The organism is Fulverythrobacter fulvus, assembly GCF_037154085.1.
Lineage (GTDB): Bacteria > Pseudomonadota > Alphaproteobacteria > Sphingomonadales > Sphingomonadaceae > Andeanibacterium > Andeanibacterium fulvum.
Genome location: NZ_JBANRM010000002.1, coordinates 561,903 through 671,858, shown reverse-complemented (window position 1 = coordinate 671,858; position 109,956 = coordinate 561,903). Strand labels below are relative to the sequence as shown.

Below are 109,956 nucleotides of genomic sequence, written 5' to 3'. Positions count from 1 at the left end.
TCGACACCTTCCTGGGCGAGACCTTCACCGACGAGGCCATTGCGAGCGAGCTGGCCGATCCGGGCAGGCTCTATCGCCTTGCCGTGGACGATGCGGGCGAGCTTGCCGGCTATTGCAAGATCGCCTTCAAATCCGGCTTCCCCGAACATGCGCGAGGGCAGCGGGCAATGGAGCTGAAGCAGCTCTACACCGCCGCCGACCGCGTCGGGCAAGGCATCGGCGCATTGCTGATGGACTGGGCGATGGAGGAATTCCGCAAGCGCGGCGCGGATGAGGTGCATTTGTCGGTGTTCTCCGACAATCCCGGCGCCCATAAATTCTATCGCCGCTATGGCTTCGACAAGCTGGCGGATATCTACTTCTGGGTCGGCGACCACCGCGACGACGAGTTCCTGTTCGCGCGGATGGTGTGAGGGGTTTCTCTCCTCAACTCGTCATTGCGAGGAGCGGAGCGACGAAGCAATCCAGGGCGGAACGCGATTGACGCTGGATTGCGTCGCTTCGCTCGCAATGACGAAAGACTAAGGCTCCCCCACCCGCCTCGGCTCTGTAAGGATCTTGTCGCGCGAACTGCGCACATCGCCTGAGGCGAACTGGTCGTGCAGGCGTTCGCGGTCATTGGCGCGGAAGACGTCCTCCGCCCGCTCGATCTCGTCCTGGCCCAGCCCGAGGTTTTCCAGCGCCATGCGGCCCATCGCCACCGCCGATTCCAGCACTTCGCGCATGACATAGTTCACCGGGCTGCCATGCAGCGCGATCACGCTGCGCCGGTCATACCCGCGCACATAAATCGCCGCTTGCGGGAAGGCCTCGTGCACTGCCTCCACCAGGCCCGGATCGGCCTGATCGCGGTCGATGCAGAAGGCGATCAGCTGGGCCTCGCCAGCCCCCGCCTGCCGCAGCAGATCGAGCCTTGTGCCGTCCCCGAAATAGACCTTGGCACCGAACTGGCCGGCCACGTCGATCATGTCCACATCGCGGTCGATCAGCGTCACGGGAACGCCGCCCGCCATCAGCATCTGCGCCATGGTCTGGCCGAAGCGGCCATAGCCCACGACCAGCGCCTGCGCGCCATCCGCCTTGGGCCCGTCCCGCGTGGCGAGCTTGGCATCCGGCACCTGCCGCACGCGCTTGGTGGCGAGCATCAGGAAAGGCGTGGTCGCCATGGACAGAGTGATGATGGCACCGAACAGGCTGGCCGCTTCCGGTTCGATCAGCAGCGCTTCCTGCGCCTGCGCGAACAGGACAAAGCCGAATTCGCCGCCCTGGCTGAGCAGCAGGCCCAGCGCGAGCGCGCCGCGCCACGGCATGCGGAATATCCGCGCGATGCCGAAGATCACCGCGACCTTGGTGGCGATCAGCGCCGCGGCCATTGCTGCCACGAAAAAGGGATGATCGGCAATCGCCCGCAGATCGAGCAGCATGCCCACCGAGAGGAAGAACATGCCCAGCAGGATCGAGCGGAAGGGCTCCACATCCGCCTCCAGCTCATGCCGATAGGGGGAATCGGCCAGCATCACGCCCGCGATGAAGGCGCCCAGCGCAGTGGAAAGCCCCAGCATCTCCATCAGCGCGGCAGAGGCAATCACCGTGAACAGGGCAGTGACGACGAACATCTCGCGCTCGCCCAGATTGCCGATCAGGCGGAAGAGCGGGCGGATCAGGAACCGCCCCGCCGCGATCAGCCCGACGATGGCCGCCACGGTATAGAGCACCAGCAGCCAGCCCGGAGGGCCGCCCGCATCCAGCGGGTTGCGGCTCATGGCGGCGATCACGGTGATGAGCGGGATGATCGACAGGTCCTGGAACAGCAGGATGGCGAAGGCCCGCTCGCCGAAAGGTGTACGCAGGCGCCCGGCCGATTGCAGCATGGGCAGCACCTGCGCGGTGGAGGACAGCGCCAGCGGCAGGCCCAGCGCCAGCGCCGCTTCGGGCGTGAAACTGGTGAACAGGAAGATGATCGCGCTCACGGCCAGCCCGCACAGCACCACCTGCAGCAGGCCGAGGCCGAAAATCTCCCGCTTCATCCGCCACAGGCGCTGCGGCGAAAGCTCCAGCCCGACGATGAACAGCAGCAGGGTGATGCCCAGTTCGGCAATGCCGATCTTCTGTTCCGCGTCGCCCACAAGGCCCAGCACCTGCGGCCCCACCACCGCGCCCGCGACGAGATAGCCCAGCGTGGCGCCCAGCCCCAACCGCCGGAAAACCAGCACGAAGAACAACGCGAAGCCCAGCATCAGGAACCCGTCATGCAGCAAGGATACCTGGCCGGCTTCTTCCATCTTCCCGTCTTTCCGATCAGCCCGTTGGGCCCGCTTCTTGGGCCGATTCCCGCAGGGGCGCAACCCGCGCATCCGCCCTGTAACAATGGACGCAGGGCGGCAAGAAGTTGGGCGCCCCGCTCCATTGCCCCTGCCCGGCCGCGCGTCCATTCCCGCCCCATGCAGACCTTCCAACCCATCGTGGCGCTCGATGCGCGGGCCGAACTTGGCGAAAGCCCCATCTGGCATGCGGGGGAGAAGCGGCTCTATTGGGTCGATATCTTCCGCAGCGAATTGCACCGCTTCGATCCCGCCACGGGCACGGATGAAAGCCGCCGCTTCGATCAGACGCTGGGCTGCTTCGCCTTCCGCGCCAGGGGCGGCTTCCTGCTGGCGATGAAGGACGGTCTGGCCACGCTCGACAGCTGGGACGCGCAGCCCGTCCCCTATGGCGAGCAGATGCTGGCCGGCAAGGCGGACCTGAGGCTCAACGATGGCTGCACCGATCCCGCCGGGCGCTTCTGGGTCGGCTCGGTGAACGAGGCGAAGAGCGCTGCTGACGCCGCGCTCTATCGCGCCGACGCCGATGGCGCGGTGACCTTCCTCGAAGGCGGGATGACCACCTGCAATTCGGCCGGCTTTTCCGCCGACGGCACGATGTTCTGCCACGCCGACAGCCCCAGCCACATGCTGCGTGCCTATGATGCCGATCCAGCGAGCGGCGCATTGTCCAACCGCCGCATCCTCCACCACTTCCCCGAAGGGCAAGGCACGCCCGATGGCGGCTGGTTCGACATGGAAGGCTGTTTCTGGGTCGCGCTGTTCGGCCTGTCAGACGGGGGCGGCAAGGTGGTGCGCCTTTCGCCCCAGGGCGAGATTCTCGCCACGGTGGAGATTCCCACGCACCGCACCACCATGATCGGCTTCGGCGGGAAGGACATGCGCACTGCCTATGTCACCAGCGCCCGCGCGCTGATGAGCGATGCGGAACTGGAACGCCACCCCCATGCGGGGGCGATATTCTCCTTCCGGGTGGAAGTGCCCGGCGTGCCCGCCACGCCCTTTGCCGGGTGAGCCCTTGGGATAGTCGCCATTTGCAGGCCGGCATGGGCTGAATGGCGGCTGCCCCAAAGCGTCATTGTCCGGCAACGCGCTTCGCCCTATATCGCGGGCCATGTCTTCCATCCGTCCCTGGCGCGACATCATGCGCCGCAAGAGCCGCCAGATCATGGTCGGCAATGTCCCCGTTGGCGGCGATGCACCGATCACGGTGCAGACCATGACCAACACGCTCACTTCCGATCCGGTGGCGACGATCGACCAGATCCGCCGCTGCGAGGAAGCGGGGGCGGACATCATCCGCGTTTCCTGTCCGGATGTGGAAAGCACCGCGGCCTTCAAGCAGATCGCCAAGGCCGCCCGCGTGCCGCTCGTTGCGGACATCCACTTCCACTACAAGCGCGCGCTGGAAGCCGCCGATGCTGGCGCGGCCTGCCTGCGGATCAATCCCGGCAATATCGGCAGCAGCGAACGCGTGGCCGAAGTGGTGCGCGCGGCCAAGGCCAATGGCTGTTCCATCCGCATCGGCGTGAACGCGGGCAGCCTTGAGAAAGACCTGCTCGAAAAATACGGCGAACCCTGCCCCGAGGCGCTCGTCGAAAGCGCGCTCGATCATATCAAGCTGCTGCAGGATCACGATTTCCACGAATACAAGGTGGCCGTGAAGGCCAGCGACGTATTCCTGGCCGTGGCCGCCTATATGGGCCTGGCCGAAGCAGTGGACTGCCCGCTGCATCTGGGCATTACCGAGGCGGGCGGGCTGATCGGCGGCACGGTGAAAAGCTCCATCGGCATCGGCAATCTGCTGTGGGCCGGCATTGGCGACACGATCCGCGTCTCCCTCTCGGCCGAGCCGGAGGAGGAAGTGCGCGTCGGCTATGAAATCCTCAAGAGCCTCGGCCTGCGCACGCGCGGGGTGCGCGTCGTCTCCTGCCCCAGTTGCGCGCGGCAGGGCTTCGACGTGATCCGCACCGTGGCCGCGCTGGAAGACCGGCTGAGCCACATCAAGACGCCGATGAGCGTTTCGGTGCTCGGCTGCGTGGTCAACGGGCCGGGCGAAGCGCGCGAAACCGATATCGGCATTACCGGCGGCGGCGCGGGCAAGCACATGGTCTATCTTTCGGGCGTGACCGACCACCATGTGAACGATGCCGACATGCTCGATCACATCGTGAAGCTGGTGGAAGCCAAGGCGGCCGAGATCGACGCGGGCACTTCCGTCAGCATGGATACGATCCACGGGAAGGCCGCATGATGCGCAAGCCCGCCCCGGCGGCTCTGCCGGTCGAGGCGGACAGCGCCCTGCCCGCCGCGCACAAGCCCTCGCTCTCGCGCGGCGCGGTCGCCACCGGGGCCAGCGCCACGGGAGCATCGGCCACCGGCGCGGCCGCGCTGGGCAGCGGCGCCATCGGGGCGATTGCCATCGGGGCCTTCGCGCTGGGTGCTTTCGCCGTGGGCGCGCTCGCCATCGGACGGCTCGGTGTAGGCAGCTTGGGTATCGGCAAGGCCCGCATCCGCAAATTGAGGATCGACGAGCTGGAAGTCGGCCGCATCATCCAGACTGGCACTGACGAAAAATGAATCTTTCCATCCGGGCGGCCTCCCCCGCCGACATGCCCCTGATCGCCTCGCTGATCCGGGCGCTGGCCGAGTACGAAAAGCTCGCCCACGAAGTCCGCTTCGACGAGGCCGTGCTGGCCCAGAAGCTTTTCGGCCCCCGACCTTACGCGGAAGTGCTGATCGGCGAAGTGGATGGCGAGGCGCGCGGCTTTGCGCTGTTCTTCCATAATTTCTCCACTTTCGAAGGGCGCCCGGGGATTTACCTCGAAGATCTGTTCGTCATGCCCGAAGCGCGCGGTGCCGGCCTCGGCAAGGCCCTGCTGACCGAACTCGCCCGGCTGGCGGTGGAGCGCGATTGCGCCCGGCTGGAATGGTGGGTGCTGGACTGGAACGAGCCTTCCATCGGCTTCTACAAATCGCTCGGCGCGAAGATGATGGACGAATGGACCGTGATGCGCGTGGACGGCGATGCGCTGACCGCGCTGGCGGGGCAGGGGCGGTAGGCGAAGACCAACTCGTCATCCCGGCGAAAGCCGGGATCGCTGGCAGTAAAGCGCATGATCGCGGATTTGGCCTTTCGAGCGGATGATCTGGGCGAAAGCGATCCCAGCTTTCGCCGGGATGACGAGGGTGAGAGGCCGCCAATGGCTCACCATTCATTTTCCTCTCAGAAATTTTGTGCCATAAAAGAGCGATGAGCACGGCATTCGACAGACGCAATCTGCTGAAGGTCGCAGGCGCCGCCGTGGCAGCGGCTGCCCTGCCCACGCGCGCCTTCGCCCAGGCTTCCCCGCTTTCGGAGCGGGATCGCAAGCTGCTGGAAATCGCGAAGCGCGAGGTCGAGCGGGCGGGCAATGTGCTGTGGCGCAGGGACATTGCCGGGATCGCCGATTACGGCGTCCATTCCGCCATTCCGCGCTTCCATTTCGCCAATCTGGAAGCGGGCACGGTGCGCAGCTTCCTCGTGGCGCACGGGACGGGCTCGGACCCCGATCATTCGGGCTTCCTGCAGCAATTTTCCAATGTGGAAGGCTCCAACGCCACCAGCCGCGGCGCCTATGTCACCTGGGAATGGTACAAGGGCAAATACGGCACTTCCATCCGCCTGGGCGGGCTGGATCAGGATAATTCCAACGCCCTGCCCCGCGCAATCGTGATGCATTCGGCCGATTACGCCACCCCGGCCCATATCGAGAAATGGGGCCGCCTCGGCCGCTCCAACGGCTGCTTCGCCATGAGCCCCGAGGATTTCCGCGAAGCCCTGTGGAACCTCTCCGGCGGCCGTCTGCTCTACGCGGACCGGCTGGGGCTGGTCTGACGGACTGGGGTTCGCGCAAAGGGCGCTGAGGGCGCACCCAATCCTATTTCGTCATTCCCGCGCAGGCTGGGATGACGAAGATTGGGCTCGCCCCCTTTGTCATCCCGGACTTGTTCCGGGATCCCGCTTTCTACGCGGAAGGAGCTGGACCCCGGAACCCCCGCTTACGCGGGGGCAGGCAAGTCCGGGGTGACAAGTGATGGAATGCAGGCGCATTTGGCGTTTTCCCTTGACTTCGCGAACCGTTTCGGTTATATGCCCCGCACCTTGCAGCAATAGCAAGTCGCAAGGTTCAATCCGGAGGGCGGCATGTCGACTGCCTTTCCTCCCTTGTTCGCTTCGAACAACGCGGCCGGTGCGGGTGCGTGTCTTTGGGGGCGTTACCCCACGGCAAAGCCTCTTGCGCCAGATGCGGTTACCGGATGCGCGGCTTCACCGGCTCCCTCACGATCCCGGCCCTACGTGGGCAGGCTTTCCCGGGATGTTCGCGATGAACCACGAATGGCGCGGGATTATCACCCGCAAGGAAAGGATGCCCGGCTGCGAGCCCGCGGGCGCCTTTCCCGGCCGGTTTCCGATTGGGCAGAGCCAGGCACTTGGTGGAGGTGCCCGGCCTTTCGCTATTCTCCCCCCGCCTCCTGCACGCGCCAATCCTGACGCCGTGCCGGCCGCGCGATTGGTTTGATGCTCCAACACTGGCGTAAAGGTCCGGGTCGCCGCCGGATGGGGTTTTGTGCCTGCCCTCCAACTCCAACCTTCGTCATTCCCGCGAAGGCGGGAACCCAGTTCGACGGTTGCTGCTGGGTTCCCGCCTTCGCGGGAATGACGAATTAGGGGAGGACGAGTGCACTCTTACCACACCCGCTCATCCTGAGCTTGTCGAAGGACACGCGGAACATTGACCCAACTATTGGTTTAGAGGCGCCCAGCCCAACACTCAGCGCGTGTCCTTCGACAAGCTCAGGATGGGCGGAGGTTGGAGGGCTGGGCGGGTGGCAAAAGTGGTGAGGTCTCGCCCAGACGCGCGTACCCCGACCAGCGGTCCCGGATCAAATCCGGGACGTCGTTATGCGTCGGTCTTCGAAACCCTCAGATCTGCAGATCGTCCACAATCTCGACCACTTCCTCATCCGTCTTGCGGGCGCGGTTGGCTACGCGGGGCTGTTCGAAGCTGGACAGCACCGGTGCGTCGCGGCCGTAAATGTCGTTGAAGGTGGTCAGCTGGCCGTCGATGTCGCGGCCCATGGTGAAATAGGTGATGTAGACCGGGAAGGTCTTCTGCAGCGGCACCTTGGTATATTTGCCCGAGGCGGAGATCGCCACTGCATCGTCCTTGGCCGCGCCCTTGCCCAGGATCGCCATGGTGATGGCCAGTTCCTGCGCGCGTTCGGTGCGGATGCAGCCATGGCTGAGCGCGCGGTTATCCGTGTCGAACAGATGGCGCGAGGGCGTATCGTGCAGGAAAATCGCATGCTCGTTCGGCATGTCGAGCTTCATCAGGCCCAGCGAATTGCCGGGGCCGGGCTGCTGCACCACGTTGATGTAGCCATTGGCCGCCCGCGTGGCGGTATAGCCATGGCTCTTCGCCCAGCCGGGATTGCCCATCACCCTGGCGCCCAGCCCCTCGCCCTTCACGATGCTCTGCGGCACGGTCCAGGTGGGATTGAAGATCACGCCTTCCACGATTTCGGCCAGCTGCGGCGTGGCCGTCTTGCCCGGCTTGCCGACGATGGTCTTGTAGCTGCGGATGATCTTGTTGTTCACCGTCAGCCGCAATTGATATTCGGGCACGTTAGTAAGCAGATATTGCGAGCCCAGATCCTTCGCCAGCCAGCGCCAGCGGTCCATATTGGCGCGGATCAGGGCAATACGGGCCTTGTTCGCCTTGGGCGTGGCGGCCAGCGCCTGCTTCAGTTCGGCATAATCGGGCACAGTGGGGGCCAGCTTGTCGACCACGCCGGCGATATCGCCGCTGGTCAACGCCTCGGCCATCACGCGGCGGGTCGGCATCCGGTCAGGATCGGGATCGACCACGAACCACTGCTTGCGCGCTTCCATCGGCGTGCGCCCGTCGCGCAGATCCTCGATCAGCCAGGAGAAGCTGCGAGTGGCCTGCTCGTCCAGCGCATCGCCTTCGCCCGCGGCAATCGCGGCGGCGAGGGCCTGCATCTGGTAATCGGCCGGGAGGAGCCCTTCGGAACCGATCCCCTCGATCAGCGAGAGCAGCGCATCGGCATCGGCCTTGCTCCACTTCATCGGCACGTCTTCTGCCGCAGTGGGAGCCGGAGCCACCGGAACCGCGGTCGGCAAGGCAGCCGGAGCGGGCTGCGCAGGCGCATCCGTACCCGGCTGGGCGGATACTGCGGCCGGAACCGCCAGAACCGCAACACCCAGAAGAACACGCATGCGCATCGTAACCGTCATCGAAAACTAGCCCTGTCTGTCGTCCGAACCGGGTTCGGACATGTTTCATAATATTTCACTCACGCTTCCAACAAAAGCGCTGTCTGCAATCTGAACCGCAATTCGGCGTGACGGGTGGCCGTGGCCCGCCTATGCCGCCCTGCCATGAGCCCGACCGATCCCCACCGGCATTCGCTGGCGCCCTTCGTGGCGATCGCCGTTTCCATTGCCTTCTATTCGGTGATGGACGGGGCGATGAAGTTCGCCTCGCTGGAGCTAGGGGCCTATAGCGCCACTTTCTGGCGCAATGCGCTGGGCGCCGCGATCGTCCTGCCGATGTGGCTGCGCGAAGGCGCTCGCCGGCCGAACTGGCCGCAGATGAAGCTCCACCTGATGCGCGGCACGGTTTCCGCGGGCGTGGCGACGACCTTCTTCTATGGCCTGATCCGCCTGCCGCTGGCCGAAGCCATCGCCATTTCCTTCATTGCCCCGCTGATCGCCCTGTTCCTGGCCGCGCTGGTGCTGAAGGAGAAGGTCGGCAGGCAGGCCATCGGCGCCTCCGCGCTGGGGCTGGTGGGCGTGCTGGTGATCGCGCTGGGCCGCACGGGCGAGGCCAATGCCCACCCCGAGGCCTCGCTGGGCGTGGCCGCCGTGCTGGTTTCGGCCTGCCTCTATGCCTGGAACCTCGTGCTGCAACGCCAGCAGGCGCTGCTTTCCAAGCCAGCCGAAGTCGCCCTGTTCCAGAGCCTTGTCGCCGCCTTCGTCCTGTCCTTCGCCGCGCCGTGGCTGTTGGTGATGCCCGATGCGGAAAGCTGGATCAGCCTGGGCGTCAGCGCGCTGTTCGCGGTGGTGGCACTGATGCTGGGCAGTTGGGCCTATGCCCGTGCGGAAACGCAGGCGCTGGTGCCGTTCGAATATACCGCCTTCCTGTGGGCCGCCCTGTTCGGCTGGATCGCCTTTGCCGAAGCAGTCACTCTGCCCACGGTGCTGGGCGCCGTCCTGATCGTGGCCGGGTGCTGGATCGCCGCGCCGCGCAAGCGGACCGAGCAGACGGCGCTTTAACAGGCGCTAGGCCGCCTCTGCCGCCTGGCTGGCCTGCGCGGCCGATGCGTCGCCGCCTGCAAGATCGAGCAGGAAACCGAGCCCCGCCCCGGCCATGGCAGCCATAACCAGCGCAAGTGCCATTGCCAGCACGCGCAGCGGCTCCGCGCCGCGATTGGAGTTGCCCGATCCGTTCATGGCCCGCCCGATAGCGTGCCTGTTGCACGGCGCCAACGATTCGCCACAGGGCATGAAAAAGCGTCCTTACGGAAAGCTAATTGGGGGGCCGAACCCTTGACGTTCCGGGGCAAAACGCGCAGGTGCCGGGCGACTCCCCCGCCCTTCGCAAGTGCAGCGCCGGGCGGGCTCCGCAATTCGGAAACAAGAGGACGGCGCAACAGATGACCCAGGTCGGCAAGAACTCGCTCGGCACCCGCAGCACCCTCAAGGTGGGAGGCAAGGACTATGCCTATTACTCCCTCAAGAAGGCCGCGGAGAAGATCGGCGATGTCAGCCGCCTGCCCTTCTCGATGAAGGTGCTGCTGGAAAACCTGCTGCGCTTCGAGGATGGCGGCTTCACTGTCTCCACCGGCGACATCCAGGCGATTGCCGACTGGCAGAAGAACCCCGTGACCGGCGCGGAAATCCAGTATCGCCCGGCCCGCGTGCTGCTGCAGGATTTCACCGGCGTGCCCTGCGTGGTCGATCTTGCCGCCATGCGCGATGCCATTGCCAAGCTGGGCGGCGACACCAGCAAGATCAATCCGCTGGTCCCCGTGAACCTCGTCATCGACCACTCGGTGATGGTGGACGAATTCGGCCACCCCAAGGCGTTCGAAGAGAACGTGGAGATCGAATATCAGCGCAACATGGAACGCTATGACTTCCTCAAGTGGGGTTCCAAGTCGCTCAACAATTTCTACGCCGTGCCCCCGGGCACCGGTATCTGCCATCAGGTGAACCTGGAAAACATCGCCAAGTCGGTGTGGACCAGCGTGGACCAGAATGGCGAGACGGTCGCTTATTTCGATACCTGCGTCGGCACTGACAGCCACACCACCATGGTCAACGGTCTGGGCGTGCTGGGCTGGGGCGTGGGCGGCATCGAAGCGGAAGCCGCGATGCTGGGCCAGCCCGTTTCCATGCTGATCCCCGAAGTGGTGGGCTTCAAGTTCACTGGCGAGCTGAAGGAAGGCGTGACCGCGACCGACCTCGTGCTGACCTGCACCTCCATGCTGCGCAAGCATGGCGTGGTGGGCCGCTTCGTCGAATATTACGGCCCCGGCCTTGCCTCGCTGACGCTGGCCGACCGTGCGACCCTGGCCAACATGGCGCCCGAATATGGCGCGACCTGCGGCTTCTTCGGCATTGACGACAAGACGCTGGACTATCTGCGCCTGACCGGCCGCGAGGAAGAGCAGATCGCGCTGGTGGAAGCCTATGCCAAGGAACAGGGCTTCTGGATGGAACCGGGCGCTGCCGATCCGGTGTTCACTTCCACGCTGGAACTCGACCTGTCGACCGTCGTGCCCTCGCTCGCCGGTCCGAAGCGCCCGCAGGACTGGGTCGCGCTTCCCGAAGTGGACGACGTGTTCAACAAGGACATGGCCGAAACCTACAAGAAGGCCGCCACCCGCGTTCCGGTGCAGGGCAAGGATTTCGACGTGGGCGATGGCGACGTGATGATCGCCGCGATCACCAGCTGCACCAACACCTCGAACCCGGGCGTACTGGTCGCCGCCGGCCTCGTCGCCAAGAAGGCCGACGAACTCGGCCTCAAGCCCAAGCCCTGGGTCAAGACCTCGCTGGCCCCCGGCTCGCAGGTCGTGACGGACTATCTCAACAAGGCCGGCCTGCAGCCGCATCTCGACAATATCGGCTTCAACCTGGTCGGCTATGGCTGCACCACCTGCATCGGCAACTCGGGCCCGCTGGCCGAACCGATCAGCAAGGCGATCAACGAAAACGGCCTCGTCGCCGCCGCCGTGATTTCGGGCAACCGCAACTTCGAAGGCCGCGTCAGCCCCGACGTGCGCGCCAACTTCCTCGCTTCGCCGCCGCTGGTGGTGGCCTATGCGCTGAAGGGCACTGTGGTGGAGGACTTCGTCACCACCCCGATCGGCACCAGCAAGGACGGCAAGGACGTGTTCCTCAAGGACATCTGGCCGACCAATAACGAAGTGTACGACACGATGGCCAGTTGCATGGATCGCGCCATGTTCCAGGCCCGCTATGCCGACGTCTACAAGGGCGACAAGCACTGGCAGGCAATCGATGTCGCCGGTTCGGAAACCTATTCGTGGCGTGCAGGCTCCACCTACATCGCCAACCCGCCTTACTTCGAAGGCATGACCATGACCCCGGCCCCGGTTTCCGACATCGTCGAAGCCAAGCCGCTGCTGATTCTGGGCGATTCGATCACGACCGACCACATCAGCCCCGCCGGCTCGATCAAGGCCGACAGCCCGGCCGGCGCATGGTTGATGGAACACCAGGTCGCCAAGGCAGACTTCAACTCCTACGGCGCGCGGCGCGGCCATCATGAAGTGATGATGCGCGGCACCTTCGCCAATATCCGCATCAAGAACGAGATGGTGCCCGGCATCGAAGGCGGCATGAGCCGCTATGGTGAGGAAGTGCTGCCGGTCTATGACGTGGCGATGAAGCACAAGGCCGCTGGCACCCCGATGGTGGTGGTCGCCGGCAAGGAATACGGCACCGGCTCCAGCCGCGACTGGGCCGCCAAGGGCACCAACCTGCTGGGCGTGCGCGTAGTGATCGTGGAGAGCTTCGAGCGTATCCACCGCTCCAACCTCGTCGGCATGGGCGTGCTGCCGCTGCAGTTCAAGGACGGCGATACCCGCACCTCGCTGGGCCTCGACGGCGATTGCAGCTTCACCATCCGCGGCGTGGCCGATCTCAAGCCGCAGCAGAACGTCGAAGTGGAAGTGACCAAGGCCGATGGTTCGACCTTCACTTTCACTGCCCTGTGCCGCATCGATACCGCCAATGAAGTGGAATACTTCATGAATGGCGGCATCCTCCAATACGTGCTGCGCAAGCTGGCCGCCTGATCCGCGCCAGTCCGGCACCACCGAAATCGAAAAGGCCCCGCAGCGATGCGGGGCCTTTTTCGTTGGAGCGTGACCGCCCCGGTCCCTCGCAATGACGAGGCAATCAACGCCAGCCCGACCTCAACGGCGGTTTGTTCCCGCCCCGGTTCCCCCTGTCCCTTTCAGGTTCACGTCAGCCCAGTTGATCCAGGTCAATGGCGGACGAAGTCAACTAAGCCATCAGGCAGTCTTGGATGGGACGGGTTCCGCAAAGCCCAACAGGAGTCGCGGAGCCTGAGTGACAGGAACAACCGGACAGGGTCGCGCCGCCATGCGCCTGCCGGATACAGGGGAGGTTGTAACCCATGTCGATTGGCGAATTTCTATTCCAGATGACGGAGGCGATCAGACAGACGCCGATCGTCGAATTCTCGCTCTGGGTCTCCGACTGGCCCTTCGCCCTCTGGCTGCAAAGCCACTTCCTGGCGATTCCCGGTTTCCAGACCCTTCACATCCTCGCCATCGCGGTGCTGTTCGGCTCTACCCTGATGCTCAACCTCAAGGTGCTGGGCGTAAGCGGCAAGGACCAGACCCTGCCGCAGATTTTCAATCGCTATCAGCCCTGGATCAAGGGCGGCGCGCTGGTTCTGATCACCACGGGGATCATCCTGCTGATCAGCGAACCGGTCCGCAACATGGTCAACCCGATCTTCTGGATCAAGATGGTGGCCCTCGCCGTCACGATCGTCGTCAGCCTGTGGTTTCAGGCGGCCGTGCGTGGCCGGATGAATCAGTGGGACGTCTCGCCCGACGGCCAGGGCTCGATCAAGGCCGGTGCGGTCGCGCTGATCGTGCTGTGGATGGTCGTCATGGTTGGCGGCCGCTGGATCGCCTACGCGCCGGTTTGAGGGGGAGAAACTACAATGGCAAATTCCATCTGGGCCAGCCTCGAACAATCGGGCCTCGGCACTACCATCGCCAGCAATGAATGGATGTTCCCGACTATCGAGACCATTCACGTCTTCGCGCTGGTCACCGTCATCGGCGCCATCGCCATCATGGACCTTCGCCTGCTCGGCATCACGTCGAAGAATCGCAGCGTGAAGGCCGTGGAGAACGACACGATCCCGGTCACCTGGATCGGCTTCGCAGTGGCGGTCGTCACCGGCGTGCTGCTCTTCGTCAGCAAGGCCACCACTTACATGGCCAACCCCTATTTCCTCTGGAAGATGGGCCTGATGGCCGTGGCCGGCGTCAACATGGCGATCTTCCACCGCATCATTTCCAAGGGCGTGGAAGAATGGGGCCAGCCCGGCGGGACCATTCCCGGCGCGGCCAAGCTTTCCGGCGCGCTTTCGCTCGGAATCTGGTTGATCATCCCCTTCTGCGGGCGTGTGATCGGCTTCACTCTGGGCGTCTATTACTAAGCGCCCAGAGGACCTCATGAGGTCACCCGGCGAGCGCCCAACTCGCCGAAAGGGCTGGCCCGGTGCAGTAGGCCGCACCGGGCCGGCTTTTTTTGTTCAGCGCCGATTTAGCGCGACGCTGGCAGCCTCTGTCCGATCCGATGCCAATCGGATGAATGGAGAGTGCCGATGTCCAGCCGCCTGCGCCTGTTGCCTGCCCTGCTAGCCCCGGTGCTGTTCGGCGCCGCTCTTTCCGCACCGGCAGGCGCCAGCGAGCCGGCCAATCCCCAAGTCGATTATGAGGGCTTTGCCCGGCTGACCGGCGAGTTGTCCGGCATCCGCCAGGATCACCTGCTGCCATGGGAAGAATTTTCCCGCCGCATGCGCGAGGAAGGGGCTCTGCTGCTCGATGCGCGTTCAGCGGCGGCCTTTGCAGGCGGGCATATTGCCGGAGCGGTAAACCTGCCCTTGCCCGACTTCACCGACGAAGCCCTGCTGGCCGCGATCGGGCCGGATCGGAACCGCCCGATCTACATCTATTGCAACAACAATTTCACCGATGACCGCGCACCGGTGCCGACCAAGCGGGCGCCGATGGCGCTCAACATCCCCACCTTCATCAACCTGCACGGCTATGGCTACACCAATGTGTGGGAACTGGCCGACCTGCTGGAAACGGCGGACGTGCCGTGGGTCTCGTCGCCCGCCGCTGCACGCGAATAGACGAGAGGCATAAACAGGTAGGGGCGGCCCCTGCGGACCGCCCCTGCATCCCCCCGGATGTTTTCCCTGCCTCCGAAGAGGGCGACCCGAGGACCGGGCTCGAAAGCGTTACCTTCAGGCGGTGCGCTTTTCTTCTTTCCTGTCCTTGGCGAAACGACGGCGGCCGAACACGGCCACGGCGCCGGCACCGAAGAGCAGCAGCATCGGCGGAGCGGGCACCTGCGTGCCGCTGGTCGTGCTGGTGCTGCTGGACCCGCTGGTCGAGCCCGAAGTGCTGGTGCTCGAAGAGGTCGAGGAACTGGTGGAGCTGCTGGTCGAGGACGAGGTCGAGCTCGACGAGGTGCTGCTGCTGATATTGCCCGAGCTGGTGCTGGTCGAGCTGCTGCCCGAGGACGAACCCGAGGAACTCGACGAACCGGAGCTGGAGCCGCTCGAACCGCCGCAATGCTTGTGGCAGGGCTGACCCGAGCTGGAACCAGAAGAACTCGATGAGCTGGAAGAACTCGAAGAGGACGAGGACGACGAACTGGACGAGCTTGAGGAGGAGGACCCGCCCGAGCTGGTCGTGGTCGTGCTGGTGATGCCGCCGGAACTGCTGGTGGTGGTGCTGCTGATCCCGCCGGTAGACGTCGAGGTCGAGCCGCCGCTGGTGCTGGTGGAACCGCCGCTGGTCGAGGTCGAGCTGCCGCCCGTGGAGGTGGAGCTGCCCCCGCTCGACGTGCTGGTCGAGCCGCCACTGGTGGTGGTGGACGTCACGACCACGCTGCCCCCCGACGATCCGCCGCCGAAGAACCCGCCGAAGAAGCCACCGCCGAAACCGCCAAAGCCGCCCGAGCCGCCGATCACGGTCACACCGCCACCGCTCGACCCGCTGACCGGCGGAAGCGCCGGGAGGGGCTGCGGCAGCGGAACCGGCATCATGGCGATCTGCGGGGTGCAGTCGGGGCCGCCCTGGCTGCAATCGTCCTCGATCACGCGGCGGATGCGCTTCACCACGCGCGGCTTTTCCGCAACGCGCTTGGCGGGCTTCGCCTTCACATATTTCGGAGCCGGCTTGGCCGCCTTCACCGACTTGTAAGTGGTGACATTCGCGGACTGAGGCTCGGCGACATGCACCGCACCGCCGCCAAGCAGCGCGCCACCGGCAGCTGCGGCAGACAATTTCGCGAGGGCCATTCTTACCGACATGGTCTCAAATCCTGTTCGCTTCAGGGAAGGCTTGAGCCGCGGGTACGACTCCCCCTTTAACCTCCCTGATCTGTGCAACAGGGCAGACCACCCTTATACGGGCAATCGCGTTAACTGCGTTTTACCGCCTGAAAGGCGATTATTTTGGGACACACAGCGGTCACAGCTGCAAGATGTCCCACAATGGGACCGAAAGAGGTTCTACCCTTGCGAAAAAGGTTAACGCTTTCGGCAATATAGCTGCCGCACGGGTTTACTTCCCGGCGCCGAACAGCCCCCCTTGCACCCCGCCCGCCGGAGGGGTGATTCCCAGATGCGCCCAGCCCCGATCGTTGAGCACACGCCCGCGTGCCGTACGGGCAAGCAGGCCCAGCTGGATGAGGTAAGGCTCGACCACTTCCTCCACCGTATCGCGCGGTTCGGCGAGGCCTGCGGCCAGCGTTTCGACGCCCACCGGGCCACCCTTGTAGATATCCGCGATCATGGTGAGATAGCGCCGGTCCATCGCATCCAGCCCCAGCGCGTCCACTTCCAGCCGGGTCAGCGCCTCGTCCGCGACCTTGGCGGTCACCACGGGCGAGCCGAGCACATGGGCGAAATCGCGCACCCGCCGCAGCAGACGCCCCGCCACGCGCGGCGTGCCCCGAGCGCGCCGGGCAATCTCGCGTGCGCCTTCGCTGTCCATTTCCACCGAAAGCAGCTTCGCACCCCGGCGCACCACCAGTTCCAGCTCGGCCTCGGTATAGAATTGCAGCCGCACCGGGATGCCGAACCTGTCCCGCAGGGGAGTGGTCAGCAAGCCCTGCCGCGTCGTCGCGCCGATCAGAGTGAAAGGCGCAAGGTCGATCCGCACGGAACGCGCCGACGGCCCCTCCCCGATGATCAAATCCAGCGCGCGGTCCTCCATCGCGGGATAGAGCACTTCCTCCACCACCGGATTGAGACGATGGATTTCGTCGATGAACAGCACGTCGCCGGGTTCGAGATTGGTCAGCAGCGCCGCCAGATCGCCGGACTTGGCGATGACCGGGCCGCTGGTGGCGCGGAAGCCCACGCCCAGTTCCTTGGCCACGATCTGCGCCAGCGTGGTCTTGCCCAGCCCCGGAGGGCCATGGAACAGCACATGGTCCATCGCCTCCCGGCGCGACTTCGCGCTTTCGATGAACACCCGCAGATTATCCCGCGCCGCTTCCTGCCCGATGAATTCGGCAAGCGACTTGGGCCGCAGCGCCGCGTCCTGATCCTCCGGCTGGCGCTGGGGGGAGAGGGTTGGATTAGTGGTCATTCATAGCCCTCAACGCCTGCGCAATAGGCTGTGCGGCTGAAGCCACCAATCCATACTTGGCCAGCGGAATAGCAGTTCCACATATTTGTTCCATATACCCAGACGCCGACGAGCAGGATCGTCAACAAAGCTGCGAATGGAAGCCATACCTTCACTATGGTTTTCATGGCTTCTCCCAATCACTCAGCCAACGGCTCAAACGCAATGGATGCTGAAACGAGTTCAGCATGACGGGTGGGCTGGGTTGGAACCGAAACGGCCCCATCTTCGTCACCCTGAACTTGTTTCAGGGTCCATCGTGCCGCAGGTTCAGGCGCATGAGAGAGGAACGGAACCCGTGCGTCTATATCCTTGCGAGCGGCCATTACGGGACGCTCTATGTCGGCGTGACGTCCGATCTCGTTGCCCGCCTGTGGCAACATCGGGAGGGCACCTTGCCCGGTTTCACTCGGGAACACGCCGCCCATCGGCTGGTCTATTTCGAGCTTCATGGAACGATGGACGAAGCCGTCGCGCGCGAAAAACAGCTCAAGAACTGGCACCGGCAGTGGAAGATCAACCAGATCAATGCCGAGAATCCGGGCTGGGTCGACCTTGCGGTGAGCCTTGGGCTTCCCCCGCTGGCGCTGCATGGAAGGCTGGATGGATCCTGAAACGAGTTCAGGATGACGGATGAGGATGGCCTCCATCACCCCGCCGCCCTCTTCAACGCGACCCGCACCAGATCGTTCAGCCCCGCATCCTCGCCCAACTCGCCTTGCGCATGGGCAACCGCGCTGGCCGCCACGGCAGGCTTGAAACCGAGGTTCTGCAGGGCCGAAACCGCGTCCGCGCTCACCGAGCCTGCCGGAGCCGCAACCACACCCAGCGTGACGCCGCCCGAGCCGCCGGGCATCCCGCCCGCCTTGTCTTTCAATTCGTTGACGATGCGGCCTGCCAGCTTCGGCCCGACGCCATTGGCCCGTGCGACCTGGGCGGCGTCGCCATTGGCGCAGGCGTTGCGCAGTTCATCGATCGAGAGCGCAGACAGGATCGCCAGTGCCACCTTGCTGCCCACGCCCTGCACCAGGGTCAGCAGCCGGAACCAGTCCCGCTCCGCACTGGTGGCGAAGCCGAGCAGGCGCATGTCATTCTCGCTCACCTGCAGATCGGTGAAGACCGTGACACCCTCGCCCTTCTCCCCCAAGGCGCTCAGCGTCTTGGCCGAGCAATGGACGAGATAGCCCACGCCCTGAACGTCGATTATCGCCCAGTCGGTTCCGGTTTCGTCCAGTAGGCCGCGTAGCTTCGCAATCATGTTTTGTTCCTGCCTGAAACCAAGGCACATGGCTAGTGCCGGTGCCGGCTTATCGTCCTCGCATTTGCGGGGTGTGGACATGTTGGAAATTTCCGACAATAGCCCCATGCCATGAGCTTCAACACTTTCGGCCGCGTATTCCGCTTCACCACCTGGGGGGAAAGCCATGGCCCCGCTCTGGGCGCCGTGGTTGACGGCTGCCCTCCGGGGCTGGCGCTGGACGAAGCGTGGATTCAGCCCTTCCTCGATGCGCGCAAGCCGGGCACGTCCAAGTTCACCACCCAGCGGCGCGAGGCCGACGAGGTCAAGATCCTGTCCGGCGTGTTCGAGGGCAAGACCACCGGCACGCCCATTTCGCTGATGATCGAGAATACCGATCAGCGATCCAAGGACTATTCGGAAGTCGCCAAGGCATACCGCCCGGGACACGCCGATTATGCCTATGACGCGAAATACGGCTTCCGCGACTATCGCGGCGGCGGCCGTTCCAGCGCGCGCGAAACCGCCGCGCGGGTGGCCGCTGGCGCCGTGGCGCGGCTGGCGATCCCGGAAGTGACGATCCTGGCCTATGTCAGCGAAATCGGCGGGGACCGGATCGAGAGCTTCGATGCGGGCGAAATCCGCAACAACCCCTTCTTCTGCCCCGATCCCGCCGCCGCCGCGCGCTGGGAAAAGCTGGTGGACGATGCGCGGCTTGCCGGATCGTCGCTCGGCGCGGTGGTGGAATGCGTGGCCACGGGCGTTCCCGCAGGCTGGGGCGCGCCGCTCTATGGCAAGCTGGATGCAGACCTTGCCGCTGCGATGATGGGCATCAATGCGGTGAAGGGCGTTGAAATCGGCGAAGGCTTCAACGCGGCGCGCCTGCGCGGCGAGGAAAATGCCGATCCCATGCGCCCCGGTGCCCAAGGCTCCCCGGAATTCGACGCAAACCATGCAGGCGGCATCGCAGGCGGCATTTCAACCGGCCAGCCGGTGGTGGTACGCGTGGCCTTCAAGCCCACCAGCTCGATCCTGATCCCCCAGCCGACAATCACGCGCGATGGGGAAGCAACGCAGTTGGCCACCAAGGGCCGCCACGATCCTTGTGTAGGCATTCGCGGCGTGCCGGTGGTGGAAGCGATGATGGCGCTGGTTCTGGCGGACCACAAGCTGCTGCACCGCGCGCAGGTGGGGTGATCCGGAGGGCAGGCACAGCCTCGCCCTCTTATCAATGATTCCGATCAATCTTTTGTGATTGATTTATTCTATCAAACCAATCGGACTCTTTTGTTTGGCAGATGAGGTGCGCGCCCCTATCTCGGCGTCACTGAGTTTCATCCTGACAAACGGAGCACATCGATGGGTATTATCGGCAGCGAAATCAAGCCGTTCAACGCCACTGCCTTCCAGGCCGGCAAGGACTTTTTCCAGGTCACCGACGCCGACGTGAAGGGCAAGTGGTCGGTGTTCTTCTTCTACCCGGCGGACTTCACCTTCGTGTGCCCGACCGAGCTGGAAGACATGGCCGACCAGTATGACGAGCTCTCCAAGCTCGGCGTCGAAGTCTATGCCGTCTCCACCGACACGCATTTCAGCCACAAGGCCTGGCATGACAGCTCGCCGGCCATCAGCAAGATCAAGTTCCCGATGCTGGGCGACCAGCTGCACACGATCTCGAAGAACTTCGGCGTTCTTCGCGAAGAACAGGGCCTTGCCGATCGCGGCACCTTCGTGGTCGATCCCGATGGCGTGATCCAGGTGATGGAAGTGACCTGCGAAGGCGTGGGCCGCAACGCTGTCGAACTCGTTCGCAAGATCAAGGCCGCGCAGTATGTCCGCTCGCACCCCGGCCAGGTCTGCCCGGCTAAGTGGGAAGAAGGCAGCGAGACGCTGGCTCCCTCGCTCGACCTCGTCGGCAAGATCTAACACCCTCGAGCCCGTGTAAACGGGGCGCATGAGCGGCTCGGGGCGTTCCCTCCGCCCCGGGCCGCTTTTGTTTTCAAGAGACCCGAATTCCCAAAGGAACCCAACTCATGCTCGACGCCAATCTGACGCAGCAGCTCAAGACCTACCTTGCGAATCTGCGCGAGCCGATCGAGCTCGTCGCCTCGCTTGGCGACGATGCGAAATCGGCCCAGACCCGCGAATTGCTGAACGAGATCGCCGCCCTGTCCGACAAGGTGAGCGCCAGCTTCGACGGCAGCGATGCCCGCAAGCCCAGCTTCGCCATCGTCCGCGCTTCCGATCCCAGCCGCCAGGTGCGCTTTGCCGGCCTGCCCATGGGCCACGAATTCACCTCGCTGGTGCTGGCCCTGCTGTGGGCCGGCGGCCACCCGCCCAAGGTGGAGCAGGACGTGCTCGACCAGATCGCGGCGCTGGACGGCGATTATGATTTCGAGATGTATTTCTCGCTTTCCTGCCACAATTGCCCCGACGTGGTGCAGGCGCTGACGCTGATGGCGCTGACCAATCCGCGCGTGAAGGCGACGCTGATCGAAGGCGGCACCTTCCAGGCCGAAGTGGACGCGCGCAACGTGCTGGCCGTGCCCGCGACCTTCCTGAATGGCGAGATGTTCGCCAGCGGCAAGATGGGCGTGGAGGAAATCATCGCCAAGCTCGACAGCAATGCCGATGCGAAGGCTGCGGCCAAGATTGCCGACAAGAAGCCGTTCGAAGTGCTGGTGGTGGGCGGCGGCCCGGCCGGTGCCTCGGCAGCGATCTACACCGCGCGCAAGGGTTTCAGCACCGGCATCGCGGCGGAACGCTTCGGCGGGCAGGTGCTCGACACGATGGGGATCGAGAACTTCATTTCCGTGCCCTACACCGAAGGGCCGAAGCTGGGCGCCGCGCTGGAGGCTCACGTCAAGGAATACGATATCGACGTTATGAACCTGCAGCTGGCCGAAAAGCTGATCCCGGCCAAGGTGCCCGGTGGCTATCACGAAGTAATGCTGAAGAACGGCGCTTCGCTCAAGGCCCGTGCGGTGGTGCTCACCACCGGGGCGCGGTGGCGCAATCTGGGCGTTCCGGGCGAGTTCGAATATCGCAACCGGGGCGTGGCCTATTGCCCGCATTGCGACGGCCCGCTGTTCAAGGGCAAGCGCGTGGCAGTGATCGGCGGCGGCAATTCCGGCGTCGAGGCGGCGATCGACCTGGCCAATATCGTGGGCCATGTCACGCTGATCGAATTCGACAGCCAGCTGCGTGCCGACCAGGTGCTGCAGGACAAGCTGCGTTCGATGCCCAACGTCACCATCCACACGTCGGCCCAGACCACCGAAGTGACGGGCGATGGCGAACGAGTGAACGGGCTTGTCTACAAGGACCGCGAGAGCGGCGAGGAAAAGAAGGTCGAGCTGGAAGGCGTGTTCGTCCAGATCGGGCTGGTGCCCAACAGCGAATGGCTGAAGGATTCGGGCGTCGAGCTTTCCCCGCGCGGTGAAATCGTGATCGACGACAAGGCGGCCACCAACCTGCCCGGCATCTTCGCCGCAGGCGATGTGACCACCGTGCCGTACAAGCAGATCATCATCTCGATGGGCGAAGGCGCCAAGGCGGCACTCAGCGCCTTCGACTACATCATCCGCAATGCTCCGGCGGAAGAGGTGGCCGAAGCGGCCTGAACCCTCGAGCGATGATACGCAAGGCGGGCGGGAATCGAAAGATTCCCGCCCGTTTCCTTTCAAGCATTGGCGCTATCAAAAACAATTGAAGCCAAACGCGGTGCAAGTCTGTATGGGGCCCGCGAAGCTGCCGACATTGAGGGCTGGCTGGGCGGACTTTGTCCATGGGGGCCCGGGCCGGCGTATGGCCGCCACCAAATCTTTAGAAACGCCCAGCATCGTGCCAATGCGCGATGCCAATCATTGTGAGTTCCATGAGTTTTTCCAATCTCCCGCCGATCCTTGGCGAAGCCCTTGCCGAACGCGGCTATGCCCAGCCCACGCCCGTCCAGGCTGCTGTTCTTGAACCAGAGGCGCTGGGCCGCGATCTGGTGGTTTCCGCCCAGACCGGCTCGGGCAAGACTGTCGCCTTCGGCCTCGCCATGGCGGGCGAGCTGCTGAACGAGAGCGGCACTGCCGCCGGCTTCGGCCTGCCCAAGGCGCTGGTGATCGCCCCCACGCGCGAACTGGCCCTGCAGGTCAGCCGCGAGCTGGCATGGCTCTATGGCAAGGCCGGCGCACGCATCGCCACCTGCGTTGGCGGCATGAACCCCTCGCAGGAACGCCGCGCCCTGCAGGCTGGCGCCACTATCGTCGTCGGCACGCCGGGCCGCCTGCGCGATCATCTGGAACGCGGGGCGCTCGACCTGTCGGAACTGGCCGCCATCGTGCTCGACGAGGCGGACGAGATGCTCGACATGGGCTTCCGCGAGGATCTGGAAGAGATTCTCGACGCCACGCCTGAAACGCGCCGCACGCTCCTCTTCTCCGCGACCATGCCGCGCCCGATCGAGGCCATGGCCCGCCGTTACCAGCGCGACGCGCTGCGCATCTCCACGGTCGGCAATGAGCGCGGCCATGGCGATATCGCCTATCAGGCCGTCACCGTTTCCCCGTCCGAGATCGAGAACGCGGTGGTCAACCTGCTGCGCTTCCACGAAGCGGAGACGGCGATCCTGTTCTGCGCCACGCGCGACAATGTGCGCCACTTGCACGCCACCCTGCAGGAACGCGGCTTTGCCGTGGTCGCCCTATCGGGCGAGCATTCGCAGTCCGAGCGCAACCAAGCGCTGCAGGCCCTGCGTGACCGGCGCGCGCGCGTCTGCGTGGCGACCGACGTGGCCGCGCGCGGGATCGACCTCCCCTCGCTCAGCCTCGTGGTCCATGTCGAGATTCCGCGCGATGCGGAAACCCTTCAGCACCGTTCCGGCCGCACGGGCCGGGCGGGCAAGAAGGGCACGGCCGTGCTCATCGTGCCCTTCCCGCGCCGCCGCCGGGTGGAATCCATGCTCCACCATGCGCGCATCAATGCCGAGTGGATCGACGCGCCCAGCCCGGATGACATCCGCGCGCAGGACCGTACCCGCCTGCTCGCCGCCCTGCTCGCCCCGGTCGAACTGGACGAGACCGACCGCGAACTGGCCGAAGCCCTGCTGGCCGAGCGCAGCGCGGCGGATATCGCCGCCATGCTGGTGCGCGCCCATCGCGCCGCCTTGCCTGAGCCGGAAGAGCTGATCGAGAACACGCCCGAGGCTCGCCGCGCCGCCCAGAAGGAAAAGCACCGCCCCGGCTTCGACGATGCGGTATGGTTCCGCATGAATATCGGCCGCCGCCACAACGCCGATCCCCGTTGGATTCTGCCCCTGCTTTGCCGCCGCGGGCACATCACCCGCAACGAGATCGGCGCGATCCGCATTGCCCCGAACGAGACCCATTTCCAGGTCCCCCGCGCCGTGGCCGCGAAGTTCAGTTCCGCGCTGCAACGCACCGCTGGCAGCGAGGCCGACGAGGAAGGCGTGCTGATCGAACAGTCGAACGAGGCACCGCGCGACGCCGCCCGCCGCAACCGGGACCATGGTCGCGATCAGGGCCGCGACAACGCCGCCGGCGCGCATGTCCGCCCCCGGCACCCGCACAAGGGCCACGCCCCCCGGCAGGACCGAGAAGGCGGCGGCAAGTCCGCTCCGTGGAAAGGCAAGAAAAAGCCCTTCAACGCGCATCGCAAGGACAAGTAAGCCAAGACGCTAACGATAGGACGGGCGGGAAGCGATCTTCCCGCCCGTTTTGTTTGGGCATGTCGGGATTGAGCCCGCATGCAGCTTTGCGGCCTGCCACACAGAATTCATGCTGCAGCGGCAACGGCTTTACAGTTTGCCAACCCATGACAGATAACACGGCCCTGCCTCCCACAGCGTCGCGCAATCTTTCGGGAGGCTTGATGCAAAACAATGCATTCCGTGTTGCCCACGCCCAGAATTCGCCGCGAATGAAAGGCCCGCAATGAATTCGACCGAACAACCCCAGCGGTTCTCGCCCGTTTCGATCGCCCTCCATTGGATCATGGTGGTGCTGATCGCAGTAGTCTATGCCTGCATCTTGCTCCGGGAAAACTACCCGAGGGGGAGCGACCTGCGCGAAGGCCTGAAAGAATGGCACTTCATGCTGGGCCTGTGCGTCCTTATTCTGGTGATCGTGCGCATGGTGGTGACCCGGATGGGCCAGAAGCCGGCGATCACGCCCGAACCGCCCGCCTGGCAGGTGCTGCTGGCCAAGGTCACTCATTTCGCGCTCTATGTGTTCATGCTCGCGATGCCTGTTCTGGGCTGGCTGGCCCTGAGCGCTTCGGGCAAGGCAGTCCCCTTCTTCGGGCTGGAATTTCCCGCCCTCGTCGGACCGAGCGAGAGCCTGGCCGAGCAGGTGGAGGAAATACACGAGACCATCGGCACGGTCGGATATTTCCTGATCGGCCTGCATGCCGTGGCCGCGCTGTTCCATCACTATGTCGTCAGGGACGATACGTTGAAGAGAATGTTGCCGGGTCGGCACTGATGCCCTCGGGCAGATATCAAAGCCTGATGGGCCGCGATGTCCTGCCATTCTATGCGGCCCTGCTCGCCCTGGCAGGCGCGGCCCTGCTGCTCGATGCCTTGCTTCACTTGGCCGATGCCGTGTGGATCGGGCGCTATCTGGGCATCCCGGGAACGATCCTGATCCTGCTTTCGGGCAGATATTCCCTGCGCAAGCACAAGATCATATCCTGGGGAAAGCCGCCCAAGCTGCTGAAGGAGCATCAGGTGCTGGCATGGCTGGGATCGCTGCTGGTGCTCGTCCATGCCGGCATTCATTTCAATGCCTGGCTCGGCTGGCTGGCCGTAGCGGCGATGGTCATCAACGTGGCCAGTGGGCTCACCGGCAGATATCTGCTTGGCCGCGCGCAGAAGCGCCTCGCCAACCGGCGACGGGCGCTGACCGATGCAGGCCTGTCTGCTGACGAGATCGCCGAGCGCATCCATTTCGACAGCAGGACAATGGATCTCATCAAGCAGTGGCGAGTGATCCATGTTCCGATCACTCTGGCCTTTGCCGGGCTGGCACTGGCGCACATCATCGCCATCTTTCTGTTCTGGAACTGGAGATGACAAATCCCGGCCGCCCTGCAGGACGCATCCTGCTTGCGGGAATAGCCGCCGCACTTGCGGTGCTGCTCGTTCTGCTGTTCGTCTATCCCCACCAGATGATCGCGCCCGGCCCGCTCATGCCGGCCCATGCGGAGTTGGAGCAGAATTGCTTTGCCTGCCATGCGCCCCTGCGCGGCGCTTCGGCGGACCGGTGCGTCACCTGCCACGTCCCTGCCGAGATCGGCGTCAGGACGACCAAGGGCCAACCGATTCGCCACGAGACCCCGAAGGTCGCGTTCCATGCGCAATTGCAGGATGCCAATTGCATGGCATGTCACACGGATCATGCGGCTGCGCTGCTGACGCAAAGCAAACCCCAGGCCTTCGCGCATGACCTACTCAAACCCGCCGTTGCGGAACAATGCGCGTCATGTCACGCAAAGCCGACGGACGGCCTGCACCAGAGCTTCACCAGCGGGTGCGCGCAATGCCACACGACAAAGGGCTGGGCCCCGGCCAGCTTCGCCCATGATCGCTATTTCAAACTGGATGCCCATCACAACGTCGCCTGCACGACCTGCCACATCGGCAACCAGTTCAATCGCTACACCTGCTACGGCTGTCACGAACACCAACCGGAGCGGATGATTGCCGAACATGCCGAAGAAGGCATCCGCAACATCGAGAATTGCGCGCGCTGCCATCGCAGTGCCCAAGGCAAACCGGAAGGTGAGAGAGAGGGCGAACGAGAGGGCGGAGATCGCGAGGATTAGCCAAGGCGGATATCCCGCAATGCGCTTCAGACGGATACCTTCAGCGCCCGCGCCTGAGCACGATATAGACCGCCCCGTCCCCGCCATGGCGCCTGTGTGCGGCGCGCACGGCCGCGATGTCCGCGCCATGCGGCCCGGCGGCGAGCCAGTCGAGGATCTTGGCACGGATGGCCCCGCGCCGCTCGCCCCGGTCGGCATGTTCCACCGGACGGTGCTTGCCGGTAACGACCAGTACCAGCCGTGCGCCCATGGCCTTTGCCTGCGAGAGGCCCCGGTCGAGGCGGACATGCGCCTCGTCCAGCGTGTGGCCGTGCAGGTCGAGCGTGAAATCGGGATCGATCCGCGCGCCCTTCAGCTTGCGCTCCCAGCTTGAATCGAGGCCGTGACGATCGTGCAGCGTCTGGCGCGGCGCCGGAGCAGCCTTGGGCGGCAATGGCGGGGGAACGCGGCCCTTGATCGCCTTGGGCTGCGGTCTGGGAGGCTGCCGAACGACTGCCGATAGTGCCGCTTCGCCAGTCTGCGACTGGTCCCCCTGCCCAGTGCGGAGCGGTTTGGGGTGAAGCGGCTTAACGGTGCTGGCCACACGCTGCCACAGGGTCTTTTCCTCGGGCGAAAGCCCGCGCGGCGTGCGCATGGCCGCCTGCCTATTCCGCGCCCAGGCGGCGCAAGGTGCCCTTGGGCAACAACAGCACGGCCTGCCCGCGAGTGGACATGCCGCCCGCCACCTGCCGCGCTTCCTCGCCCGCACCCCAGAAAGTATCGAAGCGATTGGCGCCCTTGATCGCGCCGCCGGTATCCTGTGCGATCCACAGCCCGCTGGCGAGCGGGTTGTCGACATCGAGGAACACAGGCGCGCCCAGCGGCACGAATTTGGGATCGGCCGCAACGGAGCTTTGCGGGCGCACCGGCACGCTCAAAGCGCCGATGGGGCCATCTCCGGTCAGTTCGCGGAAGAACACCCAGCTCTTGTTCTCGCGCATCAGGGCGCGGCCATCTTCAGGATGTTCACGCAAATATTGCATGATACCCTGCATAGATCCGGAATATTGTCCCGGCCCGCTGCCGATCAGCCCGCGTTCGCGCATCAGCGAGCCTATGCCCGCATATTCGCGCCCGTTCTGCCCGGCATAGCCGATCCGCGTCACCGTGCCGTCAGGCCCGCGCAAGCGGCCGGAGCCCTGGATCTGCAGGAAGAAGAATTCCACCGGATCGGCTGCCCAGGCGATTTCCAGCCCCTTGCCCGCCAGAGCGCCCTGTTCGATCTCCGCCCGTTCGTAATAGGGGACGAAGCGGCCCTGTTCGTCGAAACGGCCGAGCGGCGGCTGGCCGGTGCGTTCGGCCGCAGGCAGGTCGTCATACCAGCCGCGCGTCAGGTCTGGCGGCAGGGCATAGACGGGCACGTCATAGCCGGACTGGCGCGTGCGCACCCCGGCGATTTCCGGCTCGTAATAGCCGGTGGCGAAGGCCTTCCCATCGCCCACCACGGCGGTTTCGAAATAGGTGGCGAAGAAACGGGCCGCATCGTTGCGGTCCCACCCGGTCGCGGCCTGGCAGGCGGGGCGCCAGTCATCCTTGCGGGTCAGCCCGCTGGCATCCTCGCGCGCGGTCAGGCGCGGGCAGCTTTCCACGAAAGAGGCCAGCGCATCGCCCGCATCGTAGCGCGCAAGGTTGAGCGCGCCCACGCCCTTGCCCGGTGCGAGCCCCGCGACGAGCGCGGTGGCAGGGGTGGGCGTTGGCACGGGAATCGGCCGGGGCGCAGGCGTTGTGCCCGGCCCTGCCACTTGTGGGATGATTTGCCCGCAGGCCGAGAGCAAGGCCAGCGCGGCGAGCGATCCGAGCCCGCGCATGCTTACGGCCATGGGAACCCTCAGCCTTCGTCGGTTTCGTCGAGCAGCCAGTCCGGCGCAGGGGAAGTCACGTCACGCATGAAGGTCCACACGTCGCGGCTTTCCACCGCATCGTGCAGCGAACCGGCGACGACGTTACCGTCCTTGTCGCGCGTAACCGCGGCGATATCGGCCGCAAAGCCCACCACTATGCGAGCCATGCGCCCGTCGAGCGACGCAGAGCGGATTTCCACTTCCTCGATCCGGACCAGCCGGTTGTCGAGCGTTTCGCCCGCAGCTTCGCGCGCATCGATGGCGGCGCCGAACTGCTCATACACGTCGGAATCGCACAGGCTGCGCAGGGTTTCCCTGTCACCGCGCCAGAAGGCTTCGAGGATCATGCCATAGGCCATCTTCGCCCCTTCGAGGAACGAAGGCAGGTCGAACTGGCGATCCGCCGCCACGATAGCGCGCAGGCCCTGATCGAGCGCGGGCGGATAAAGGCCGAATTCGCGCTGGCGCACGGGCTGCTGGGCAGGCTGGGCGGCCGGCGGCGAACGGCGCGGCAGGCCCTTCTGCCCTTCCGGCTGGTCGAACCGCGTGGGCACGGGTTCTTCCTCATGCTCCGCCCGGCGGCCGAGCACGGAATAGAGCCTCAGGCCCAGAAAGGCGGCGATCGCGGCCAGAATGACAATTTCGTAAATCATGAATCTCGGGCTCGAAACCGGTGTAACAAGGGCGGCACGCTTACGCAGCACCGCAATTCTGCAATCCTGCCTGAAATAGGTACATATTACAAATGAACAACAGGTGGACCGAAATTGCCGTCTCCCGCCTGTGGCAGCAATGAGACTCCGCCCATTCCGCCACGCAGCCACCGCGCGGGCGTTGCGAGGCGGCATTCCAGGTGCTAACCGCGCGGCCGGGCACCGCCATCGCGCGGTGGAACTGAGCGGATTCCTTAAAGAAAGCGAAGATCATGGCCGATGAAGGCGACGTGCTGACCAACCTCGACTCCAATGCCGGTGCCAATGGCGCGGACACTCAGCCCGTGGCCGGGCTGCTGTCGCAATATGTGAAGGACCTCTCGGTCGAAAATCCGCGCGCGCCGGATAGCTTCCAGTGGACCGAACAGCCCGAGCTGGACGTGCAGTTCAACATCGGCACCCGCCAGGTGAATCCCGAAGTGCACGAGATCGAACTGAAGATCGGCGCCACGGCCAAGACCTCGCAGGGCGTCAGCTATGTGGTGGAACTGGCCTATTGCGGCCTGATCGGCCTGCGCAACATGCCGGAAGACCAGGCGCACGCCTTCCTCTATGCCGAAGGCCCGCGCATCCTGTTCCCCTTCGCGCGCCGCGTGCTGGCCGATGCCACCCGCGATGCGGGCTTTGCCCCGCTGCTGCTCGATCCGATCGACTTCCACGGCCTCTACGCGCAGCAGCTGCAGCAGCGGCTCGACCAGGGCCAGGATGCGGCCACCGGCAACGCCTGACGGCAGGCGGGCAGCTTAGGCAGGCAGGGCGCAGGCGATGAGCCTCGTTCGCAATGTCGGCACGATCGGCGGACTGACCGCCGTCAGCCGCATATTCGGCTTCATGCGCGACATGCTGCTGGCCCGCGTCCTTGGCGCAGGGCTGGCAGCGGACGCGTTCCAGCTGGCCTTCACCCTGCCCAACACCTTCCGGCGGCTGTTTGCCGAAGGCGCCTTCTCGGTCGCCTTCGTGCCGCTCTATTCGCGCGCGCTGCACGGCGCGGGCGGCGTTCCGGGGAGCGAGGAAGCGGCGGAAAAATTCGCCGACGACGTGCTCTCCGTCTTCGTCTGGGTACTGGTCGCGTTCAGCGCGCTGGCCATGGTCGCCATGCCGGGCATCGTGTGGCTTCTCGCCAGCGAGTTCCAGAGCGTGCCGGGCAAATATGAGCTGGCCGTCACGCTCAGCCGGATCACCTTCCCCTATCTGGGCCTCATCAGCCTGGTCGCCATGCTGTCGGGCCTGCTCAATGCACGCGCGAAATTCGCGCCGGGCGCGGCGGCGCCGGTGCTGCTGAACATCGCCCTGATCTCCTCGCTGGGTGTCGGCTGGTATCTGCGCGAACGGGGCGGAACGGACATCACCGTGGCCACCGCGCTGGCTGTCGGCGTTTCCGTCGCGGGCCTGCTGCAACTGCTCTATCTCGCCTGGGAAACACGCCGGGCGGGCGTGCGGCTGAAAGTCACCTTTCCGAAGATCACGCCCGAAGTGAAACGGCTGGGCGCGCTGATCCTGCCTGCCACATTCGGCGCGGGCATCTACCAGATCAGCCAGTTCGTCGACACATTCTTCGCCACCAGCCTGCAACAGGGATCGCTGACCCTGCTCAAGCTGGCGGACCGGCTGAACCAGATGCCGCTGGGGATCGTGGGCATTGCGCTGGGCACGGCGATCCTGCCCATGCTCTCGCGCCATATCCACGAAGACAATGCGAGCGAGGCGCAGCGCCTGCAGGCCAATGCCTTCGAGATGGGCACTCTCCTCACCCTGCCCGCCGCCGCCGCACTGGCAGTATGCGCCCCGGCCTTCGTCACGGCCTTCTTCGTGGGCGGCAAGTTCACCCCGGCGGACGGGGCGATCATGGCGAATATCGTGGTGGCGCTGGTGGCGGGCCTGCCCGCCTATGTGGTGGTGAAAATTCTCAATCCCGGCTTCTTCGCGCGCGAGGATACACGCACACCGGTGCTCTCCGCGCTGGTCTCGCTGATGTTCAACATCGCAGTGAACCTCTACGTGGTGCAGCGCTTCGGCATTGTCGGGCTGGCGGCTGCCACGGCGGCTTCGGCCACGCTCAACTGCGTGATCCTCTACACCATCCTCCACCGTCGCGGCTGGTTCCACTTCACCGGCAGGCTGGCCGGGCGGATCGCACGCCAGATCGCCGCGACAGGCGCAATGGCGGCCGCGCTCTATACGGTCATGCCGCTGATGACGGAGCGTTATGCGGGCAATGCGTTCGAACGCGCATGGTCGCTTGCCGCGCTGGTGGGCCTCGGCATGGCGGTGTTCTTCACCGTGGCTTACGTTGTCGGCGCACTCGACAAGGACCTCCTGCGGCAGTTGCGCCGCCGCCGTCCGGGCAAGAGCGCGCTCGATACGGACTGACAGATCCGCGAAGATCGCGGGCTTTCCCAATGCGCAAAGTGTGATATGCGCCCGCCCCATGGAACGAATCCCATCCTGCTCTTGCATCATGGCCCGTATCGGCCGGGGGGCACCAGAGGAGTCCGGGCGATGGCGTGAGGCAGCATCGCGCGCCGCGCACTGATTTCTCATGCCTGTCGTCCGCATTCTGCAGACGGCATCACCGAAGTTCGTTTTTCGAAAGTTCCAAAGCAATGCGTATCGTATCCGGCATCCAGCCCACCGGGCAGCTTCACCTCGGCAATTATCTGGGCGCCATCCGCAACTGGGTGCGCATGCAGGACGAGATGGAGGAAGGCAGCGAATGCCTGTTCTTCCTGGCCGACCTGCACGCCATTTCCATGCCGCACAGCCCGAAAGAGCTGCATTCCGCCACGCTGGAAATGGTCGCCGCGCTGACCGCCTGCGGGATCGATCCCGATCGTTCCGTCCTGTTCAATCAGGCCCAGGTGCCCGCCCATTCCGAGCTGCAATGGCTGCTGAACGGTACCGCCCGCATGGGCTGGTTGAACCGCATGACGCAGTTCAAGGACAAGTCCGGCAAGAACCGCGAAGGCGCCAGCATCGCCCTGTTCACCTATCCGGTGCTGCAGGCGGCCGACGTGCTGCTCTATCAGGCGACTCACGTGCCCGTGGGCGAAGACCAGAAGCAGCATCTGGAACTGGCGCGCGACATCGCCCAGAAGTTCAACAACGACTTCGCAAGTGAGGACAAGCCCGTCTTCACCCTGCCCGATCCGATCATCCCGCCCGACGCGGCCCGGATCATGAGCCTGCGCGACGGCACGTCGAAGATGAGCAAGTCCGACCCGTCGGACATGAGCCGCATCAACCTGACCGACGATGCCGACACGATCATGCAGAAGGTGAAGAAGGCCAAGACCGATCCCGAACCGCTGCCTTCCGAGGTTGCAGGGCTGGAAGGCCGCCCCGAAGCCGCCAATCTGGTGGGTATCTATGCCACCATGGCGAATACTTCTCCCGAAGCGGTGCTGGCCGATTTCGCGGGCAAGGGCTTCGGCGCCTTCAAGCCTGCACTGGGCGATCTGCTGGTGGAGACACTGGGACAGATCACCAGCCGTTTCGTGGAACTGAAGCAGGATCGCGAGGCGCTGGACGCAATCCTGGCCAAGGGCGCGCTCAAGGCGCGCGACATTGCCGGGCCGACTCTGGATGCCGCCTATGACGCGCTGGGGCTGGTGCGCAGCCACCACTGATCCCGCCACGCGGCCAAGGCCATAAACGCAGGCCCGCCTCTCCCGATGGAGCGGCGGGCCTGTTTGCATTCAACCGCTATTAAGCCGCTCAAAGGCAAGGTAGTGTCAGCAAAGCAGTCTATCTGCCCGGCAAGGAAAGGGCGCCCTCCAATTGCCGGTCACGCCTTGAGAGACCTGACATGACTATGCAGAACAATTCGATCGGTCGCGCGATCAAGCTGCTTGTGGTTCCTATGTTGCTGGCGGCGCTTGCTGCCTGCTCTTCGGGCTTCAAGGCCGATGTTTCGCGCTTCCAGAGCCAGCTGCCCGCGCCGCAGGGCCAGACCTTCGCCGTGGTGGCGGAAGATCCCAAGCTCGCCGGCGGGCTGGAGTTCTCGCAATATGCCCATCTGGTGGAAGGCCAGATGCAGAAGCTGGGTTACGAACTGGCCTCGCCCAACAACGCCTCGCTGCTCGTGCGCTTCGACTATGGCGTCGACACGGGGCGGGAAAAGGTGACCGGCAGCAGCTTCAGCCGCGATCCGTTCTGGAGCCCCTGGTACGGCTATCGCGGCTATTACGGCCGTTCCGCCTATTACCGCAGCCGCATGTGGGGCTTCGGCTGGTACGATCCCTTCTTCGACGATCGCTCGGTGGACAGCTACACCGTCTATACCAGCGGTATCGAACTCAAGATCGATCGCGCAGCCGATGGCCAGCGCCTGTTCGAAGGCAAGGCACAGGCCGTCTCGGCCTCCAACCGCCTGCAATATCTGGTGCCCAATCTGGTGGAAGCCATGTTCACGGACTTCCCCGGCAATTCGGGCGAGACAGTGCGGATCACCATCGCACCCGAAAAGAAGAAGTAAGTCCCCGGCCCTCTTCCCGAGGCTGACGGACAGAAGAAAGGCGGGCCCCGCGGGGTCCGCCTTTTTTGTGCCGCGCCTTTTTCGTGCCCGAGCGGGAAACGCGCCTCAGCCGTTCCGGCGCGGGAGGAGCGACTGGCGCAGCCGCGCCAGGATCGGTTCGTACAGCAGCTGCTCGAACATCAGCCCGGCGCGATCGTCTTCCACCCACACCACGGTGGCAGGCTGGTAGCTGAGCCCTTCGAGCTTGATGAGCACCCGGTCATCCGTGCGGATCGACCATGCGCGACGGTCGATCATGCAACCGATGGGGGAGATGTCGAGCACAGGTAATTCCAGCACCCCGCCACCGCGAGTGCGGCATTGGGCGATAAGCTGCCTTGCCTCGTTCGGAGCGTCGATGGACACGCTGGCCATATGGTTTTTCCCTGCAGCGCTGAGGGAAAGCGGCTCGAATCCGCGCCCTTGCAGCGCCAAGGATTAATGATGAATATTGATCAGCAAACGGCTTAGAGGTCTGGTCAATTTGGGGTGAATGTGCAGTTTACCCGGCAGTAACCAAAACTCTGCACCGCGTTCACCCGCACATTCAGGCCTTGAGCGAGACGACCCCGCCGGTCGATCCGAAGCCGCCCGCGCCGCGTTCCGTATCGTCCAGCTCGGCCACTTCGGCCCAGCTGGCCCGCGTCACCGGCGCCAGAACCAGCTGCGCGATCCGGTCGCCACGGTGGATCGCAAAAGGCTCGCTGCCGAAATTGATCATGATGACCTTCAACTCGCCGCGATAATCGGAATCGATCGTGCCCGGCGTATTGGGCACGCTGACCCCATGCTTGAGCGCAAGGCCCGAGCGGGGGCGCACCTGGATCTCGTAGCCATCTGGAATCGCCACGGCGAGGCCAGTGGCGACGGGATGGCGCATGCCCGGTTCCAGCACCACATCCTCGGCCGAGAGAACGTCCATCCCGGCAGCACCGGGAGTGGCATATTTCGGAAGCTCCAGACCCTCGCCATGCGGCAGGCGCTTGACCTGAACCGCAACGTCATTCGAGGGCATCGGCAATCCTTTCCATCAACTTCAGGGCAACGTCTTCCTTTGGCATTGCCGGCCAGTCCTCGACAGACTTGGCCGTGACGATATGCACAGTGTTCTGTTCGCCGCCCATCGCATCGCCGGTCACGTCGTTGGCCACGATCCAGTCCGCCCCCTTGGACTTGCGCTTCTTCTTGGCATTCTCGATCAGATTGTCGGTTTCCGCCGCGAAGCCCACCAGCAGCTTGGGCCGCTTGGTTCCCGCCGCCACGGTGGCGAGAATGTCGGGATTTTCGGTCAGCAACAGGGCCGGCGGCGCATTGGCGCGCTTCTTGATCTTGGCGTCGGCAAATTCCTTGGTCCGCCAGTCGGCCACGGCAGCGACCATCACCGCCACATCGGCAGGCAGGGCGCGCTTCACCGCATCGGCCATTTCCAGCGCGGATTCCACGTCGATCCGCTCGACGCCCGGAGGAGTCTTGAGGTGGACCGGGCCTGTCACCAGCGTCACTCGCGCACCAAGGGCGGCGGCGGCACCGGCGATGGCGAAGCCCTGCTTACCGGACGAGCGATTGGCGATGTAGCGCACCGGATCGATCGGCTCATGCGTGGGCCCGGCCGTCACCAGCACATGCTTGCCGTAAAGCGGGCGATGTTCGGGCGCGATCTCGAAGCCGGGCTGGCCTTCCAGCGGATCTTCCAGCACCGCGCCCATATGCGGCATGGCATGTTCGGGCACGACCGGTTCGGGCGCCGCCGCACCGGAGCCGGTGTGAACGAGATGATTGATCGCCTCGACATCGGTCGGCGGGGCGGAGCGGGCCGCGCCCTTCTTGGCGAAGAGCGGGCTCGTCAGGTCCGGCACCGCATCGATCGGCTCTTCTTCCGCAACCGGCTCGGGCTCCATCCCGGGTACGGGATAGGCCTTGGACAAGGCATCCTCGAACGGGGCCTGCGTCGGCACGAAATCGGGCGGAAGAGCAGGAAGGTCGCCATATTCGACCTCTTCCTCGCGAATGCGGCGCGGCGTGGTGCGATGGATGAGCGAGGCGAACAATCCGCTGAGGCCGCCCTTGCCAGAGGAGGCTTCCTCCTCTTCGGGTTCCCAGCTCTCCTCCGGCTCGTCCTCGGGCTCCAGCGCCTCGAGATAATCCGCGATCTCGCGATGCCCTGCCCCGCCAGCACCGAGCATGCCCGGATCGACGCCCAGCATCTCGGCGATTTCCAGCCAGACCATTTCCGGTTCGGGCAAACGGCCAGGGCCGAATTCGCCGCAGGCCATCGGGCCTTCATCGGGCTGCATCACCCGCACGCCTGCTTGCCGCAGCCAGGCGACATTGCGCTGGGTCGCCTCATGCTCCCACATCCGCACATTCATCGCAGGAACCGCCAGAACCGGCTTGTCAGTGGCGAGAATCAGCGTGGTACCCAGATCGTCGGCAATGCCCGCGGCCATCTTGGCCAGCAGGTCTGCCGTGGCCGGGCAAACCACCACCAGATCGGCCGCGCGGCTGAGCTGGATATGGCCCATCTCCGCCTCGTCCGTCAGGTCCCACAGCGAAGTATGAACCTTGTTCTCGCTCAGCGCCGCGAGCGACATGGGCGTGACGAATTGCGAGCCGCCTTCGGTCAGCACGCAGGTGACATCGCCGCCACCCTTGCGGATCAGGCGGACAAGTTCGCACGACTTGTAGGCAGCGATACCGCCACCTACGACCAGCAGGATGCGTGGTCCCGTCATATGTGCAGCCTGCACCTCCCCGGCCATGAGATTCATCGCGATAACCTAGCGCCGCCGTTAACCTAACGCCAGCCATGCGCCCCTTGTGGTTAAGTTTTGCCTAGCGCCACCGATCCGGGCATATCCGGATGCAGAGACGGAGGAGAAACATAAATGCGCCTGATCCTCACTGCCCTGCTGTTCGTCGGCGGGCTGTTTTTCATCATCAACGGCCTGAGCTTCCTGGCCATGCCGCAATCCTCGGTCGGAAGCTTCGGACTGGACGCCGCCGGCACGGCTGGCTGGTCCACCGTCCGCGCGGACATGACCGCCTTCTTCGTGGTCGGCGGCGTCTGCATGGTGTGGGGCGCATGGAAGCGCGCGGGCGACATGCTGCTGGTGCCCGCGGCACTGTTCGGGATCGCCTTTATCGGGCGGCTGGTGAGCCTGTTCGCGGACGGCAGCTATGAAGGTGCGGCCATGCCGATGGCCATCGAGGCGGCCGTGGTGCTGGTTTCCATCCTGGGCAACCGCATGCTGCCGCATCACAAGGTCGAAGAACTGACCAGCTGAGGCCGTCACCTCACAAGGGGCTTGTTCCGCGCAGCCTGCCTTGCGCGCTGTGCCAGAGCGTGCGCAGCGCCATGGGCACGAAGGCCAGGCCCATGAAATAGGCGGGCGTGATCATCAGCGCCCAGTAAAAATTGTTGTCGCGTCCGGCGACCATGAACAGCAGGGCGTATCCGGCAAAGAGCAGCGTGCCGAAGGCCCCCGCCTGCGATTTCCACCCCGCCCAGCCGAGCAGCGGCAACACCGCAAGCGGCCCGGCAAGGACATGGGGCAGGAAATGCAGGCTGGAAGAGTGAATGACATTGGAGGTGAAGCCCGTCAGCCCGCGCATGACCAGCCATGCAGGCGACGGCCGGTCCTCGGGCCTCACTAGATCGCCCACCACGCCCAGATGGCCCCACATCGCAACAAGGAAGGCCCCGCACAGCAACGCCCAGCACGCGAGTTCAACCCAGCGGCGCCTCCACAGGGCAAATGCCCCCATCAGCAAGACGAAGGGCAAGGCGTGCTCGCGAATTGCCAGTGCCAGCGCCGCCGCGGCAAATGAGCCGATCCAGCGCTCACCGCGATGAAGCGCGAAGGAGAGCGCCAGCAACGTGCCCGCCCAGACTTCGTGCAAGGCAAGATATTGCGGCTTCAGCCCCATCGCCATTCCGACGACCAGCAGCATCATGGCAATCGGGCGGTGCGGCAATCCGCCGGGCTCCACTCCTAACCTGCGCCACCATGCCAGCAATGTCGCGCCTCCCAGCAGTGCCGCCGTGCCATATGTGCCAACAGGGCCCAGCCACGCGCTCAGGGTCGCAAGGGTGGGGAGGCGCACCGCCGCGCCAGGCGTGATCGGGAAGTTGCGCGCACGCTGCTCTTCCACTGCCACTTTGTGATAGGGTTCTCCCGCCGCCACACGCTCCACGATCCTTTCATAGAGCGCGATATCCGCGTCCTTTTGGGCCGCGTTTCCTTCCGAAAGAATAGTCTGCACGTCGGAGCCGGTGGCCATGGGCGATCCGCCCGGCAGCGGCAGGGCCGCCAGCAACAGCAGGGCCAGCACCACCGCCAATGTCAGCCGCGCGGGCAGTTGCGGCCAATTGGCAAAGCGTTTCCAGTTGGAGCCGACGCTCATGCCCGCCCCTCTACGCGCGCTGCGGCGAGCAAGGCGGCAATGGCGCGCGGCACGAAGGCCAGGCCCGCGCCATAGGCGGGCAGGACCATTGCCCCCCAATAGAAGTTCTCCGGCCGGGAGAACACGGCCATAGCCACGGCGAACCCCGCGAACCACAGCGCGGCGAACCAGCCCAGCCTTCCGCCAAGGCCGATCCAGCCGATAAGCGGAAGCAAGGCCAAAGGCGCTGCAAGCCACAAGGGAAGGGAAGATAGCGGTGTCAGCCGCACCACCGCCGCAAGGAATGCCTGGGGTCCCAGCAGGCCGGACCAGCCCTGCGACGCCGGAGCAAGGGGCGGGCGCAATGCGCTTACCGCTTCCGCATGGAATGCCATGCCGATTGCGAAGGCTGCGATCACGCCAAGCACGGCCAGCGCTTCGCCCTTGCGGCGCTCGATCGGGGCGAAGACCAGCCACAGCAGCAGAAAGGGCAAAGCCAGTTCCCGTACCGCCAGTGCAACGGCCGCGAGCACAAGGCTGGGCCACCAGCGGCCCGGCCGATAGAGCAGCAACGCGGCAGAGAGAAACAGCCCGGCAACAAGTTCGTGCACCAGACCGGCAATGTCCAGAAACGCCCCGAAACCGCACAGGACCAGCACGAGCGCCGCACCTGTCCGTTCCAGCGGACGTAAGGCACCCTGCCGCAGCCCCATCAGGCCGATCAGCGAAAGCCCCAGGGCAAGGGTAGCCGCGATCCGCCAGAACGCGCCCCCAAACAGCACAGTGCCTTCGGCAAGCACGGGCGAACGGACAGTGAAGAAGGGCCGCGTGGGATAACCATCCGCCAGATGCTGCGAAATGGCGGCCTGATAGTAACCCTCGCCCTGCGCCATGCGGGCATTGATCGCGCGATAGAGATCAAGGTCGCCCGTTCCGCCCCCCGGCTCGGCAGAGTGCTGTGCTGTAATGCGGGCATCGCCCGCGCGCATCAGTGTGCCGGTTCCGGGAATGCTCCACAGGCAGGCTGCGACCAGCGCCACGAGCAGCAGGATCGCGGCCGGGCGCGGAAGACTGGCCAGCGGCCTGTCGATCCATACCCCGTGCCGGGCAGGCGACAGGCGTGCCGCTTCGATCAGGAAAGCCATCCGGCGAGACTGGCCGCCCAGATTGCCACCCCACCTGCGATTGCAGCGACCAGATAGCCCGGCCAGCGCCGTTCGCTACGCCGTTCCCAGATGAGCGGCACCGGCTCGAGCGGGGGCGCTTCGGGCGCGCCGCCCTTGGCGGGGAAGCGTTCCTCCAGCCGTCGCAGCAGATCGGGCAGGCGCAGCAGGGTCTTGAAATCCTCGCGCAGCCGGTCGGCCAGCATTGCCTCGGGGCCAAGCTCGTCGCGAATCCAGCTGCGCACGAAAGGCGCGGCGACATCCCACATGTTGATCGCGGGATTGAGCTGAGTGGCCACGCCTTCCACCATCACCATGGTCTTTTGCAGCAGCAGCAGATGCGGCTGGGTCTGCATGTCGAAATCGCGCGTGATGGCGAACAGCCCGTCGAGCATCTGGCCCACGGACAACTCGCTCACCGGCTTGCCGCGCATCGGCTCGCCCACAGCGCGCAGCGCGGTCGCGAATTCGTCTACCGAGTGATAGCTGGGCACATATTGCGCCTCGAAATGGATCTCGGCCACGCGGCGGTAATCGCCCGTGGTGAGGCCATAGAGAATCTCGGCCAGCCATTGCCGGGCACGCCGGTCGATCCGGCCCATGATGCCGAAATCGATGGCCACGATGGTGCCGTCGGCCGTCACGAACAGGTTCCCCTGATGCATGTCGGCATGGAAGAAACCGGCGCTGATCGCCTGGGTAAGGAAAGCCAGGACCAGCCTGCTCGACAGCTTGGGCAGATCGTGCCCGGCCGCCTTCAGGGCCTCGATATCGCTGATCTTGACCCCGTCGATCCACTCGACGGTCATCACCCGGCCATTGGTGCGATCCCAGTCGATCTCGGGCACGCGATAACCTTCGAAGCCCTTCATCGCAGCGGCCAGTTCGCTGGCGGAGGCTGCCTCGCGCCGCAAATCCAGTTCGCGCGCGGTCCAGCGGCGGAAATTCTCGATGGTCAGGCGCGGGCGCAGGCGCGCCGCCTCGCCGCCCAAGGCCTCCAGATGGGCCGCCGCCCATTCATAGGTCTCGATATCGCGCTCGAACCGGCGGCGAATGCCGGGGCGCAGCACCTTGATCGCCACGGTGCGCCCATCGATCGTCACGCCCTTGTGGACCTGTGCGATGGACGCGGCGCCCACCGGATCGGGATCGACACTGGCGAACAGGGCTTCGAGCGGCTGACCGAAACTGCCCTCGATCGCGCGCCGTATCGCCTCGAAAGGCACCGGCGGCAGGCTGTCCTGCAGGCTGAGCAGATTGTTCGCCGCATCCTCGCCCACCAGGTCGGGCCGGGTGGCGAGCGACTGGCCCAGCTTGATTGCCGCCGGGCCGATGGCCTTGAAGGCGCTGGAATAGTCAGGCTCGCGCGGCTGGAACGTGCCGAAACGGGCGACCTTGGCCAGCCGCCGTACCGGGGCGGGCGTGTTGGGATCGCGCTCGATCCCGCGCAGGGCCCCGTGCCGCGCCAGCGTGCGGCCCCAGGAGAGGAGCCGGACAATATGGGTAGCGGGGCTGGTCACCCTATACCTTCCACCCCGAATGGATCGCCACCAGCCCGCCGAGGATCGGTTCCACCCGGGTCTGGGTGAAACCGGCATCGCGGATCATCTGTTCGAATTCGGGCATGGGCGGGAAGCGGCGGATCGATTCGATGAGGTAGCGATAGCTTCCCTCGTCATGGGCGATCGCCTTGCCGATCTGCGGGACGAGCTTGTGCGAATAGAGGTCATACACCTCCTTGAAGCCCGGCCATTCGGTCGTCGAGAATTCAAGGCAGTAGAACCGCCCGCCGAATTTCAGCACGCGATAGGCCTCGGCCAGCGCCTTATCGATCCGGGTGACGTTCCGGATGCCGAAAGCGATGGTGTAGGCATCGAAGAAACGGCTGGGGAAGCTCAGTTCCTCGGCATTCTGGCGCGACCAGACGAGTTCATCGAGGCCCCGTTTCATCGCTCGCTCGATGCCGACATCCAGCATGTCCTGATTGATGTCGGACACGGTCACGATTGCCCCGCGCTCGGCCATGCGGAAGGCGATGTCGCCCGTACCGCCCGCCATGTCGAGGATCTGCTCGCCCGGCTGCGGCTTCACCCGGCGCACGAAACGATCCTTCCACAAACGATGCATGCCGCCCGACATGGCATCGTTCATGATGTCGTATTTCGCCGCCACATTGGAGAACACCGCGCCTACACGCCGGGTCTTCTCTTCCGGGCTCACCTCTTCGTAGCCGAAGGATACCTGTTCGCTCATGCAAAGCCCTCTAGCGGTCAGTCCCGCGTGGCGCCAGCCGAACCTTTGTGCCGCAGGGCCAGTGCCGAAACAACGATCCCGGCCAGGATCAGGGCCATGCCTGCCCAGTGATAGGAATAGAGCTTCTCGCCCAGGATCAGCGCGGAAAGAAGCGCGCCGAACAGCGGCATCAGCGTGATTGCCTGCCCCGCGCGGGCCGGGCCGACCTTCCCGGTCGCCCAATTATAGATGAAGTAGGAAACCAGCGACGGCAGGATCGAGACATAGGCAAAGGCGCCCACCGTGCCCCAGCTCCAGTTCACATGCTTGCCGTCAATCCATTCCATGGCGGCCAGCGGCGCCATCGCCACCACGCCGACCCAGAACGTGACCGCCACGAAGCTCTCCGGCGCCGTTACAGGGCGCAGGCGCAGCAGCACGGTGTAAAGCGCCCAGGCCACCACCGCCATCATCACCAGCGCGTCGCCCAGCCCGAAATGCAGGCGCATCGCGGCATGGGGATCGCCCTCGAACACGATCGCGACCACGCCAAGGATGGAAAGCGCCACCCCGGCGGCCTGGCGCGGATCGGGGCGAGTGCGGAACAGCAGCAGGTCGAACACAACCACCAGCGCCGGGATCGCCGCCTGCAGCAGCAGCGCGTTGCTGGCGGTGGTGTAGCCGAGCCCGACATAGAGCAAGCCGTTGAATGTGGCGATGCCGATCACGCCCAGCAGCAGCACCATCTTCCAGCCGCTCAGCAGCGCGGCCCGGTCTTTCCACACCGATCCGGCCGCGAAAGGCAGCAACAGCAAGGAAGCGCAGGTCCAGCGCACGAAGGCCAGAGTGAAGGGCGGGATGTCTTCATGGACCGCGCGGCCGATGATCGAATTGCCGGCCCAGAAGAACATCACCAGCCCCAGCATGGCAAAGGCGCGCAGATGGGACGACGAAGCTTGGTCGGCAGAGGACATGGCAGTGCCATAAGCAGCGAAACCCTGCTTGGCGAGGGTCCCATGCGCACGAAAAGCTGACTGTGATGACAAGCCGGGCACATGGACCTAGATGCAGGCCATGCCGGAACTGCCCGAAGTCGAAACCACCGTGCGCGGCCTTGCCCGCTTCCTCGAAGGGGAGCGGATCGAGTGCGTGGCCGTCAACCGGCCCGATCTGCGGCGCCCCTTCCCGCCCGCCCTGGTCCAGACGCTGACGGGCGCGAGGGTGACGGAACTCGGCAGGCGGGCCAAATATGGCCTGATCCACACCGACCGCGACCAGACGATGGTGTTCCATCTGGGCATGAGCGGGCGCTGGCGGATCGATCCTGCCGAACTGGGCAAGCACGACCATCTGGTGATCGAGACTGCGGGCCATCTCTTCGCGCTCAACGATGCGCGGCGCTTCGGCTCGGTGGACCTTGTCGACACGGCAAAACTGGAAGCCTGGCCGCAATTCGCCGCCATGGGTCCGGAACCGCTGGGCGAGGAATTGACCCCGGCACATCTGCGGGCAGCGCTGGCGGGGCGCAAGCAGGCCATCAAGCTCCTGCTGCTCGACCAGCGGATCGTTGCCGGGCTGGGCAATATCTACGTGTGCGAGGCGCTCTACCGTTCGGGGATCAGCCCGGTGCGAGCGGGCGGCACGATCTCTGCCGCAGCCCTCGAACGGCTGGTGCCCGCGATCAAAACGGTGCTCACCGAATCGATTGCCGATGGTGGGTCCACCCTGCGCGATTATGCCCGGCCCGATGGCGAGCTGGGCTATTTCGCCACCCGCTTCGACGTCTATGGGCGAGAGGCCGAAGAATGCCGCCGCTGTGGCGGAACAGTGAAGCGTATCGTACAGGGCGGGCGCAGCAGCTGGTATTGTCCTTCCTGCCAGAAGTGAACCGATGCAAGGCACCGCCGGCACCTGAGGCGAGTATAGGTTGACGATTCGGGCCTGCGCAGTTAAGGGCGCCGCTTTCCGGCGGGCAACTGCCGTTTTCGCAAGTTTTTCGATTTAGGATTCCGGCCGCGAGCTGAGCGGCCCGACAGAGGACGAAGATGGCCAATACGCCGCAAGCACGCAAGCGCATCCGTCGCAACGCCAACCGCGCCGAAATCAACGGCGCGCGCATGAGCCGCATCCGCACCTTCGTGAAGAAGGTGGAAGCCGCCATCGCGGGTGGCGACAAGACCGCCGCCGCCGATGCGCTGAAGAGCGCTCAGCCGGAACTGGCTCGCGGTGTCGCTCGCGGCGTGCTGCACAAGAATACTGCGGCTCGGAAGATGTCGCGCCTGACCAAGCGAATCGCTTCTCTCTGATTCGCCTCCCCGCCGGAAGGCGGTTGGCAGGAACACAAAATGAACAAGGCCGGTGCGTTTCGCGCCGGCCTTTTTCGCACCTGCGAGGGGCGAATATTACATTTTGGCGTAAGTACCGGTATTCCCACGATTCGCATCTTCAGACTATCTTCTGAGGGCTCGAAAATGGCGGAAATCAGCCACTTACACGCAAGTCCGCGCCCCTTCGCGAGTCAAGACTCATTATTTCACTTTTTTTACGGGGGCACCCCTTGCCCATTTCGGCGCTGGGTTCATAAATCGGCCCAGGCCCACGGCGAGTCCGTTGGGGGCATCAACAAGTCGCGATGATAGCAATCGGGCTCTGGTCTTGGGGGGATCGGGGCTTGGCGGAGCTTTACGCTCCGAAGTGCGGGCAAACGTGTTCGCGCGAAAGCTATCTGTTTGGGAATCAATCACCGGATACTGAGGGATGGGGCGGTAGATGATTCGGATGGGACCACATGCAGACCGAACGGCTGCGTCAGCTAGGAAGCGCAAGGGCGACGATGATATGACCGAAGACCAGGAGGCGCTGGACCTCGCGGCCGACTGGGCAGACATCAGCCAGGGCCTTCGAAAAGACCTTGGACATCAGCTCCATAGCCAATGGATCAAGCCGATCCAGCTGGGCAGCTTCTGCAAGGATACCGGCACGCTCAACCTCTTCCTGCCGACCGAGTTCTCCGCGAACTGGGTGGCCGACCGCTTTGCGGACCGGCTTTCGCTCGCGTGGAAGATCGCGCGCAGCGAAGTGCGCCAGGTACGCATCGGCGTGCACCCCGGCCGCCGCCAGCTGCCGGAAGTGACGCTGGGCGGGCAGGACAGCTTCGGCCGCGCCGCCAATGATGCGGCAATGGACAGCTTTGCCGCGCTGGGCGCGGGCACGATCGGCGATTCCGGTTTCACGGCCTCGGTCGGCCTCGACCCCAGCCTGACCTTCGGCGCCTTCGTGACGGGCACCACCAATGTGCTGGCCTTCAATGCGGCCGAGCGCATGGCGAAGGTGGAACAGCCGCAGTTCAGCCCGCTCTACCTCAAAGCCGCTACCGGCCAGGGCAAGACTCACCTGCTGCACGCCATCGGCCACGCCTATCTGGCAGCCCACCCGCGTGCGCGAATCTTCTACTGCTCGGCAGAGCGGTTCATGGTCGAATTCGTCTCGGCCCTGCGCCAGAACGAGATGATCGAGTTCAAGGCGCGCCTGCGCGGCTTCGACCTGCTGCTGGTGGACGATATCCAGTTCATCATCGGCAAGGCCTCCGCCCAGGAAGAACTGCTCTATACGATCGACGCGCTGCTGGCCGAGGGCAAGCGACTGGTCTTCGCCGCCGACCGCGCCCCGCAGGCGCTGGACGGCGTGGAACAGCGCCTCCTCTCGCGCCTGTCCATGGGCCTCGTCGCCGACATCCAGCCCGCGGACATCGAACTGCGCCGCTCGATCCTCGATTCGAAGCTGACGAAGTTCGCTCCGCTGGAAGTTCCGGCAGACGTGATCGAATTCCTCGCCCGTACCATCAATCGTAACGTGCGCGAGCTGGTGGGCGGCCTCAACAAGCTGATCGCCTATGCGCAGCTTACCGGGCAGGAGGTTTCCCTCCAGCTGGCCGAGGAACAGCTGACCGATATCCTTTCGGCCAACCGCAAGCGCATCACGATCGACGAGATCCAGCGCACGGTCTGCCAGTTCTACCGGGTCGACCGGGCGGAAATGTCCTCCAAGCGCCGCGCGCGCGCAGTGGTTCGCCCCCGTCAGGTGGCGATGTATCTCGCCAAGGTGCTGACGCCCCGCTCCTATCCGGAGATCGGGCGCAAGTTCGGCGGCCGCGATCACTCGACCGTGATCCATGCGGTCCGCCTGATCGAGGACCTGCGCAAGCGCGATGCCGACATGGACGGCGATGTGCGCAGCCTGTTGAGGCAGCTGGAAAGCTGATCGCTTTTCCCGGCGGTGTGCACAGACTGTGCGCCGCCGGTTCCACCGCAAACGCAGCTCTTTTCGACAGGCTTGTCGACAGGAGGGGTATTGGGCGCATAAAGCCGCCCCATGACCGAAATCGCCGAGTCTCCGCTGCCCCGCACGCTTCCCTCCACTTATCTGGAGGCGGCGATCCGGGGCGGGCTGCGCTGTACCTGCCCGCGTTGCGGACAGGCGCCCCTGTTCCGCAAATGGCTGAAGCCTGTGGATTTCTGCTATGCCTGCGGGCAGGACTGGACGCTGCAGCGCGCCGACGATTTCCCGCCCTATATCTCGATCCTCGTCACCGGGCACCTCATGGCGCCCGTGCTGATCCTGCTGGTGCTGGACTTTCAGCTTTCCATGCTGGCGGTCGGCGCCATCGCGCTGCCGCTCGCCGCCGCAATCATGCTGGCGATCCTCCAGCCGGCCAAGGGCGCGATCATCGCCGCGCAATGGTGGCTGGGCCTGGTGGGCTTCCGCAAGGAACGCCTGCCCAAGGCGCCGGGCGCGTAAGAGACGCGCGATGAGCCTTGCCCCGGATCGCCTCGAACGCTTCGCCCGCCATATCGTGCTGCCCGAGATCGGCGGCCCGGGGCAGATGAAGCTCGCCGCTTCGCATGTCGTGCTGGTGGGTCTGGGCGGGATCGGTTCGCCCGCGCTGCAATATCTCGCCGCTGCCGGGATCGGCCGGCTCACCCTGATCGACGACGACCGGGTCGATGCCAGCAATCTCCAGCGCCAGACGATCTATGCCGAGGCGGATGTCGGCCAGTTGAAGGTCGAGCGGGCCGAGGAATGGCTCGCTCGTTTCGATCCCGCCGTGGCCTGCCAGGCCGCTGCCATTCGCGTGACGCCGGAAACCGCCCCCGCCCTGATCCAGGGGGCCGACCTCGTGCTCGACGGCTGCGACAATTTCGCCACCCGCCTTGCCGTGTCCGATGCCTGCGTGGCCGCCGCCGTCCCGCTGCTCAGCGCCGCCGTCGGCCGCTTCCAGGGGCAGGTCGCGGCCTTTGCCGGGCATATCGAGGGGCACAGCTGCTATCGCTGTTATGTGGGCGATGCCTTCGATGCCGACGATTGCGACACTTGCGCCGAAGACGGGATGCTGGGTGCCATGGCGGGCTGGGCCGCCACTTTCGCCACCATGCAGGCCGTGCGCGTGCTGCTGGACGGCGTCAGTCCGCTGGGCGACCCGCAATGGGGCAAGCTGCATCTGCTCGACGGGCTGACGCCGTCCCTGCGGACGCTGAACATCGCCAAGGACCCGGGCTGCCGGGCTTGCGGCACCTAAAATCCTCCCCCGCCGGGGGAGGGGGACCGTCCGAAGGACGGTGGTTGGGGGTGTGCCATTAGGCACCCCCTCCGTCATCGCTGCGCGATGCCACCTCCCCCGATGGGGAGGATCAATCGGCTAGAACCTCGCTCACCCATTCGGGCACCAGCACACTGGCCGCACCGAGCCGGGTTTCATCGAACCAACGTGAGCCCTGGCTCGGTTCGAGATTGAGTTCCAGCGTCCGTGCCCGGTGGCTCGATGCCTGCTGGACGAAGCCCGCCGCAGGATAGACCGCGCCTGACGTGCCGATGGAAACGAACAAATCCGCGCGGGAGATCGCCGCGAAAATCTCGTCCATCCGGTAAGGCATCTCGCCGAACCACACGATGTCCGGCCGCATCGCGACCTGCCCGCAGGAGGGGCAAGGCGGCGCATCGAGCAAAGTGCCTTCCCAATGGTGGCGCACATCGCAGGCCTGGCACCAGACCGACAGTGCCTCGCCATGCATGTGCAGCACTCGGTCGGCCCCGGCCCGTTCGTGCAGATCGTCAATATTCTGGGTGACGATCAGCAGATCGCCGCCCCACTCGCGGTCCAGCCGCGCCAGTGCCTCATGCGCCGGATTGGGCAAGGCAGCGAGCACGCCTGCCCGCCGCTCGTCATAGAATCGCTGGACGAGGCCCGGATCGCGGCGGAACGCCTCTGGCGTCGCCACGTCCTCGACCCTGTGATCCTCCCACAACCCGTCTTCCGCGCGGAAGGTGCGCAGGCCGCTTTCGGCGGAAATGCCGGCCCCGGTGAGGATCACGATATTGCGGATGTCGCTCATGTCGACCATGAAGCACGCGGTAACAGGGAGTGGCAATGACCAGTATCGGAATCATCGGCAGCGAAGGGCGCATGGGCAAGGCACTGGCCGTGGCAGTCGAAGCGGCGGGCCACACGCTGGCGGGCGGCATCGGGCGCGGCGGCAATCCGGCGGATCTCGCTGCCCGCAGTGACGTGCTGATCGACTTTTCCGCTCCGGCCGCTCTGGGGGCGAGCCTCGATGCCGCGGTCAACGCAGGCATCCCCGTCCTGATCGGCACGACCGGCCTTTCGGATGCCGACCACGCCGCAATCGATACGGCCGCGCGCTCGATCCCTGTCTTGCAGACGGGCAATACCTCGCTCGGCGTCACGCTGCTGGCCCATCTGGTGCGCGAAGCGGCATCGAAGCTGGGGATCGAGTGGGACATCGAAATCGTGGAGATGCACCACCGCATGAAGGTGGATGCTCCCTCCGGCACGGCCCTGCTGCTGGGCGAAGCCGCTGCCGCAGGGCGCGGGATCGACCTTGCGCCCAATTCGGAACGCGGGCGCGACGGGCACACTGGTGCACGCCGCCCAGGCGCCATTGGCTTCGCCGCCTTGCGTGGCGGCACAGTGGCGGGCGAGCATTCCGTCATTCTTGCAGGCGAGGAAGAGCGTATCACTCTGTCTCACCTCGCCGAAAACCGGATGATCTTTGCCCATGGCGCCGTGAAGGCGGCAGGATGGCTGATCGGCAAGGCGCCGGGCCGCTATTCCATGCCGCAAGTGTTGGGAATCTGACATGCGCCACCTGCGCCACACGGTTTACAGGAAGCTGTTCGTGGGCGCAGGCACCAGCGACAAGCTGTCGCTGGTCAACCTGCTGCTGGTCATCCTGATCCTGGCAGCGGTCACGGTTTCCGTGATCGGCACTGAGCCCACGATCACCGGCAAGCATCATGACCTGATCATCGGCATAGAGATGGGCTTCGGCGTCATCTTCCTGGTCGAATATCTCGCCCGCCTGTGGAGCGCAGCCGACGCGCCCGGTCCCGGCTCGGCCACTGCCAAGCGCCTGCGCTTCGTCTTCTCGCCCCTGGCGATCATCGACCTGATCGTCGTGATGACTTCACTGGCGCCCTTCTTCATCGCCGATTCGGCCGCACTGCGGCTGGTGCGACTGGTCCGCATCCTGGCGCTGACCAAATTCACTCGCTTCTCCCACGCGATCGAGGAAATCTCGGCTGCCGTATGGGGCCGGCGTTACGAGTTGATCGTCACGATCTCGCTTGCCTGGGCACTGCTGCTGATCGGGGCAGTGGCGATGTACTGGGCGGAAGGGACCGTGCAGCCGGAACAGTTCGGCAGCATCCCGCGCTCGCTCTGGTGGGCTATCGTCACCTTGACGACCGTGGGCTATGGCGATGCGATCCCGATCACGCCGCTGGGCAAGTTCACGGCCGCTATCGTCGCCTTGGGCGGGGTGGCGCTGGTTGCGATGCCCGCCGGTATCATGGCGGCCGCCTTCAGCGACGCGATGCAGAAGAAGCGCGAACTCGAACTGGCCCGCCGGATCGAGCAGGAAGTGGAAAACAAGGTGGAAGAGGAAATCGAGCGCCTGATGGATGTGGAAGAGAGCCGGCGTGACACGTGACCAGATTTTCGCGTTCTTCTCAGCCCTCGCGGAACTGAACCCTGCCCCTCAGACGGAACTCGAATTCGGCAACACCTATCAGCTGCTGGTGGCCGTGGTCCTGTCCGCACAGGCGACCGATGCCGGGGTGAACAAGGCAACGCGCGCGCTGTTCGAGAAAGTGAAGACCCCCGCCCAGATGGTAACACTGGGGGAGGACGGGCTGAAAGAGCACATCAAGACGATCGGTCTGTTCAATTCCAAGGCCAAGAACGTCATCGCCCTGTCGGAGATATTGGTGCGCGATTTCGGCGGCGAAGTTCCGCAGGATCGCGACACGCTCGTCACTCTGCCCGGCGTCGGCCGCAAGACGGCCAACGTGGTGATGAACTGCGCCTTCGGAGCGGAAACCTTCGCGGTGGACACTCATGTGTTCCGCGTTTCCAACCGCACCGGCCTCGCCAAGGGCAAGACGGTGGAGAAGGTGGAGACGCTGCTGGAAAAGCGCGTGCCGCAGCCCTTCCGCCGCGACGCGCATCACTGGCTGATCCTGCTGGGCCGCTACACCTGCAAGGCGCGGCTGCCCGAATGCTGGCGCTGCCCGGTGGTGGAGCAATGCGGGTTCAAGCCGAAGGTGCTGGAGGTTCCGAAAGGGCGGAAGGGGTAAGGGGCCTAACGCGCCCTTTCTCCAAACTCCGTTCGTCCTGAGCCTGTCGAAGGACACGCACCGCCCTTTGCCCCAAGCTCGTCGGGCCTTCGCTGAACTCAGATAAAGCAGGAACCCTCTCCCGCGTCCTTCGACAGGCTCAGGACGAGCGGAGAGGGCTCACGCTTCCGCGTGCTCATCCCCCTCGCTCAGCGAAGAAATCACCTGCGCGCAGACCAGATCGCCCACCACGTTGAGCGTCGTGCGGCACATGTCGAGGAAGCGGTCGACGCCAAGGATCAGGCCGATCCCTTCTGGCGGCACGCCAACGCCGCCCAAGATCAGCGCAATCACCGGCAGCGATCCGCCCGGCACCCCTGCCGTACCGATGCCCGCCAAGATACACACCAGCATCACGAAGAGCTGATCAGACAGAGACAGGTCCACGCCGAAGAACTGGGCAAGGAACAGCACCGTCACCCCTTCGAACATCGCCGTGCCGTTCTGGTTGGCGGTGGCGCCGATAGTCAGCACGAAGCGTGCAATACGCGGCGGCAGCTTCAACCCGCCTTCCGCCACCCGCAGCGAGGTGGGCAGGGTCGCGTTGGAGCTGGCGGTGGAGAAGGCCATCACGCTCGCCTCCCGCGTCTGGCGGAAGAAGGCGACCGGGCTCTTGCCCGCAACGAATTTCAGCAGCGCCGGGAACACGCCGAACATCTGCAGGCCCAGCGCCAGCACGACCACGCCCACATAAGCCGCCAGTTTCACCAGCAGGTCCCAGCCGAACTGGGCGGAGAGGTTGAACATGAAGCAGAAGATCGCCAACGGCGCGAGCTGGATGACGATGCCGATCAGGCGCATGGCCACTTCGAACACGCCTTCCACCGCGTCCTTCAGCACCGCCGTGCGCGGCGTGTTCACCAGCAGCAGCCCGATGCCGAAGAACAGGGCGAAGAACATCACCGCAAGGATATCGTTATTGCTCATCGCGCCGACGATATTGTTGGGCACGATGGCGACGATCTGGCTCACCCCCATCTCGCTTTCGGCGGAGGCGGCGACGATGCCCGCGGCATTTTCCCTGCCCTGCTCCAGCAATTCCTGCGCAGCGGCGGGATTGACGCCCTGGCCGGGCTTCAAAATGTTCACCAGCGCCAGCGAGAGCGCCACGGCAATGCCCGAGACAATCACCGTATAGACCAGCGTCCTGATCCCAATCGCCCGCAGCGAACGAATCTCGCCCATCTCGGAAATGCCGACCACCAGCGCCGAAAACAGCAGCGGGATCACCAGCATGAACAGCAGGCGCAGGAAAATTTGGCCAATGGGTCCTGTGACATAGGTCACGACCGTATCGACCCAGGCGGCATCGGCGGCGAAGCTGTGCACTGCCAGTCCGCCGACCAACCCCAGCAGGAAGCCGAACAGAATCCGCATCTGCAGCTTGCCATGGCCGAGCGGCGCGGCTTCCTTTGCCATTTCGGCAGCGTCGGTCATGCGTGATTCCCCCGGGGCATGTCAGTCAAATTGGTCATCGCGAGGACCCAAGGCCCTTAGCGATCCAGAACGCGGCGCACCGTCCCCTGGATTGCTTCGCTACGCTCGCAATGACGGAGACTTTTAGCAAGCCCCCAGAGCGGCCAGCACAACTCTGCGATAGATCCGCACCAGCGTTTCCAGATCGTCAACCGCCACGGCTTCGTCGCGCTTGTGCATCGTGGCGTTGAGCAGGCCGAATTCGATCACCGGGCACAGGTCTTTCAGGAACCGCGCATCCGACGTGCCGCCGCTGGTGGAAGGTTCGGGCGTAAGGCCGGTTTCCGCCTGCACCGCATCGGCAATGATCTGCGAAAAGGCGCCCGGCGGGGTCAGGAAAGGCTCGCCATAAATGATCGGGCGCGCGCTGGCACCGTGGCGGTGAGCGATCTCGCTGACCCGGCGCGACAGGTCCGCACCCGTATGCGTATCGTTGAAACGGATCGAAATACGGGCGCTGGCGCGGGGCGGGATCACATTGGTAGCCGGATTGCCCACAGTGATCTCGGTGATTTCGAGATTGGAGGGCTGGAACCAGTCATTGCCATTATCCAGTTCCATCGCATCCAGATCGGCCATCAGGGCGACAAGGCGCGGGATCGGATTATCGGCCAGATGGGGATAGGCGACATGGCCTTCACGCCCTTCCACCTCGAACCAGGCGTTGATCGACCCGCGGCGGCCGATCTTCATCATGTCGCCCAGCCGGTTCACCGAAGTCGGTTCGCCCACCAGGCAGAGGTCGGGAATTTCACTAACTACACGCATGTGATCGATCAGGGCGCGCGTGCCGTGCATCGCCTCGCCCTCCTCGTCGCCGGTGATGATGAGGCTGACCGTCCCGGCATCGGCCGGAATATCGTGCAGCGCCGCGATCATCGCAGCGACCGCGCCCTTCATGTCCACTGCCCCGCGCCCGTAGAGCAGGTCCCCGCCCGGCATGGCGCGAACTTCCGGCGTGAAGGGATCGCCCGTCCAGCCCTCGCCCGCGGGCACCACGTCGACATGGCCGGCGAAGGCGAAGTGCTTCGATCCTTCCGGCCCCTTGCGGATGGCGAAGAGGTTCTCCACCGGCCCGGCAGGCGGCTCCCCCGCGATGAAGCGATGGACCGCGAAACCCAACGGTTCGAGCATTGCCTCAAGGCAATCGAACACCGCGCCCGTAGCCGGGGTGACGGAGGGGCAGGCGATCAGCGCGGCGGCAAGATCGACGACGTTCGCGGATGGTTCTGTCATGGCTGGACAAGCGCATATGGGCTATGCGCGGGCGATACAAGGAGGAGCGCCCCGCCATGCCCAAGCTCGACGTCGAAGCCATCCCCCAATCCAACGCCACCGGCTATCCCGCGCCCTTCGACCGGGAAGTGGAGGGCCGCTGGTGGCGGCGCCTGGCGCCGGCGGGCGGGCTGACTGCCTTCGGGGCGAGCCATGTGGTGCTGAAGCCCGGTGCCTGGTCTTCCCAGCGCCACTGGCACGAGGGCGAGGACGAGTTGCTGGTGATGCTGAGCGGCGAGGCCGTGCTGGTGGAGGACGATGCCCGCATTGTGCTGCGCGCCGGGGATGTCGCCGCCTGGGCAATGGGCCGGACCAATGGCCACCATCTGCGCAACGAGAGCGAGGCCGATTGCAGCTTCGTGGTGGTCAGCGCCGGTGACCGGAGCACGGGCGGCGCCTATTCCGATATCGACATGGTGTTCACCGAAGGCGGTTATCTCCACCGAGACGGCACGCCCTATCCCACTGACCGGATCAAATGATCCTCAGGCGCTGACCGGCGGCGCGTCCCACTGGGCGATCACCCATTGCTCGTCCTCGGCCGCGTTGACCCAGGCCTGCATCCATTCATGCTCCCACAGGGCCTGCATATAGGCCTCGGCAAAGCCGGGCACCCCGATGCCATAGGTCAGGAAACGGCTGACGATGGGGGCATAGAAGATATCGGCCGCGCAGAAGGTGCCGAACAGGAACGGCCCGCCCTTGCCGAACCGCGCCCGCGCCTCTGCCCACAGTGTGAGGATGCGCACGATGTTGCCCTTTACCTCGTCCGTCAGCTGCACACCTTCGAAGCGGCGGCGGACATTCATCGGCATGGCGCGGCGCAGCGGCAGGTAGGAGGAATGCATTTCCGCCACCATCGAACGGGCCATGCCGCGCGCGGCATCGTCCTTGGGCCAGAAGCGATCCCGGCCAACGCGGTCGGCCAGATATTCGAGGATCGCCAGACTGTCCCAGATCACCACATCGCCGTCCCACAGGATCGGCACCTTGCCGCCGGAGGGTGCGAAATCGCCTTGTTCGCGCTTGGCCTCTTCCCAGTCCTCGCCATTGATGTTGACGGTCAGCTCCTCGAAATGGAGCCCGGACTGCTTGACTGCCAGCCAGCCGCGCAGCGACCAGCTCGAATAATTCTTGTTGCCGATGATCAGCTTCACTGCACGGGCCCCTTTCGCGTGGCCACGCCTAGTCATTCAGGCTTCATGTGTCGAGTGTGAACGGCGAACCTGCCCATCGCGCATGCCCGTCCATCGCCCATGCCTGTCCATCGCCCACGATTGACAATTCACTCCCCTGCCGCAGGATGCTTCCGATCAGGGAGGGGCACCCATGAGACTGAAGGCCTTATTCGCAATTCTGCTGGCCGTTGCCATGCCGGCGGCCGCCGCCGCGCAGGAGGCCGAGCATCCTGCCGTGACCAAGGGCCGCGAAGCCTTCAACGCAGGCGATCCTGCGGGCGCGCGGGCGGCCTTTGGCGAGGCATGCGATGCCGGATCGGTCGATGGCTGTTATCGCGTGGCAGTGTTCATGAGTGAAGGCGCAGGCGGGCCGGTGGATCAGGTGCAGGCCCGCGCCAAGCTGCGGCGGGCCTGCACGGAACTGCCCCAGTTCCTTCCCGCAGCCTGCGAGATGCTGGGCCAGTATCTCGACAAGGGCAGAGGCGGCCCGGCCGATCCGGTCGGCGCAAGGGCGGCCTTCGGCGAGGCATGCGGATCGTCCCACGCGCTGGGCTGCTTCAACTACGGCGCACTGCAATTCAACGGCGTGGGCGGGCCGAAAGACAAAGCCGGGGCGTTCCTGGCCTTCACTCTTGCCTGCGATCTCGAATATTTCGACGCCTGCGTTATCGGCGGTCAGATGCTGGAGAACGGCGATCTCGGCAAACCGGATTATGGCACCGCCGAACTGATGTATCGCCGGGGCTGCGACAAGCAGCACCAACCATCGTGCCACCGCGTGGGCGAACTTTACGCCAACGGTCTGGCGGAAGTGGACTGACCTTAGCGGTGTGGACAAATTCGGACGTGAATGAGCGTCTGATATCCGGGAGTATGGCCTGCGGCCTAAATGAGAGGAACGGGGTGGGAAGCAGGCATTGCCCAATGCGCAGGTGAGCTTATCGAAGTTGGAATCATTCCTTGGTCTTGCGAAACAGGCGCTTCAAAAGAGACTTTCGGGGAGGTTGAGCGGACTCTTCGACAGCAGTAGCTAGCACCATGGTTTCCCACCCGTCGTATTCGACGCCAGCTGCCTGCGAAGCTTCCAGGATAGTTGGTGTTAAATCCTGGAAATGTTCAAATGTTGCCTGCGCATTCTCGGACAAGACTAGCCCTGTGCGATCCCCATCGAGCCAGTGGTCAATCACCATTCCTTCACCGGCAAGTCTTCTCGCCAGATTCTCCAACGACGAATGATCGCCGTAGAACCAGAAATCGATTTTTCTCGGCTCAGACCCGTTATCGCCGTGCTTCTGCAACGAGGATATCACGCCCTGATCACCGTCAATTTGAATGTCGAGGGGCGTGGGAATGACATATTCTTCGTAACTATCGAATGCAAAATCGTCAGTTGTCCAGATTGTCGTTCCTTCGGCCTGTATCAAATCTACTACGCTCTCGATCTTCGTATCCGCAGAATGAGCGATGTAGATTGTGCGCCTAGCATCCCCCGTGGCACTTGCGGTGTGATAAGCTTTACCAAGGCTATCAGCTAAAGCGACAATCCTGTCTTCAAGATCATACAGCACATCCAAACAGAGCGGCATACCGTGCTCGCTCACCAGTGGCGGATCGACGTCACAAATGACTGCAGATATTCGATTCGAGCGCGCGAACTCGTGAATCTCAGGATTGATACGGGTGCGAACAACAATTGGCTGACCACCATCAGATAGACGCTGAAGAAGCATCCAGCGATCCTCGTCGCCTGCCGCAAACATATCCATTGCACCGTACTCCCCCTGCCCTCAGTTCTTCGCGGAGCCAATAACTCCGCCCAAGAACGTCCGGTATGTTGTCGTGTCCGGTAAGGCGGCTTTCGGCAGCATTGTTGTAGAAAGCGGACCTTAATCCTTAGTCTGGCGATCGTCTGTGGGTGGTGACTTCTTACCGGTTGTATCAAAGCGTGCTTCGCCAATTTCATTCCAGTTGTTTTTCACAAATCGGGAAATGAAAAAGGCTCCAACTACCAATCCGATTAGAATTACGCCCATCAATATTTTTATACCAAACGGACCTTCTCTACCAAATTCATGAAAGAGAAGAACCGTGAGAAGAATTGCCATGGCTGTTATGACGTATGGAGAACCTTTCCATTTGTCTTCGCTCATTGGTATATTCCCGTTGCTCTGCGCAGGGGCTGAGAATGCCAGCTGGGGGCTATGTCCGCAATGTTGTCGTTTCCGGAACGACAACATTGGCAGGTTTGGGGCGAGGAGTGGGCGAAATTCTTATCCCCTCGCCACACCCGCTCATCCTGAGCTTGTCGAAGGACACGCACTGGCGCTTGCCCAACAAAGGGATATGGGGCTGACGGTTTCCCGTGTCCTTCGACAAGCTCAGGACGAACGGAGGTTGGGGATGACCGCAATGTTGTCGTGCCTGGAACGACAAATATTGGCGAGTTGGGGTGGGAAGCAGCCCAAAGCCCTCTCCCGCTGGGGAGAGGGATACGCAGGCTTGGCCGGAACCGGCCTAGCCGGAGTTGGGTGAGGGTTTCGAGTCTAACAGACTCGCGGGCACCCTCATCCAAGCTGCACCAGCGGGAGAAGGATTGATCTCCGCCACGTCGCCGTATCCGGAATGGCCCCGACGCTTCGCCGCTGGCCATGCACGACTCCCGCGCTCTGCCCGGCCAGCCCGTCACCCCGGCGCAAGCGGCGGAACATCGGGGCCGCTGCATCCATTCTTCCTTCATGCCCGATCAAGGGCGTGAAGAGAGGAGTCTCCCCATGGAAAATCGTCCGAACCAGAATCAGAACCAGGATCAGGACCGCAACCGTCAGGCTGAACAGCAGGGCGGCGGTCAGCGCGATGGGGCCAATCGCCAGCAGGGCGAGCAGGACGCAAACCGCTCGCGCCAGCAGCAGCAGGACGAAGAGCGCAATCGCCGCCAGCAGGGTGAAGAAGGCGAACGGCGCGAGCAGCGCTAGTTCACCGGTTCACCTGACCGCAGCATGATCGCCGGCCGCTCCCCCAATCGGGGGCGGCCGGCTTTCTTCATGGATCAGAAGCGGGTGCTGAGCCCCACATTGATCGAGCGGCCACGGCCCGGCACGGGGCCCAGATCGCCGGTCACCCCGTAATCGCCCAGCGACATGCCGCCGAGCGGCAGGGCATAGGCCTTGTCGAACAGGTTCTGCGCCTCAAGGCTCACGCGCACCCCGCCAATCGTATAGGCCGCGCTGAGGTTGACCAGCGCATAGGCACCGGTTTCCACCTCGTTGCGAGTGGCATCGACGCGGGTCTTTTCCGCGACCCATTCCAGCTCAGCGCCCAGTTCCAGCGCGCCCTGCCGGTGATCGAGCGAGAGGCGGGCATTGAAGGGCATCTGGCGATAGAGCGGGCCGCCGTCGGTGAGATTATCCCCCTGGAGCCAGGATGCGGTGGCATTCAGGCGCGTGCCGTCCTGCCCCTCGCCGCGCCACAGATCTACGCCGCCCGACACGTCGACGCCGTAGAATTCCGCTTCCTGATTGGCGAATTGCAGCTGCACGAAGGGCGAAGGCATGTTCATCATGTCCTTCAGCACCTGCACGAACTCGGCATCGATATAATCGCTGACATGAGTGTAATAGGGCGCCACGCGCAGCGACCAGCCCTGCGATCCGCCACCCAGCGCCAGTGCCGCGCTGACCGTGTCGGCCCGTTCCGGCTTCAGGTCCGGATTGCCGACATAGCCGTTCCCGTCGCCATACCAGCCGATCATCCGGCTCGCCATCGAGCCACGGCCCCAGCTGTAACGCTCATAGATATTAGGCGAGCGCGTCTTGTGGGCATAGCCCAGTTCCAGCGCGGCCATATCCGAAGCCTGCCAGGTAAGCAGGAAGGAGCCGGACCAATTATTGTCGACCCGCTTGCGGTCTGATGCGTTGAACGCATTGGCGGCCATCACATCCGCCATCTGCATCATGCCGGTGCCATAGGGCTGAACATCGCCCGTATCCATTTCCACCCGGTCATACCGGATACCGGCCGTGGTGCGGACGGAATCGCTCCAGTGGCGTTCCCATTCGGCATAGGTGCCGATCCGGTCGCGCGTGGCGGCATTGATGTTCACATATTCATTCGGGCCCATCATCATGCTGCCCGCGACCGGCGGCCAGTAATCGTCGAGCCACTGGTGGTGATATTCGCCGCCCAGCCGCAGGGTATCGTGCATGGAGAGCGGCAGTTCGACCCTGGCCGAGGCATCGAAGCTGTGCACTTCGGTGTTCATCGGCATGGAACCGGGCAGCTTGTCTTCCAGGAAGTTCATCACATGGTCGGTGTCGCGGTACGCGGCGGCAAGGTCCAGCTTGCCCCAGTCGAACACGCCGCGATAGCTGCCGTTGAGGAACCAGCTCTTGTTCGAGGTCATGTCCATATACTGGTTCACGAAGCCTTCGTAGGGCGAGAAGTGATAGCCGCCCTTCAGCTGGAACAGGCTGGTGCCGCTCTGCACCGCCAGGGCCAGCGCATGGTCGGTCTTGGCATATTCGCTGGAGCGGACGATCCCGGTGTCCCCGCCGCCCTCATACTGCTCCGACTGAGTGTAGGAGCCGGTATAGGTGGCGCTGACATGGCGGCTGGCCGCCGTCAGCCTGACTGCACCGCCGAAGCCGTCGCCATTCGAGCGGTAGAAGGCCGAAGCCTCGCCGGTCAGCAGCATGGAATCGCTGATCGAGAATTGCGGCGGGGCGGAATCCACTGCGATCACGCCGCCGATATTGTCGCCGCCCTTGCTGACCGGAGCCACGCCGGTGAGCACGCGGATCGAGGCCACATTCTGCGGATCGGTGTAGGACAGGGGCGAGTTCATATCGTTGGGGCAGGACATGTCGATTGCCTGCCCGTCCACCAGCACCGTCAGGCGCTGTTCGGACAGGCCCCGGATCGCGGGCATGGAGGAAAAGCCGCCGCCGGTCGCCACGCTGACGCCGGGAATGCGGGTCAGCACGGCGGCCGTGTCGCTGGTGGAAGCCTGACGGCGCGCGATAGTGCTGCGGCCCATTTCGCCGCCGGTGATCGGCCCGGTAATGGTGACAGTGCCCTCGCCGCCAGCCTCGAGCGGGCCGGCTTCGAGAGTTGCGGTATCGTCCTCCTCGCCTGCGGCCTCCTGCGCGAAGGCGGGGGCGGCGAGGGAAAGGGTGGCAAGGCAGCAGCCGGCAACAAGCGCGGCGCGATAGGTGGAAATGCGAAGAGTCATGAAAATTACGTCCCGTTTGTCCCCCTCATGGGGATCGGCCTGACGGATTGGCCCGCGCCGCTTCCTGAGCAGCCGGGCAGTGTCGTACGAACAGGGGCCGAAAATCCGGCCCGCAGGTCAGGCGTAGGCGGGCGGGCCGCGCAGGGGCGGCGTAGCGAAGGGAACCGGGCGCAGCACGGGCGGCGCGATCGGCGCGAAGCCCAGCAGCAGGATGAACACCAGCGCCGCCGCCAGCAGCATGTCGGCCCCCGCCAGTCCGCCCATGGCAAGGGCGGTATAGGGGCAATGGCTGGCTTCCTGCGCGCGGGTTGTGTCGGGATCGGCCTTCTTGCCGGGGATCGCGACTTCGATGGTCTTCACCGTCTGCCCATCGCAGATGCGCATGGTGAAGGTCGCGCCGCTGGCATCCACCATATAGCCCATCGGCACCACGGCCTTGAGGCAAAGCGCCAGGGCCAGCAGCAGCGCTGCCAGCGCGCGATGGCGCAGGAGGAGATGCCGGAACCCGGTCATGCCCGCCCCTCTAGCCCCATTCCCCGCGAATGGAATTGATTTTCTTCAAGCGCCCGTGCGCACGCGCTGCACTACGTCGAGCAGGCCGGTGATATTGATCGCGCCCGGCACGATATAGCTGCCCACGACCATGCCCGGCGTGCCTTCCAGCCCGATCTGGGCGGCCTGGCTGCGCGACTGGCGCATCAGCGCGTCGATCTTGGCGCCATTGGCCGCCAAATCGGCCTCAAGCCTTGCCCAGTCGACCTTGGCAGTGCGAGCGGCGGCCTTCAGCGCGGTTTCGTCCAGCTTGCCCTTGGTGCGCATCAGCGCGTCGTGGAAGGCGGCATGGCGGCCCTGGAACTGCGAGGCGATGGCAAGGCGCGCGGCGCGCTGCGACACCGCGCCGAATACCGGCCAGTCGCGATAGACAACCCGCACTCGCTTGTCCCGCTGCAGCAGGTCCATCAGCGAGAGGTGCTGTTTCTTGCAATAGGCGCACTGGTAATCGAAATAGAGGACGATAGTGACGTCATAGGCCTTGGGCTTCACGCCCGGCGCCAGTGGCGCTTCAGCCAGCGCGGCGCGGAAGGCCGCGCCCTGATCGGCGGCGGGGGAAGCGCCTGCCAGCAGCAGACCGGCAGAGAGCGCGAACAGGGGCGTCAGGACGGAACCGAAGCGCTTCATTCCTGCCTTATCCTCTTTCCCGCCTTATGCCTGCCCACGGCGAACAGGGCGGGCGAACCAGATCACATGCTTGGCACCCTTGCCGTTGCTGCGTGCCCGCACCGCCACTTCCTCGACATCGAAGCCCGCCTTGCGCAGCCGCCCGGCAAAGGCCGGGTCCGGCCCGGCGGACCAGATCGCCAGCACGCCACCGGGACGCAGTGCCTCGCGCGCGGCCAGCAGGCCCTGACGCGAATAGATCCGGTCATTCTCCTGCCGCACCAGCCCGTCCGGCCCGTTGTCCACGTCGAGCAGGATCGCGTCATAGGTGTTGCGGGCATTGGCGATCACCAGCCCGACATCTTCCTCGATCAGCCGCACGCGCGGATCGTCAAGGCAGCCGGCGGCCAGTTCCGCCATCGGCCCGCGCGCCCATTCGATGATCTGCGGCACCAGTTCGGCCACGGTCAGCTTCGCATCGGCCCCCAGTACCGCCAAAGCGGCGCGCAGAGTGAAGCCCATGCCATAGCCGCCGATCAGCAGATGCGGCGCGCGCTGCCCGGCAATCCGCTCGCAGCTCATGGTGGCGAGCGCCTGTTCCGAGCCGCTCATCCGCGTGCTCATCAGTTCGTTGCGGTCCAGCACGATCATGAAATCGCGGCCATGGCGGAACAGGCGCAATTCCTCGCCGCCCGGCACCTGCGCCGTATCGATCAGCTCACGCGCGATCATGGCTGGCGATTACAGCTCGACATCGGACAGCACGGCGGCCCGCAATTCGTCGATGCCCATCTTCTTTTCGGCCGAGGTGACATGCACCACCGGGAAAGCGGCGGGATGCTTGCGCGCTTCGGCCTGCGTGGCGGCAAGGGCCGCGGCCAGCTCGCTCGCCTTGATCTTGTCGGCCTTAGTCAGCACCACACGGTAACTGGCGGCGGATTCGTCGAGCATATTCATCATCTCGACATCCACCGGCTTGGGGCCGTGGCGGGCATCGATCAGCACCAGCGTGCGCTTGAGCACCTGCCGCCCGCGCAGATAATCGCGCACCAGCATCTTCCACTTCGCCACCACCTTGGGCGGCGCCTTGGCGAAACCATAGCCGGGCATGTCGACCAGCCGGAACTGGGTGGGATCGCCCACTTCGAAGAAGTTCAGCTCCTGCGTGCGGCCCGGCGTCACCGAAGCTCGCGCGATCGAGCGGCGTCCGGTGAGCGCATTGAGCAGCGAGCTCTTGCCGACATTGGAACGTCCGCAAAAGGCGATTTCAGGCACTTGCGGATCGGGCAGGAACTTCAGTTCCGGGGCGGATTTGAGGAATTCCACCCGCCCCGAGAACAGCTTGCCCGCACGTTCGGCCAGATCGTCGATATCGTCACTCATGCCGGGCAGGTGCTCCTCAGCCCTTCTTGTCGCGCGCCTTGGCACGCTCCTGATCGACCTTGTCCTTGTCGGCCTGCGCCTTCAGCTGCGGATGGCGGCTGTAGAGATAGGCCTGCTGGGCAATGGTCAGCAGGTTGGAGGTGCACCAGTAAAGCAGCAGACCGGCCGCGAAGGGCGCCATCACGAACATCAGCACCCAAGGCATGATCATGAACATCTGCTGCTGCACCGGGTCCATCTGGGCCGGGTTCAGCTTGAACTGCAGGAACATGGTGATGCCCAGCAGCACCGCCAGCGGCCCGATCGCCAGCATGGAGGGTACATCGTAAGGCAGCATGCCGAACAGGTTCAGGATATGCAGCGGATCGGGCGCGGAAAGGTCCTTGATCCACAGCGCGAAGGGCTGGTGGCGCATGTCGAGCGACAGGATCAGCACCTTGTAGAGCGCGAAGAAGATCGGAATCTGCAGCAGCAGCGGCAAACAGCCAGCGAGCGGATTGACGCCTTCCGACTTGTAGAGCGCCATGATCTCCTGCTGCTGCTTCTGCTTGTCGTCCTTGTAGCGTTCCTGCAGCGCCTTCATCTTGGGCTGGATGGCACGCATCGCCGCCATGGAGGCGAATTGCTTCTGCGCAATGGGGAACATCAACCCGCGGATCACCACAGTCAGCAGCATGATCGCGACGCCGAAATTGCCGACCAGCGCGAAGAGATGCTTCAGCAGCCAGAGAATCGGCTTTTCGAGGATTTCGAACCAGCCCCAGTCGATCGCGCGGCTGAAATTGGGAATGCCGGCATCCTGATAGGCGCCCAGCAGGTCGCTTTCCTTGGCCCCGGCGAAAAGACGGGTTGTGCGGGTCGTCGCCTTGCCGGCAGGCACGGTGACGGGCTGATAGTTGAGATCGGCCTGGAACAGTTCCCCGCCCAGCGAGCGGAACTGGGCCTGCGCGTCCTGCCCATCCTGCGCGACCAGCGCGGCGAGCCAGTAAATGTCGGTAAAGCCCATCCAGTCGGGCCGGCCAGTGGGCTTCTCGCTGCCGCTTTCGGCCAGATCGTCGTAATCCGGGCCATAGGTCACGGCTTCGTCGAAGGCACCGATGGGGCCGGAATGGACGTTCCACGAATCGCCGCTGGCCGTCTTGCTGGTGCGCTTGATCAGGGCATAGGGCTGCACCACTACCGGCGCCGCACCCGTGTTGGCCACGGTCTGCTCGGCAGTGATCATGTAATGCTCGTCCACCGTGAACTTGATGGAGAAGAGCTGGCCCTTGCCATTGTCCCAGTTGAGCGTGACCGGCTTGCCCGGTGCCAGCGGACCGCCGGAGACCTGCCATGGCGTATCGCCCGAACTGGCAAGCTGGCCGTCCAGCATGAAGCCGAACTGGCTGAAATATTCCGCCGGAGTGCCTGCGGGCGAGAACAGGCGTACGGGATCGCTGCCCTTTTCGATGCCCTGCAAATGCTTGGTCAGCGTCAGGTCGTCGATCCGCGCGCCGACGGGGTTGATCGAGCCGGCAATCTCGGGCGCGGCGATCTTCACGCGGACAGGCGCGGCCAGATCGGTGGCCAGATCCTTGCGTTCCTGCGCGATGTCGGCCGCATTGTGCAGCCCGCCTTCGCGGTTGGTGCGCGAATGGCGCAGCTTCTCGTCCTCGGCGGAGGACGAACCGGCCGTCTGTTCCACTGCGGGCTTCTGGACCGGCTGGGGGAAATACCAGCGCGAGAACGCGTCCCAGCCGAACAGCATCACGGCGCTGAGCACCACGAACAGGATGATGTTGCGCTTATTGTCCACTGGCGATCCTAGTTCCCGTCAATTCATCGGCTGACCGCGCCGCACAGATGCGACACGGGTATTTCACGGCACGGGGTCGTACCCGTGCCCTCCCCAAGGGTGGCAGCGCAATAGACGCTTGAGCGCAAGCCATCCACCCTTCATCGCACCATATTTCTCCAGCGCCTCGATCGCATATTGCGAGCAGGACGGCGCATAGCGGCAGGATGGCGGCAGGATGCGCGAAGGGCCCAACTGCCAGAAGCGCGCCACCAGGATGAAAATCCGCTTCATCGCCGTTTCCCGCGCGGACGGCGCGGTGCATCCCCCTTGCCTTCGGCGGCGCGTTTCAGCGCGGCGCCGAGTTCGTCCTTCAGCCGGGCGAAATCGCGTTCGATCCCGCCTTCGCGGCCGATCAGAACATGGTCATGATCGGGCAGACCTTCAAGCGGCAGGGTGGCGCGCAGCAATTCGCGAAAGCGGCGCTTCATGCGATTGCGCACCACGGCATTGCCGACTTTCTTGGTGACAGTGATGCCGAACCGCATGCCCAACCCGCCATTGGGCCGGGCGAGCAGCACGAAGCCGGGGCGCGCCACGCGCAGCCCGTGATTCGCGGCAAGGAAGTCCGCCCGTTTGCGCAGGGTGGAAAGGTCCGGCTGCATGGCAGGATGTCGTTAGCCGGAAAGCCTGTGCGCCGGAAGCGGCACCGGCCCGCTTCCTTGCCCGGCCGCCCCATTCGGGCACGGCAAGGAAAGGAAGCGGGCCGGAGCGATGCGTAAGGCCCAGCCGAAGCCAGGCCCGCAAAGAGCCGCTAAATCAGGCGCTCAGCTTCTTGCGGCCGCGCGCGCGGCGAGCGGCGAGAACCTTGCGGCCGCCAACAGTGGCCTTGCGTGCGCGGAAGCCGTGACGGCGGCTGCGCACGAGATTGCTCGGCTGGAAAGTGCGCTTCATGATCTGAACCCTTCAGAAATTCCAAACATGTGCCGCATGCACGGCACCAACAAAAAAGCCGCCCGCCCTTGGACGAGGCGACCTTCAGAATGGGGGCGCGGTTAGTGGAGCAGCGCCGCCAAGTCAAGATATGCCAGCTTGGGAACGAATTCCTCCGCGGCTGGTGCCGCCGCCGGCAGGGGCACCACCGACGGCGGCGCGTGAGGTGCCTGCCCATAATCCACCCAACCGCGCATTTCCTCGGCGGAAAGCCAGCGGGCGTCCTCGAACGGCACGGAATTCGTCATGGCATAGAAGGCCTGCGCCTGCTCGCCCGACATGCCCATTTCTCGGTAATAGTTGATATATTTGCGGTTCTCAGGCGCGCTGATTGCATAGTCGCCTGCCTGCCGCCCCGAATCGTCTTCCCAGGCATGGACCGCAAAGCGCGCGCCATCCTCGATGGTCCGGTCGGCGCCGGCCAGGAAAAGTTCCACTGCCCCCGAACGGACCGAACCCCCGCGCGGCACGCGGGTGTCGATCCCGGCGCGGCGAATCATCCGGCCGAGTTCGAGATTGGCGAGATCGTCGAAAGTGCCGGGGCACTCGATCAGTTCCAGCGTGGCGAGCCCCGGATAGTCGCGCAGCATGGCAGCGAATTGCCGCGGGCTGCGATCGTCCGTGATGCCGACCAGGGCGGCATGGCTCTCGTCGATCACGCGGAAGGGGCCGTAAGTGGCAATGCCGGAAACCTCTTCCAGCACGGTGCCGGAAACGAAGCGTTCGGCGGAAGCCCCGAAATCGGACGCTTCCTCCACCACCTCGTATTCAATTGTTTCCACAATCGTCACGCGCGCATTGGCGATGGCCGGGGCGCATATGGCAGCCAGCCCGCAAATGGCGGTAAGAATGAGGTGACCCCGTTGCATGGCCGGATAGTGGGCCTGCGGGTCCTGCCCAAATCTGAGCAAACCTGCTTTACGGCTTCTTCACCCTGTTCTGCGTGGACTTGCGTAGGTCGCTCTTACATCCGAAGCGGAGCGAACCGCGCTACTGCGATAGACAGCCCGGCCCGCGACGTTATCGTCTTCTGCGCAAAGGGTATTTGGGGGTCTCTTGGTCGCACTCGTATCGACGGTGGCCTATCTCGGGCTGGAGGCGCGCGCCGTGGAGGTGCAGTGCCAGGTGGCGCCGGGCATGCCGCGCTTCGCCATTGTCGGCCTGCCGGACAAGGCCGTGGGCGAAAGCCGCGAGCGAGTGCAAGCCGCGCTCGCCGCCATGGGCCTTTCGCTGCCGCCCAAAAGGATCACCATCAACCTCTCCCCGGCGGACCTGCCCAAGGAAGGCAGCCATTACGATCTGCCCATCGCGCTGGCCCTGCTCGCCGCCATGGGCGTGACCGATGCGGAACAGCTGGCGGACTGGGTGGCAGTGGGCGAACTGGCGCTGGACGGGCGAATCGTCCCCTCCCCCGGCGTGCTGCTCGCCGCGATCCACGCCAGCCAGCAGGACAAGGGCCTGATCTGTCCCGCCGCGCAAGGAGCGGAAGCGCGCTGGGCCTCCGGCGTGCCGGTCTGCGCCGCACCGGACCTCGTCAGCCTGCTCAATCACCTCAAGGGCACGCAGCGCCTGCCCGAGCCGGAGCCGGGCGAAGTGGACGAACCCGCGCGCGGACCTGACCTCAGGCAAGTGAAGGGGCAGGAGACCGCGAAACGCGCCCTGGAGATCGCGGCGGCAGGCGGCCACAATCTGCTCAAGTTGTGACGTAAAGGAGGCGACATTCAATGACATTCAGGCGTAAAAAATCTCCAACGGTCTAGCCACTTGCGGATAGATGCCACTATCACTGAAATACTAGGAGAATTGGTATGACAGTTGCCGGCGAATTGCCTGAATTGGCAGAGACGATCATCAAACATTCCAATCACGGCCGCGACACGATTACCTCTGTTTTGGGCTTCATGTGGCAAGAGCCTGAGTGGAGTGCAAATTTTCTACTTGGGATCAATGTCTTAGCAGAAAAATTTGATCGCCTTTCTTTCGAAATAGAAGAAGCCGATATCTCAGAGCGTTCTCGGAAACTTTATCAAGGTGCAGCGGAAATCCTCCGCAACCTTATGCTGCCACCGGGCTTGCTTGGGAAAACGGTTGACCATCTGCATAACCAGCAGAACCATATCGACATATTGTTCATGGCTAGCGACACACTTAAACGCCCGTCGCTTTCAATCCCGCCAATCGAGTTGCGTCAAGAATTGATAAAGACCCTTGAGAGCGCAATCACCCAAACGAAAGAGGCTGATTTGGATGCGGCCTTGGAACGCCTCATTGTATCGCATCTTGAAACTGTCCTCTTCGCTGTTCGCGCATTCGAACATCTTGGCGTGGAGGGCGTCACACGGATTTTTGGAGCGGCAGTCGCCGATGTAACCCGAGCAGCAAAATTGCCCGAAGCAAAAACAGGGACGGCAAAGCAGATTTTCAAAGCGACGAAGACGGCGCTGGCAGCAGTGGGCGGCTTGCTAATCTTCTCAGGTCAAGCTGCAGAAGGGGCCGAGAAGCTTATTTCACACGGGGAGGGCGTTCTGGAATCTCTAGGCTTCGCAGTAGAAGGCGAGGGGGACTCGAACGGGAATCCTGCACTTCCTTCGCCGGATAACTAATCACTCGCACCCCTTCCCGTCCCCATCCCGGTCCAAGTGCTTCCCGTAGCCCGGATCGCCCCGATAGACAGGCGCGGCCCCAGCCGCACGGGCTGCTGAACAGTTGGGATAGTAGACCTCTCGCCCACCGCCACCACCGTTCCCGCTGCCACGCAGGCTCTGCTTGGGCACAGAGGTTGCCCCAGCATTAGGCCCCCTGTGACAGTGACGGGTCCCTGTCTTGCGGTCCATGTGGCAACCGTCAGCAGCGAGACCCCCACCGTGGGCACTGAGCGGCGCTGGGCTGCTTATGGCTATAAGCGCAAGGCCTGCCGCTGCCCCTAGCCACCTTGAGACGTTCTGCCTCCGCATGGCTCAGAACCTCCGCTGGACGGTGCTGGGATCGTAAGGCTGGCAGGTGCCGACATAGTCGCCCGCCTTCCCTGAGATACTGATAGCGCCAGTCAGCCGATCAATTCGCAGCTTGGGGTTGTTCATCACGTTCACGGCCACAGAGGCAGTGATTTCGTTCTCGCCAATCTTGATGGACTTGATTTTGAACCACCCATCCTCGCCCCCACGAATGACAGGCAGCATGGCGCGAGGCATACGAATGCGCCCCTCGCCTCCCTCAATCCAGAGGTTCACTTGATCGTCAAAAGGAACGCTCCGGTTCCCCACGACATTGGCCGACGCATAGCCGCCATTACTGTCCCATGCGTTCGCCTGAGCGTAGGTCGCTTTGTTCGCAGCGCCTCCACCCAAACAGACCAAATCAAAGCGTTTGGCGTCCGACTGGCCAGCGGCTGAAGTCGCTGCACATAATGCCAACAGACCAAAGATGGCTCTCGGTTTCATGTTGCCCCCTCGCAATCACAATCGCAGCTATCCGGGGAAGCGGTGACTAAATCGCTAACCGAACAGGAAGCGCCAGCACGTAATTGCGCCAAAGATAATGGCTACGAATACCACGAGACCGACCGCGAACGCCTCCACGTAAATACCCTTATCGTCTGGGGCGTCTCTGTCTTCCCACTCGCAGCGCATGGCGTTTCGTCTCCTTGGAGTGGGCGGGAGTGGGCGTGGTGTCTCCGTGAGTCAATCTGGTCCGCGGTTCGTTCAAAGATCAACATTATTAGCTTGCTATGTAGCCAAGGTCAAATGCCGCTCAAGGGGCTGATTTTGCACCGGAATTGTCTAGCCAGAAAAAGGCTATATTTTCAAAGCGTTGCACACGTGTTGCGCACATTTTGGAATATACCTCCACATTTAGGAGAGAGACCGCAACAACATCCTCCGCTCGCCACCCTCTGGAATAAACAACCACCATATCCAGAGACCGGCGCATTTCCGCCGCTTCTGGCTCTCCACCGAATAACCCCCCCCATATCCAGAGCCGCCTGCAACGTGTTGCGTTCGGCGGCCCTCCGCATTCAACAACCTCAAACCCAGCACCACCACCATGAACAAGCCATCATTCGCGGCCCCAGCACGTAAGGGCCGTCCCTCTAGCCGTGCGTCCGACGCGGACCCTGCAACTATCGCGGAGTTTGTCGCCAAAGCACTCGAATACCCGGCAACGCCTCCACCACCCCCAACGCCTCTCGCCCCAGAGCCTCCGAACGACCGCAAACGCTACAGCGGCGTGTGGCACGACATGACGCCCGAAGAACGAAGCGCCTACGCAAAGAAACTTGCGGCTATGCGCCGCCCTGAGAACATGCGCCGTGCTTACAAGCGCACTCGCGGCCCGAAAGGGTGGAGTGCCGAAGATGCCGCAGCGGCAAAGGTCGCGGCACGCCTAGCAGCCGAAAGGCTCGTGGAACGCCTAATCGCCAATGGCACCATTCCCCGCTCTGACATTGACGGGGCGAACGCCACTGTCGCCGCCCTTACGCTCCTAGCCGCTCCGGGCGGCGCGAAGGCAGACAAACTAGCAGCCGCACGAAAGTTGCTGCGCCACTACCATGCCGATCTGGCGGGGATGGTATGACAGACCCTCTACGCCGTTCGTTTCGCCAAGCCCGCGCCATGCGTTTTGAAGCGTTACCCTCGCCCAACCCTGAGCTTGAGAAGCCATGCCAAGTTTGTGTCTCCCATCAGCCGAACACAGACGGGTATCTCCACAAGACTTGGACCGTAGAGGGGCGCAAACTCAAGGAACCCTTTCACCGCTTCATTCTCCGAGCCCATCGGGGGTGGGAGCAATGGCCTGAGGGTCTCGAATGCGACCACCTGTGTCGCCACCGCTTATGCGCTGAGCCCAGCCATCTTCGCCCCCTTCAACGCTCCGAACACAAGAGCGTGACGAACACCACACGATACTCCGAACGGCACAAAGACGCCCGCGACTACTGGCTTGCGACCGGCTGCACCGGCACGGCCTTAGGTGAGCGCTTCAACGTCACATACTCCTCCGGCTGTCGCTGGATACGCCAGTGGAAGGCGGACTTGCTCGCCTGAGCACCACCTAACCCTTTTGGTCGCCCTGCATTCTGTAGGCGGCCCTTTCCCCAACGCCCCCGCACGTCCGACCATGTGCGCACACTATCCCCCGGACGCTGCACCGTGGGGGCAATATCCAATTGGAACCCAAAACACCTATGCCAATCATCGAGATCGAAGGCGTGGGACGTGTTGAAGTTGATGACACGTTCCTATCGCTTTCCCCTGCCCAACAGGACGCTGTTGTCGCGGACATTATGGCCTCTGCCGGTCCCCGTCGCTCGCCTCAGCGCCCTCAGCCTCCGCAGGCCCCTCCCGCTACCCCTGCCTCCCCCATGGTGGACACAGGACAGGCAGCTATCGACAACGCAACGCCTCCCCCAGTCGTCTCCAATCCCCACTTTTCAGACGAGTGGCTGGCCCAACAAGAGGCAGCATATCAGCAGCAGCAAGCCGCCAGCGCCCGGCAACGTCTCACCCCGGACGGCTACCCGCTGGACGAGACGCCCAACGCTGACCGCACGTCTGCATTTGAGGCTGGCGTTCTAGGCTTTGCCGACGCCCTCACTTTCGGCTTTGGCGATGAAATAGACGCTGGGCTGGGGGCATTCATTCCCGGCGATGGTCGCAAGACCGTGTGGGACGGCAATGGCTTTTCCGCCGCATACGACGCCAATGTTCGCTACAATCGAGACTTGTTAGCAGCAGCCCAGGACGAACACCCGTGGGCCTATGGCGCTGGGGCAGTAGGCGGAAGTCTTGTCCCCATTACTGGCGTTGCCGGTGGAGCCGCAAAGGCCGCTGGCGCTCTGGGCAAGCTGAAGTCTGCCGCAAAGACTGGCGCGGTCTACGGCGCTGCATACGGTGCCGGTTCTGACGAAGGCAATCCGCTGGAACGGCTAGACGGTGCAGCCTTTGGCGCTGCCACAGGTGCCGTGGGAGGCGTTGCGCTGCATGGTGCTGCGAAGGCCGGGAACGCTGCCCTCAGCCCCGTAGCTCGCAAATTGCTGCCCAAGCTGGCGGACGCCCAATTCGCTCGCGAGCAGGCTGCAAATCCCCACGTCCTTACAGATGCACAGGTTGCCGACGATCTGGACCGGATTGTGCAGACCATGATGGTGGACGGGGCCAAGCGGAAGCTCTCCAAGGGCCAGCATTCCACACTGCTGAATAGGGTCTCAGACTTGGAAGCTAGCTATCTCCCGGCAGACGAGATTAGCGCTCTGGACCTTCCCCCTTCCCTCAAGGCCAGCCTCAAGTCTGCAATGGCCCGCCGCCACCTGCTGTCCGATGCTGAGGTCCAGTCGCTACGCGATGGCACCCCAGCCGGTGAAGCGGTAGCGGACGGAATCGAAAAGGCTCGTCGCCTTCGCGCCTATGTTTCCGAAACGTCCGGTAGCAGCAATGGCGTCACCAAAGCCCTCGCGGAAGCTCTCGGCTCCACGGCAGGCTGGAAGGCTGGCGGTCCCCTAGGTGGAGCTATCGGCGGACGGCTGGGCCGTGCGGCTGTCTCTCGCTCCGAAGGGCGAGCAGCGCAGGACGCAATTGACCTTGCCGCCAATGCCAAACGCTTCGCCCAGTTGCCCGATGTTGCGGCAGCGAGGGAAGCAAAGGGACCGACCGACATAGGCGGTCTCTCCCGCGCTATGGCTGAGGCTCTGGACGCTCCCTATCTGGCCAAGGCGGAAGCTGACCGCTTGGAGGCGGAAGGGCGCAAGGTCGCTATTCGCAACGCCCGCGACAACGTCACTCCCTCAGGTGGATGGCGAGGCCTGATTTACGAACGCACGGGCCTCCGGCCAGCCGAGCAGGACGCTGGGGCACTCGCCGCCCTCAAGGATGGGGCTATCTCCCCTGCCCAGTTTGAGGCCTACCTTTCGGACCCTTCCAAGCTCACCGCTGGCAATGCAGGCAACGCCCTCATTGACCGGCTGGGGTCTTATGCCGAGAGCGGGAGATTCCCGCGAGACCCCAAGTGGAAGCCTCGCCCCCTGCTGCCTCGTGAAGCTGAGTTGCTCAAGGAACTGGACACGGTTGACCCTGAGCGCATGACCCTGTCCGATGGTGTCCCCATCCGGGATAGCGAGATTCCTGAGGGATACGTGGGCGAGTGGATCACTCCCGCGAATAGGAAGCGGTCAGAGGAAATCAGGGCAGAGCTAGAAAAGCTCCGGTCGCCATCCTCGCAGGTCCGCAACCCTCTCGCCTACACGGCCACTGCGAACGCAAATCAGCAGCGTGTGACGGACGCCCTGTCTGCCGTTCGTTCCCGCGAGGGACTGGCGGACACTGACCGGGAGACCATTGCCACCGCTCTGGCGGCTATCGGCAACACGTCCAGCCGCGAGGAAGCCCAAGCCATCGCTACGGACGCCATAGACCGGCTGGGGCCAGAGCAGCGAGACTATGCACGGTCTCTGCTGTCTCCACTCGTGGTCCAAATCAGGCGCTAAAGGCCCCTAGGCCCTATAAGGCGCTAGGAGAGTCACTGAGAGTCGAAACGTCTTTTGCTAGGCCCAGTGCCCAGCAGACCTCTATCGACTCTCAGCGACCTCCTGAGGGCAAAATAGAGGTATATCAATGACCTCCATCTACCCAAACCAGCGAAGGCGAGGGCGAATAGCCTTGCGGACCGCGTGACGCTGGACCGATAGGCTGGGGACTTTTCGTCCTAGTATAGCGTTAGGACAGGATGGGGACGTGCAGATTGCTTTAAGCTCACTTGAGTTCACTAATAGGAGACAGAGAGGATAATCTTATAGGAGACTTAAAGTAGGGCCTGAGTGGAAAAGGAAAGACCCTTCCCAGTCATTGCTTGGGTCTCCCATTCCTGTCTCCCTTCAAGGGTCTCTCAGCAGTCTGTTCAGCCGAAATGCTGCCCTACGTTACCAATCGCAACCCCAAAGCCCTCAGCGATCCGCAGTGCCTCCCCGGTCAGCCTCAGGCGTGTGTCCACCCCCGGCTTTCCTGTCTGGGCAGCGTCACGGCCACGAAAGCCTCCCACACGGTCTAGCATTCCAGCCCGTTCCAAAGCCCCCAGTGCCTTGAGGAACTGAGTGCGGCCCACCGTCTCCCCGGTGAAGCTCCCATTGGACAACGGACGGCTACGCCACCCCTCGCCCCACTCGGCCTCTTGTGCCGCAAGCAAACCGGCAAGCAGTGCCTCCACGGCCTTGCGCATGTTCGCGATGCTAGTGGGACGCTGGGGAGGCAGGGAGGGCAGCACAATCGTATCCAGCACATGGGAGACGAGAGCCTGTGCCTCAGATGATACCGCCCGCCCATCCAGTCGCAAGACAGGCTGGCGGAGGCGTAGAGCCCACGACACGTCCGAAAGGCTCAGGTCTCCCATTGCACTCAGTCTCAAATATCCAGCACTGCACAGTCACCATGCGGCTCTGTGTTTTTCGCGTCGGCATAACGTGGCGCAACGCTGGCCAGTGCTGCAAGCAACTGTTCGCGGCTCACTGCCACCTGTTCAACCTTGCCCGCTTCATTCTGCTGGGAAAGCACAAGACCACCCTCGCCCATGTCGGCAACGCTCAGCAGCCCATAGCCTTCGGCTGCAATCTCAAAATCCAAACGAACCACAAGGCCCCCGTCGTTTTCTGCATGGGGCACCATTACCCCGCCCCCATTGATGACACAGAGCCAAGCCCCTGTGAATCCACATAATCCATGTTTTTCAATTATTTAGTCTACGATTTGGGACATTCCCACCAATGAAAACATGGGCTTGAAGCATGGCCGCAACCTTGCCCAAGTGACGGGGCAGCAAAAAGCCAGAACACAGAATTAAAAATGCCGTCACTGATGAGAGGGGCAGTAAGCATCTGCCACTAACCGATTCGGTGGAATAAAAGCCCTGAAATAGAAAACTTCACATGAAAATTTTTGCCCGGATTCATTTTTACTCTTGCGCTCCGCGCGAGTGGAGCTTTGCCGGGCGTTTGAGTGTGTTGCCGGGCTACAGCACCAAGCCCTAGCCCAGTCATTGATCGTGAATCCCGCATTTAAAGCCTTGCGCCTGATTCCCGGTAAAAGCACTATGCCTAGCAGTTGAGCAAAACGGCGGCCCCAAAGGCCTCCGGTAACTCGACTAGGACAGGCGGGGGAAAAGTATTTCCCTGCGCAGTTCATCAAGCCGCTATAAGCAGCGGCAGGCTAACCGCGCTAAGGCTCAGCCGAACGTGCGGGGGAACGGTGAACGTTCCGGTAGCGCAATCGGCTCCCCTTTCATTCGGGGGATGCTGCGTTCACCGTTCCTGCCACCTTTGTGCCTCAGCAGCGCGACACGCGCAATGGCATAGGTTACGAAAATCGTCACAGTGCACAGGTGCCGTTACACTAGTGGGCGGATAACCTTACCAATAGAGTTCTCAGAGAACTGGGGTGCACTCACACGCATGGCGAGCAAGTTTCGCGAACACAGGGGAGGTGACCCACGCGGCCAAAATGTTCGCGGGAAGGCTCGCTCTACATTATAAGCCGATCCTCAACATCGCTCATCTTGTCTTCCAAGTCGCTTATCCGGCTGGAAAGCTCGTCACACCTCTCCCAAGCGTTTGCGGCATTTGCACGAGCTATGTCGGCAAGCTGGTAGGCTTCCTCTGCACTGTGGCTTCCGCAACTCCCCAACAGCAACGCAAGGCCAATTGCAAACTCGCAGCGTAGCCGCGTGGATAATCGCATCATATTCCCCTCCGAATGCAGATAGTCCTAAGCCCCGCTGATTATCCGTTGGCCCCAAGCCGCGCCAGCAGGTTCCGCACAGAGCTAGGGTGCCACTTGCCCCCACGAGGCGTCACGATCCCCCTCACGTTCAACTCGCTGGCAATAGCCTGAAGCGACGTTGCCCCTGCGGCCTGAATATCGGCAATGACAGGTGCAAGGTCCGTTGCCCGTTCGGCAGCGCCAGCCTTCACCGCTTCAATTGCGGCAACATTGCCTTTGGCGGCTCTCCGAAGCGCGGCGGCACCGTTGGGATTGCCCAGTCGCGTCCCCCGTGCCTTCGCGGCTGCAAGCGCCTCAATGGTGCGGCGGGATATGGCTTTGCGCTCAGCCTGTGCGACCGCTGCCATGATATGCACCGTTAGTTCGTTCGCTTCCGGCATGTCAGCAGCGAGGAAGCGCCCGCCGCTGTCCTGAAGGGCGGACAGGAACGCCACGCTACGCGAGAGACGGTCCAGCTTCGCCACCACAAGGGTCGCGCCTGTCACCTTGGCCCTGTGCATCGCTGCCTGAAGCTCGGGCCGGTCGCTACGCTTACCGCTCTCAACCTCTGTGAACTCTGCCACCATCTGCCAGCCTCGCGAACTACACAGGCTGGACACTGCCTCGCGCTGGGCTTCAAGCCCCAGCCCTGAGCGCCCCTGCCCCTCAGTTGAAACGCGATAATAAGCGACAACCCTGCACATGCTCAGCCTCATACATAACTGCGTAACGTCCGTTAGTCGGTTTTGTATGAACAGGCAAGAGCAATGTTCAGGCCCTCAATCTCCCAACCGTCGCGCCTCGCCGGTCGCCTAGCGCGGACATATGGCACGCAGCATCCCCCGGTAGATCGCAGCGGGGAAGCGTGACGTGGAACGAGAGAGAGTGGGAGGGAAGCCGGACGGCAAAGGCGATTGTCGAGCGAGCGGGTCCCCCTTCCGGGCACAGAGGGTTCCCCCGAACTTCACGACCATTCGGTTTCCAAAAGGTCGCTAAAGCGGCGGGTTGTTTGTTGTTGTTGGGCTTCAGCGACCGGCGCACACTCCTAGAAAAACGGAGTGGCGCTTAGCTCTGAATGGGACACGGGCTTATCAAGGCCATAGGCTTTCACTAGACCGGCTACAACGTCTGCGAACCAGTCCGGCGCCTCAGGGCTGACGTAAATGCGCTCAATCAGCGCATCCAAGGAGACAGGGAATTGCTTGATAACCGGCACGTCTGCCCCATCGAAGATAGACCCATCCAGCGTTATCGCTCGGGCTTCACGTTCATGGGAAAATGATAGGCGCTTTATTAGAAACGGGTTGAACATGTTACCTTCACTCACACCCGCTGTTTTGTAGTCGATATAATGAACAACCCCCATCGGCACGTCATCAGGCAGTTCTTTTGCTAGTTTCGCATAGGTGGTTTGGATACAGACCGCGTCACTAGACTTGCTATAAATCCGCCACATAGCCGCAGACTCGGACTCGTTCATGTGCCAACAGCTAACGAAAGTGGCCTTCACGGCGCTCTTTCTCAGATGGCTCCATTGCTCAAAGATTTTGCCCAGTATGTCGTCTGGAATGTCTTTGTAAGGGTCGGCCTCCGGCGTCTCTTTGCGCACTCTAAACGCCTCGTCGCGAGCCACCGCATTTTGAGCCGGTGCACTTCCCTCGAACGGGTCTCCGAGTGTGTCTGAACGAGGAAAGGCGAGGGCTTTTGTTTGCAGAAGCGCAACGAACTTGGACAAATCCATGTAGCGCCAAAGACGGACATTTGGGTCTGGCGGTTGCACGAAAGAGGGGTGAACTAGATCGGCCATTGAGCGAAGGCCTTATTAGACCGCCCCATCGGAAGGAAGCGCAAACGGCAACTCCACGCTTCCACCATGCTGCCACACAAAGTCCAAGACCCCGTGCCGGTAGTCCACCACGACCTGCTCGAATACTGCGAGCATCGCGGCATTGATGGCCACCACGTCCAATGGGTCCCCTTCCTCCGGCTCTAGGGTCCCCAGCAGCCGCGCAATCCTCGCTTGGACAGTCTGCCCCGCCGTTTCCGCGCGGCGAGCCTCCAACCGGCGCAGGGTGTCGCGGGCTTCCTCATATTCGCCCTCAAGGACGCGGAGGCGTGACGCCAGCGTCAAGCTATCCCCGCCCGCTTCAATTGCTTCCAATATTCGTGCAATTCGGTCGCTAACGTCGCTGAAAGCCTCCCCGGCACTCAAGACCATTGTATCTAGCTCAGTGTCTCGGTTCCCTGCTGGTGCGTCCCTCAAACGAACAGGAAGCCGCTCCACTATCGCGTCCTCTAACATGTCCACGCGGACAGTCTTGTAGGCGCATCCAGCACGAGACTTGGCCGCCGCACACACAAGGGCCGGATGGCTACGTTTCCCCTTTGCTACCCTTGTCATCGTGCCGCCGCATTCGGGGCACTTGGCGAGCCGTGCGAGCATGTGGGAGACAGGGCGAGCGGCATGACGTCCCCTCGCGCGGGGCTTACCGTCACTGATAGCCCGAACGTCAGCCCAAAGTTCCTTAGAGACCGCAGCAGGGAAATAGCCCCGCACAGGCTCTTGGGGTGTCCGGGTTTTCTTGCCGTCCACGTAGTCCAGGGTGTGGGGAACAAAGGTCCCGATAACTGCCTCATTGGTCAGTATCTTGGCGATGTAGGACCGCTGCCAGAACTTCGCGCGGCCCCAAGGTTTCACCCCTTCACGGTTGAGGCTGGCTGCAATGTGGTGCTGGCCTTGGCCCTCCAAAGTCTCCCGAAAAACCCGCTCCACGATAGCCGCCCTCTCGGGAATTAGCTCAATCCCACCACTGTTCGGGTTAAGGCGCATCCATGCAGGAACCTTGGACGTGAACGCCTTGCCATCTGCCAGCCTGTCACGCTTTGCCGCCCATGCGGCCTTGAGGCGTCGAGCCTTTGTGGCGCTTTCCTCGTGGGCGCGAGCCATGATCGTAAGGGAACTGATTAGGCGCATCATGCCATCGCCCGAATTGACGCTCGCCCAGCTATATTCCTGTTCGTCAAGCAGGGTAACAATGCTGATCCCGCTCCTGAGAAGGTTCAGGAAAGCAAGCTGAGCAACGCCGATCTCTTGGCGACTGAAGCGGTCCAAGCTCTCGATCAATAGAATGCTACCCGATGCAACCTCGCCAGTTTGGACATGCTCGAAAAAGCGGCCAAGGTTGCCTTCCACGGCATTTCGCCCTCGGAAAGCCGACATCCCAATATCGTGAAGGATGAGGGTGCGGTCCAGTTCCCACCCACGCTTGAGACAATATGCATCCGCTAGAGCGATCTGGCGACGAAAGCTGTCCCCCTGCATCTGTTCGGGGGTGCTGCACCGGAGATAGCTGTATGCCTTGATGGGACTGGATATTTGAGTGTCAGCGGTCATTAGGGGTCCTTTTCAACTGATGATCCTAATGTCAATAATCTGCTGATGATCGGGCCACCGGGCGCGGGTAAGTCCCTACTCGCTTCCTGCCTGCCGGGCATATTGCCGGACCTTACCCCGCCAGAGGCACTGGAAGTCTCCATGGTCGCCTCAGTGGCCGGGGAACTGGAAGGCGGACGGATCAGCCGCACGCGCCCGTTCCGCAGCCCGCATCATTCCGCCTCGATGGCAGCCCTGACCGGCGGTGGCCTGCGCGTGCGGCCGGGCGAGGTTTCCATGGCCCATCTGGGCGTGCTGTTCCTTGACGAATTGCCCGAGTTCCAGCGCGCGGTGCTCGACAGCCTGCGCCAGCCGCTGGAGACCGGCGAGGTCAGCGTGGCGCGGGCCAATGCCCATGTGACCTTCCCCGCGCGAGTGCAGCTGGTGGCGGCAATGAACCCGTGCCGCTGCGGGCATCTGGGCGATCCCGCGCTCGCCTGCAGCCGCGCGCCGCGCTGCGCCGCCGATTATCAGAGCAAGGTTTCGGGCCCGCTGCTCGACCGGATCGACCTGCATGTCGAAGTCGATCCGGTCAGCGCGGCAGACCTCGCCCTGCCCCCGCCTGCCGAAGGCTCGGCCGAAGTATCCGCCCGCGTCGCCCGCGCTCGCCGAATCCAGAACGCGCGGACCGCCGAGACCGGCGCCCGCACCAATGCGGAACTCAACGGCGAAGCGCTGGACCGCTTCGCCACGCCCGATGACGCTGGGCAAAAGCTGTTGTTGCAGGCAGCCGATGCGATGCGCCTTTCCGCACGCGGCTACACCCGCATGCTGCGCGTCGCCCGCACCATCGCCGATCTCGCAGGGGCGGAACAGATCGGGCGGATTCACATTGCCGAGGCGCTGAGCTACAGGAGGCAGCCCCCAAGAGCTTGAAAGAGCTGCAATGCCGACTGCCGATCTTGCCATCCGTCCCGCCACTGCCGCCGACCATGATGCGATCTGGACGATCCTCGAACCGGTGATCCGCGACGGGGCGACCTATCCGCTCGATCCCGCGCTCGATCGGGCTGGGGCTTTCGAATATTGGTTCGCGCCGGACAAGGCCGTGTTCGTGGCCGAAGCGGATGGCGCCGTGCTCGGCACCTATTATCTCAAGCCCAATTCCACCGGCCTTGCAGACCATGTCGCCAACGCCGGTTACATGACCCACCCCGCCGCGCGCGGGAAAGGAATTGCCAGCGCCATGGCGCATGACAGCTTCGCCCGGGCGAAGGATGCCGGATATCGCGCGATGCAGTTCAATCTGGTGATTGCCACCAACGAACAGGCCGTGCGCCTGTGGCAGCGGCTGGGGCTGCAGGTGATCGGCCGCCTGCCCGAAGCGTTCCGGCACAAGCGGCTGGGCTATGTCGACGCCTTCGTGATGTACCGGGCGCTCTAGGGATTAGGACTTAGAGATTCGGGTCCGGCTCCGACGTTTCCCGGTCGCAGCATTCGCCCAGGCGCGAACGATCCTGCCAGCGCAGTTCGGCATATTTCAGCTCGCGCCCGTCGTGCCCGTGGATCGTGATCGGGGCGATCGGCAGCCAGTCCCGCGAATCGACCAGCACCGGGTTCGATGCTTCCTGCATCGTATATTTCTCGCCCCACTGGCGCAGGGCCAGCATGGCGGGCAGCAGGTCGATCCCCTTTTCGGTGAGGCGATATTCGATCTTGCGCCGGTCGTCGGGGCAAGGCTCGCGCTTCAGCACACCGTGCTCGACCAGCTTGGCGAGGCGGTTGGACAGGATGTTGCGCGCAATGCCCAGCTCGCTGAGGAATTCCTCGAAATGGCAGAGCTTGTTGAACGCCGCGCGCAGGATCATGAACGACCAACGCTCGCCCATGACTTCCAACGCTTGCGGCAGCCCGCATGCGACTACGTCTGATAGTGGTTCGCGCAGACCTGCAATCCTCATCCAGTCGGTTTCACCTGTTCACCATGCACAGTCCGATGCGCAATAAGTTTTTAGTTGCTACCAGAAACCTAATATCTTAAGTAGCGATTCGCAACTGAGTTTGAGGGAAAGTTGGACCGCGCCTCAGCCGGGCCGACAGGATCACAGAGGGAATTCGTCATGAACCGCATTTTCAGCGTCGCCCGACGCGCCGATGTCGCGTTGCTTGCCTCGACCTTCGCCCTTGCCGGCGCCTTCGCCAGCATCGTCCCTGTTCCGGCAGTCGCTGCTGCGGGCACCGCCTATTACCGGGCCGAACTCGCCTCGCCGCTCGCCGAACCCCGGCGCGAAATTCTCAACGGCGTGATCTGGAGCTGCTCTGACAATAGCTGCACCGGCACCAAGGGCGGCTCGCGCGCCGAACTCGAATGCGCCCGTTTGGCGCAGAAGGTCGGCCAGATCTCCGCATTCGCCAAGGGCGATGCCGCGCTCGACGAAAGCGCGCTGGCCCGCTGCAACAAGTAATCGGAAGAACACGTTCCCGGCCACCTGCCCCATCTCTGGCCGGGATGTGAGGGCCCCTGCGACCAACCGCGCGGGGGCCCTTTTCCGTTCCGGACCCCCGTGGTTTCAGGGTTCCAGTGGTTTCAAAGCCCTGCCCGTCCGGAAGCTCAGCCCAGCAGGCCGAGCGCTTTCAGTTCCGCTTCCAGCGTAGCGGCATCGGTGAAGAGATGGCCGTTCCAGCCGCATTCGCGCGCGCTGGCGATGTTTGCGGGATTGTCGTCCACGAACAGCATGGCGCCCGGCGCATGGCCGAAGCGGCTTTCCGCCAGCCGGTAGATCGCGGGATCGGGCTTGGCGAGTTTCTCCGTGCCGGAGACGACGATGTCCCCGAACAGGTCGAATACCGGTCGGCCCGGGCGGAACATCGCCCAGAACTCGTGCCCGAAATTAGTGATGGCGTAGAGCGGTACGCCCTGCGCGTGCAGCGCATGCGCCAGTTCGATCGTGCCTTCGACCGGGCCCGGCACGGTTTCGCTGAAGCGCGTGGCATAGGCGCGGATCAGATCGGCATGTTCGGGATAAAGCGCGATCCGTTCCGGCACCATATCCGCCAGCGCGCGGCCGCGATCATGCTCGAAATGCCATTCCTCGGTGACGACGTTTTCGAGAAACCAGTCCAGTTCCTCCCGATCGTCGATCAGCTTTTCGAAAAGGTGGCGCAGATCCCAGTGATAGAGCACCCGGCCTACGTCGAACACGACGGCTTTGATGTTTCCGGCAGTCTGGCTCACGAATCACCTCGATCAAGTGTTGGGCTGCCGGTTCCGGGCCCGAATGACACGCGGAAAACACGCATAAGAAAAGCCCCCGCTTTCGCAGGGGCCTCTCTTCAAATCCCGCCACGGCTTGGCCGCGGCGAGGCAGACATCAACCCTGGCGCGCCTTGAAGCGGCGGTTGGTCTTGTTGATCACATAAGTGCGGCCACGGCGACGGATCACGCGGCAATCCCGGTGGCGGTCCTTGAGCGACTTGAGGCTGTTGCGAATCTTCATGGCTCTATCTCGTCTGCGGGATTACCCGCTGAAAATTGAAGCCGCGCCGTTACGGGCGATGGGCCCCCAAGTCAACCTTCCCCACGGATTTCGCTCAATTTCCGCTCCCAGGCGAGCGCATGCGTGACGATCTGGTCCAGATCGGCATGCTGCGGCACCCAGGGAAGGGTCTGTTTGATCCGGCGGTTGTCCGAAATCAGCGAATCGGGGTCGCCCGCACGGCGCAGGCCCATGATTCGTTCGATCCGGCGATTGGTCACCCGGTCCACCGCGTCCAGCACTTCGAGCACGGAGAAGCCCCGACCATAGCCGCAATTCATGGTGAGCGACTGATCGGGCTTCGCGATCAGTTCTTCCAGCGCCAGCACATGGGCGGCGGCAAGGTCCGTGACATGGATGTAATCGCGCACCCCGGTGCCGTCGGGCGTATCGTAATCCGTGCCGAAGACCTGCACATTGGCACGCTTGCCCAGCGCGGCCTCCACCGCGACCTTGATCAGATGAGTCGCCCCGGCAGTCGATTGCCCGCTGCGCGCCTGCGGATCGGCGCCCGCCACGTTGAAATAGCGCAAGGCGCAATAGTTCAGCGGATGGGCCTTTGCCGTGTCCGCCAGCATGATCTCGGTCATCAGCTTGGACATGCCGTAGGGATTGATCGGCAGCTTGGGGCTATCCTCGTTCACCGGGGACACTTCGGGAATGCCATAGGTCGCGGCGGTGGAGCTGAAGATGAAATGCTTCACTCCGCCCTTCACGGCCGATTCGATCAGCGCCCGGCTCTTGGCCGTGTTGTTGTGATAATATTTGAGCGGGTTCTCGACCGATTCGGGCACGATGATCGACCCGGCGAAATGCATCACCGCGCCGATGCCCCGTTCCGCGATGATCCGGGCGAGCAGCGCCCCGTCTTCGATATCGCCTTCATAAAAGGCCACGCCATCGGGAACGGCAAAGCGGAAGCCGGTGGTGAGATTGTCGATCACCGTCACGTCCCATCCCTGATCGAGCAGGGCAAGGACGGCGTGGCTGCCGATATAGCCGGCACCGCCGGTCACGAGCACGGGAAGTCTGGTCATGATCGGGCTGCTATCACTGCGGAAAGACGGAAGGGTTAAAGGGAAATACGCCGGCGGTTCATAGCGGGGCAATCCGGCAGGGCATAGGCCGGACAGGCTCTGCTCCCGAATAGCCGGACGTTTCGGATCGCCCCATGCCCCATTCTCCCCAATCCCCCCGTTTCACCGCCCATCGCGCGGGCATTGCCTGCCTCGCCGCACTTACGCTCCTGCCCGCCGCGCCCGCACTCGCAGGGCCGCCCGCCTGGGATGGCGGCTGGGGGAGCGGCAGCTGGGGCAGGCCGTCTTCCACCTTCGACCGTTCCCCTTCCCGCCTTTCCAGCCGCAACAGCCAGAAAGACAATGAAGGCGAAGTGGACGTGACCCGCTTCGTGGTGGAAGGCGATGCGGCCGCTGCGCTCGGCAAGGGACCGGTCAAGGTAGTGGTGCTGTCCAACGATGCGCCGCGCCAGCCCGGCAGCGCAGTCTATGACGAGGCGCCGCAAGCCGAACGCTCCGAAACCTCCTATGGCCCACCCGGCCCCTCCGCACCTTCCCCGGGCACGGGCGACGAGCGGGAGAACGCGACCTTCGAGGCCGCCGTGATCGATCAACTGGTCCAGGCCGGCTATCAGACCCAGAACGGGCAGACCCAGAACGGCGCCGCCGGGCAGCTGGTGGAACTGCGCATCGTCCACGGCGTGGCCCAGCCTGCCGAGCCGCCGCGCAAGCCGGTGAGCGGCGAGATGGACGTGGGCGTTTCCAATCGCGGGTCGATGGTGGGCCTCGGCCTCAATCTCGATTTCACCAAGCCGAAGAAGGCCCTGCTTTCCACAAGGCTGGAAGCCCGCATCCGCGACGAGGCATCGGGCGCGGTGCTGTGGGAAGGCCGCGCCGACATCGCCACGCGCGAGGGCAGCGAGAAATGGACCGGCCAGGCCATCGCCGCCAAGCTGGCAGAGGGCCTGTTCCGCAAGTTCCCCGGCAAGAATGGCGAGAATTACAACCTGCGCTGAGATGGCTGCCCTACGCCGCGCTTGCATCCGCGCCGCTTCCCACCCAGAATCGGCGCAAGGCCCAGGGAGGGGCACGAGAATGACACCGATCCGCACTGCCATCCTCGCCGCATCGGCCACCGCGCTGCTGGGGCTGTCCGGCTGCATGACGCCCATCGGCCCGGTCGAGGTGACCCGCTTCCACGATGCCGCCCGGCTTTCCCAGCTGGGCCACGGCACTATCGCGGTGGAAAGCGCGCCGGGGCTCGATCCCAAATCGCTGGAACTGGCGAGCTACAAACTGGCCGTCGGGCGCGAACTTACCCGGCTGGGCTATGAAGTAGTGGCCGAAAGCGCGGGCACGCAGGTGGCTGTGGTGCGGCTGGAACGCGCCACCATCCAGCCCGATGGCGGGCGCAACCCCGTCAGCGTGGGCGGCGGCGCCTCGGTCGGCTCCTATGGTTCCGGCGTGGGGCTCGGCATCGGGATCGACCTTTCGGGCAAGCCCAAGGCTCAGGTCGATACCAGGCTGGGCGTGATGATCCGCGAGCGGGCCAGCGGGCAGACCCTGTGGGAAGGCCGGGCCAGCTTCACTGTGCGGGCCGATGCGCCGCTGGCGCAGAACCAATTGGGCGCGCCCAAGATGGCGGCGGCCCTGTTCAGCAATTTCCCGGGCAACAATGGCGAAACGGTCGAGGTAAAGTGAACAGCCAGCCGATCAGGATCGACGCGGCATTCGATGCCGGCAATATCGAAGTGCTGGAGATTTCCGGCGCCAGCGCGAAGCTGGCGATCCGCAAGGATCATCTCTCGGACTTCTATCAATGGTTCCACTTCCGCGTCTCCGGCGCGGCGGGGCGCGAATTGGTGCTGAAGATCACCGGGCTCAACCATTCCGCCTATCCCGATGGCTGGCCCGGCTATCGCGCCTGCGTTTCGGAAGACCGGGACTATTGGGCCCGCGCCGAAACCAGCTTCGACCGCGGGGAAGAGGAAGGCACGCTCACCATCCGCTACACGCCGGAAGGCGGCACGGCATGGTTCGCCTATTTCGCGCCCTATTCGATGGAGCGGCATCACGATCTGGTGGCGGAAACCGCCTGCTATGAAGGGGTGAGCCACCGCGTGCTGGGCACCTCGCTCGACGGGCAGCCGATCGACTGCCTCGAAATGGGCGAAGGCCCCACGCAGGTGTGGCTCTATGCCCGCCAGCATCCGGGCGAGAGCATGGCCGAATGGTGGATGGAAGGGGCACTGGAATGCCTCACCGATCCGGCCGATCCGGTGGGCCGCACCCTGCGCGCCAAATGCCGCCTGCATATCGTGCCCAATGCCAATCCCGACGGCTCGCGGCGCGGGCATTTGCGCACCAATGCGGCGGGCATCAACCTCAATCGCGAATGGGCCGAACCCAGCGCGGAAAAGAGCCCCGAAGTGCTCGCCCTGCGCAATGCGATGGATGAAACCGGCGTGAACTTCGCGATGGACGTCCATGGGGACGAGGCGATTGCGGCCGTGTTCCTGGCGGGCTTCGAAGGCATCCCGTCCTGGACCGACGAACTGGGCGCAGCCTATGAACGCTACCGCTCGATCCTGAAGCGCCGCACGCCCGATTTCCAGACCGCCAGGGGCTATCCGGTGGCGCGGCCGGGGCAGGCCAACCTCACCATGTCCACCAACCAGCTGGCCGAACGCTATGGCGCCTGTTCCATGACGCTGGAGATGCCGTTCAAGGACAATGACGATCTGCCTTGCGAAGAGCAGGGCTGGAGCGCGGAACGTTCGAAGATTCTGGGCCGCGATTGCCTTGCCGCGCTGGTGGAATGGCTTGAGGGGTAAGGGGGGCCCTGCGCGGTAGTTCATGAAAGGGCCGCGTGGTTCCCTCTTCGTCATGCTGAACTTGTTTCAGCATCCATCCTTCCCCACAAACTGCCGCTCGATCCGGAGAAATGGATCCTGAAACGAGTTCAGGATGACGGAATGTGCCTGCTCCTTTTAACCCAAACCACCTACCCCGCCCATCCTGAGCTTGTCGAAGGACACGGGAAACGACAGCCCTATGAGGCCCACTTGAATGCGCCCGGAACGGGCCTCGACGCGTATCCTTCGACAAGCTCAGGATGAGCGGGTGTGGGTGCAGGGCCCAGGCACACCCCGTCATCCGGCGGCGAGCCCGGACATAACGCCAGTGTGAAAACCCAAAGGAACCGCGCGGCCGGCAATGCGCCGGGGGCAGTGCGGAAGGTTTATCTTGCGAGTGGCCCGGGCGCCTGTTCCGCAGCGCGCATGGGCTCGGCCCTGTCCGGAGCGGCAAGGAAGCGCGGGCGGGCTCGCACGAGGCGCACTTCCATCGCGGCTGGTGCCGCGCCTGATCCGTTCCGGCGGCTGGGCCGGCCGAAGCCTGCCCAAGGCGCATGAGCGCCGGCCGCGATGCGGGAGTGACATTCCCCTGTTGTAAGCAGGAGCACCCGCGATTGGAGGGGAAGGCAAGCCGGCCGAGCCGCCTCCCGGTTCCATATCCTGTTTTGAGATGCAGGATGGGCGTGCATATAACCAAATAGGTTCAAATTGTCAAGAGAGATGTGCCGACACGCACTTGGCCTCGTCATTGCGAGCGGCGAAGCCGCGCGGCAATCCAGGGTGACTGCGCGCAACCGCTCTGGATTGCTTCGTCGCTTCGCTCCTCGCAATGACGAACCGGTCACTCCGCCCTCGCAGCACGTCCTGTCATATCGTTGTCACTATCGGTCATCCGTCAGCTCGGCGCCGTCTTTCCGGCGCCTCCGCTCCATCCAGTCTTCCAGCAGGCGTAGCAGGGTTATCATCACCAGGCTGATGGCCGAGCCCACCGCCACCAGCGGCCACTGCCCTGCCCCGCAGGCAATGCCCACCACGGCGGCCAGCCAGAGATTGGCGGCAGTGGTGAGGTTATGCAGCCTGCCCTTGCTGAACACGATCAGCCCGGCCCCGATGATCCCCACGAAGGAACCGGCCGCCTCGAAAATGCGCAAGGGGTCCATCCGGCTGCCCGCATTGGGCGCGCCAAGCTGGAGATAGAGCGCGATGACCGAAATCGTCATGGCGGCGGCGGAAAAGCACACCAGCCCATGCGTGCGCAGGCCCGCCGCATGGCCGCGCATTTCGCGGTCGAGCCCCAACAGCAGCCCGATCAGCGCCGCCGCGCCCAGCCGCAGCAATATCTCGCCATCGATGGCACCAAGCGGAGCGGAAGGATTGAGCAGCATGGCCGTGTCTCCCTCTTCCGCGCTCGCTATCGCCTAGTCCAGATTGCCCGGCCCGAAGGCACGCGGCAGCAGTGCGGACAGCAGCACCGGCTCCGCCTCTTCCTTGCTGGCGCACCAGATCACCGGATCGGTGCCGCCCAGATCGGCCAGTTCGAACAACATCTGGCGGCAGCGTCCGCAGGGCGTGACCGTTTCCTTGCCCGAACCGATCACCGCCACGGCCTCCAGCCCGCCGCGGTGCCCCTCGTTCATGGCCCTGGCCACCGCGACCGCTTCGGCACAGAAGGACAGGCCGTAGCTGGCATTTTCGACATTGGCCCCGGTCACGATCGTCCCGTCGGCAAAGCGCAGGGCCGCGCCCACGCGGAAATTCGAATAGGGCGCATAGGCATTGTCCTGAGCACGCTTGGCCGCGATCACCAGCTCGTCCCGGTCCGAATCGTCGCTCATTCGATTATCCTCAAGGCTGTACCACTACCCAGCGCACCGGCACCGGGCTCGCTTCAGAGCGTAGCGCGGAATTGGCCGTCCACAAAGTCCATGGGCGCCCGGCATAGTCCGGCTCAAACCGGTCGCGCGTCAGCCACAGATTGCGGTCCAGCGCAGTGGCGAGGCGATAGCGCTTCTCGAAGGCGCTGGAGATCTTGAGCAGAGCCGGCTTGCCCGCATGGCCTTCCACCTGGTTGAGGAAAGTCATCAGCTCGCTTTCCACGGCCTGATCGCTCACCGGCTTGGGGCATTCGTCGGCCGTCTCGTCCAGTTCGATGGCGGGCGGCAGCAGGCTGTCGTCGCGCGGCACGACCGTGACGAAATTGGCCGCCTGCCGGTCTGCCGGAACGCAGGGATCGTAATGATGCACCGCGCCGAACTGCATCCCGGCGGCGCGTACGGCCTCAAGGTTGCGGGCAAAGGCGGCATCGCGCCTGGTCGCGCCGTTCGACGCTTCGAGATAGGCGAAATCCGCCCCGATGGCCTTGAAGGCGACAAAGCTGGTCCGCCCGTCGCCCGCGCTCACCAGAATGCCCTGCGCGGGATAGGCCTCGCGCGGCGGGGTCCAGTGGATGAACTCCCACCACTGCCAGGCACCGCCCAGCAGCGCAGCCAGCAACAGCGCCGCCATCACGCGCCAGCGCGTGGGAAATCGCTTCTTTCTGCCCATCGGGGAATCGCCTTTCGCCTGGGAGCCCTCCAGCCCCTGCTAGCCCTTGATATGCAGCACGCAGATCAGGGTAAAGAGCCGCCGGGCCGTGGCGAAGTCCGTTTCCACCTTGCCGTCCAGCCTTTCCAGCAGCAGCCGCGCGGCCTGATCGTGGATTCCGCGCCGGGCCATGTCGATCGTCTCGATCTCCTGCGCGGAAGCCTTGCGGATCGCCTGATAATAGGAATCGCAGATGGCGAAATATTCGCGGATCGGGCGGCGGAAGCGGGCTAGGCCCAGCAGCAGCGTTTCCACCGGATTGCCGGCCTCGTCGGAAATATCCATCGCCAGCCGTCCGTCCTGCACCGCCAGCCGCAGGCGCCAGGGGCCGGACAGGCCGGAAGCGGCGGCGCGCACCGGCTTGAAGCGGTTCTCCTCGATCAGGTCGAAGATCGCCACGCGGCGTTCCTGCTCGATATCCGCATTGCGCCACAGGATCGTCGCCTCGTCTAGCTCGATATGGCTGATGCGGTGGTCGTCCATGGCTGCCGATCCTTTCGCACCCGCCACGGTAGGCGGCAAGGAATTTGCAGCGGGACCAATCCGGAAGGCGGGCCGGGAAATCGATCCATCCCCGATATCCACAAGGCCCCTTCCCGCCTGCCCGCTTGCGCCCTGCCGCCCGCCATGTGCATGAGGGGCCGATGTCCGACGAAGCCCTTCTGATCCGTTCCCCTGCCGCTGCGCCCGCCGAACCGCAGGCCCGCAGCCTGCCCGCCAATATCGAGGCGGAAGCGGCCTTCATCGGTGCGGTGCTGATCGACAACCGCGTGATCGAGGAACTTTCCACGCCCCTGCGGCCAGACCATTTCTTCGAGCCGGTGCATCAGCGCATCTACGAACGGGTGCTGACCCTGCTGGATCGCAATGCGGTGGTCACTCCCGTGACCCTGCGCCCCTATTTCGAAGCGGACGAAGCGCTGAAGGAACTGGGCGGCATCGCATATCTCGCGCGGCTGACGGCGGACGGGCAGGGGTTGCTCGCCCCGCGCGAGCTTGCCTCGCAGATCTACGACCTCGCTCTGCTGCGAGAGCTGGTGAATGTCGGCCGCAATCTGGTGGAAGAGGCGCTGGATACGTCAGAAAGCGTCGAGCCGCTCAAGCAGATCGAATATGCCGAAGCCGCGCTCTACAAGGTGGCCGAAGGCGCCGCGACCGCCAATGAAGCCTCCAGCTTCCGCAGCGCCACCCATACGGCGCTGAGCCAGATCGAGGCGGCGATCAATTCGGGCGGCCACATCTCGGGCAAGACCACCGGCCTGACCAGCGTGAACGAGAAGATCGGCGGCCTGCACGATTCCGACCTCATCATCCTGGCCGGCCGTCCGGGCATGGGCAAGACCTCGCTCGCCACCAATATCGCCTTCAATTGCGCCGAGCGCCTGCTGAACGACCGCGAGATGGGCATCGAACGTTCCGTGGGCGCGGGCGTGGTGTTCTTCAGCCTGGAAATGAGCGCGGACCAGCTGGCCACGCGTATCCTTGCCGAACAGGCCGAGGTTTCCAGCGAGGCGCTGCGCATGGGCCGCATCAGCCGCGACCAGTTCCAGAAACTGTCCTTCGCGGCGCAGCGCCTGGCCGAACTGCCGCTCTATATCGACGATACGCCCGCCCTTTCCATCGCCGCCCTGCGCGCCCGCGCACGGCGGCTGAAGCGGCGGCACGATATCGGGCTGATCGTGGTCGACTATCTCCAGCTGCTGCAGGGCACCGGCCGGGGGAACGACAACCGCGTGAACGAAATCTCGGAAATCAGCCGCGGCCTGAAGACATTGGCCAAGGAACTGAGCGTGCCGGTGATCGCGCTGTCCCAGCTGAGCCGTGCAGTGGAACAGCGCGAGGACAAGCGGCCCCAGCTGTCCGACCTTCGCGAATCCGGCTCGATCGAACAGGACGCCGATATGGTGTGGTTCATCTACCGCGCCGAATATTACCACAACGCCCTGAAGCCCGACGGGCCGGGCCTGAACGGCTTCGCCAATGCCGAGGCCGAGGCGAAATACAGCGAGTGGGAACAGCGCCACGGCGAACTGGTGAACCGCGCCACCCTGATCGTGGCCAAGCAGCGCCACGGTTCCACCGGCAATATCCCGCTGCAGTTCCAGAGCGAGATCACCAAGTTCTCCGACCTTGCCGAAAGCAGCCGCGGCTACGACGATTACGAGTAGGGCACTCAAGGACAGAGATCGTCATTGCGAGGACCGCAGGGACGAAGCAATCCATGGCGTTTGCGCGCTGGGCTATGGATTGCCGCGCGGCTTTGCCGCTCGCAATGACGATAGGAGAGCCTACAGCCCCAAATTCAGCCGCCGCGTGACGGTGTAATCCACCACCGTCACCAGGAACCAGCTGAGGCTCCAGCGGATGCGGTTCCACACGGTGCGGCGCTGGCGATGCAATTCGGGCGTGACCTCGGTCGAGTGCGGCAGATGCTGGGCGATGAAGGTCCGCATCCGCTCCGCCAGCGCCTTGTCCTCGATCCGCAGCATGATCTCCAGATTGAGATAGAGGCTGCGCATGTCGAAATTGGCCGAGCCGATATAGGTCACATCGTCCACCACGAAGAGCTTCGCGTGGAGCTTGCACGGCTCGAACTCATGGATTTCCACGCCCCGGCGCAGCAGGCGGCCGTAATTGGCGCGCGCCGCACCCACCGTAGCGGCATTATCAGACTTGGCGGCCAGCAGCAGCCGCGCCTCGCCCCGCTGCGCCACATGGCCGATCCGCCGCACCAGCCCGCGGCGGGGGGAGAAATAGGCGACCATGATGTCCAGCCGGCTGGCAATGGCGATATCGGTGATGATGCAACGCGCCCATGGGCCAAGTGCCTGCGACGGACCGCCCAGCAGCCAGCGCACCGTGGTAGTGCCCGAATTCCAGCGCCGCACTTCCCGCCGCGCTTCCAGCAGATGCACCTGCCGGTCGTCGGTCCAGCGCGCGAGAATGCCGAACCAGTCGCACAGGCGCTTCACCGCATCGCCTTCCACCAGCACGCCCAGATCGTTCCAGCCGTTCTTCTCCGGCGGGTCGAAATAGGCCTGTTCGATATTGAAGCCCCCGATCATCGCGGCCTCGCCATCGCGGATCGCCATCTTCTGGTGATTGCGGATGAGATAGCGCACGCCCCAGCGCGAGCTGAAGCGCTGCACAATGCCGCCCGCATCGGTGAGGGGCTGCAGGAACTTCGCATCGGCGGTCGATCCGAAATCGTCGACGATCAGCGTCACCGCCACGCCCCGCCGCGCGGCCTGCGCCAGCGCATCGCGCACCGTGGCGGCGCATTCGTCAGTGGCGAAGATGTAGAAATAGAATTGCAGGCTGTGCTGCGCCGTCTCGATCAGGTCCAGCAGCGCTGCCAGCCGGTCGCCCCCCTTGGGGAAGAAAGTCAGCTTCTGGCCCTGGGCGCGAATCGCAAAGGGATCGAGGTCGCGAAAGGGGGCCGGGCCTTCCGGTTCGGGACGCGCGCTCTCCATGGCTGCAAGCAAAGAGCATAGCGGCCCCGCGCGGGCAACCCCGCTATCCTGCCGCGCGCCTGCCGCATAGGCGCCGCATACCGGCCCACATGGGGCGGTGCTGCGGCATTTCCTTGACTTTCGCCCCCCCGAAACCTAATTGGCCAGCTTTCCCGGCAGATTCATTTCACTGGAGTGCCCATGGCGCGCGTTACCGTCGAAGATTGCGTCGACAAGGTCCCCAACCGTTTCGATCTCGTCCTGCTTGCCGCACAGCGTGCGCGCGAGATTTCCGGCGGTGCGGAGCTGACCGTCGATCGCGACCGTGACAAGAACCCGGTGGTCGCCCTGCGCGAGATCGCCGACGAGACCGTGCGCCCGCGCGACCTCAAGGAATCGCTCACTCAGTCGCTGCAGCGCGTCCTGCCTGACGATGAGGATGAAGCGGATGAAATCGGCTCGCTGAGCCAGTCGGCCGAGGCGCTGCGCATCACTGCCGCCGCCCCGACCCGCTCGACTTCGATCGGCGCCGATTACGACGGCTGATCTTCCCCGCCGAAGATTGCCACGATCAAAGGGCTGCACCGCAAGGTGCGGCCCTTTTGCTTTGGCGATTGGGTGACGTGCGAACACAACGAGATTCCGCTCCGGACGGATCACTCGAATCAGGTTCGTCATTGCGAGGGGCAACCCCCCGAAGCAATCCAGGGCGAAGCGCGCTAGGTCCTAGATTGCCGCGCTGCTTCGCCGCTCGCAATGACGAGCAACTTCGGATGCCATGACCGGGGAATGACCGGGGCCCTCCCGGACTTGAATACCGTCATCGAACTGTAACAAACTCCTCCCTCAGCGAATGGGGGAGACTGGCATGGCCGTGATTGCCGTTTACAGCGTGAATGGGGGGGTGGGCAAAACCACCATTGCAGCCAATCTCGCGTGGTGTTCCGCCGTGCAGGGCGAAAAGCGGACCCTGTTGTGGGACCTCGACCCGTCGAGCGGCGCGGCCTTCCTGTTCGGCGTGGAGCCCAAGGCGAAGAAGAAGGGCGGCGCGGCCGGGATATTCCGGGGCAAGGAAGAGGCCGGAGAACTGATCCTGCCCAGCGGCTATTGGGGGCTGGACCTGCTGCCCGCCGATGACAGCCTGCGCGATCTGCATGGCAGCCTGACTGCCTTGGGCAAGAAGAAGCGGCTGGCGAAACTGGCCGGGGAACTTTCGGAGCAATATGAGCGGATCATCCTCGATTGCCCGCCCGTGCTGAACGAGGTTTCCGCACAGGTGATCCGCGCGGCCGACGTGGTGATCGTGCCGCTGCCGCCCTCCCCTCTGGCGCAAAGGGCGCTGCAGTCGATCCGCAAGGAACTGGCGGCCAATCACAAGCGCCATCCCCCGATCCTGCCGGTACTGTCGATGTTCGATGCCCGCCGGGGCCTGCACAAGCAGCTCAGGGCCGGGATGCCGGACTGGCCGGTAATCCCGATGAGCAGCGCGATCGAGCAAGTGGCCGAGCGGCAGGCGCCGCTCGGCAGCTTCGCCCCGAATTCGCCGAGCGCGGCAGCCTTTAGCGGCCTGTGGCAGGCAATCGAGGCGAAGCTGGAGGAACTCGGGGCAGCCTAGGTCGCGTGGACAAATTCGGACCTGAATGGGCGTCTGTTATCTGGCAGTGTGGTCGGCGACTTTAATGCCCGGAAGGTTGTGGGAAGCGGACTTTTCGACGATTGTATCGACGGCGCTGGACCGCCTGCAGTATGCCGCCCGCAATCTCGATGAGCGACAACACCAGCAGACCACCAATCGCGTAACTGGCGACCAATGTGAAACCGTCAGTCAGGCTTGAAAAGCCGCTTTCCCAGGGATGCGGGAATAGTTGATTCACAACAAAGAATATGAATGTTGCCAAGAAGATGCCCGCAGAACCGAATGCTATCCTCACTTTCGGCTCATTTATCCGAAGGCGATCTCTGGCAAAAAGCGCAAGCAATGCAATGGCACTGGTGCACAGTAAATGGACGACTTCGTGAACGGTCATGGCGCCTACTTTCCCGCATGGAGATAACCCGAGCATTGAACGTCCGCAATGCTGTCGTGTCCGGACTGGCAGCTTCTGGGTTGAAATTCTGAAAAGCGGTCATGGAAGCTTGCACTGGAATGTGTCCACGCGGCCCAGGAAAGGCTCTGCTTCGCCTGAAGCGGCTCGTCATTGCGAGGGACGCAGCAATCCAGAACCCAACGCGCTGCGCCGTGGATTGCCACGGGACCTGCGGTCCCTCGCAATGACGATGAATTGAGTTCTGCGCCCGGCCGGCGTCACTCCGCCGGAGCGGTAGTGCTGTCGGCCATGGCGTCCTTCACGTCAGCGGACGCATCGTTCGCCGCATCTTCCGCCGCGCCGATGGCTTCTTCCACGCCCTGCGAGGCATCGTCGGCGGCCGAGCTGACCGTATCGCCCATGGCTTCGGCGGTGTCGCCCGCCTGTTCCACTGCCGCATCGGCATTGTCTTCGGTTTCCTGCGAGCAGGCAGCGAGGGCAAGGCCGAGGATCGGGGCAGCCAGAATCAGCTTCTTCATCGCAATCTCCCTTTGGGTCTGTTGTTCGGGATGGTCGTGAGGGCGCGCGCAATGGCCGCCCTTATAGAAACGGATCGCCGGCGGACGGGGTTTCCCCATCCGCCGCGTCTGAGGCCCGGCTTGCCCCACCGCCAAAGGGCGTCGCACTGGGGCGACGGGCAAGCCGGTGGGATCAGACCCCTTGCGGAGCCGCGTCGCCGGAGTAGCGCTTACCCGCCTTGGGGATCGACGAGCCGTGAACCGGGCGGACGACCGCCGGGCCGGACGGCTTGTCGGGCCGGTCGATCTTGCCATCTTCCAGCAGCTGCTTGATCTCGTCGCCGCTCAGCGTCTCATATTCCAGCAGCGCCTGGGCCAGCAGTTCCAGCTGGTCGCGATGTTCGGTCAGCAGGGTCCGCGCACGCTCATGCGCGCCGTCCACCAGGCCGCGAATCTCGGCATCGATCAGCTTGTTGGTCTCATCCGACATCATGGTCCGCTGCGTGCCGCCCATGCCCAGATAGCCTTCGTACTGGTCCTCATACTGGAGCGGGCCGAGCTTGTCGGACATGCCCCATTTGGTGACCATGCTGCGGGCAAGGTTGGTGGCGTAGGAAATGTCGGAGCTTGCGCCCGAGCTGACCTTGTCATGCCCGAAGATCAGTTCTTCCGCCACGCGGCCGCCCATGCTGACCGAGAGGTTCGCATGCATCTTGTCGCGGTGGTAGGAATAGCTGTCGCGTTCCGGCAGGCGCATCACCATGCCCAGCGCGCGGCCGCGCGGGATGATGGTGGCCTTGTGGATCGGGTCCGAAGCGGGTTCGTGGACAGAGACGATCGCATGGCCGGCCTCGTGATAGGCGGTCATCTTCTTCTCTTCCTCGGTCATCACCATGGAGCGGCGTTCCGCCCCCATCATGACCTTGTCCTTCGCGTCCTCGAATTCCTGCATGGCGACGAGGCGCTTGTTGCGCCGCGCGGCCAGCAGGGCCGCCTCGTTCACGAGGTTGGCGAGGTCCGCGCCCGAGAAGCCCGGCGTGCCACGCGCAATGGTGCGCGGATTGACGTCGGGCGCCAGCGGCACCTTCTTCATGTGGACCGAAAGGATCTTCTCGCGCCCTTCGATATCGGGGATCGGCACCACGACCTGACGGTCGAAACGGCCCGGGCGCAGCAGCGCGGGGTCAAGCACGTCGGGGCGGTTGGTCGCCGCAATGATGATGATGCCTTCATTGGCCTCGAAGCCGTCCATCTCGACCAGCAGCTGGTTCAGCGTCTGCTCGCGCTCGTCATTCGAATTGCCCAGGCCATGGCCGCGATGGCGGCCCACGGCGTCGATTTCGTCGATGAAGACGATGCAGGGCGCGTTCTTCTTGGCCTGTTCGAACATGTCGCGCACGCGGCTGGCGCCGACGCCGACGAACATTTCGACGAAGTCCGAGCCGGAAATGGTGAAGAAGGGCACGCCCGCCTCGCCCGCAATGGCGCGGGCGAGCAGGGTCTTGCCGGTACCGGGCGAACCGACCAGCAGCGCGCCCTTGGGAATCTGTCCGCCGAGCTTGGAGAAACGCTGCGGGTCCTTCAGGAACTCGACGATTTCCTCCAGTTCCTCGCGCGCTTCGTCGATGCCGGCGACATCGTCAAAGGTCACGCGGCCATGGCGTTCGGTCAGCAGCTTGGCCTTGGACTTGCCGAAGCCCATCGCGCCCGAACCGCCGCCTTTCTGCACCTGACGCAGCGCGAAATAGGCCACGCCCAGGATCAGCAGGAACGGCAGGGACTGGACGAGGATGTAGAGCAGCAGATTCGGCTCGTCCGGCGCGGAGCCTTCATAGCGGACGCCGTTTTCCTCGAGCAGCTTGGGCAGATCGGTATCGTTCGCCACCGGAATGGTGGTGAAGGCTTCCTTGTTCTTCAGCACACCGGTGATGCGGTCAGGTGCGATCTGCACCTGTTCCACGCTGCCTTCGGCTACCTTGGTCCGGAATTCGGAATAGGGCATCGCGCTGCCCTGCTGGGTCGCGCCGGAACTGAACATGGAGACGACCAGCAGCAATGCCAGGAAGATCCCGCCCCATACTGCGAGATTCTTGATCCAGGGATTGCCACCCGGTTCGCGATCGGGGTCGCGGTTGGGATCGGGTCCGTCACTCATTGGTTAGTCCTGCCTTTCAACTCCCGATAATGTAGGACGGGTGGCGTGAATGGCAAGCTAACGCGCGCAATTCAGCGTAAGTGACTACCCCGTCGCGGGAATGAAGTGGCGTTCGCCATTGCGGGTCACTTCGATCCGGCAGATCAGCCCGTCGCGCAGGGTGTAGTCCGCAATCACCGGGGCAACGATCACATCGCCCTGCTTCACCGGGCCCAGCACGCAATCGGGCGCATCGCGCAAGGCCGTGAAGCGGCTGGTGGCGACGGCGCGGATATGGCGGTCGCTCGCCTCGATGCTCTCGAAGATCACTTCCTCGCGAATATCGGCAAAGACCGGGCGATAGAAGTCGACGATGGCCTGCTTGCCCTCGAACGTGCCGAAGGAGTGGAGGGAGAACACAACGTCATCGGTGTAGAATTTCGGCCAGCGAGTGAAATCGGCGGCGGAGAAGGCCGCGCCATAGGCCCGGAAGGCGGCCAGCTGGCTGGGGTGGGAGCCAAGGCGCGGCAATTTGGAAACGCCCTGCTCGGGCGGCCAGACCATCGTCTTGAGTTCGAGTATCTTGCCGTGATCGCCGAGGCGATAGCTGGCGAAGAACTTCACCGTGACGAGATCGCCGGGGAACATGTGGCCGAAGGGGAAATCGGGCCGTTCCTTCGTGGCGTGGAAATCCATGTCCACTTCGGCAAACAGCAGCCGGTCATCGGAAATCACTGCCTGCGGCCGGATAACCTCGCGCACGCCATCATGCGCCCAGGCAAGGAATTCGCGCAGTCCCTGCTTGCCGTGACGCGCGCCGCTGGCGCTCAGCATCACGCAATCCTCGGCATAGAAGCGCTGGATCACTTCCTCGTCATTGCCGGTGTTGAACAGCGCCACATAGGCCGCGTAATCGAGCATTGTTCTCTCTCCCCTTCAGCGCACTATCGCCTTGCCCCGCCGCGATGGGAAGCCCCGCTAGCCCGCCCCGCTAGCCAAGCGCCGCTTTCACGCTAGGATCGCGAAAACATATTGGGAGACATCCGCCGCATGGCCGACCTTTCGCCGCTGTTCACGCCATATCGCCTCAAGGGGCTGGAACTGCCCAACCGCTTCGTCATGCCCGCCATGCAGCGCGGCATGTGCGAGGATGGCAGGCCCAGCGCCGCGCTGGCGGCCTATTACCGCCGCCGCGCGGAAGGGGGCGTGAAGCTGATCGTGGGCGAAAGCGCGGCAGTGGACCATCCCACGGCGACCCGACAGCCGTCATCCGCCCACATCACCGCCGCCACCCGCGATGCCTGGGCGCATTGCGTGGAGGAAGTGGGCAAGGCCGGAGGGCACATGCTGATCCAGCTTTGGCACGAAGGCGCGGTGCGGAAGGATGACGGCCTCTCCATCGGCCCCTCCGGCCTGGTCCAGCCCGGCCGCCCCAATGGCCGCGCGGCGACGGCGGTGGAGCTTGGGGAACTGGTGGAAGCCTATGCCCGCTCCGCGCTGGTGGCGCAGGATGCGGGCGCGGCGGGCGTGGAGGTTCACGCCGCGCATGGCTATCTGCTCGACCAGTTCCTGTGGGCCGGGATCAATCTGCGCGAAGATGGCTATGGCGGGCCGGACATCCGCCACCGCACGCGCCTTCCGGCCGAGATCGTCGCCGCGATCCGCGCCGCCTGCGGGCCGGACTTCATCATCTCTCTGCGCTTCTCGCAATGGAAGGAAGTGGACTATTCCGCCCGGATCGCCGCCACGCCGGAGGAACTGGAAATCTTCACCGGCATGTTGAAGGCCGCCGGCGTGGACGTGCTGCACGCCTCCACCCGCCGGTTCTGGGAACCGGAATGGCCGGGCGATGCGCGCAATCTGGCCGGCTGGACCAAGGCGACCGGCGGCTTGCCCGTCATCACCGTGGGCAGCGTCGGGCTGGATACGGACGTGATGACCACTTTCATCGAAGGCAAGGATGCCCGCCCGCGCGTGGTGGAGGCGATCGAAGATCTGGAAACCCGCATCGCGGCGGGCGAGTTCGACCTGGTGGCAGTGGGCCGCGCCCTGATCGGCGACCCCGATTTCGTGCGCAAGATCGAGGCCGGCGAGCAGGGCACGATCCGCCACTTTGCCCGTGCCGACCTCGGCGCGCTGGAATGGGATACGGATATTATCCACGCCGCCCACGGCTGACGGGCGATTTCGCGCCAATCGCATGCTTGCGGGGAAGCGGCGCTTGTTGCATTGCCGGGCGCGAAACTGGACTCGCAGGCAAAGGCAAACGGTACTGGCATGGCGAAGAGCGACCCGCTGAACGGAAAACTGGTAGTGCTGCTGGGCGGCAGCGGCTTCGTTGGCACTCATCTGGCGCAGGACCTGCTGGCGCGCGGCGCGCGCCTGCGCATCGCCAGCCGCCATCCGGAACGCGCCTACAAGCTGAAGCCGCTGGGCAATCTGGGCCAGACCCAGTTCGTCGCCTGCGACGTGACCAAGCCCGACACAGTGCGCGCCGTGCTGACCGGCGCCGATGCGGCGATCTATCTGGTCGGTTCCTTCAGCGGCAATCTCAACGCCATCCAGGCGAAGGGCGCACGCGTCGCGGCGGAAGCCGCTGCGGCGGCCGGGCTTGAAAGCTTCGTGCTGGTTTCGGCCATCGGCGCCGATGCCGCCTCGGAATCGGCCTATGCCCGCACCAAGGCCGAAGGCGAGGAAGCCGTGCTGGCCGCCTTCCCCAAGGCAACGATCATCCGCCCCGGCGTGCTGTTTGCCGAAGACGACAAGTTCGTGAACCTGTTCGCCAACCTCGTCTCGTCCTTCCCGGTCCTGCCGGTGTTCGGCCCCGAGGCGAAGCTCCAGCCCCTGTGGGTAGACGATGCGGCCGAAGCCATCGGCAACGCGCTGGGCGATCCGAAGAAGCATGGCGGCAAGACCTACGAGATTGCCGGGCCCGAAGCGATCACCATGGGCCAGCTCCATCGCATGATCGCCAAGGGGCAGGAGCGTAATCCCCTGCTGCTCGACATGCCCGATGCCATGTCCGCCCTGTTCGCCGCTTTGCCCGGCACGCCGATGAACCGTGACCAGTGGATCATGCTCAAGGCGGGCAGTGTTCCTTCGGGCAAGCTGCCCGGCCTCAAGGCGCTGGGCGTCTCGCCCAAGCCGCTGGAACTGTTCCTGGGCAAATGGATGATCCGCTTCCGCAAGCACGGCCGCTTCGGCACCAAGATCAGCGCGGCGAAGCACCACGAGGGGTGAGGGGCGGGCGAGCGACAGCCGCTCGCCGCAGGCACCCCCACCCGTTCATCCTGAGCCTGTCGAAGGACACGAGTGGCGTTAATTCCGGGCGACTTCGCCCCCGGAGATTCGCACCAGACAAGCGGTTGAGCAGGAGCCTTGGGCAGATGCTTGCGCGCGTCCTTCGACAGGCTCAGGACGAACGGGTTTGAGAGAAGGCTCTCACTTCGCCTAAATCGGCTCCACCAGCAACACTGCGCCATCGCTACCCGTGATCCGCACGCGTACGCCCGCCGGGGTGTCGGCGCCCTTGGCCAGCCATTCGCTGTCGCCGTAATGGACCTTGCCCGATCCGGCTTCGATCGGCTGGCTGACAATGGCCACTTCGCCCACCAGACGCGCGCCGCGGCGGTTCATCTTGGGGTCTGCCTCGGTCACCGGATTATCGCGCAGGTAACGGCGGCCGGCAAACACGGCGACGATGGCCAGCACGCCGAAGATCACGATTTCCAGCGGCAGGCCCAGCGGGATCAGCCAGGCAAGGATGCCGGTGATGATCGCCGCGCCGGCCAGCCAGATCAGGAACACGCCCGGCACGGCCATTTCGGCCGCCGCCAGGAACAGGCCGATGGCCAGCCAGGCCCAGTGCGAATCGAGGTTGGCCAGCTCTTCCATCACTGCCCACCCCCGGCCGGCGGCACGGAGCGGCGCGGTGCTGGCGGTGCCGGGGGAGCAGACGGAGCGGTGCCGCCGCCTACCGCATCCTTCACCAGTTCGCCGATCCCGCCGAGCGAACCGATCAGCTGGGTCGCCTCTACCGGGAACAGGATCGTCTTGGCATTGGGCGAAGTGGCGAACTTGCCCACCGCATCGGTGTATTTCTGGGCAATGAAGTAATTGATCGCCTGGCTGCCGGAAGCGGCGATGGCCTCGGACACCATCTGCGTGGCCCTGGCTTCCGCCTCCGCCTCGCGCTCACGCGCTTCGGCATCGCGGAAGGCGGATTCGCGGCGGCCTTCCGCGGCAAGGATCTGCGACTGCTTGAGGCCTTCGGCACGCAGGATGTCGGATGCCCGCTTGCCTTCCGCTTCCAGAATCTCGGCCCGCTTCTCGCGTTCGGCCTTCATCTGGCGAGTCATCGCATCGGAAATGTCGCGCGGCGGGCGGATGTCCTTGATCTCCACGCGAGTGATCTTCACGCCCCAGGGCGCGGTGGCATGATCGACCACGGAGAGCAGCTTGGCATTGATCTCGTCACGCTTGGAAAGCGTCTCGTCGAGGTCCATCGAGCCCATCACGGTGCGCAGGTTCGTGGTCGTCAGCGCCATGATCGAGAGATACAGGTTGTGCACTTCATAGGCGGCCTTGCCCGCATCCAGCACCTGGAAGAACACCACCGCATCCACGCCCACCATGGCGTTATCGCGGGTGATGATTTCCTGGCCCGGAATATCGAGCACCTGTTCCATCACGTTCACTTTCTGCCCGACACGGTCGATGAAGGGGATGATCAGGTGCAGCCCCGGCTCGGCGGCCAGAGTGAACTTGCCCAGCCTTTCGATAGTATAGACATAGCCCTGCCGCACCACGCGTACGCCCATCAGCAGGAACATGAACACCACCACCAGGATGGCGATCAGAAATCCGCTCATCGTCCGTTCTCCCCTTTTCAGACAGCGGGATGTTACCGCAGCATGGCCCCCGGGCAAGCAAAACCGGACAAGGCTGCCCCGCCCCTTTCCGCGTGAAATTCTTGGGCGGAAAGTGACGCATTTACGCCTACGAAACCTGTGACCTTTCCCCGCCCGAAAAGCCCGGTTTCCCATGCCTTCCGGGCGATCTCCAGTGACAAGACCTGTTACCTTCCGCAGCAGGCTCGCTTGCCGGCCAAAGGGCGGGAGAATGCAGGCCAGGCGAAGGTCCGCAGGATGGCACCGCCGAGGGTAAGCCAGATTTGTCGCAAGTAGGAAAGCGGCGATTGTGCGCGTCGCTGCAAAGGCCTAATGAGCTTGCATAAGGCACCGCGAAGACGCGGGCCGCATCGCAACAGGGGCTGGAAGAGCGGCCGCAACCGCTCCCGGCGGAACGGGGATGAGGGAGTTTTCATGAAACGCGTCATTGGCTTGGCAATGGGTGCCGCGCTCGCCTGCACGGGTGCGATCGCTGCGGCACAGAACGATACCGCACCGGCTGCGGCTCCGGCGGCACCCGCCGCTCCCGCTGCCCCTGCCGCCCCCAGCGGCGACGAGGGCGAAGCGCCCAAGGCGCCCAATCCCTTCCTGCCCGTGCCGCTGGGCGACGGACCGTGGGACTATCAGACCCAAAAGGCGAAAATCCACGTGGAGGTCGTCACCAAGGGCCTCGAACGCCCCTGGGGCATGGCCTTCCTGCCCAATGGCGACATGCTGGTGACGGAACGCCCGGGCCGCCTGCGCATCGTCAGCAAGGCGGGCGTGCTCGATCCCACCCCGATCGCGGGCCTGCCCGAAGTCTATCACGTCGGCATCGCCGGGCTGATGGACGTGGTGCTGCACCCCGATTTCGCCAAGAACCGGCTGATCTATCTCAGCTATTCCAAGGCCGATCCGAAAGACCCGAAGAACACCACCCTGGCCGTTTTGCGCGCCAAGTGGGACGGCAGCCACCAGCTGAGCGACGTGAAGGAAATCTTCGAGGCCGATGCCTGGTACGGCAAGGAGCCGGTGCCGGCCAAGTGCTGCGGCCAGGGCCCGGTCTATGGCAGCTATGGCGGGCGCATGGCCTTCGACACGGAAGGCTATCTGTTCATCGCCAGCGGCGACCGCAACTATGGCGAAATGGTGCAGAAGACCGACAATCATTTCGGCAAGATCCTGCGCCTGAACGACGATGGCTCCGTGCCCGACGACAATCCCTATGTCGGCGAGAAGGACTGGAAGAGCGAGATCTGGACCATCGGCCACCGCAACCCCACCGGGCTGACGGTCGATTCCGAATATGGCGAGATCTGGTCCACCGAATTCGGCCCGCGCGGCGGCGACGAGCTGAACCGCATCAAGCGCGGCGAGAATTACGGCTGGATGGATGTGACGCAGGGCCATCATTACGACGATACGCCCGCCAAGTTCATCAAGGGCGAGCCCGGCTTCGTCGATCCGCTGGCCGTGTGGGGCCCGCCTTCGGCCAACCCCGGAAATCTCACCTTCTATCACGGCCGCAAGATTCCGGGCTGGGACGGCAATCTGTTCATCGCCATGATGAACAAGTCGCTGCTGCGCTTGGAATTCGATTCCAAGGGCGATCCCTCGGGCAAGCAGGAAGCCCTGCTGGAAGATCTGAAGCAGCGCCTGCGCGACGTGCGGCAGGGGCCTGACGGCAACCTCTATGTCCTGACGGACGAGAATGCAGGCGCCATGCTGAAGATCACCGCCGGCAAGTAAGACCGGCGGGACAAAAGGGAGAGGAGATCGTGACATGCTGAACCGGGCGGATAACGAACTCCTCACCCGGATCGGCCCGGGCACGCCGATGGGCGCAATGCTGCGCGAATATTGGGTGCCCGCCTGCCGTTCCGCGAAACTGGAAGCGGATGGCGCGCCCGAGCGGGTTCGCCTGTTCGGCGAGAATTTCGTAGCCTTCCGCGCCACCGATGGCCGGGTCGGCTTCATGCAGGAAGCCTGCCCCCACCGCTGCGCCAGCCTGGCCCTTGCCCGCAACGAGGATAACGGCCTGCGCTGCATCTTCCACGGCTGGAAGTTCAGCGTGGACGGCGTCTGCGTGGACGCCCCGACGGAACCGCGCAGCCAGCGCGAGAAATTCGCCGCCAGCGTGCCCGTGCGCACGCATCCCACCCATGAGGCGGGCGGGCTGGTGTGGGTCTATATGGGCAGCAAGGCCAATCCGCCGCGCTTCCCCGATTACGAGTTCACCGGCCTGCCCGACAGCCATGTGCAGCCGATGCGCGGGATCATCCGCACCAACTGGCTGCAGGGGCTGGAGGCACTGCTGGACAGCGCGCATGTCGGCTTTCTTCACGCCACCAACCTCGCCAGCGTGATTGGCCGCAATTACTTCAAGGCCGAAAGCGACTACATCCTGAATGACGGCGCGCCGGTGTTCGAATTCGACGAGCGGCCCTATGGCTTCCGCGAAGGCGCGATCCGCGAGGAAGGGGACCACCGCTTCTACGCCCGCGTGCGCGAAGTGGCCCTGCCCTTCTTCTCCTTCATTCCCGCCGCGCCCACCGGCCCGCGCGTGACCTGCTGTTCGATCCCGATCGACGATGTCACCACCGCGCAATGGTATATCTCTTACGATACGCAGGCCCCGCTGGAGCGCCAGATGATGAGCGCGCTGGGTGACTGGTCGGGCGATCCGGACCATTTCAATGCCGATATGGGCGATGCCTCCAACCTCTGGCATCAGGACCGGCAGGCAATGAAGGACGGGCATTGGAGCGGCATCGTCAATCGCAGCAATGCCTATGAGGATTTCGCGGTGCAGGAATCCATGGGCCCCATCGTGGACCGCACGCAGGAATATCTCGGCACCTGCGACCGGGTGATCTACCGCGCGCGGCGCCTGCTGCTCGATGCGGTGAACCGCCATCGGGAAACGGGCGAACTCTCTTTCGCGGGGGAAGAGATCGACTATCCCGCGATCCGCGCAATCTCCTTCGCCTTCGGGCGGGAGGAAGACTGGCGCGAGGTGGACTGGCAGGCGCTGGCAGAAGCCGCCGAATAGGTCAGCGCGCGCGCCGGCCCAGTTCGGCCATCTGTTCCAGCCATTGTTCCGCCTGCTTCGGCGCCGCGCCTTCCACCATGCCGATCAGGGTAGAGCGCACCGGCTTGATGCCGGAGAATTTCAATATGTTCCGCTCCAGGCTCTTGAGGCTGTGGGCGCGGTAGAAGAGGCGATAGAACGCGGCAGGCATGCCCATGGTGACGACCACTCGCGCCGAGCGGCCTTTCAGCAGCGGCACGGGCACCCGGCCTTCCCCGATGGCGAAATCGGGCCGCGCGACCTGTTCGAAGAAGCCCTTCAGCAGGGCAGGCATTTCCCCCAGCCAGAGCGGGTAGAAGATCGCCAGATGCCGCGCCTTGCGGATCGCCTCCTGCGCCGCGGCGATAGTGGGGACAGGCCTTTCTTCCGCCCATTCATGGCGCGTGCGCAGCAGGGGAAAGTCGAGCCCGGCCAAGTCGATCCGCATGACCGAATGGCCCGCGCCGCGCGCGGCTTCCTCATAGGCATCGGCCAGCGCATGGCCCAGCCGCGCCGGATCGGGATCGGGATGGCCGTCGATAATCAATATATCGGTCATGCGCGCGCCTCCGCCGCCGCGTTACCCGCATGGAATTGCAGGCACGTGACGGCAAGGCGCAGGCTATGGCGTGCAACCGGGGCAGGCAAGCCACCCCGGAAAACTGCGGATCAGTCCGCCCAGTAAAGCCGCATCGGATTGTCGACCAGCAGCTTGCGCTGCAGTTCCTCGGTCGGCGCGATGCGGGGGATCATGTCGACCAGATGGCCGTCATCGGGGATCTTGTCCTGCATGTTGGGGTGCGGCCAGTCCGTGCCCCAGATGCAGCGATCCGAATAGTCTGCCACCAGCGGCGCTACCGCTTCGGCGAAGGCATTCCACGGATCGCCCGTGCCATCCAGACGATCGGGACAGGTGGGCTTGAAGTGGATGTCCGGCCGGCTGTCGAGCAGGCGGCGGAAGGCCTTCATGTCGGCGCCGTCGGGGCCCTGCGTCACATCGGGGCGGCCCATGTGGTCGATCACCAGCGGCACCGGGATCGCATCCATGAAGGGGCGCAGTTCCTCAAGGATATCGGCCTCGAAATAGATCACCACGTGCCAGCCCGCGGGCAGGCGGGCCGCCACCTCCAGGAACTTGTCCTTGGGCGCATCGTCGACCAGGCGCTTGAGGAAGTTGAAGCGGATACCGCGCATGCCGCCTTCATGCAGCTTCGCCAGTTCCTCTTCCGAGATCGCCGGATCGACCACGGCCACGCCGCGTGCCTTGCCATTGGACTTGGCGATGGCATCCAGCGTGGCGGAATTGTCCGTGCCGTGGCAGCTGGCCTGCACGATCACGTTCTTGTCGAACCCCAGATGATCGCGCAGGGCGAACAGCATGTCCGGGCCGGCATCCTCGGGCAGGTACTTCGCCTTCGCGCTGAAGGGGAACTGCGCCATCGGGCCGAACACATGGCAATGCGCATCCACCGCGCCCGCAGGCGGAATGAACTTCGGCTTGGAAGGGTTGGCATGCCAGCTGGTGATGCGATCGGTGCTCATTACCAATAACTCCGTCTGCCCTGAGCTTGTCGAAGGGCCGTTTTGTTCTTCACCCGTATCCCGACCTCAAGGAGGAAAGGCGGTCCTTCGACAGGCTCAGGACGGACGGGTTGTGAGAGAGATCAAACGAACACCACCCCGTCCATCAGCTTGCGCGCGGTGCGCAGCAGGGCGGAGCTGGTGACTTCCCCGGCGTCGTTCACTTCCAGCACGCAACTCATTTCCCCGGTCGGATGTTCCACCGACAGAGTCTTGCGGCTGCCTTCGGGAAGCTGCGCCACATCATTGGCGGGCGAGCCCTTGAGCAGGCTGGCCGTCGCCACGCTGACCGCGGCGAGCACGCCGATGGTCGCATGGGCGCGGTGGGGAATGAAGCTGCGGGTGTTGATCGCGCCGCTGTTCTTCGGCGGGGAGACGAGGAACATCTTGGGGACGGACTTTTCCTTCACGTCGCCAAGATTCATCAGCGGCCCGGCGGCAAGGCGGATGCTCTCGATCTTCGCGCGGATGGCGGCGAAGCCCTCGCCCTCCAGTTCCTCACGCGTTTCATAGCCCGTGGCGCCAAGGTCTTGTGCCTTCATCACGATGCAGGGCATGCCATTGTCGATCAGCGTGCAGGCCACGCCTTCGATCACGTCCACCACATTGCCCGTGGGCAGCAGCGCGCCGCAGGAAGAACCGGCCGTGTCGCGGAACTCCAGCGGAATCGGGGCATGAGTGCCGGGCACGCCATCGATCCGGGCATCGCCCTTGTAGGTCACCACCCCGCCCGGCGTCTGTACCGTGGCGACGGCGGCCTGGCCGGTATTCTCCATGAAGATCGAGACCTTGGTCTCGTCGCCCGTGGCCGCCACCAGCCCGCGCTCAATGGCGAAGGGGCCGATACCTGCAAGGATATTGCCGCAATTCTGCGCATCGGTGACGATGGCCTGATCGACGAAGACCTGCAGGAACAGGTAATCGACATCGATCCCTTCCCGCTCGCTCTTCTTCACTACCGCTACCTTGCTGGTCAGCGGGTCGGCGCCGCCCATGCCGTCGATCTGGCGCGGATCGGGGCTGCCCATCACGCCGAGCAGGAAGGCATCGCGTTCCGCAATATCGGCCGGCAGGTCACTGGCGAGGAAGTACCCCCCCTTGGAGGTACCCCCGCGCATCCACATGACGGGTGCTGAATTCACTTCAAATCCTCCCCAGTATGGGGAGGGGGACCAGCCGCAGGCTGGTGGAGGGGCACCCCCCACTGGCGCTGTGTCTGAGGCCGGTGCCCCTCCACCATGCTTCGCATGGTTCCCCTCCCCGGATCGGGGAGGATCGGGTTGTTGTCAGATCCACTTCAGGCCCATGTCGATCAGCTTCTGGCGGAAGCCATACATGTCGAGGCCCAGTTCGCCCGATGCAAGGCGTTCGCGCTTGGAGCCTTCATTGGCTTCGCGGGCGCGGGCCTTTTCCAGCACCATGGCGGCATCGGCGCGCTTGACCACGCAGACGCCGTCATCGTCGGCCACGATCACGTCGCCCGGCTCGATATAGGCGCTGGCGCAGACCACCGGCACGTTCACGCTGCCGAGGCTGGCCTTGATCGTGCCCTGCGCGAAGACGCGCTTGGACCAGACGGGGAAGTCCATTTCGGTCAGGTCGCGCACGTCGCGCACGCCTGCGTCGATGATCAGGCCCTTCACCCCGCGCGCCTGTGCGCTGGTGGCCAGAAGGTCGCCGAAATAGCCGTCTTCGCAAGGGGAAGTCGGCGCGATCACGAGGATGTCGCCATCCTGGCACTGTTCGATCGCGGCATGGACCATGTAATTGTCGCCCGGGGGCACGCTGATCGTCACGGCCGAGGCGCCGATGCGCGCGCCGGAATAGATCGGACGCATATAGCTGGCGAGCAGTCCGGTGCGGCCCTGCGATTCATGCACGGTGGCGACGCCGCAGGCGCCCAGCCCTTCGACCACTTCGCGTTCCGCACGCTCGATCTTCTGGACGACGACTCCGCTCATCTCGGCTCTCCTCAAGGACTGGTGCCTGTGCATCGACCGACGCACATACAGAAAACACAGCCGGGCGCTTGCATCCGGCAGCGCCCTCGCGTCAAGCCTTCCGTGGGCCTGAAAGTCCCGCAGGCAAACTTGTAAGTAACACTTACATTCAGTAAGCGCGCGAACAGAGAGGAAACCGCGAATCCGAATCATGAGTGCGAACCTGCCCCGTCTGGCCCTTATCGGCTTCGGCGAAGCCGGATCGACCTTTGCCCGAGCCGGGCAATGGGGCGGCAGCGCCCGCGCTTTCGACGTCAGGGACGAACGCGGCGCCATCATGCAGCAATGCGGCATCACTGCCTGCACCAGCGCGGAAGAGGCGCTGAGGGACGCCACGATCGTCCTGTCCCTCGTCACCGCCGATTCCGCCCTGCCCGTCGCGCGCGATTACGCGCCCTTCCTCACCCCCGGCACCATCTGGTGCGACATGAACTCCGTCTCGCCGGACACGAAGCGCATGGCCGCGGCCAGCGTTGAGGAAATGGGCGGGCGCTATGTCGATGTGGCGGTGATGGCCCCGGTCGATCCCAAGGCGCTGGCTGTGCCCCTGCTGATCGCGGGCAAGGCCGCGCAAGAGGCGATGAGCCATCTCAACACGCTGGGCTTTGCCAATACGCGCATCGTGGGCGACGAAGTGGGCCGCGCCAGCGCGATCAAGATGATCCGCTCCGTCATGGTCAAGGGGCTGGAGGCACTGAGCTGGGAATGCGCCGAGGCGGCTCGCGCCGCCGGCGTGTTCAACGAAGTGACCGCCTCGCTCGACGCCAGCGAGAAGCATGAACCCTGGGCGGAACGTTTCGCCTATAATCGCGAGCGGATGGAGACGCACGGCATGCGCCGCGCCGCCGAAATGGAAGAGTCGGCCAAGACCCTGCTCGACCTCGGCATCGAACCCGTTATGACACGCGGCACTGTAGTGCTGCAGCGCCGCGCGGCCAAAGGCTGACAGGCCAAGGCCGACGCAAGGCGCATTTAGAAAAGGAACCGCACAGCATGACAATGGTGATCGACTGCCACGGCCATTATACCGTCCTGCCCAAGGGGCACGATGCCTGGCGCGAGGAGCAGAAGGCCGCCTTCAAGGCAGGCGTGGCCGCGCCGGCCTATCCCGAAATCTCCGATGACGAGATCCGCGAGACGATCGAGCAGAACCAGCTGCGCCTGATCAAGGAACGCGGCGCGGACCTGACCATCTTCTCCCCCCGCGCCAGCGCCATGGCCCCGCATGTGGGCGACCAGTCGGTCGCCGTGCCGTGGGCGCGCGCCTGCAACGACCTGATCGGTCGCGTGGTCGACCTGTTCCCCGAAACCTTCGTCGGCGTGTGCATGCTGCCCCAGTCGCAGGAAGCGGACATGACCAGCTCCATCGCGGAGCTGGAACGCTGCGTGACCGAACTCGGCTTCATCGGCTGCAACCTCAACCCGGATGCCAGCGGCGGCTATTTCAAGCAGCCCGCGCTGACCGACAAGTTCTGGTATCCCTTCTACGAGAAGATGGTGGAGCTGGACGTTCCGGCGATGATCCACGTCTCGGGCAGCTGCAACCCGGCGATGCACGCCACGGGCGGCTATTACCTCGCGGCCGATACGGTGGCCTTCATGCAGCTGCTGGAAGGCGACCTGTTCTCCGACTTCCCGACCCTGCGCTTCATCATCCCGCATGGCGGCGGCGCGGTACCCTATCACTGGGGTCGCTATCGCGGTCTGGCCGACATGCTGAAGAAGCCCTCGCTCGACCAGCATCTGATGAACAACATCTTCTTCGACACCTGCGTCTATCACCAGCCGGGCATCGACCTGCTGGCCGACGTGATCGAGAACAAGAACATCCTGTTCGGCAGCGAAATGGTGGGCGCGGTGCGCGGGATCGACCCGACGACCGGCCATTATTTCGACGATACGAAGCGCTATATCGACGCGCTCGATATCTCTGACACAGAGAAACACGCCATCTTCGAAGGCAATGCGCGTAAGGTGTTCCCGAGGCTTGATGCCAGACTGAAGGAACGTGGCCTATGACCGCAAACGAAACCGCTACCGTTGCAACCGGCCTTGCGCGCTGCGCAAAGCCGGAACGGTATATCCAGCAGCTCGTCAGCCACTGGAGCCACAAGATGGCCACCAGCTATGCTGACGGGCTGGGCGCGTTTCCGTTTTCCGAGATCGAGAATGCGACGATGCAGGTTCACGGCGAGGGGATCGCGATCACTCTCGTGACCGGCGATGCCGAACGCAACGTCCACCTGCGCGGCGTGATCGAACGCCATATCGACCGTTTCGCCTTCAAAGAGGCGCCCCTGACCTACGAATGGAAAGAGCAATGAGCGAAAAGAAGCAGAGGATCGACATCCACGAATACCTCGCGGCATTCGACGATATCCCGGGCACCCGGGTGTTCACCGCAAAGCGCGCGCGCAAGGGCTACTGGCTGAACCAGTTCGCCATGAGCCTGATGAAGGAAGAGAACCGCGAGCGGTTCAAGGCCGACGAAAGCGCGTATCTCGACGAGTGGAACCTGACCCCGGCCGCCAAGCAGGCCGTGCTGGACCGCAATTACAACGCGATGATCGATGAAGGCGGCAACGTCTACTTCCTGTCCAAGCTGTTCTCGACCGACGGCAAGAGCTTCCAGTTCGCCGCCGGTTCGATGACGGGCATGACCCAGGAAGAATATGCAAAGATGATGATCGATGGTGGCCGTTCGCCCGAAGGCGTGCGCTCGATCAAGGGAGGTTTC

Annotated in this window: 115 protein-coding genes and 2 pseudogenes (2 of these 117 running past the window's edge); 59 read left to right on the top strand and 58 right to left on the bottom strand. The window is 64.0% G+C overall.

Features of this window, described 5'->3' with window-relative positions; all coding sequences use genetic code 11:
- On the top strand, positions 1-413 hold the 3' portion of the coding sequence (locus WFP36_RS09080) for a GNAT family N-acetyltransferase (RefSeq protein WP_336979834.1). The gene continues 124 nt to the left of window position 1, outside the view; the window shows 413 of its 537 coding nt (coding positions 125-537); its start codon lies off the left edge, out of view; its stop codon occupies positions 411-413.
- Between the two features lie 108 nt (positions 414-521).
- On the opposite strand, the gene WFP36_RS09075 is transcribed toward WFP36_RS09080, so the two are convergent.
- On the bottom strand, positions 522-2,282 hold the full coding sequence (locus WFP36_RS09075; protein WP_336979833.1) for a cation:proton antiporter domain-containing protein: 1,761 nt from the start codon (positions 2,280-2,282) through the stop codon (positions 522-524).
- 159 nt (positions 2,283-2,441) lie between these two features.
- Between WFP36_RS09075 and WFP36_RS09070 the strand changes: the two genes are divergently transcribed.
- The 5 genes from WFP36_RS09070 to WFP36_RS09050 all read left to right on the top strand — a co-directional run bounded on the left by WFP36_RS09070 (position 2,442) and on the right by WFP36_RS09050 (position 6,198).
- Positions 2,442-3,335 carry an SMP-30/gluconolactonase/LRE family protein gene (locus WFP36_RS09070; protein WP_336979832.1) on the top strand — a complete coding sequence of 298 codons (894 nt, stop codon included), beginning with the start codon at positions 2,442-2,444 and terminating at the stop codon, positions 3,333-3,335.
- Positions 3,336-3,435: 100 nt separating this feature from the next.
- The gene (gene ispG, locus WFP36_RS09065; protein ID WP_336979831.1) at positions 3,436-4,575 is read left to right on the top strand and encodes a flavodoxin-dependent (E)-4-hydroxy-3-methylbut-2-enyl-diphosphate synthase; all 1,140 of its coding nucleotides are present in this window, start codon (positions 3,436-3,438) and stop codon (positions 4,573-4,575) included.
- Positions 4,572-4,901: a hypothetical protein gene (locus WFP36_RS09060; RefSeq protein WP_336979829.1), complete on the top strand. Its 330-nt coding sequence runs from the start codon at positions 4,572-4,574 to the stop codon at positions 4,899-4,901. Before ispG ends, WFP36_RS09060 begins: the two co-directional genes overlap by 4 nt.
- On the top strand, positions 4,898-5,383 hold the full coding sequence (locus WFP36_RS09055; protein WP_336979827.1) for a GNAT family N-acetyltransferase: 486 nt from the start codon (positions 4,898-4,900) through the stop codon (positions 5,381-5,383). The genes WFP36_RS09060 and WFP36_RS09055 overlap by 4 nt, the downstream gene beginning before the upstream one ends.
- 191 nt (positions 5,384-5,574) lie before the next feature.
- A complete protein-coding gene (locus tag WFP36_RS09050; protein WP_336979825.1) occupies positions 5,575-6,198 on the top strand; it encodes a murein L,D-transpeptidase catalytic domain-containing protein in 624 nt (207 codons plus the stop codon).
- A gap of 1,089 nt (positions 6,199-7,287) precedes the next feature.
- On the opposite strand, the gene WFP36_RS09045 is transcribed toward WFP36_RS09050, so the two are convergent.
- Complete coding sequence (locus WFP36_RS09045) at positions 7,288-8,604, bottom strand: L,D-transpeptidase family protein (protein ID WP_336979823.1); 1,317 nt, start codon at positions 8,602-8,604, stop codon at positions 7,288-7,290.
- Between the two features lie 162 nt (positions 8,605-8,766).
- On the opposite strand from WFP36_RS09045, the gene WFP36_RS09040 reads away from it, so the two are divergent.
- Complete coding sequence (locus WFP36_RS09040) at positions 8,767-9,663, top strand: DMT family transporter (protein ID WP_336979821.1); 897 nt, start codon at positions 8,767-8,769, stop codon at positions 9,661-9,663.
- Between the two features lie 6 nt (positions 9,664-9,669).
- Here the strand turns inward: WFP36_RS09040 and WFP36_RS09035 are convergent, their stop codons facing one another.
- Entirely contained in the window at positions 9,670-9,840 is a 171-nt protein-coding gene (locus WFP36_RS09035) for a hypothetical protein (protein ID WP_336979819.1), read from the bottom strand.
- A 203-nt stretch (positions 9,841-10,043) separates the two neighbouring features.
- Here WFP36_RS09035 and acnA point away from each other — a divergent pair, with 203 nt between their 5' ends.
- From acnA to WFP36_RS09005, 6 genes are all read left to right on the top strand, one after another.
- Positions 10,044-12,716: an aconitate hydratase AcnA gene (gene acnA, locus WFP36_RS09030; RefSeq protein WP_336979817.1), complete on the top strand. Its 2,673-nt coding sequence runs from the start codon at positions 10,044-10,046 to the stop codon at positions 12,714-12,716.
- A gap of 344 nt (positions 12,717-13,060) precedes the next feature.
- Entirely contained in the window at positions 13,061-13,603 is a 543-nt protein-coding gene (locus WFP36_RS09025) for a DUF6644 family protein (RefSeq protein WP_336979816.1), read from the top strand.
- A 15-nt stretch (positions 13,604-13,618) separates the two neighbouring features.
- Complete coding sequence (locus WFP36_RS09020; RefSeq protein WP_336979814.1) at positions 13,619-14,122, top strand: DUF6644 family protein; 504 nt, start codon at positions 13,619-13,621, stop codon at positions 14,120-14,122.
- Between the two features lie 168 nt (positions 14,123-14,290).
- A complete protein-coding gene (locus tag WFP36_RS09015; RefSeq protein ID WP_336979812.1) occupies positions 14,291-14,824 on the top strand; it encodes a rhodanese-like domain-containing protein in 534 nt (177 codons plus the stop codon).
- 145 nt (positions 14,825-14,969) lie between these two features.
- On the top strand, positions 14,970-15,287 hold the full coding sequence (locus WFP36_RS09010; protein ID WP_336979811.1) for a hypothetical protein: 318 nt from the start codon (positions 14,970-14,972) through the stop codon (positions 15,285-15,287).
- Between the two features lie 102 nt (positions 15,288-15,389).
- The gene (locus WFP36_RS09005; RefSeq protein WP_336979809.1) at positions 15,390-15,902 is read left to right on the top strand and encodes a hypothetical protein; all 513 of its coding nucleotides are present in this window, start codon (positions 15,390-15,392) and stop codon (positions 15,900-15,902) included.
- Positions 15,903-16,265: 363 nt separating this feature from the next.
- Here WFP36_RS09005 and ruvB read toward each other — a convergent pair whose 3' ends face one another.
- Together ruvB and WFP36_RS08995 are read right to left on the bottom strand one after the other, a co-directional pair.
- A complete protein-coding gene (gene ruvB, locus WFP36_RS09000; RefSeq protein WP_054531012.1) occupies positions 16,266-17,297 on the bottom strand; it encodes a Holliday junction branch migration DNA helicase RuvB in 1,032 nt (343 codons plus the stop codon).
- A complete protein-coding gene (locus tag WFP36_RS08995) occupies positions 17,294-17,464 on the bottom strand; it encodes a hypothetical protein (RefSeq protein WP_336979806.1) in 171 nt (56 codons plus the stop codon). The genes ruvB and WFP36_RS08995 overlap by 4 nt, the downstream gene beginning before the upstream one ends.
- 150 nt (positions 17,465-17,614) lie before the next feature.
- On the opposite strand from WFP36_RS08995, the gene WFP36_RS08990 reads away from it, so the two are divergent.
- Positions 17,615-17,950, top strand: coding sequence for a GIY-YIG nuclease family protein (locus WFP36_RS08990; protein WP_336979805.1), 336 nt, complete (start codon positions 17,615-17,617; stop codon positions 17,948-17,950).
- A gap of 35 nt (positions 17,951-17,985) precedes the next feature.
- Here the strand turns inward: WFP36_RS08990 and ruvA are convergent, their stop codons facing one another.
- Positions 17,986-18,594 (bottom strand): Holliday junction branch migration protein RuvA, encoded by a 609-nt coding sequence (gene ruvA, locus WFP36_RS08985; RefSeq protein WP_336979803.1) that lies wholly within the window; start codon positions 18,592-18,594, stop codon positions 17,986-17,988.
- Between the two features lie 111 nt (positions 18,595-18,705).
- On the opposite strand from ruvA, the gene aroC reads away from it, so the two are divergent.
- The 7 genes from aroC to WFP36_RS08950 all read left to right on the top strand — a co-directional run bounded on the left by aroC (position 18,706) and on the right by WFP36_RS08950 (position 26,406).
- On the top strand, positions 18,706-19,770 hold the full coding sequence (gene aroC, locus WFP36_RS08980; RefSeq protein ID WP_336979801.1) for a chorismate synthase: 1,065 nt from the start codon (positions 18,706-18,708) through the stop codon (positions 19,768-19,770).
- Positions 19,771-19,932: 162 nt separating this feature from the next.
- Complete coding sequence (gene ahpC / locus WFP36_RS08975) at positions 19,933-20,499, top strand: alkyl hydroperoxide reductase subunit C (RefSeq protein ID WP_054531017.1); 567 nt, start codon at positions 19,933-19,935, stop codon at positions 20,497-20,499.
- A gap of 107 nt (positions 20,500-20,606) precedes the next feature.
- Complete coding sequence (gene ahpF, locus WFP36_RS08970) at positions 20,607-22,196, top strand: alkyl hydroperoxide reductase subunit F (protein ID WP_336979797.1); 1,590 nt, start codon at positions 20,607-20,609, stop codon at positions 22,194-22,196.
- Between the two features lie 254 nt (positions 22,197-22,450).
- A complete protein-coding gene (locus WFP36_RS08965) occupies positions 22,451-24,250 on the top strand; it encodes a DEAD/DEAH box helicase (RefSeq protein WP_336979795.1) in 1,800 nt (599 codons plus the stop codon).
- Between the two features lie 265 nt (positions 24,251-24,515).
- Positions 24,516-25,064, top strand: a complete 549-nt coding sequence (locus tag WFP36_RS08960; protein ID WP_336979793.1) for a cytochrome b — start codon at positions 24,516-24,518, stop codon at positions 25,062-25,064.
- A complete protein-coding gene (locus WFP36_RS08955; RefSeq protein WP_336979791.1) occupies positions 25,064-25,654 on the top strand; it encodes a hypothetical protein in 591 nt (196 codons plus the stop codon). The genes WFP36_RS08960 and WFP36_RS08955 overlap by 1 nt, the downstream gene beginning before the upstream one ends.
- Positions 25,651-26,406 (top strand): cytochrome c3 family protein, encoded by a 756-nt coding sequence (locus tag WFP36_RS08950; RefSeq protein WP_336979789.1) that lies wholly within the window; start codon positions 25,651-25,653, stop codon positions 26,404-26,406. Before WFP36_RS08955 ends, WFP36_RS08950 begins: the two co-directional genes overlap by 4 nt.
- 40 nt (positions 26,407-26,446) lie before the next feature.
- Here the strand turns inward: WFP36_RS08950 and WFP36_RS08945 are convergent, their stop codons facing one another.
- From WFP36_RS08945 to WFP36_RS08935, 3 genes are read right to left on the bottom strand one after another with little or no spacing between them, the layout of a single operon-like run.
- The gene (locus WFP36_RS08945) at positions 26,447-27,040 is read right to left on the bottom strand and encodes a Smr/MutS family protein (RefSeq protein ID WP_336979788.1); all 594 of its coding nucleotides are present in this window, start codon (positions 27,038-27,040) and stop codon (positions 26,447-26,449) included.
- A 10-nt stretch (positions 27,041-27,050) separates the two neighbouring features.
- Positions 27,051-28,265, bottom strand: coding sequence for a murein transglycosylase A (gene mltA, locus WFP36_RS08940; RefSeq protein WP_336979787.1), 1,215 nt, complete (start codon positions 28,263-28,265; stop codon positions 27,051-27,053).
- An 8-nt stretch (positions 28,266-28,273) separates the two neighbouring features.
- The gene (locus tag WFP36_RS08935) at positions 28,274-28,939 is read right to left on the bottom strand and encodes a Tim44/TimA family putative adaptor protein (protein WP_336979785.1); all 666 of its coding nucleotides are present in this window, start codon (positions 28,937-28,939) and stop codon (positions 28,274-28,276) included.
- A 272-nt stretch (positions 28,940-29,211) separates the two neighbouring features.
- Between WFP36_RS08935 and secB the strand changes: the two genes are divergently transcribed.
- From secB to WFP36_RS08915, 4 genes are all read left to right on the top strand, one after another.
- Positions 29,212-29,727, top strand: coding sequence for a protein-export chaperone SecB (secB, locus tag WFP36_RS08930; protein ID WP_336979784.1), 516 nt, complete (start codon positions 29,212-29,214; stop codon positions 29,725-29,727).
- A 37-nt stretch (positions 29,728-29,764) separates the two neighbouring features.
- Positions 29,765-31,369 (top strand): murein biosynthesis integral membrane protein MurJ, encoded by a 1,605-nt coding sequence (gene murJ, locus WFP36_RS08925; protein WP_336979782.1) that lies wholly within the window; start codon positions 29,765-29,767, stop codon positions 31,367-31,369.
- A 233-nt stretch (positions 31,370-31,602) separates the two neighbouring features.
- On the top strand, positions 31,603-32,625 hold the full coding sequence (gene trpS, locus WFP36_RS08920; protein ID WP_336979780.1) for a tryptophan--tRNA ligase: 1,023 nt from the start codon (positions 31,603-31,605) through the stop codon (positions 32,623-32,625).
- Between the two features lie 179 nt (positions 32,626-32,804).
- On the top strand, positions 32,805-33,473 hold the full coding sequence (locus WFP36_RS08915) for a DUF4136 domain-containing protein (protein WP_419716625.1): 669 nt from the start codon (positions 32,805-32,807) through the stop codon (positions 33,471-33,473).
- Positions 33,474-33,578: 105 nt separating this feature from the next.
- Here WFP36_RS08915 and WFP36_RS08910 read toward each other — a convergent pair whose 3' ends face one another.
- From WFP36_RS08910 to WFP36_RS08900, 3 genes are all read right to left on the bottom strand, one after another.
- Positions 33,579-33,887, bottom strand: coding sequence for a PilZ domain-containing protein (locus WFP36_RS08910; protein WP_054531028.1), 309 nt, complete (start codon positions 33,885-33,887; stop codon positions 33,579-33,581).
- Positions 33,888-34,059: 172 nt separating this feature from the next.
- On the bottom strand, positions 34,060-34,527 hold the full coding sequence (gene dut, locus WFP36_RS08905; RefSeq protein ID WP_336979778.1) for a dUTP diphosphatase: 468 nt from the start codon (positions 34,525-34,527) through the stop codon (positions 34,060-34,062).
- Positions 34,514-36,244 carry a bifunctional phosphopantothenoylcysteine decarboxylase/phosphopantothenate synthase gene (locus tag WFP36_RS08900; RefSeq protein WP_336979776.1) on the bottom strand — a complete coding sequence of 577 codons (1,731 nt, stop codon included), beginning with the start codon at positions 36,242-36,244 and terminating at the stop codon, positions 34,514-34,516. Before WFP36_RS08900 ends, dut begins: the two co-directional genes overlap by 14 nt.
- A 153-nt stretch (positions 36,245-36,397) precedes the next feature.
- On the opposite strand from WFP36_RS08900, the gene WFP36_RS08895 reads away from it, so the two are divergent.
- Complete coding sequence (locus tag WFP36_RS08895; protein ID WP_336979774.1) at positions 36,398-36,796, top strand: DUF4345 family protein; 399 nt, start codon at positions 36,398-36,400, stop codon at positions 36,794-36,796.
- A gap of 10 nt (positions 36,797-36,806) precedes the next feature.
- Here the strand turns inward: WFP36_RS08895 and WFP36_RS08890 are convergent, their stop codons facing one another.
- The 5 genes from WFP36_RS08890 to WFP36_RS08870 are packed head-to-tail and all read right to left on the bottom strand — an operon-like array spanning position 36,807 to position 42,264.
- Complete coding sequence (locus tag WFP36_RS08890; RefSeq protein WP_336979772.1) at positions 36,807-37,916, bottom strand: hypothetical protein; 1,110 nt, start codon at positions 37,914-37,916, stop codon at positions 36,807-36,809.
- Positions 37,913-39,040 (bottom strand): hypothetical protein, encoded by a 1,128-nt coding sequence (locus WFP36_RS08885; RefSeq protein WP_336979770.1) that lies wholly within the window; start codon positions 39,038-39,040, stop codon positions 37,913-37,915. Before WFP36_RS08885 ends, WFP36_RS08890 begins: the two co-directional genes overlap by 4 nt.
- Positions 39,028-40,578 carry a 2-polyprenylphenol 6-hydroxylase gene (gene ubiB / locus WFP36_RS08880; protein ID WP_336979768.1) on the bottom strand — a complete coding sequence of 517 codons (1,551 nt, stop codon included), beginning with the start codon at positions 40,576-40,578 and terminating at the stop codon, positions 39,028-39,030. Before ubiB ends, WFP36_RS08885 begins: the two co-directional genes overlap by 13 nt.
- A gap of 1 nt (position 40,579) precedes the next feature.
- A complete protein-coding gene (locus WFP36_RS08875) occupies positions 40,580-41,311 on the bottom strand; it encodes a class I SAM-dependent methyltransferase (protein ID WP_336979766.1) in 732 nt (243 codons plus the stop codon).
- A 17-nt stretch (positions 41,312-41,328) separates the two neighbouring features.
- On the bottom strand, positions 41,329-42,264 hold the full coding sequence (locus WFP36_RS08870) for a DMT family transporter (protein ID WP_336979764.1): 936 nt from the start codon (positions 42,262-42,264) through the stop codon (positions 41,329-41,331).
- A gap of 100 nt (positions 42,265-42,364) precedes the next feature.
- On the opposite strand from WFP36_RS08870, the gene mutM reads away from it, so the two are divergent.
- From mutM to WFP36_RS08845, 5 genes are all read left to right on the top strand, one after another.
- Positions 42,365-43,177, top strand: coding sequence for a bifunctional DNA-formamidopyrimidine glycosylase/DNA-(apurinic or apyrimidinic site) lyase (gene mutM, locus WFP36_RS08865; protein ID WP_336979763.1), 813 nt, complete (start codon positions 42,365-42,367; stop codon positions 43,175-43,177).
- Positions 43,178-43,335: 158 nt separating this feature from the next.
- Entirely contained in the window at positions 43,336-43,596 is a 261-nt protein-coding gene (gene rpsT / locus WFP36_RS08860; RefSeq protein WP_336979761.1) for a 30S ribosomal protein S20, read from the top strand.
- A gap of 532 nt (positions 43,597-44,128) precedes the next feature.
- Positions 44,129-45,550: a chromosomal replication initiator protein DnaA gene (dnaA, locus tag WFP36_RS08855; RefSeq protein WP_336979760.1), complete on the top strand. Its 1,422-nt coding sequence runs from the start codon at positions 44,129-44,131 to the stop codon at positions 45,548-45,550.
- 111 nt (positions 45,551-45,661) lie between these two features.
- Entirely contained in the window at positions 45,662-46,087 is a 426-nt protein-coding gene (locus WFP36_RS08850) for a DUF983 domain-containing protein (protein ID WP_336979759.1), read from the top strand.
- 10 nt (positions 46,088-46,097) lie between these two features.
- Positions 46,098-46,865 (top strand): HesA/MoeB/ThiF family protein, encoded by a 768-nt coding sequence (locus WFP36_RS08845; RefSeq protein WP_336979758.1) that lies wholly within the window; start codon positions 46,098-46,100, stop codon positions 46,863-46,865.
- Between the two features lie 112 nt (positions 46,866-46,977).
- Here the strand turns inward: WFP36_RS08845 and WFP36_RS08840 are convergent, their stop codons facing one another.
- A complete protein-coding gene (locus tag WFP36_RS08840) occupies positions 46,978-47,679 on the bottom strand; it encodes an NAD-dependent deacylase (RefSeq protein ID WP_336979756.1) in 702 nt (233 codons plus the stop codon).
- A gap of 35 nt (positions 47,680-47,714) precedes the next feature.
- Here WFP36_RS08840 and dapB point away from each other — a divergent pair, with 35 nt between their 5' ends.
- The 3 genes from dapB to nth are packed head-to-tail and all read left to right on the top strand — an operon-like array spanning position 47,715 to position 49,942.
- Positions 47,715-48,443 carry a 4-hydroxy-tetrahydrodipicolinate reductase gene (dapB, locus tag WFP36_RS08835; RefSeq protein WP_336979754.1) on the top strand — a complete coding sequence of 243 codons (729 nt, stop codon included), beginning with the start codon at positions 47,715-47,717 and terminating at the stop codon, positions 48,441-48,443.
- Position 48,444: 1 nt separating this feature from the next.
- Complete coding sequence (locus tag WFP36_RS08830; RefSeq protein WP_336979752.1) at positions 48,445-49,296, top strand: ion transporter; 852 nt, start codon at positions 48,445-48,447, stop codon at positions 49,294-49,296.
- Positions 49,286-49,942 carry an endonuclease III gene (nth, locus tag WFP36_RS08825; protein ID WP_336979750.1) on the top strand — a complete coding sequence of 219 codons (657 nt, stop codon included), beginning with the start codon at positions 49,286-49,288 and terminating at the stop codon, positions 49,940-49,942. The genes WFP36_RS08830 and nth overlap by 11 nt, the downstream gene beginning before the upstream one ends.
- A 159-nt stretch (positions 49,943-50,101) precedes the next feature.
- Here nth and WFP36_RS08820 read toward each other — a convergent pair whose 3' ends face one another.
- Both WFP36_RS08820 and dapE read right to left on the bottom strand, forming a co-directional pair.
- Positions 50,102-51,418, bottom strand: coding sequence for a dicarboxylate/amino acid:cation symporter (locus tag WFP36_RS08820; protein ID WP_336979748.1), 1,317 nt, complete (start codon positions 51,416-51,418; stop codon positions 50,102-50,104).
- 123 nt (positions 51,419-51,541) lie between these two features.
- The gene (dapE, locus tag WFP36_RS08815; protein ID WP_336979747.1) at positions 51,542-52,693 is read right to left on the bottom strand and encodes a succinyl-diaminopimelate desuccinylase; all 1,152 of its coding nucleotides are present in this window, start codon (positions 52,691-52,693) and stop codon (positions 51,542-51,544) included.
- A 56-nt stretch (positions 52,694-52,749) separates the two neighbouring features.
- Here dapE and WFP36_RS08810 point away from each other — a divergent pair, with 56 nt between their 5' ends.
- Positions 52,750-53,214: a cupin domain-containing protein gene (locus WFP36_RS08810; protein WP_336979745.1), complete on the top strand. Its 465-nt coding sequence runs from the start codon at positions 52,750-52,752 to the stop codon at positions 53,212-53,214.
- Between the two features lie 3 nt (positions 53,215-53,217).
- Here the strand turns inward: WFP36_RS08810 and WFP36_RS08805 are convergent, their stop codons facing one another.
- Complete coding sequence (locus WFP36_RS08805) at positions 53,218-53,889, bottom strand: glutathione S-transferase family protein (RefSeq protein ID WP_336979743.1); 672 nt, start codon at positions 53,887-53,889, stop codon at positions 53,218-53,220.
- Positions 53,890-54,061: 172 nt separating this feature from the next.
- Here WFP36_RS08805 and WFP36_RS08800 point away from each other — a divergent pair, with 172 nt between their 5' ends.
- A complete protein-coding gene (locus WFP36_RS08800) occupies positions 54,062-54,730 on the top strand; it encodes a tetratricopeptide repeat protein (protein WP_336979741.1) in 669 nt (222 codons plus the stop codon).
- A gap of 133 nt (positions 54,731-54,863) precedes the next feature.
- On the opposite strand, the gene WFP36_RS08795 is transcribed toward WFP36_RS08800, so the two are convergent.
- Positions 54,864-55,676: a ribonuclease E inhibitor RraB gene (locus WFP36_RS08795; protein ID WP_336979740.1), complete on the bottom strand. Its 813-nt coding sequence runs from the start codon at positions 55,674-55,676 to the stop codon at positions 54,864-54,866.
- A 120-nt stretch (positions 55,677-55,796) separates the two neighbouring features.
- Positions 55,797-56,060, bottom strand: coding sequence for a hypothetical protein (locus tag WFP36_RS08790; protein ID WP_336979738.1), 264 nt, complete (start codon positions 56,058-56,060; stop codon positions 55,797-55,799).
- A gap of 621 nt (positions 56,061-56,681) precedes the next feature.
- Between WFP36_RS08790 and WFP36_RS08785 the strand changes: the two genes are divergently transcribed.
- Entirely contained in the window at positions 56,682-56,882 is a 201-nt protein-coding gene (locus tag WFP36_RS08785; protein ID WP_336979736.1) for a hypothetical protein, read from the top strand.
- Between the two features lie 74 nt (positions 56,883-56,956).
- Here the strand turns inward: WFP36_RS08785 and WFP36_RS08780 are convergent, their stop codons facing one another.
- From WFP36_RS08780 to WFP36_RS08735, 10 genes are all read right to left on the bottom strand, one after another.
- Positions 56,957-59,137: a TonB-dependent receptor gene (locus WFP36_RS08780; RefSeq protein WP_336979734.1), complete on the bottom strand. Its 2,181-nt coding sequence runs from the start codon at positions 59,135-59,137 to the stop codon at positions 56,957-56,959.
- A 117-nt stretch (positions 59,138-59,254) separates the two neighbouring features.
- Positions 59,255-59,650: a DUF2946 family protein gene (locus WFP36_RS08775; protein WP_336979732.1), complete on the bottom strand. Its 396-nt coding sequence runs from the start codon at positions 59,648-59,650 to the stop codon at positions 59,255-59,257.
- Between the two features lie 45 nt (positions 59,651-59,695).
- The gene (locus WFP36_RS08770; RefSeq protein ID WP_336979730.1) at positions 59,696-60,316 is read right to left on the bottom strand and encodes a DsbA family protein; all 621 of its coding nucleotides are present in this window, start codon (positions 60,314-60,316) and stop codon (positions 59,696-59,698) included.
- Positions 60,317-60,340: 24 nt separating this feature from the next.
- Complete coding sequence (locus WFP36_RS08765; RefSeq protein WP_336979728.1) at positions 60,341-61,027, bottom strand: spermidine synthase; 687 nt, start codon at positions 61,025-61,027, stop codon at positions 60,341-60,343.
- A 9-nt stretch (positions 61,028-61,036) separates the two neighbouring features.
- Positions 61,037-61,678, bottom strand: coding sequence for a ribosome biogenesis GTP-binding protein YihA/YsxC (gene yihA / locus WFP36_RS08760; protein ID WP_336979726.1), 642 nt, complete (start codon positions 61,676-61,678; stop codon positions 61,037-61,039).
- A gap of 16 nt (positions 61,679-61,694) precedes the next feature.
- Positions 61,695-63,473, bottom strand: a complete 1,779-nt coding sequence (gene yidC, locus WFP36_RS08755) for a membrane protein insertase YidC (protein ID WP_336979724.1) — start codon at positions 63,471-63,473, stop codon at positions 61,695-61,697.
- A gap of 63 nt (positions 63,474-63,536) precedes the next feature.
- Positions 63,537-63,746: a membrane protein insertion efficiency factor YidD gene (yidD, locus tag WFP36_RS08750; RefSeq protein ID WP_336979722.1), complete on the bottom strand. Its 210-nt coding sequence runs from the start codon at positions 63,744-63,746 to the stop codon at positions 63,537-63,539.
- Positions 63,743-64,117 carry a ribonuclease P protein component gene (gene rnpA / locus WFP36_RS08745; protein WP_336979720.1) on the bottom strand — a complete coding sequence of 125 codons (375 nt, stop codon included), beginning with the start codon at positions 64,115-64,117 and terminating at the stop codon, positions 63,743-63,745. Before rnpA ends, yidD begins: the two co-directional genes overlap by 4 nt.
- 154 nt (positions 64,118-64,271) lie before the next feature.
- Positions 64,272-64,406, bottom strand: coding sequence for a 50S ribosomal protein L34 (gene rpmH, locus WFP36_RS08740; protein ID WP_336979718.1), 135 nt, complete (start codon positions 64,404-64,406; stop codon positions 64,272-64,274).
- A 101-nt stretch (positions 64,407-64,507) separates the two neighbouring features.
- Positions 64,508-65,236: an alpha/beta hydrolase gene (locus WFP36_RS08735; protein ID WP_336979716.1), complete on the bottom strand. Its 729-nt coding sequence runs from the start codon at positions 65,234-65,236 to the stop codon at positions 64,508-64,510.
- Positions 65,237-65,501: 265 nt separating this feature from the next.
- Between WFP36_RS08735 and WFP36_RS08730 the strand changes: the two are divergent.
- Positions 65,502-66,140: pseudogene (locus WFP36_RS08730) on the top strand (magnesium chelatase domain-containing protein); the annotation flags it as partial.
- A gap of 113 nt (positions 66,141-66,253) precedes the next feature.
- Complete coding sequence (locus WFP36_RS08725) at positions 66,254-67,048, top strand: hypothetical protein (RefSeq protein WP_336979714.1); 795 nt, start codon at positions 66,254-66,256, stop codon at positions 67,046-67,048.
- Here the strand turns inward: WFP36_RS08725 and WFP36_RS08720 are convergent, their stop codons facing one another.
- The gene (locus tag WFP36_RS08720) at positions 67,049-67,399 is read right to left on the bottom strand and encodes an excalibur calcium-binding domain-containing protein (RefSeq protein WP_336979712.1); all 351 of its coding nucleotides are present in this window, start codon (positions 67,397-67,399) and stop codon (positions 67,049-67,051) included.
- A gap of 3 nt (positions 67,400-67,402) precedes the next feature.
- Positions 67,403-67,885: a hypothetical protein gene (locus tag WFP36_RS08715; protein WP_336979710.1), complete on the bottom strand. Its 483-nt coding sequence runs from the start codon at positions 67,883-67,885 to the stop codon at positions 67,403-67,405.
- Between the two features lie 862 nt (positions 67,886-68,747).
- On the opposite strand from WFP36_RS08715, the gene WFP36_RS08710 reads away from it, so the two are divergent.
- The 3 genes from WFP36_RS08710 (at position 68,748) to WFP36_RS08705 (ending at position 71,925) form a co-directional block, all read left to right on the top strand.
- Complete coding sequence (locus WFP36_RS08710; RefSeq protein ID WP_156313592.1) at positions 68,748-69,020, top strand: hypothetical protein; 273 nt, start codon at positions 68,748-68,750, stop codon at positions 69,018-69,020.
- Positions 69,017-69,490 carry an HNH endonuclease gene (locus tag WFP36_RS16805; RefSeq protein ID WP_419716624.1) on the top strand — a complete coding sequence of 158 codons (474 nt, stop codon included), beginning with the start codon at positions 69,017-69,019 and terminating at the stop codon, positions 69,488-69,490. Before WFP36_RS08710 ends, WFP36_RS16805 begins: the two co-directional genes overlap by 4 nt.
- 317 nt (positions 69,491-69,807) lie before the next feature.
- A complete protein-coding gene (locus WFP36_RS08705) occupies positions 69,808-71,925 on the top strand; it encodes a hypothetical protein (RefSeq protein WP_336979707.1) in 2,118 nt (705 codons plus the stop codon).
- Positions 71,926-72,835: 910 nt separating this feature from the next.
- On the opposite strand, the gene WFP36_RS08700 is transcribed toward WFP36_RS08705, so the two are convergent.
- The 4 genes from WFP36_RS08700 to WFP36_RS08685 all read right to left on the bottom strand — a co-directional run bounded on the left by WFP36_RS08700 (position 72,836) and on the right by WFP36_RS08685 (position 77,579).
- Complete coding sequence (locus WFP36_RS08700) at positions 72,836-73,096, bottom strand: hypothetical protein (protein ID WP_336979705.1); 261 nt, start codon at positions 73,094-73,096, stop codon at positions 72,836-72,838.
- 1,109 nt (positions 73,097-74,205) lie between these two features.
- Positions 74,206-74,889 carry a recombinase family protein gene (locus WFP36_RS08695; protein ID WP_336979703.1) on the bottom strand — a complete coding sequence of 228 codons (684 nt, stop codon included), beginning with the start codon at positions 74,887-74,889 and terminating at the stop codon, positions 74,206-74,208.
- Between the two features lie 341 nt (positions 74,890-75,230).
- The gene (locus tag WFP36_RS08690) at positions 75,231-75,992 is read right to left on the bottom strand and encodes a hypothetical protein (protein ID WP_336979701.1); all 762 of its coding nucleotides are present in this window, start codon (positions 75,990-75,992) and stop codon (positions 75,231-75,233) included.
- A 15-nt stretch (positions 75,993-76,007) separates the two neighbouring features.
- Positions 76,008-77,579: a recombinase family protein gene (locus WFP36_RS08685; protein WP_336979699.1), complete on the bottom strand. Its 1,572-nt coding sequence runs from the start codon at positions 77,577-77,579 to the stop codon at positions 76,008-76,010.
- Between the two features lie 33 nt (positions 77,580-77,612).
- Here WFP36_RS08685 and WFP36_RS08680 point away from each other — a divergent pair.
- A pseudogene (locus WFP36_RS08680) lies at positions 77,613-78,494 on the top strand (YifB family Mg chelatase-like AAA ATPase); the annotation flags it as partial.
- Positions 78,495-78,504: 10 nt separating this feature from the next.
- Entirely contained in the window at positions 78,505-79,002 is a 498-nt protein-coding gene (locus WFP36_RS08675; RefSeq protein WP_336979697.1) for a GNAT family N-acetyltransferase, read from the top strand.
- Positions 79,003-79,012: 10 nt separating this feature from the next.
- Here WFP36_RS08675 and WFP36_RS08670 read toward each other — a convergent pair whose 3' ends face one another.
- Positions 79,013-79,519: a winged helix-turn-helix transcriptional regulator gene (locus tag WFP36_RS08670; RefSeq protein ID WP_419716623.1), complete on the bottom strand. Its 507-nt coding sequence runs from the start codon at positions 79,517-79,519 to the stop codon at positions 79,013-79,015.
- 159 nt (positions 79,520-79,678) lie between these two features.
- On the opposite strand from WFP36_RS08670, the gene WFP36_RS08665 reads away from it, so the two are divergent.
- Positions 79,679-80,023, top strand: coding sequence for a CC_3452 family protein (locus WFP36_RS08665; RefSeq protein ID WP_336979695.1), 345 nt, complete (start codon positions 79,679-79,681; stop codon positions 80,021-80,023).
- Between the two features lie 146 nt (positions 80,024-80,169).
- On the opposite strand, the gene WFP36_RS08660 is transcribed toward WFP36_RS08665, so the two are convergent.
- The 3 genes from WFP36_RS08660 to galE form a co-directional block, all read right to left on the bottom strand.
- Entirely contained in the window at positions 80,170-80,793 is a 624-nt protein-coding gene (locus tag WFP36_RS08660) for an HAD family hydrolase (RefSeq protein WP_336979693.1), read from the bottom strand.
- 136 nt (positions 80,794-80,929) lie between these two features.
- The gene (gene ykgO, locus WFP36_RS08655; protein WP_029941846.1) at positions 80,930-81,055 is read right to left on the bottom strand and encodes a type B 50S ribosomal protein L36; all 126 of its coding nucleotides are present in this window, start codon (positions 81,053-81,055) and stop codon (positions 80,930-80,932) included.
- Between the two features lie 71 nt (positions 81,056-81,126).
- Positions 81,127-82,131 carry a UDP-glucose 4-epimerase GalE gene (galE, locus tag WFP36_RS08650; RefSeq protein ID WP_336979684.1) on the bottom strand — a complete coding sequence of 335 codons (1,005 nt, stop codon included), beginning with the start codon at positions 82,129-82,131 and terminating at the stop codon, positions 81,127-81,129.
- 134 nt (positions 82,132-82,265) lie between these two features.
- On the opposite strand from galE, the gene WFP36_RS08645 reads away from it, so the two are divergent.
- From WFP36_RS08645 to WFP36_RS08635, 3 genes are all read left to right on the top strand, one after another.
- Positions 82,266-83,126 carry a hypothetical protein gene (locus tag WFP36_RS08645; protein ID WP_336979682.1) on the top strand — a complete coding sequence of 287 codons (861 nt, stop codon included), beginning with the start codon at positions 82,266-82,268 and terminating at the stop codon, positions 83,124-83,126.
- A gap of 79 nt (positions 83,127-83,205) precedes the next feature.
- Complete coding sequence (locus WFP36_RS08640; RefSeq protein WP_336979680.1) at positions 83,206-83,811, top strand: DUF4136 domain-containing protein; 606 nt, start codon at positions 83,206-83,208, stop codon at positions 83,809-83,811.
- The gene (locus WFP36_RS08635) at positions 83,808-84,944 is read left to right on the top strand and encodes a M14 family metallopeptidase (RefSeq protein WP_336979678.1); all 1,137 of its coding nucleotides are present in this window, start codon (positions 83,808-83,810) and stop codon (positions 84,942-84,944) included. The genes WFP36_RS08640 and WFP36_RS08635 overlap by 4 nt, the downstream gene beginning before the upstream one ends.
- 902 nt (positions 84,945-85,846) lie before the next feature.
- Here the strand turns inward: WFP36_RS08635 and WFP36_RS08630 are convergent.
- Genes WFP36_RS08630 through WFP36_RS08615 form a run of 4 tightly spaced genes read right to left on the bottom strand, consistent with a single transcriptional unit; the run spans position 85,847 to position 88,031 of the window.
- Complete coding sequence (locus tag WFP36_RS08630; RefSeq protein WP_336979676.1) at positions 85,847-86,350, bottom strand: MgtC/SapB family protein; 504 nt, start codon at positions 86,348-86,350, stop codon at positions 85,847-85,849.
- A gap of 33 nt (positions 86,351-86,383) precedes the next feature.
- Positions 86,384-86,800 (bottom strand): cytidine deaminase, encoded by a 417-nt coding sequence (locus tag WFP36_RS08625; RefSeq protein WP_336979674.1) that lies wholly within the window; start codon positions 86,798-86,800, stop codon positions 86,384-86,386.
- A gap of 10 nt (positions 86,801-86,810) precedes the next feature.
- On the bottom strand, positions 86,811-87,509 hold the full coding sequence (locus tag WFP36_RS08620) for a glycoside hydrolase family 25 protein (RefSeq protein WP_336979672.1): 699 nt from the start codon (positions 87,507-87,509) through the stop codon (positions 86,811-86,813).
- A 39-nt stretch (positions 87,510-87,548) separates the two neighbouring features.
- On the bottom strand, positions 87,549-88,031 hold the full coding sequence (locus tag WFP36_RS08615) for a UPF0262 family protein (RefSeq protein ID WP_336979669.1): 483 nt from the start codon (positions 88,029-88,031) through the stop codon (positions 87,549-87,551).
- Positions 88,032-88,192: 161 nt separating this feature from the next.
- Here WFP36_RS08615 and WFP36_RS08610 point away from each other — a divergent pair, with 161 nt between their 5' ends.
- Entirely contained in the window at positions 88,193-89,716 is a 1,524-nt protein-coding gene (locus WFP36_RS08610) for a replicative DNA helicase (RefSeq protein ID WP_336979667.1), read from the top strand.
- Positions 89,717-89,836: 120 nt separating this feature from the next.
- Here the strand turns inward: WFP36_RS08610 and WFP36_RS08605 are convergent, their stop codons facing one another.
- The gene (locus tag WFP36_RS08605; RefSeq protein WP_336979665.1) at positions 89,837-91,021 is read right to left on the bottom strand and encodes a phospholipase D-like domain-containing protein; all 1,185 of its coding nucleotides are present in this window, start codon (positions 91,019-91,021) and stop codon (positions 89,837-89,839) included.
- A gap of 180 nt (positions 91,022-91,201) precedes the next feature.
- Here WFP36_RS08605 and rpoZ point away from each other — a divergent pair, with 180 nt between their 5' ends.
- Both rpoZ and WFP36_RS08595 read left to right on the top strand, forming a co-directional pair.
- Positions 91,202-91,546 carry a DNA-directed RNA polymerase subunit omega gene (rpoZ, locus tag WFP36_RS08600; protein ID WP_054531068.1) on the top strand — a complete coding sequence of 115 codons (345 nt, stop codon included), beginning with the start codon at positions 91,202-91,204 and terminating at the stop codon, positions 91,544-91,546.
- Positions 91,547-91,868: 322 nt separating this feature from the next.
- Complete coding sequence (locus tag WFP36_RS08595; protein WP_336979662.1) at positions 91,869-92,615, top strand: ParA family protein; 747 nt, start codon at positions 91,869-91,871, stop codon at positions 92,613-92,615.
- A 61-nt stretch (positions 92,616-92,676) separates the two neighbouring features.
- Here the strand turns inward: WFP36_RS08595 and WFP36_RS08590 are convergent, their stop codons facing one another.
- The 4 genes from WFP36_RS08590 to WFP36_RS08575 all read right to left on the bottom strand — a co-directional run bounded on the left by WFP36_RS08590 (position 92,677) and on the right by WFP36_RS08575 (position 96,600).
- Positions 92,677-93,027 (bottom strand): hypothetical protein, encoded by a 351-nt coding sequence (locus tag WFP36_RS08590; RefSeq protein ID WP_336979661.1) that lies wholly within the window; start codon positions 93,025-93,027, stop codon positions 92,677-92,679.
- Between the two features lie 278 nt (positions 93,028-93,305).
- Entirely contained in the window at positions 93,306-93,566 is a 261-nt protein-coding gene (locus WFP36_RS08585) for a hypothetical protein (protein ID WP_336979659.1), read from the bottom strand.
- A 172-nt stretch (positions 93,567-93,738) separates the two neighbouring features.
- Positions 93,739-95,700, bottom strand: coding sequence for an ATP-dependent zinc metalloprotease FtsH (gene ftsH, locus WFP36_RS08580; protein WP_336979657.1), 1,962 nt, complete (start codon positions 95,698-95,700; stop codon positions 93,739-93,741).
- An 84-nt stretch (positions 95,701-95,784) separates the two neighbouring features.
- Positions 95,785-96,600 carry a nuclear transport factor 2 family protein gene (locus WFP36_RS08575; RefSeq protein WP_336979656.1) on the bottom strand — a complete coding sequence of 272 codons (816 nt, stop codon included), beginning with the start codon at positions 96,598-96,600 and terminating at the stop codon, positions 95,785-95,787.
- Between the two features lie 129 nt (positions 96,601-96,729).
- Here WFP36_RS08575 and WFP36_RS08570 point away from each other — a divergent pair, with 129 nt between their 5' ends.
- Both WFP36_RS08570 and WFP36_RS08565 read left to right on the top strand, forming a co-directional pair.
- Positions 96,730-97,857 carry an oxidoreductase gene (locus tag WFP36_RS08570; protein WP_336979654.1) on the top strand — a complete coding sequence of 376 codons (1,128 nt, stop codon included), beginning with the start codon at positions 96,730-96,732 and terminating at the stop codon, positions 97,855-97,857.
- A gap of 99 nt (positions 97,858-97,956) precedes the next feature.
- Positions 97,957-98,919: a complex I NDUFA9 subunit family protein gene (locus tag WFP36_RS08565; RefSeq protein WP_336979652.1), complete on the top strand. Its 963-nt coding sequence runs from the start codon at positions 97,957-97,959 to the stop codon at positions 98,917-98,919.
- Positions 98,920-99,129: 210 nt separating this feature from the next.
- Here WFP36_RS08565 and WFP36_RS08560 read toward each other — a convergent pair whose 3' ends face one another.
- Positions 99,130-99,573 carry an NfeD family protein gene (locus WFP36_RS08560; RefSeq protein ID WP_336979650.1) on the bottom strand — a complete coding sequence of 148 codons (444 nt, stop codon included), beginning with the start codon at positions 99,571-99,573 and terminating at the stop codon, positions 99,130-99,132.
- The gene (locus WFP36_RS08555; protein WP_336979648.1) at positions 99,573-100,550 is read right to left on the bottom strand and encodes an SPFH domain-containing protein; all 978 of its coding nucleotides are present in this window, start codon (positions 100,548-100,550) and stop codon (positions 99,573-99,575) included. The genes WFP36_RS08560 and WFP36_RS08555 overlap by 1 nt, the downstream gene beginning before the upstream one ends.
- Positions 100,551-101,003: 453 nt before the next feature.
- Here WFP36_RS08555 and WFP36_RS08550 point away from each other — a divergent pair, with 453 nt between their 5' ends.
- Positions 101,004-102,317, top strand: a complete 1,314-nt coding sequence (locus WFP36_RS08550) for a PQQ-dependent sugar dehydrogenase (RefSeq protein ID WP_336979646.1) — start codon at positions 101,004-101,006, stop codon at positions 102,315-102,317.
- Positions 102,318-102,351: 34 nt separating this feature from the next.
- Positions 102,352-103,620, top strand: coding sequence for a Rieske 2Fe-2S domain-containing protein (locus tag WFP36_RS08545; RefSeq protein WP_336979644.1), 1,269 nt, complete (start codon positions 102,352-102,354; stop codon positions 103,618-103,620).
- Between the two features lies 1 nt (position 103,621).
- On the opposite strand, the gene WFP36_RS08540 is transcribed toward WFP36_RS08545, so the two are convergent.
- The 4 genes from WFP36_RS08540 to ligK all read right to left on the bottom strand — a co-directional run bounded on the left by WFP36_RS08540 (position 103,622) and on the right by ligK (position 107,180).
- The gene (locus WFP36_RS08540) at positions 103,622-104,197 is read right to left on the bottom strand and encodes an NAD(P)H-dependent oxidoreductase (RefSeq protein ID WP_336979643.1); all 576 of its coding nucleotides are present in this window, start codon (positions 104,195-104,197) and stop codon (positions 103,622-103,624) included.
- A 110-nt stretch (positions 104,198-104,307) separates the two neighbouring features.
- Positions 104,308-105,180 carry an amidohydrolase family protein gene (locus WFP36_RS08535; protein ID WP_336979641.1) on the bottom strand — a complete coding sequence of 291 codons (873 nt, stop codon included), beginning with the start codon at positions 105,178-105,180 and terminating at the stop codon, positions 104,308-104,310.
- 122 nt (positions 105,181-105,302) lie between these two features.
- Positions 105,303-106,343, bottom strand: a complete 1,041-nt coding sequence (locus WFP36_RS08530) for a 4-oxalomesaconate tautomerase (protein ID WP_336980046.1) — start codon at positions 106,341-106,343, stop codon at positions 105,303-105,305.
- Between the two features lie 162 nt (positions 106,344-106,505).
- On the bottom strand, positions 106,506-107,180 hold the full coding sequence (ligK, locus tag WFP36_RS08525) for a 4-carboxy-4-hydroxy-2-oxoadipate aldolase/oxaloacetate decarboxylase (RefSeq protein WP_336979639.1): 675 nt from the start codon (positions 107,178-107,180) through the stop codon (positions 106,506-106,508).
- Between the two features lie 190 nt (positions 107,181-107,370).
- On the opposite strand from ligK, the gene WFP36_RS08520 reads away from it, so the two are divergent.
- The 4 genes in view from WFP36_RS08520 to ligA are tightly spaced (at most 47 nt apart) and all read left to right on the top strand, a layout consistent with a single transcriptional unit that may run on beyond the window.
- Positions 107,371-108,165, top strand: coding sequence for an NAD(P)-dependent oxidoreductase (locus WFP36_RS08520; RefSeq protein ID WP_336979637.1), 795 nt, complete (start codon positions 107,371-107,373; stop codon positions 108,163-108,165).
- Positions 108,166-108,212: 47 nt separating this feature from the next.
- On the top strand, positions 108,213-109,238 hold the full coding sequence (locus WFP36_RS08515; RefSeq protein ID WP_336979635.1) for an amidohydrolase family protein: 1,026 nt from the start codon (positions 108,213-108,215) through the stop codon (positions 109,236-109,238).
- Positions 109,235-109,543 (top strand): DUF2218 domain-containing protein, encoded by a 309-nt coding sequence (locus tag WFP36_RS08510; protein WP_336979631.1) that lies wholly within the window; start codon positions 109,235-109,237, stop codon positions 109,541-109,543. Before WFP36_RS08515 ends, WFP36_RS08510 begins: the two co-directional genes overlap by 4 nt.
- Positions 109,540-109,956, top strand: the 5' portion of a protein-coding gene (gene ligA / locus WFP36_RS08505; RefSeq protein ID WP_336979630.1) for a protocatechuate 4,5-dioxygenase subunit alpha. 3 nt of this gene lie beyond the right edge of the window; 417 of the gene's 420 nt are visible here — the first part of the coding sequence; its start codon is at positions 109,540-109,542; its stop codon lies off the right edge, out of view. Before WFP36_RS08510 ends, ligA begins: the two co-directional genes overlap by 4 nt.

Excerpts from the sequence above, each read along its gene's own strand:
- WFP36_RS09075 (WP_336979833.1), bottom strand. The coding sequence starts at position 2,282 with ATGGAAGAAGCCGGCCAGGTATCCTTGCTGCATGACGGGTTCCTGATG.
- WFP36_RS09070 (WP_336979832.1), top strand. The coding sequence starts at position 2,442 with ATGCAGACCTTCCAACCCATCGTGGCGCTCGATGCGCGGGCCGAACTT.
- ispG (WP_336979831.1), top strand. The coding sequence starts at position 3,436 with ATGTCTTCCATCCGTCCCTGGCGCGACATCATGCGCCGCAAGAGCCGC.
- WFP36_RS09060 (WP_336979829.1), top strand. The coding sequence starts at position 4,572 with ATGATGCGCAAGCCCGCCCCGGCGGCTCTGCCGGTCGAGGCGGACAGC.
- WFP36_RS09055 (WP_336979827.1), top strand. The coding sequence starts at position 4,898 with ATGAATCTTTCCATCCGGGCGGCCTCCCCCGCCGACATGCCCCTGATC.
- WFP36_RS09050 (WP_336979825.1), top strand. The coding sequence starts at position 5,575 with ATGAGCACGGCATTCGACAGACGCAATCTGCTGAAGGTCGCAGGCGCC.
- WFP36_RS09045 (WP_336979823.1), bottom strand. The coding sequence starts at position 8,604 with ATGCGTGTTCTTCTGGGTGTTGCGGTTCTGGCGGTTCCGGCCGCAGTA.
- WFP36_RS09040 (WP_336979821.1), top strand. The coding sequence starts at position 8,767 with ATGAGCCCGACCGATCCCCACCGGCATTCGCTGGCGCCCTTCGTGGCG.
- WFP36_RS09035 (WP_336979819.1), bottom strand. The coding sequence starts at position 9,840 with ATGAACGGATCGGGCAACTCCAATCGCGGCGCGGAGCCGCTGCGCGTG.
- acnA (WP_336979817.1), top strand. The coding sequence starts at position 10,044 with ATGACCCAGGTCGGCAAGAACTCGCTCGGCACCCGCAGCACCCTCAAG.
- WFP36_RS09025 (WP_336979816.1), top strand. The coding sequence starts at position 13,061 with ATGTCGATTGGCGAATTTCTATTCCAGATGACGGAGGCGATCAGACAG.
- WFP36_RS09020 (WP_336979814.1), top strand. The coding sequence starts at position 13,619 with ATGGCAAATTCCATCTGGGCCAGCCTCGAACAATCGGGCCTCGGCACT.
- WFP36_RS09015 (WP_336979812.1), top strand. The coding sequence starts at position 14,291 with ATGTCCAGCCGCCTGCGCCTGTTGCCTGCCCTGCTAGCCCCGGTGCTG.
- ruvB (WP_054531012.1), bottom strand. The coding sequence starts at position 17,297 with ATGACCACTAATCCAACCCTCTCCCCCCAGCGCCAGCCGGAGGATCAG.
- WFP36_RS08995 (WP_336979806.1), bottom strand. The coding sequence starts at position 17,464 with ATGAAAACCATAGTGAAGGTATGGCTTCCATTCGCAGCTTTGTTGACG.
- WFP36_RS08990 (WP_336979805.1), top strand. The coding sequence starts at position 17,615 with ATGAGAGAGGAACGGAACCCGTGCGTCTATATCCTTGCGAGCGGCCAT.
- ruvA (WP_336979803.1), bottom strand. The coding sequence starts at position 18,594 with ATGATTGCGAAGCTACGCGGCCTACTGGACGAAACCGGAACCGACTGG.
- aroC (WP_336979801.1), top strand. The coding sequence starts at position 18,706 with ATGAGCTTCAACACTTTCGGCCGCGTATTCCGCTTCACCACCTGGGGG.
- ahpC (WP_054531017.1), top strand. The coding sequence starts at position 19,933 with ATGGGTATTATCGGCAGCGAAATCAAGCCGTTCAACGCCACTGCCTTC.
- ahpF (WP_336979797.1), top strand. The coding sequence starts at position 20,607 with ATGCTCGACGCCAATCTGACGCAGCAGCTCAAGACCTACCTTGCGAAT.
- WFP36_RS08965 (WP_336979795.1), top strand. The coding sequence starts at position 22,451 with ATGAGTTTTTCCAATCTCCCGCCGATCCTTGGCGAAGCCCTTGCCGAA.
- WFP36_RS08960 (WP_336979793.1), top strand. The coding sequence starts at position 24,516 with ATGAATTCGACCGAACAACCCCAGCGGTTCTCGCCCGTTTCGATCGCC.
- WFP36_RS08955 (WP_336979791.1), top strand. The coding sequence starts at position 25,064 with ATGCCCTCGGGCAGATATCAAAGCCTGATGGGCCGCGATGTCCTGCCA.
- WFP36_RS08950 (WP_336979789.1), top strand. The coding sequence starts at position 25,651 with ATGACAAATCCCGGCCGCCCTGCAGGACGCATCCTGCTTGCGGGAATA.
- WFP36_RS08945 (WP_336979788.1), bottom strand. The coding sequence starts at position 27,040 with ATGCGCACGCCGCGCGGGCTTTCGCCCGAGGAAAAGACCCTGTGGCAG.
- mltA (WP_336979787.1), bottom strand. The coding sequence starts at position 28,265 with ATGGCCGTAAGCATGCGCGGGCTCGGATCGCTCGCCGCGCTGGCCTTG.
- WFP36_RS08935 (WP_336979785.1), bottom strand. The coding sequence starts at position 28,939 with ATGATTTACGAAATTGTCATTCTGGCCGCGATCGCCGCCTTTCTGGGC.
- secB (WP_336979784.1), top strand. The coding sequence starts at position 29,212 with ATGGCCGATGAAGGCGACGTGCTGACCAACCTCGACTCCAATGCCGGT.
- murJ (WP_336979782.1), top strand. The coding sequence starts at position 29,765 with ATGAGCCTCGTTCGCAATGTCGGCACGATCGGCGGACTGACCGCCGTC.
- trpS (WP_336979780.1), top strand. The coding sequence starts at position 31,603 with ATGCGTATCGTATCCGGCATCCAGCCCACCGGGCAGCTTCACCTCGGC.
- WFP36_RS08915 (WP_419716625.1), top strand. The coding sequence starts at position 32,805 with ATGACTATGCAGAACAATTCGATCGGTCGCGCGATCAAGCTGCTTGTG.
- WFP36_RS08910 (WP_054531028.1), bottom strand. The coding sequence starts at position 33,887 with ATGGCCAGCGTGTCCATCGACGCTCCGAACGAGGCAAGGCAGCTTATC.
- dut (WP_336979778.1), bottom strand. The coding sequence starts at position 34,527 with ATGCCCTCGAATGACGTTGCGGTTCAGGTCAAGCGCCTGCCGCATGGC.
- WFP36_RS08900 (WP_336979776.1), bottom strand. The coding sequence starts at position 36,244 with ATGACGGGACCACGCATCCTGCTGGTCGTAGGTGGCGGTATCGCTGCC.
- WFP36_RS08895 (WP_336979774.1), top strand. The coding sequence starts at position 36,398 with ATGCGCCTGATCCTCACTGCCCTGCTGTTCGTCGGCGGGCTGTTTTTC.
- WFP36_RS08890 (WP_336979772.1), bottom strand. The coding sequence starts at position 37,916 with ATGAGCGTCGGCTCCAACTGGAAACGCTTTGCCAATTGGCCGCAACTG.
- WFP36_RS08885 (WP_336979770.1), bottom strand. The coding sequence starts at position 39,040 with ATGGCTTTCCTGATCGAAGCGGCACGCCTGTCGCCTGCCCGGCACGGG.
- WFP36_RS08875 (WP_336979766.1), bottom strand. The coding sequence starts at position 41,311 with ATGAGCGAACAGGTATCCTTCGGCTACGAAGAGGTGAGCCCGGAAGAG.
- WFP36_RS08870 (WP_336979764.1), bottom strand. The coding sequence starts at position 42,264 with ATGTCCTCTGCCGACCAAGCTTCGTCGTCCCATCTGCGCGCCTTTGCC.
- mutM (WP_336979763.1), top strand. The coding sequence starts at position 42,365 with ATGCCGGAACTGCCCGAAGTCGAAACCACCGTGCGCGGCCTTGCCCGC.
- rpsT (WP_336979761.1), top strand. The coding sequence starts at position 43,336 with ATGGCCAATACGCCGCAAGCACGCAAGCGCATCCGTCGCAACGCCAAC.
- dnaA (WP_336979760.1), top strand. The coding sequence starts at position 44,129 with ATGACCGAAGACCAGGAGGCGCTGGACCTCGCGGCCGACTGGGCAGAC.
- WFP36_RS08850 (WP_336979759.1), top strand. The coding sequence starts at position 45,662 with ATGACCGAAATCGCCGAGTCTCCGCTGCCCCGCACGCTTCCCTCCACT.
- WFP36_RS08845 (WP_336979758.1), top strand. The coding sequence starts at position 46,098 with ATGAGCCTTGCCCCGGATCGCCTCGAACGCTTCGCCCGCCATATCGTG.
- WFP36_RS08840 (WP_336979756.1), bottom strand. The coding sequence starts at position 47,679 with ATGAGCGACATCCGCAATATCGTGATCCTCACCGGGGCCGGCATTTCC.
- dapB (WP_336979754.1), top strand. The coding sequence starts at position 47,715 with ATGACCAGTATCGGAATCATCGGCAGCGAAGGGCGCATGGGCAAGGCA.
- WFP36_RS08830 (WP_336979752.1), top strand. The coding sequence starts at position 48,445 with ATGCGCCACCTGCGCCACACGGTTTACAGGAAGCTGTTCGTGGGCGCA.
- WFP36_RS08820 (WP_336979748.1), bottom strand. The coding sequence starts at position 51,418 with ATGACCGACGCTGCCGAAATGGCAAAGGAAGCCGCGCCGCTCGGCCAT.
- dapE (WP_336979747.1), bottom strand. The coding sequence starts at position 52,693 with ATGACAGAACCATCCGCGAACGTCGTCGATCTTGCCGCCGCGCTGATC.
- WFP36_RS08810 (WP_336979745.1), top strand. The coding sequence starts at position 52,750 with ATGCCCAAGCTCGACGTCGAAGCCATCCCCCAATCCAACGCCACCGGC.
- WFP36_RS08800 (WP_336979741.1), top strand. The coding sequence starts at position 54,062 with ATGAGACTGAAGGCCTTATTCGCAATTCTGCTGGCCGTTGCCATGCCG.
- WFP36_RS08795 (WP_336979740.1), bottom strand. The coding sequence starts at position 55,676 with ATGGATATGTTTGCGGCAGGCGACGAGGATCGCTGGATGCTTCTTCAG.
- WFP36_RS08790 (WP_336979738.1), bottom strand. The coding sequence starts at position 56,060 with ATGAGCGAAGACAAATGGAAAGGTTCTCCATACGTCATAACAGCCATG.
- WFP36_RS08785 (WP_336979736.1), top strand. The coding sequence starts at position 56,682 with ATGGAAAATCGTCCGAACCAGAATCAGAACCAGGATCAGGACCGCAAC.
- WFP36_RS08780 (WP_336979734.1), bottom strand. The coding sequence starts at position 59,137 with ATGACTCTTCGCATTTCCACCTATCGCGCCGCGCTTGTTGCCGGCTGC.
- WFP36_RS08775 (WP_336979732.1), bottom strand. The coding sequence starts at position 59,650 with ATGACCGGGTTCCGGCATCTCCTCCTGCGCCATCGCGCGCTGGCAGCG.
- WFP36_RS08770 (WP_336979730.1), bottom strand. The coding sequence starts at position 60,316 with ATGAAGCGCTTCGGTTCCGTCCTGACGCCCCTGTTCGCGCTCTCTGCC.
- WFP36_RS08765 (WP_336979728.1), bottom strand. The coding sequence starts at position 61,027 with ATGATCGCGCGTGAGCTGATCGATACGGCGCAGGTGCCGGGCGGCGAG.
- yihA (WP_336979726.1), bottom strand. The coding sequence starts at position 61,678 with ATGAGTGACGATATCGACGATCTGGCCGAACGTGCGGGCAAGCTGTTC.
- yidD (WP_336979722.1), bottom strand. The coding sequence starts at position 63,746 with ATGAAGCGGATTTTCATCCTGGTGGCGCGCTTCTGGCAGTTGGGCCCT.
- rnpA (WP_336979720.1), bottom strand. The coding sequence starts at position 64,117 with ATGCAGCCGGACCTTTCCACCCTGCGCAAACGGGCGGACTTCCTTGCC.
- rpmH (WP_336979718.1), bottom strand. The coding sequence starts at position 64,406 with ATGAAGCGCACTTTCCAGCCGAGCAATCTCGTGCGCAGCCGCCGTCAC.
- WFP36_RS08725 (WP_336979714.1), top strand. The coding sequence starts at position 66,254 with ATGACAGTTGCCGGCGAATTGCCTGAATTGGCAGAGACGATCATCAAA.
- WFP36_RS08720 (WP_336979712.1), bottom strand. The coding sequence starts at position 67,399 with ATGCGGAGGCAGAACGTCTCAAGGTGGCTAGGGGCAGCGGCAGGCCTT.
- WFP36_RS08715 (WP_336979710.1), bottom strand. The coding sequence starts at position 67,885 with ATGAAACCGAGAGCCATCTTTGGTCTGTTGGCATTATGTGCAGCGACT.
- WFP36_RS08710 (WP_156313592.1), top strand. The coding sequence starts at position 68,748 with ATGCGCCGTGCTTACAAGCGCACTCGCGGCCCGAAAGGGTGGAGTGCC.
- WFP36_RS16805 (WP_419716624.1), top strand. The coding sequence starts at position 69,017 with ATGACAGACCCTCTACGCCGTTCGTTTCGCCAAGCCCGCGCCATGCGT.
- WFP36_RS08705 (WP_336979707.1), top strand. The coding sequence starts at position 69,808 with ATGGTGGACACAGGACAGGCAGCTATCGACAACGCAACGCCTCCCCCA.
- WFP36_RS08700 (WP_336979705.1), bottom strand. The coding sequence starts at position 73,096 with ATGGTGCCCCATGCAGAAAACGACGGGGGCCTTGTGGTTCGTTTGGAT.
- WFP36_RS08695 (WP_336979703.1), bottom strand. The coding sequence starts at position 74,889 with ATGTGCAGGGTTGTCGCTTATTATCGCGTTTCAACTGAGGGGCAGGGG.
- WFP36_RS08690 (WP_336979701.1), bottom strand. The coding sequence starts at position 75,992 with ATGGCCGATCTAGTTCACCCCTCTTTCGTGCAACCGCCAGACCCAAAT.
- WFP36_RS08685 (WP_336979699.1), bottom strand. The coding sequence starts at position 77,579 with ATGACCGCTGACACTCAAATATCCAGTCCCATCAAGGCATACAGCTAT.
- WFP36_RS08675 (WP_336979697.1), top strand. The coding sequence starts at position 78,505 with ATGCCGACTGCCGATCTTGCCATCCGTCCCGCCACTGCCGCCGACCAT.
- WFP36_RS08670 (WP_419716623.1), bottom strand. The coding sequence starts at position 79,519 with ATGAGGATTGCAGGTCTGCGCGAACCACTATCAGACGTAGTCGCATGC.
- WFP36_RS08665 (WP_336979695.1), top strand. The coding sequence starts at position 79,679 with ATGAACCGCATTTTCAGCGTCGCCCGACGCGCCGATGTCGCGTTGCTT.
- ykgO (WP_029941846.1), bottom strand. The coding sequence starts at position 81,055 with ATGAAGATTCGCAACAGCCTCAAGTCGCTCAAGGACCGCCACCGGGAT.
- galE (WP_336979684.1), bottom strand. The coding sequence starts at position 82,131 with ATGACCAGACTTCCCGTGCTCGTGACCGGCGGTGCCGGCTATATCGGC.
- WFP36_RS08645 (WP_336979682.1), top strand. The coding sequence starts at position 82,266 with ATGCCCCATTCTCCCCAATCCCCCCGTTTCACCGCCCATCGCGCGGGC.
- WFP36_RS08640 (WP_336979680.1), top strand. The coding sequence starts at position 83,206 with ATGACACCGATCCGCACTGCCATCCTCGCCGCATCGGCCACCGCGCTG.
- WFP36_RS08630 (WP_336979676.1), bottom strand. The coding sequence starts at position 86,350 with ATGCTGCTCAATCCTTCCGCTCCGCTTGGTGCCATCGATGGCGAGATA.
- WFP36_RS08625 (WP_336979674.1), bottom strand. The coding sequence starts at position 86,800 with ATGAGCGACGATTCGGACCGGGACGAGCTGGTGATCGCGGCCAAGCGT.
- WFP36_RS08620 (WP_336979672.1), bottom strand. The coding sequence starts at position 87,509 with ATGGGCAGAAAGAAGCGATTTCCCACGCGCTGGCGCGTGATGGCGGCG.
- WFP36_RS08615 (WP_336979669.1), bottom strand. The coding sequence starts at position 88,031 with ATGGACGACCACCGCATCAGCCATATCGAGCTAGACGAGGCGACGATC.
- WFP36_RS08610 (WP_336979667.1), top strand. The coding sequence starts at position 88,193 with ATGTCCGACGAAGCCCTTCTGATCCGTTCCCCTGCCGCTGCGCCCGCC.
- WFP36_RS08605 (WP_336979665.1), bottom strand. The coding sequence starts at position 91,021 with ATGGAGAGCGCGCGTCCCGAACCGGAAGGCCCGGCCCCCTTTCGCGAC.
- rpoZ (WP_054531068.1), top strand. The coding sequence starts at position 91,202 with ATGGCGCGCGTTACCGTCGAAGATTGCGTCGACAAGGTCCCCAACCGT.
- WFP36_RS08595 (WP_336979662.1), top strand. The coding sequence starts at position 91,869 with ATGGCCGTGATTGCCGTTTACAGCGTGAATGGGGGGGTGGGCAAAACC.
- WFP36_RS08590 (WP_336979661.1), bottom strand. The coding sequence starts at position 93,027 with ATGACCGTTCACGAAGTCGTCCATTTACTGTGCACCAGTGCCATTGCA.
- WFP36_RS08585 (WP_336979659.1), bottom strand. The coding sequence starts at position 93,566 with ATGAAGAAGCTGATTCTGGCTGCCCCGATCCTCGGCCTTGCCCTCGCT.
- ftsH (WP_336979657.1), bottom strand. The coding sequence starts at position 95,700 with ATGAGTGACGGACCCGATCCCAACCGCGACCCCGATCGCGAACCGGGT.
- WFP36_RS08575 (WP_336979656.1), bottom strand. The coding sequence starts at position 96,600 with ATGCTCGATTACGCGGCCTATGTGGCGCTGTTCAACACCGGCAATGAC.
- WFP36_RS08570 (WP_336979654.1), top strand. The coding sequence starts at position 96,730 with ATGGCCGACCTTTCGCCGCTGTTCACGCCATATCGCCTCAAGGGGCTG.
- WFP36_RS08565 (WP_336979652.1), top strand. The coding sequence starts at position 97,957 with ATGGCGAAGAGCGACCCGCTGAACGGAAAACTGGTAGTGCTGCTGGGC.
- WFP36_RS08560 (WP_336979650.1), bottom strand. The coding sequence starts at position 99,573 with ATGGAAGAGCTGGCCAACCTCGATTCGCACTGGGCCTGGCTGGCCATC.
- WFP36_RS08555 (WP_336979648.1), bottom strand. The coding sequence starts at position 100,550 with ATGAGCGGATTTCTGATCGCCATCCTGGTGGTGGTGTTCATGTTCCTG.
- WFP36_RS08550 (WP_336979646.1), top strand. The coding sequence starts at position 101,004 with ATGAAACGCGTCATTGGCTTGGCAATGGGTGCCGCGCTCGCCTGCACG.
- WFP36_RS08545 (WP_336979644.1), top strand. The coding sequence starts at position 102,352 with ATGCTGAACCGGGCGGATAACGAACTCCTCACCCGGATCGGCCCGGGC.
- WFP36_RS08540 (WP_336979643.1), bottom strand. The coding sequence starts at position 104,197 with ATGACCGATATATTGATTATCGACGGCCATCCCGATCCCGATCCGGCG.
- WFP36_RS08535 (WP_336979641.1), bottom strand. The coding sequence starts at position 105,180 with ATGAGCACCGATCGCATCACCAGCTGGCATGCCAACCCTTCCAAGCCG.
- WFP36_RS08530 (WP_336980046.1), bottom strand. The coding sequence starts at position 106,343 with ATGTGGATGCGCGGGGGTACCTCCAAGGGGGGGTACTTCCTCGCCAGT.
- ligK (WP_336979639.1), bottom strand. The coding sequence starts at position 107,180 with ATGAGCGGAGTCGTCGTCCAGAAGATCGAGCGTGCGGAACGCGAAGTG.
- WFP36_RS08520 (WP_336979637.1), top strand. The coding sequence starts at position 107,371 with ATGAGTGCGAACCTGCCCCGTCTGGCCCTTATCGGCTTCGGCGAAGCC.
- WFP36_RS08515 (WP_336979635.1), top strand. The coding sequence starts at position 108,213 with ATGACAATGGTGATCGACTGCCACGGCCATTATACCGTCCTGCCCAAG.
- WFP36_RS08510 (WP_336979631.1), top strand. The coding sequence starts at position 109,235 with ATGACCGCAAACGAAACCGCTACCGTTGCAACCGGCCTTGCGCGCTGC.